We start from the raw sequence: 115,343 nt of genomic DNA, 5'->3' as shown, positions 1-115,343 counted from the left end.
GGAATGACAGAGTAGGAAAAAGCTATATTGAGCTTCAATATGAAGATGTGCTCCGTGGCCAAAAGGAGAAAGTCAAAAACATTACTCGATCCGGTTCTGTTATAGAATCCAAAGTGCTCCATGAGGGGCAGCGCGGAAAAGATCTTGTTTTGACCGTCGATATGGAGCTTCAGCATGAGGTAGACAAGATTGTTGAGGAAGAATTGCGTAAAACGAAAATGAGGGGCGGTACGGGTCTCCTTGATCGGGCATTTGTTACGTTGATGGACCCGTATACCGGGGAAATACTGGCGATGTCTGGAAAGCAATATGCTTATGATGAAGATGAAGGAAGGTATAAATTCAGCGATTTTGCTGCTGGAAACTTCACAACATCATACGTTGTAGGGTCGTCAGTTAAAGGGGCGTCCGTACTTACCGGATATATGACAGGAGTAATTACACCTGGAAACAATACTATGTTGGATGAACCTCTTCTAATTAAAGGATCTGCATCTAAAAGTTCTCACTTTAACAGAGGTGGATATGTTTATTTAAATGATCACACAGCACTAGTGCGATCCTCGAATGTATACATGTTTAAACTGGCTATTGCTATAGGCGACGGTCAATATAGGAGAAACCAATCCTTGATCATCGACAAAGAAAAAGCATTTCGGGAAATGCGGGAACATTTCAGTCAGTTTGGACTTGGAATCCGTACCGGAATCGATTTGCCTGGAGAACAGATTGGATTTAGGGGAGCTGTAGAAGAGGCTCATGGAGGTAACGTTCTTGACTTTGCGATCGGTCAGTATGATTCATATACGCCGCTTCAGCTTGCCCAATATGTCTCGACCATCGCTAATGGCGGCTATCGGATGCAGCCGCATATTGTGAAGGAGATTAGGGATCCAGGAGAGGACAAAGAAGAAATGGGGCCGCTCGCTCAGGAAGTCCAGCCAAAGGTGTTGAATCGAATTAATGCCGAAGATTCTTGGATTCAAAGAGTACAAGGCGGTTTCTGGGGTGTTTTTCATGAAGCGAACGGAACGGGAAAAGCCTTCGCAAGTGAACCATACAGTCCTGCTGGAAAAACAGGAACAGCGGAAACGGTCGATAGAGGGACCGGCGTCTGGAATTTGTCTCTTGTAGCCTATGCCCCATATGAAAATCCTGAAGTCGCAATGTCGATCGTTGTACCATCTGCATATGTCAAAGGCGGGTCTCCAAACAATATCAACTCTGATATTGGTAAACGAGTGCTCAAAGCTTACTTTGATTTGAAAAACAAGAAAGATGATGCAACTTCTGAAGAAACAAATGAGGATGTAGAAGAATAAGAATAATGAACGTACACAACAATAAAGCAGGCTCTAAAGAGCCTGCTTTATTGTTTATCAGGAAGATTTCCTGTGATTGTTTCAGCAATTTCCTGCATTCCCATTTCATTGGTCAGTTTATAATCGCCAATTTGGATGGATTGCTGCCATTTCTTTGCTGACAAATAATCATTGAATTCATTTGCATCTTTGATGATTTTAGCCTTTTCCATTTGTTTGCTCACTTCTTTTGAAGTCATGCCGTCATTAATATACAAATGCATCGTTTTTACAGCTGTTTTTTCTGGAGGTGTAGCTTTTTTCTTTTTTAGATCTTCGTATTTTTGTTTCCAGTGCTCGACTTCTTGCTCAAGATCAGTATAGGTTGTCTTCTTTACCTCGATATATCCTTTCTTTGGAGGAGTTGCGGCCGCTTCACTTTTTGTTTGGAAGTTTTTGATTCCGATAAGAATGACTGCGACAACAAGCAATATGGATGCTAGCAGCCTGGTTGTTCGTCTGTCCATCAACTCATCCTCCTGGCAGCAGAAGTCTCAGAATCAATGATTTTTTTAACCATCTGCGGAGATAGGGAAGACTGCTTGGAAATCTGCTGCAAATCGATGCCTTGCTGATGCAGCGCCAGTACTTGATTTTTTAAAACCTCGTGCACGATAGGCCTTTCTTCTGTTAATTTGTTATGTAGTGGGTGGACGATCTGTTTTTCGAGGAGCAGTTCTTCTTCAAGAATCCCAATCCTTTTTTTAAGGTTATGGTAGTCCTGTAAAAGGCTCATCGATAATTCCTCAAACTCTGCTTCAAGCTCGCGCGCCTTATCTTTTTGAAACAAAGAAATGATGAAAAGCAACAAAGATGCTGACAGTAAAATAATAATAGCTATATTCATGGTTCACCTCGGATAAAGTATACATTTCCTTTATAACATAAATAGGATTTTTCGGCTATGCCTTTGGTCGTGCGTTCGTGTATTTACTGTAACAAATTTCAAGTTTAACAATTCTTTTTTGACAAATACAGACTGGCAATTCATTTAAAATAATGATATTATATAAAAGTCCTAAGTATAGTGAAGAATGCCATGAAGTTTGGAGGGATAGACATGCGTGTAAACATTACATTGGCTTGCACTGAGTGCAATGATCGCAATTATATTTCAACAAAAAACAAACGTAATAATGCTGACCGCCTTGAGCTTAAAAAATATTGCCCAAGAGAAAAAAGGGTTACATTGCATCGTGAAACAAAATAATGACAAAGAAGCCAGGACACTGAATATACAGTGTAACTGGCTTTTTCTGTATTTAAGATAAATATAATAAATGCTTAAACAGTGGTTGCAAAGCTTTTTTCAATTCTTTAATGCTGGAAGTTTATGAAATACCAACGCCAGCTTCTAGTATCCGATCCTATAAATGGTCAGATGAATACATATTGGCGGATGCCGCAGATTTTAGAGGGAATTTATCAAGCGAAGTTTGGAAAAACACCAAGGCGCATTTGATAGCACTTTCCTTCAAGATTTTTTTACATGAATTTACATTATTTGATGAGGAGCGGTGTTCTTGGACAAGAAAATCTTAAGAAACAATATGAGCACTCAACTGAAGGCGATGGACCGAATGACATATGAGCAACTCTCTTATATGATAGTCTCTACACTAATTGAAACAGATGTATGGAAAAATAGCTCTACAATTGGTTTAACAGTTTCCCGTTCGCCAGAGGTAGATACGTGGCAGTTGATCCGCCAAGGCTGGAAGCAAGGGAAAAAGATTGTAGTACCAAAATGTATTCCATCAACAAAAGAGATGTCTTTTCGAAATATATCCGATTTTACAGAATTAGAAGACTCCTTTTTTGGCCTATTTGAACCGATTGAGTCCCAGACAGATGAAGTTCTAAAGAATGATATTGATTTATTGGTTGTTCCAGGCCTGATTTATAATAGAAAAGGTTATCGCATTGGTTTTGGCGGAGGATATTATGATCGTTTCTTGGACGGTTTTTCAGGCCAGACGGTTTCACTTGCGTTTTCTAGGCAACTAACCGAAGAGTTGCCAATTGAAGAACACGATATACCTGTTAACAAAATTATTACTGAAAAAGAAGTGATTGAGTGCAAAAGCAACCAATAGATGAATAAAGACTCCTAACTTTCGAACACTAAAGAGAAGGAGGAGTTGCATATGAGAAAATTCATCACAACTGTTGTGTTGCCGATTGCGGCAGTGACCATAATTTATAAATGGCGTTATAGACTTTTGAACATTCTCTTGGACAACGATTCGATTAGAAGGGTGAGCGTAAGGACGGCTATGGGTATCCCTGGTGTACGCTCTCGTCTGCTCAGCCGCGTATTCAGGAGCTGAAAAGACCTTAAGGGTCTTTTTCTTTTTTTATAGTAAGCAGTATTCTGTTCAAATTTTGATTTTATATATCTACGATATACAGGAAGTACTGATGCAAGCAACGACAGACGTGGCGCACTGAGCCTGCCGATGCACAGGACGGGCTAGTGCAAGCGTAGCGACAGGATGTCGCGTTCTAAGCCTGCCGAGTGCCATCAGATTATGGGCTACTCGCTGCTGAAGGTAAACTACGCCTTCTTCAGCACCCATTTAGCTTTGCGCCGATGAATAGCACTCTCCGCATTTCTTTTTCCTTTATCTCGTTGGAGTCTCTATTGTCTAGTTGCAGACGGAAGGGGCTAGAGGTCGCTTTTAGACAATCCAATAAAGTCAAAGAAAGACTTCAATGGATTGTCCTCCGACGGACAGGATGTCTAGTACCGCCGGCGCCACAGGACGTGGGCCGCCCTAAACGCCGTTTTCCACATTTCAGCTCAGGCTGTATGTCGATGAACACGCCCTAGCGCTTTTGTTCTCATTCTCCAATCCTTTACATTTCTTTTCATGTTTCGCTATAGTAAAATAACAGCAATATTGCTGAACGCACATAAAGCAGGGAAGGAGATAAATCTTGGCGGAACGTGAGCACTATTTATTTTGGCAGCTGATCAATTATTTTGTAATAGAACAGGATTATAGACTGATACATATCAACAGAGAGGAAAAAGAAGCATGGCTTGAGACTGTCGGCCATAAAAAGCTTGATGTCATCCGAATTCTCGTACAGGATATTGACTGGACGAATTGGTTGAAGAGGGATATCATTCAAACGGGTTTAAGAGCAGCTGGGATTCGAAAACACCTGATGAAAAGGGAAGTAAATGTGCTGAATATTTATGTCACAGAACATACCCCAGTGGATGATTATGAGCACGCGATTCAGCACCCATACGATACTGAAAATGGAAAAGCTCATATCCAGACGATTCTGATGGCGAAAGAAACAGCGAACGATGCCATTTACCGAATGAACGAAATGCTTAACAGTCATTTTCAAACCCAAGCAATGGAAATTTATGATCCGGCGCTTACAAATGAGTTAAGACAATCGGCTATTCAGAAAACAAAAAGAAAGCAAGAAGAAGAAAAGGAACTTTTTGAATATGGAAAGCCTTTTTTTACCTATCTTTTCATAGCGGTACAGGTTTTGATGTTTCTTATTGTAGAAAGCAGCGGTGGCAGCACTAATGTAGAGACTCTTATTAAATATGGAGCGAAATATAACCCGTTGATATTGACGGGAGAATGGTGGAGATTTTTCACCCCTATTTTTCTGCATATTGGTCTGTTGCATCTTCTGATGAATACACTAGCGTTATACTACCTGGGAATGGCTGTTGAGAAGATTTTTGGGCGCTTTCGATTTTTGTGGATATATTTATTTTCTGGTTTTACTGGTTCAGTGGCGAGCTTCGTTTTCACGAATAATTTGTCTGCTGGAGCAAGCGGTGCTATTTTCGGATGCTTTGGAGCTCTTTTATATATGGGAGTGGTGAATCCGAGGCTTTTCTTCCGAACAATTGGAGTCAATGTCATTGCTGTGATTATCATTAACCTCATTTTCGGTTTTACCGTTCCCGGTATCGACAATGCGGGTCATATCGGTGGGTTGATCGGAGGCTTTCTTGCTACGGGTATTGTCCATTTCCCCGGCAAAAGAAAATGGGGACTGCAATTTGTCTCATTGCTTGCGGCAGCGTCTGCAGTTTATTTCATGCTGAATTGGGGCTATCATAATGACCGTCCTGATACAGAGAATGAAAGGGCGCAGGGACAAATTGAAAATGGTGATTATGAAGCAGCATACGAAATCCTCTTGGGCTTGGTTTCGGAAGGAGAGGTAGATGCCAACAGTTATTTTAAATTGGCATATTCGGAAGCGCATCTTCAAAAATATGAAGAAGCCAAAAAGCACTTTAAAAAGGCCATTGAATTAGAGCCTGATTTTCATGAAGCGCATTTCAATTTAGCGTCGATTTATTATGAACAGGGCGATATCGAAGCAGCTAAAAAACATGCTTCTAAAGCAGAAGAAATATCGGACCAAGAAAAATATCGGGATTTTTTAAAGGAAATAGAATAATAGTATCAAGGTGATAAGATGAATTCCGTCTATGACGTACAGCAATTACTAAAGAAATTCGGTATTTTTATTTATATTGGAGATAGGCTGGCTGATTTGGAGATGATGGAAGCCGAAATCAGAGAATTACACGCTGAAAATTTGATTTCAAAGGAAGACTTTCAACACTCCATTTTACTGCTCAGAAGGGAAAGGACCAAAATACAGGAAGATCGACATAAAAATAAAAAATGAAGGGGAGCCGAGAGATTCCCTTCATTTTTTATTGTTTTTCACAAAAATGTCACTTGAATTTGAAAAAGAAGGAAACTTTTTTGCCGTTTGGAACGTCTAAAGTAATGGGAGTCAGCATACGTTGTCTCTATGTATGGGGGCTTCGTCCAATCGGGAGTAAGTTGATTTTTTAAAAGAAACATATTATGATAATGCATAGCGCTATCATGGTATTTCAATAATTTGGCAAAAATCAAGCACCATATAGCAAGCGGGGGGTAGGGCTATTGAACAGGTTTAAGATCGAAAGGATTTCTCTACCGGTTTTAGCGGCTGTCATGCTCTGGATCAAAACATACGTTGTGTATAAAACAAGCTTCAATATTAAAATTGAAAATGTCATGCAGGAGTTAATCCTGTTCATTAATCCCTTGAGTTTTTTGCTGTTCGCTTTTGGGATTGCATACTTTTTTAATTCGGAGAAAAATAGAAATCGCTATGTGATCATAACAAGCTTCATTTTAGGGTTTATCCTATACGCAAATGTGGCTTTTTACCGATTTTTTACCGACTTTATCACATTGCCGGTGCTATTCCAAACAAGCAACTTTGCCGATCTTGGGGACAGCGCATTAACGGAAATACATTGGTACGATATCGTTTATTTCTTAGATATCATCCTTCTGCTTTTATTTATGAAATATAAACGGAAGCATAAGGAATTTGAGCCTATGCGAAAAGTTAAACGTCGAGCGTATTTCCTTGTGGCAGCGGCCTTGCTTTTTCTGAATATCGGACTGGCGGAAACTGAACGTCCTCAGCTTTTAACAAGGACATTTGACAGAGAAATGCTTGTGAAAAACCTTGGAACATACAATTACCATTTATATGATATTTTTCTTCAATCAAAATCATCCGCACAGCGGGCGATGGCTGATGGCAGTGAATTGGTCGATATTGATAACTATGTCAGAGCCAATTATGTTAAGCCGAACAAAGATATGTTCGGGATTGCGGAAGACAAAAACTTGATTGTTGTCACACTGGAATCGCTTCAGAATTTTGTTATCAATAATGATGTGTACGGCGAGGAAATAACTCCATTTTTGAATGATTTTATAAACGACAGTTATTACTTTGATAATTTTTATCATCAGACCGGTCAGGGGAAAACATCAGATTCTGAGTTTTTGATTGAAAACTCTTTATATCCGTTAAGCCGCGGAGCAGTTTTCTTTACGCACTCAGGCAACGAGTTGGACTCTTTGGCACAGAATTTGACTGATAAAGGGTATTATACATCTGCCATGCATGCTAATAATAAAAGCTTCTGGAATAGGGATATCATGTACAAGTCCATTGGGTACGATTATTTTTATTCCGCCTCGGATTATGATATTACCCCGGATATTTCAGTTGGGTGGGGAATGAAGGACATCCCATTCTTTGAACAGTCAGTGGATCTGATGAAAGAAATGCCAAAACCTTTTTACACGAAAATGATCACTTTGACAAACCACCATCCATTCAGATTGGATGAGGAAGACAAGTTTATTGATGAGTTTGATTCAAAAAGCGGCACCTTGAATCGGTATTTCCAGACGGTCAGGTATATGGATGAAGCAGTCAAAGGGTTCATTCAAAAGCTGAAAGACGAAGGCTTATATGATAATTCCATCATTGTTATGTATGGAGATCATTATGGGATTTCGGAGAATCATAATGAAGCAATGGCGCAGTATTTGGGTAAAGAGGTCACTCCTTTTGTTAGTGCCCAGCTTCAGCAGGTTCCAATGATCATCCATATTCCAGGTGTAACTGATCAGGGCAAAGGGAAGGTGATATCAAAGGTAGGTGGTCAAATCGACCTCAAGCCGACGATATTACATTTGCTTGGAGTGGATACAAAGAAAGCTATTCAATTTGGTGAAGACCTGTTCTCTGACCAACATCATGATTTTGCGGCCTTCCGTGACGGGCGTTTTGTAACGAAGGATTACGTATATGCCGATAATACTTGTTATTCAAAAGAGACGGAAGAACCAGTTGAGGCATCTTACTGCGAACAGGATAAAGAAAAAGCGAGATTAGAGCTAGGTTATTCGGATAAAATCATTTATGGTGATTTGCTGAGATTTTATGAATCATCTAATTATAGAAACGACACTGTAGAATAAGGAGAGCTCCCCTTTTTGGGGAGCTTTCTTTGTGTGATTAGAACGCGGTAACAAGTTTTAGGAAGCAAGGCAAGATAATGGCAGTAAGGTATGAATCTGGGTCAATGCTACAAAGATAAACGTTGCTCTGCTTAAAGGGCTGTGCCTTACTTGTAAACAGTCTCAGATTGCGACGTCCTATCGCTTTGCCAGCACTGGTACGTCCCTAATCTTAACAACCTGTCGTTTCAGTTGCACCATTACCAGCGTCTCAGATTGTGAGTACTCTGTATGCTAAGAGGACAGGTGCGTCAGTGCAGAGGGAAATACATCCCCAGTGATCTTATAAAACAGAAAAAAGCAGAGATCGTATGATCTCTGCTTTTTTTGAGTAGTTATTCTGGAAATCCTGATTTGATAATTGTCATGACCGCGAAGAAGCCAAAAACTGCTACAGTTCCGAACGAAAAGATGAAACCTAGAACACTTCTGTTTTTCAATGTGCCGATCAAAGCGAAAATAGCAAGAATAGCAACTAAGCCAAATATAATAGCTGTTCCCATGTATAAAATCTCCCTTCCGATACGAAATAATAAGGAATAAAAAGACTATGTATGAAAATATACGGCTCTTCCATATTTTATAGTTTTTTCGGCTATTTGTCGAGTTTCAAAAGTGACACTTCTTTGACTTATGTTATAGGATACCCTTAATCGGCTTATTTATCCATATGTGTTTCTTTAGCGTGTTTTCCTATGTTAATGGTAAACTGAATGTACGTAAAAGTGAAAGGAGCATGCAAATGGAATGGAAACAAATTCCTCTGGGACCGTTGCAGACAAATTGTTATTTGCTTTATGATAATGCAAAACAATGTATTGTCATTGATCCGGGTGCAAGTGGTGAAGCTTTAATCGAATACATTGAACAGGAAGGGCTCAAACCTTTGGCTATTTGCCTCACCCATGCACATTTTGACCATATTGGGGCGGTAGAAGAAGTACGGAACCATTGGAATATTCCTGTATACATACATGAAAATGAGAAAGAATGGTTGTTGAATCCCACGCTGAATGGTTCTGCTCGTTATCCGATGGAACCTATTGCCGGACAACCTGCAGATCATTTATTTCAGGAGGAAGGTACTTTAACTGTCGGGCCGTTTACAATGCAAGTATTAGAAACCCCTGGGCATTCTCCAGGAAGCGTTTCCTACTACTTAAAAGAAATAGAAACTGTCTTTTCAGGTGATGCACTTTTTAACGGGGGCATTGGAAGAACAGATTTGTTTGGCGGGGATCACGCAACCCTCATTGACAGTATCCATCATAAACTACTGAGTTTGCCGGATCATACAATTGTTCTTCCAGGCCATGGATTTTCAACCACTGTGGAGAACGAGAGAGCAAGCAATCCTTTTTTATAGAGTAAGAAAAAAGTATAAAGTCAGCTAAAATATTTAGTTCGAATCAATTTTTCTATGTCCAGCTACGACGCATAGGATGTGCTAGTGCGAGAGAAGCGATGGGGGTGTCGCTGAACTGAGTCAGCCGATGTACAGGGCGTATAAAGTGCAAGCAAAGCGACAGGATGTCGTGTTCTGAGCCAGCCGACGTACAGGACGTACAAGTGCAAGCGAAGCGACAGGATGTCGCGTTTTGAGCCAGCCGACGTACAGGACGTACAAGTGCAAGCGAAGCGACAGGATGTCGCGTTTTGAGCCTGCCAGGCGCCATCGCAAGGATCAAGTCAAATTGCTGAGGAACTGCCTCATCAAAATTTACCTTGCGTTTTTCTTAATAATAACAAAAAAAGCTCCCGGAAATGTCCGGAAGCTTTTTTTTGTTGTTACGACAGTCCGCCGCCAGGCGGCATGATGAACAGGGTATAGTATGTAAAACCAGCAAAGAATACAGTCAGATATGCGCCAAACACATACATATACATACGTTCTGTCAGATTCAAATAGCCAAGCAACACAAAGAATCCTGTTTGACCGAGAAAGAGTAAAGCAGTCTTATCCATTCCTCCAAGGAAAAACATAACAGTAAATATTGCAGTCCAAAAACCCATTACTCTGTACATGCGATCCATAAAGAATCCCTCCTTTGCAGCATGTATTCCATCAAGTTCTTATTATAAAGGAAAAACAGCAAAAATGTAAATATATTCATGGCTATGTTTGTGTCCAATGCGTGATAAAACGAAAGGATTATTTCATATGATACCCTTTTTCCTCCATTATAAAAACTAAAAGATTTATTTTTTAAGGAGGAATATGACTGCCTATGTCGAATAGGGTATGTTAAGAACTCAAAAGGTGGTGTTTTATGCTACATGACAATTGAAAGAACAGCCGACTTGCTCATCTCCCAGGCTGTACGGCTAAACGCTTCTGATATCCACATCATTCCGCGGCGTCAGGACTACCTTATCAAGCTCAGAATCCATGGTGAATTGACTCAACATGGCAATCTTCCACCCATTGCAGGAGAAAGACTGATCTCCCATTTGAAATTCATGGCCTCCATGGATATTGGTGAAAAAAGAAAACCCCAGAGCGGTTCCTGGCAAACACATATCAGCAATACTTCAGTAGCCCTTAGAATCTCCACATTGCCATCCACGCTTTATAAAGAAAGTCTGGTCATTAGAATCTTTCCACAAAAACACTCTCTTTTCCTAGAAAAAATGTCTCTGTTTCCCCACAGTATTATCCAGCTTATATCATTGATGTGTCATTCACACGGCATGCTTATCTTTACTGGCCCGACCGGATCAGGGAAAACTTCAACAATCTATTCGCTTGCAGAGTACTGTGCATCCGAATTAAATCGCAATATCATCACCTTGGAGGATCCCGTTGAAAGGCAGAGTGATCAGTTTCTGCAGATGCAGGTGAATGAAAAAGCCGGTATTTCCTACCAAACAGGATTGAAGGCGGTACTGAGGCATGACCCTGATATTATATTTGTCGGAGAGATTAGAGATGCTGAAACGGCTGAAATTGCTGTGCGGGCTGCGATGACAGGGCATCTCGTCTTGACAAGTATGCATACGAGGAATGCGGAGGGAGCAGTATATCGCTTGCTGGAGTTCGGGATCAAACCTCTAGAAATTGAACAAACCTTAATCAGCGTGGCTGCACAGCGACTTGTTTCCCTATTATGCTCTTTTTGCGGGCCTAAATGTTCAAAGTATTGTGCTAGTGGTGATCAAATCAAACGGGCAGCTGTTTTTGAGATATTAGAAGGAAAGAGGTTGGAAACGGTTATTCAGATGGCGAGGGAATCCGCAGACAAACATGTTATTGAACATGCACAGTCATTAAGAAGATTGATTAGAAAGGGGATTGCGCTTGGATATATCTCTCATGAAGAATATAGCCGGTGGATTATTCAAGAACAGGAAGAAACTGCTCCTGAAAGATCAGGGCTTTTTTCTAACCAAAATCAGTGAAATGCTTGAGAAAGGTTTCACATTGAGAGAATCTCTCGATTTTTTAGGGCGCACAAATGAAGGGAGAATGGGCATGTTTCAGTCAATGACTCATGCCTTACAGTCAGGGCAGCCTATTTTTGAAGTGTTTTATAAGGAGGGGTTCGACCATCAGGCATGCACACAGCTTTATTTTGCGGAAAGACATGGCTATCTTGTCGCAGCATTGAAGGAATCCGGAGAGTATCTTCAACGCAAGAATGATCAACAAAAAAAACTTATCCGCCTTCTGCAATATCCGGTCATACTTGCAGTAGCTTTAATCATCGTAAGTTTACTACTTCAAACACTTCTTTTACCACGATTTCAAATGTTTTATAACTCCATGGGATACGAGCCCAATTTTACCCTAAGCATATTCCTCCATATCATGCAGACTTTTCCCATTTACTTTTTGTTCATTATGATTGCAGCTTTAATTGGCGGCACCTATTTATTTAAATCTTTGTCCGAAAAATCTGCTTTGGAAAGAGCTGCGTTTTTTTCCCGAATTCCGGGCATCCAAACATATTATAGGCTCTACCAAACCGTATTTTTGGCAAGAGAATGGAGCTTTTTATTAAAAAGTGGTTTTTCCATCAACGAGATTATCCAAATCATGCAAAAACAAGAGTTTCATCCGCTATTAAAAGAGTCCGCTGTTGAAATTAGGGATATGCTCACGTTCGGATATTCCTTCTCTGAGGCTGTATCCAATCTTGGGTTTGTGGAAGAAGAGTTGATGGTTATTGTTGCACATGGGGAGAAAAACGGAAAGCTTGAAGGCGAATTAATGTTCTACAGCCAATTTTGTCTGCAAAGACTGGAAGAAAAATTTCTAAAGGCATTTCTATTTATTCAACCCTTGGTGTTCGCTTTGATTGGTTTGATGGTCATTGCTATTTACTTATCGATATTCTTGCCGATGTTTGAAGTCATTGACTCAATCTAAAAAAGGAGAAGGTTTAAATGAAGCATCTAATCATTAGAAATGAGAAAGCTTTTACACTAGTGGAAATGATGGTCGTTTTGCTTGTCATAACAATATTGCTTTTGATAGCGTTGCCCAATATTACGAAACACAGCTCCAACATTAATGAAAAAGGCTGCGATGGACTGCGACAGATGCTGCAAGGGCAGGTTGAGGCTTATCGGATGGACAAAAGAGAAATTCCAACTGTGCAGCAATTGAAAACAGAGGGTTATTTAAAAAATGAAGATTTGAAGTGCCCGAATGGAAAAACGCTAACCATAAATTCTGAAACCGGTGAAGTAGCAGTAGGGGCAAATTAGAATGGCGTATGAAAAGCTTCGTTCAAACAGCGGGTTTACTTTATTGGAATCTCTAGTTGTCCTTTTAGTAGTATCAGTTGTTCTCCTTTTTGGCATGATTACGGTGAATCCAATGATGGAATGGGTGCAAAAAAAGATGTTCGTTTCTCAACTAAGATCTGACCTATACTATGCTCATTCCCATGCAATCCATAGAAAAGAGCGGGTTTCCGTGAACTTTTCGAGAGAAAGCAGTCAATATTCTGCCACTGGGGACAACACGGGAGTATTATTTATCAGGCATCTTCCGCCTCCTGTCAAAATTACAGGAGGCTCTCTGAAGCAGCTAAGATTCCACATCACTCCAGATGGGACAATTAACAATTTTGGGATTGTAAATTTCGCTCTGAATGATCAGTCGATTGAACTGACATTTCATATTGGAAGGGGGAGGTTTGTTGTTAAAGAATGAGGGTGGTTTTACTTTTTTAGAGGGTATTGTTTCGCTCAGTCTTATCCTGTTGGTCACCTCCTCATTTTTTCCTCTCATGTCAAATATGCTTGCCAGATTGAAGGATGGAAAAATTGAAATGACAGCTTACAGGCTCATGTACGAACATGTGGAGAAGCATACGGCTATTGGTGTAATTGGAGATGCCCGGATTAGCTTACACGATATAGAGTTCGATTTGAACATGGAAGAGACTGAGAAAGGGAATTGGAAAGTGTGTGTCCATTATGAAGAAAAAAGACTTTGCGTTGAGTAATCAAGCAGGGTTCACCCTGTTGGAATCCATTTTTTCGATACTCATCATAACGGTAATTATGTCCCTTTTTCCTCTCATGTATCATTGGTTTTCCGCAGTTGACCGTTCGTTATCTCCAGAAGAAGATTATGAATGGAATATCTTTCTTATTCAGCTGCGCGATGAACTTTCCACAACCGACAGCTTCAGAAGTGGTTCACATGAAAGGATCTATCTGCTGAAAAACAGGGTTTCTATCAAATATGAACGATACAGTTTGAACATCAGAAGACAGGTAGAGGACAAGGGACATGAGGTTGTCCTGCAAAACGTTAGACGCTTTGAAATAAGAGAAGAGGACCCAATGCTTACGATTTATGTTGAATTTTTAGATGGAACAAAGGAAGAAGCTAGATTTCTAATGCCGCCAAGAGAGGAGGGGACCACATGATCAATGAACGGGGATCTGTTTTACCTATTACCTTGATTCTTATTCTGATCGCAATATTTGCTGTAGGTCACGCAGCATCCTCCTATGTATCTCAATATCGTTATATAAGTGAGATCAGGCAGTTTTACAAAAAAGAAATACATCAACAGCTTATTGCCGGAAAAAAGGCGGGAAACGAATCTTTGGAAAGGGACATGTTTCAGAATAGTCATTTTGCTCCGGAGTCTGGGAATGAAGTTAGTGCACAAAATGATCGAGAAAGTGGGAGCATTCCGTTTATTGAAGATGAAAAGAAGGAAGAAAGGTCGCTTTCTAATGTAAAAGTAAAGTGACAGGATGTGGTGGTTTAGATGGACAGGTGCCATCAGTGCAAGGGTCGAGTCACGTGGTATCAAAAATGTGTAATTGCGGTCCATTTCACGATGTAAATTGAATTAGGGCTTTGCTGTAATGCCTCCCTCACTCTGCTCTTGCATCTCTCTTAACAAAGGTTCAATTTCCGCTGTTTTGGACATACTTCTGTTAATGAAGGGATGTGTGCTCATGTCAACAAATGATTATGTGAAATATATGGCAAAAACATTGATTCAGCGTATGGAAACACCGAGGTCGGAAAGAAAGAAACAAAGGGATGAACGTAAACAAATGAAAACACCATTCCTGGTCAATTGGCTTGGAATGGTGCCCTTTTCGCTTATCATGTGGCTTAAAAAAGATAGACGAAAAATTTGGAGGATGATTAAGCGGGCAAGGAGTTCAGATAGATGATTCCTCCGTTCAGAATATCTGCATAAATGGAAGGCTTGTATTGGTCTTCCAAAGCATTTTTTTCAATAAAAAAAGTTTCCGGCTTTTCTTCTACATATTCATAAAAATGATTCAACAGTTTTGTGTCTTCCTCCCACCTTTTCATGGCTGCTTCTGCCCATGGATGTTCTTCGCTTTGAACTTCACTTGTTAAAAAGGTTTCAATTCTTTTTAAGCCGCTGGCTGGCATGATGATAGGTGAAATAGTAAAGCAATAATCCGGTATTTTGGGCGATAGAACAATATTTGTGATTTTTTCATGGAATGACTCTATTAGGCTTCCATTGATTAAATTCAGGCCGAAAGATCTGAAAACATCCTTTTTTCTGTCTGACCGGTAGGATATTTTCATATTTACGTTAAGCCAAGGATGGAGAGGGACATTTTGTCCCGCATTCATTATAGGCTTTTCGTAAAGGCGAATATAGGCCGATAGTTTTCGGGCGGTTTCAAAGATTTGATGAAGCCGTGGTGCACCAAAATGGATGAACTCTCCCTTTATATCAGAAGGTGCTTGTTCCTGGTCTGTAATGAAAGTAACCTTCATTGGGTTGGGGATACCACCTGTTTTTTCGAGATACGTCCAATAAAATGGGCGGTTCATCAGTTCCTTATCCATTTCGATTGTCAGTTGGACTGTCAAGAACCCCGTACCACTTTCTTCAATGGTACAGCCTGTCGCTGTAAAAAACTGTTCAAGATATTGATGGATTTCCTGCTGAAGCATCGGCAGCCTCTTCCTTTCTTATCATATCAGTAAATTCGATCATAGCTGCAAGGTTGGACATTTTTACCTTCATTTCTCCCTCGGTTCTGGACGTTTTGAAGATATCCATCATATGTTCTTCGATGCTTCCACCATCCAGTTTAGCTAAAATATCATCTAGTTCTCCTACCACTCGTTCAAAAAGCTTAATTTTATTTGTAAGTAAATTGACAATATGTTCCTCGATTGTATCCTTTACTGCAAAATTATAAATATGGACATCCTCTTTTTGCCCGAGACGATGAACGCGTCCTATTCGCTGTTCCAATCTCATTGGATTCCAGGGCAGATCATAGTTAATGACATGGCTGCAAAATTGAAGGTTAATTCCTTCGCCGCCAGCCTCTGTCGCTATAAGAACTTGAACTTGGTTCTTGAATAGATCCCTCATCCAATCTTTTTTACTTCGTTTGAAACCACCACGGAATGGGACCGACTTTATCCCATGCTGCTGCAAGAACCATTGCAAATATAATTGTGTCGCTCTATATTCGGTAAAAATAATGACCTTGTCGTCAATTTTTCTGATCAGTTGCAAGGCTTTTTCCGCTTTGGAATTTTGAGTAACTGCATTGATTTTTTGCTGAATTAATTGGATGTATTGAATGTATTGTGCTGACGGCTTTTCTTTTTGCAGCATGTTTTTTAAAGTGAAAAATACGGCTTCTCTGCTGCTGCAAGCTTCCCTCTGAAGCGTCATGATTGAAAATGCAGGCATAGGGACATCAGGTGGACGCAGGAAATCAATGGCTTGATAAAGCTCCTTTTCTTCTTGATTAAAATCAATTGGTATTGTTTCTACATGGCGCTGGGTCCATTCAATTCCTGTATCAGTTCTTCTGTTTCTGATCATTACTTTGTTTACTAGACTTTTTAAGTGTTCGTTTTCTTTGACTGACAGCCTTTTATTTTTATATTTTTCCAAAAAGCTTGATTGGTTTCCCAAATGCCCAGGCTTTAATAAAGAGACAAGGTAAAAGATTTCTTCGATTTTATTCTGAATAGGCGTTGCCGTCAGTAAGAGACAAAACTTCTTTTTGAGAGACTGAACAAACTCATAATTTTTGGTTTTGTGGTTTTTAAGTTTATGTGCTTCATCAATGATGATCAGATCAAAGTCCTGCTCGGCAATAATTTCCCTATGAGGACTCCGTTTTGCTGTATCGATCGACGACACTACACAGTCATACTGCTCCCAGACATAGCTTTTGGTAGCAGCAACGGCCTGTATGTAAAACTTTGAATTAAGTTCAAAAGTCCATTGAGATACGAGAGATGCGGGTACTAGAATCAGAGCTCTTTTTACCAAGCCGCGTATCATGTATTCTTTTAAAACCAGTCCGGCTTCAATGGTTTTCCCGAGCCCTACTTCGTCCGCCAAAATGGCTTTACCATTCATGTCCTCTATTACTCTAGAGGCTGTTTCGGCCTGATGAGGCAACAGGGTCAATTCCGGTAGATGCTTTGGAGCAACAAGACCTTCGAAATCAGGAACAAGAAGATGTTTTTCAGCTATTAACGATAGATTGAACAGTTTTTGGTCTGCCCATGGTCCGTCTTTTTCAAACCGGTCCAAAAATCCGGGCATCCAATTCCGGTTGAAGTTGACTGTAATAGACATGATAGACCTCCTGAAGGATTTGTAAGAAAAAAGTTTGAAAAGTATGTCAAAGAGTGGTACGATACAATGGACAGAAACCCATATACATATTAAGTATAACCATTTTTTAAAAGAATATAGGCGAATGAAGACAAGAGGAGAGACTGTATATACAGCGCCGAAGGAGCAAGCAGAAATTCTGTGAATCTCTCAGGCAAAAAGACTCTTGTCCGACGCAGCTCTGGAGAGTGTTCCACGATGTGGAGCCACCAAAGGGGAAAGCCGGATTTACCCGGTCAAACTTTCAGGTACCAAGACAGAGAGACCTTTTAATGGGGCCTTTCTGTCTTTTTTTATGCCCTCATAACAATAACGAACCAAAATCCAAGGAGGAATGAAAAAACCATGACCGATTTAAAGAAGACCCCATTGTATCCTTTATATAAAGAATTTGGGGCCAAAACAATCGATTTTGGCGGTTGGGACATGCCGGTGCAATTTTCTGGCATCAAAAATGAGCATGAAGCAGTACGAAAGAATGCCGGTATTTTTGATGTATCCCATATGGGTGAGGTTATCGTCAAAGGGAATGACAGCCTTGACTTCCTACAGAAAATGATGACTAATGATTTCTCCAAGCTCAAAGTCGGCGGCGCAATGTATACAGCATTATGCTATGAAAATGGCGGAGTTATTGATGATTTGCTTGTTTATAAACTGGGTGAAGAAGAATATTTCCTTGTTGTAAACGCCGCAAATACGGAAAAAGATTTTGACTGGCTAAAGGAGCATATAGCCGGTGATATTAGCGTTGAAAATGTTTCGGATCAATATGCATTAATTGCCATTCAAGGTCCAAAAGCTCAGTCGATCCTACAGAAGCTTTCAAAAGATACTGATTTGAATGACATCGGTTTTTTCAAGTTTAAACAGGACGTAGATCTAGATGGAGCCAGAGCCATTGTTTCACGTACTGGATATACGGGCGAAGATGGGTTTGAAATATATTGCCAAGCGGAGGACGCGGAAAAATTATGGAAAACTCTGCTCGAAATAGGCAAAGATGAGGGAATTGTACCATGCGGCCTGGGTGCCAGGGATACACTACGGTTTGAAGCGGCACTTCCATTATACGGACAAGAGCTTTCATCTGAAATTACTCCTTTAGAGGCGGGATTGGGATTTGCCGTCAAGTTGAATAAAGGGGCTGACTTTATCGGAAAAGAAGCCCTGAAAAAGCAAAAGGAACAAGGTGTGGAAAGAAAACTTGCCGGTGTTGAAATGATTGACAGAGGCATACCAAGAACCGGCTACAAAGTTTTTTCAGGTGACAGCGAAATTGGCTATGTCACTTCAGGAACGCAATCCCCGACGTTGAAGAAAAATATCGGGCTTGTCTTGATTAGCTCTGATTATGCTGAAGAGGGAAATGAAGTGGAAATAGAAGTGCGTAAAAAACGCCTAAAAGCAAAAATCATTCAAACGCCGTTTTATAAACGCCCAAAAAAGTAGGATGGAGGATGAAGGAACTATGATTAAACATCGTTATCTCCCTATGACTGAGCAGGATAAAAAAGAAATGCTGGAGACAATCGGAGCGGATTCGGTTGAGGAGCTATTTTTTGATATCCCGGAAAAAGTCCGGTTCAAAGGCGAGTACAATATAAAGCAAGCGAAATCTGAAACGGTATTAATGAAAGAACTTACTGACCTTGCCGCTAAAAATGCCGACTTAAAAAGTAACGCAAGTTTTCTTGGCGCAGGTGTGTATGATCACTACATTCCAATAATTGTAGACCACGTGATTTCTAGGTCAGAATTTTATACAGCCTATACTCCATATCAGCCCGAAATCTCACAGGGCGAACTGCAAGCTATCTTTGAATTCCAGACAATGATTTGTGAGCTTACAGGGATGGATGTAGCCAACTCGTCGATGTATGATGGAGGCACAGCGCTTGCGGAGGCTGCGATGCTGAGTGCGGGTCATACAAAGCGTAAAAAAGTGCTTGTATCGCAGACTGTTCATCCTGAATCACGAGATGTGTTAAAGACATACGCTAAGGGACAGAACATTGACGTGGTTGAAGTACCGTACAAAGATGGATTGACTGACATTGAAGCCCTTAAATCTGAACTTGACCAAGACGTTGCTGCGGTTATAGTCCAATATCCGAATTTCTTTGGGCTTGTTGAGCCTTTGAAAGACATTGAGCCTCTTGTGCATGATATAAAAGCGCAATTTGTTGTATCAAGCAATCCTTTAGCACTCGGTGTTCTTGCTTCACCAGGAAGCCTTGGAGCTGATATCGTTGTGGGAGACGCACAGCCGTTTGGTATTCCGACTTCCTTTGGCGGACCGCATTGCGGATTCTTTGCGGTATCGAAAAAGCTGATGAGAAAGGTTCCAGGAAGGCTAGTGGGACAAACCGTCGATGAGGATGGAAAAAGAGGGTTTGTATTGACTTTGCAAGCTCGGGAGCAACACATTCGGAGAGACAAAGCTACATCTAATATTTGTTCGAATCAGGCATTGACCGCGTTGGCTGCATCTGTGGCGATGACAGCTTTAGGAAAAAAAGGGATCAAAGAAATGTCTGTACAAAATATTCAAAAAGCACATTATGCGAAAGAAGCTTTCAAGAAAAAGGGATTTGAACTTCCTTTGGACGGATATCATTTCAATGAATTTGTTATTAAACTAAAAAAACCTGTCTATGAGGTGAATGAAAGCCTTCTTGAAAAAGGCATAATTGGCGGCTATGACCTTAGCCGCAGCTATTCAGAGCTTGAAAACCATATGCTTATTGCAGTAACAGAGCTGCGGACAAAAGAAGAGATTGATCAATTTATTACAGAATTGGGGGATAATCAATGAGTGCAGAGATTATGCCATTAATATTTGAAAAATCCACACCCGGACGCATAGGATACAGTTTGCCTGATATCGACGTGCCAGAAGTTGATATTGAGCAATGCATTCCAACAGGGTATTTGAGGGAAGAGGAACCTAATTTACCTGAGGTTTCTGAATTGGATATCATGAGGCATTATACCGAGCTCTCAACCCGTAACCATGGAATTGACTCAGGCTTTTATCCGCTTGGTTCTTGTACAATGAAATACAATCCGAAAATCAATGAAGCTGTCGCTCGTATCCCTGGCTTTGCTCATATACACCCGCTGCAGCCAGAGTCATCCGTTCAAGGTGCTTTAGAACTGATGTATGATTTACAGGAGCATTTAAAAGAAATTACAGGAATGGATGAGGTTACTCTGCAAACTGCTGCAGGAGCGCATGGAGAGTGGACAGGGCTGATGATGATCCGTGCTTTCCACGAGGCGAACGGTGATGTGGAAAGGACAAAGGTTATTGTTCCTGACTCCGCTCATGGAACTAACCCAGCATCAGCTACCGTTGCAGGTTTTGAAACAATAACGGTCCGTTCCGGAGAAAACGGTCTTGTCGATTTGGAACATCTTAAGTCTCTCGTTGGATCGGATACAGCCGCGTTGATGCTGACAAACCCAAATACACTGGGGTTGTTTGAGGAACAGATCCTTGAAATGGCAGAAATTGTTCATGGAGCAGGTGGAAAGCTTTACTATGACGGAGCAAACCTGAATGCGGTTATGTCTAAAGCACGCCCTGGCGACATGGGATTTGATGTTGTTCATTTAAACCTTCATAAAACCTTTACTGGCCCGCACGGTGGAGGCGGCCCTGGTTCAGGACCAGTTGGTGTGAAAAAAGATTTGATTCCATTCCTTCCAAAACCGGTTATTACGAAAAAAGATGACCAATTTATCATTGATTATGACAGACCAAACTCCATTGGAAGAGTAAAACCATATTTTGGGAACTTTGGTATTAACGTGAGAGCTTACACATATATCCGTTCTATGGGACCGGATGGACTTAAGGCCGTTACGGAATACGCCGTTTTGAATGCAAATTATATGATGAGGAAGCTTGCTCCTTATTACGATTTACCGTATGACACGCATTGTAAGCATGAATTTGTATTAAGCGGATCCCGCCAAAAGAAATTGGGGGTTAGAACGCTAGACATCGCTAAGCGACTGCTTGATTTTGGCTATCATCCGCCAACTATTTATTTCCCGCTTAATGTAGAAGAGTGCATGATGTTTGAACCGACCGAAACGGAATCAAAAGAGACGCTGGATGGCTTCATTGACGCGATGATTCAAATTGCTAAGGAAGCAGAAGAAAATCCTGAAATTGTCCAGGAGGCACCTCATAATACAAGTGTAAAAAGATTGGATGAAACATTGGCAGCAAGGAAGCCAACCCTTCGCTATACTAAAGAATAAGGTCTTGCGGGGAGTCTGTCGAAGACTGCGAGGCGGATATTGGAACGGGCTTAATGCCCGTTCTTTTGTTTGAAAACGGTTCTCAATGTTGATGAATAAAAACGCCCACTACCGTTATCTAGTACAAACATCATCAATGTCGTTTCCAAGAAAATGGTTGATCAGCTTCAAAGATAAACAATATAGTATAAATAGAACATGCCGGATTTTTCGAAAAGTAATGTCTGCTTAAATAAACAACAAGCCTCTCCATAATAAGGAGGAGGCTTGTTGTTTATTCTCTCAGTAAGAAAGCATAAGACGTTGGTGAAATCATAAAAGTAAATCACACTTTTTGTCAGCCTGCCTAGCTTGTACAATTTACGATCAGGTGTTTACGCCTTACTTTTTATTTTTCCAGTCCATTGTTTAAATCCACCCTGTAAATGATAGAGCTGGCGGTAACCTTTTCTGTAAAGCTGTTGAGCAGCTCTTCCGCTTCGTAAACCGCTTTGGCAATATAAATAAACAGGTTTATCTTTCCTGATTTCTTTCATTCTCATTTTTAGTTGAGACATTGGGATATTGCGTGCTCCCAGTATATGTCCGCCATCAAATTCTTTTTGCTCCCGAACATCAATCAGCTGTGCTTTTCTAAATCCGGTGCGGAATTCATCTTGGGTGAGTGTTTTTAATATTTTTTTCTGTTGAAAATAATTGAACAGAGAAAATGCGACGACAACACCCAAAATAATAAGTAACGAATAAAGCAATGACAATGTAAAAGCCCCTTTCTAGTAAATAACCCTATGATATATTATATTCGTCACTGTGCAATGAATCAAAGGTTTTCTCCGAATAATCGCCTATGAAAAATGAATATGCTGGCGCTAGATCAGGGATATATAGACGGACAATCTGTCAATAAAAGAAAAAGTCTAAAATTGTTGAAAAAAATCGGTTTAATAGTACATTTCCATCAATCTCTTGTTTTTTCTTTTAAATCCTCAATATTCGAGATTTGACAAAAATTTATCAATTATCTCTAAAAACACAATATATAGTGTGGTTCTTTTAATAAAAAATCAATATATTGTGTTCGGGGATTGATTTTCAGGATATATATATGTTAACTTTATCAATGACAGATACATAATCACAATAAAGATTCTTCAAATCGTTTTTATAAAGGAGTTGGCAAAATGTCTGTTGCATTTACTAAAAAGACAAGCTTAAACATAGAGAGACTCAACGAAGACATTCAATTATTCAAACATGTACATCCAATCACACCTGAAATGACACTGACTCAAAAAGGTGTTTCACGGCTTGTCATGATTGACCGATATGCATACAAGGACACAGAAAAAATCACCTTATCAGTTGGTGATTTCGTCGTTTTGACGATAAAAGAAGACCCTAAATTTCCTGCGAGAGGGCTTGGATTCATCCAATCAATTGATTGGGAAGAAAAAAATGCTACAGTGGCTGTAGAAGAAGAATTCCTTAATGCATTGGAAGACGAGAAGGAAAAAGAAACAGGAGTCATCGTCCGTCCGCTTGATATCATCGAAAAACCACTTGAAGTCTTTTATGAGCAAATTGCCAAAAGAAATGCAACAGGCCTTGCTTCAGTGGAAAAAACGGAAGAGAAAAAACAGGAATGGTTTGAAAAATTCTATGAAGAACTTGTTAATTTAAATTTTGTTCCAGCTGGCAGGGTGCTCTATGGAGCAGGTGCAGGAACTGATGTTACTTATTTTAACTGTTATGTCATGCCTTTTGTGTCGGATTCCCGTGAAGGTATTTCTGAGCATAGAAAACAAGTGATGGAAATCATGAGCCGCGGTGGAGGCGTCGGTACGAATGGTTCAACTTTAAGACCACGCAATACACTTGCAAGGGGTGTAAACGGAAAATCATCAGGATCAGTTTCTTGGCTTGATGATATTGCGAAGCTTACTCATCTTGTAGAACAGGGTGGATCCCGCCGTGGAGCTCAGATGATCATGCTTGCATCCTGGCATCCTGATATTGTTGAATTTATCATTTCTAAGATGCAGAATCCAAGAATACTACGCTTTTTAATTGACAATACAAACGATCCTGTTATCAAAAAGCATGCCAAAGACAAATTGAAATTTACTCCGTTAACGCCAGCAGAGGAAGCCATGTATCAAGGAGTACTCAATTATCGCAAGATCCCAGGATACGGCGGTTTTAGTGAAGAAATTTTCCGTAACGCAGCTGAGAAGCTGAAAGAAGGCGGCACATATTCTGTCCATAATCCTGAGTTTTTAACTGGGGCCAACATTTCTGTCTGCATTACGAATGAATTCATGGATGCTGTTGAAAATGACGGAGAGTATGAGCTTTGTTTTCCAGATGTTGAAAATTATAACGAAGAAGAAATGAAGGCATACAATGAAAAATGGCAGGAAGTCGGCGATGTACGCGAATGGAAAAAACTTGGTCATAAAGTGAGAACATATAGGAAGATCAAAGCGAAGGAGCTTTGGAACCTAATCAATATTTGTGCGACTTACTCTGCTGAACCAGGCATATTCTTTATTGACAACGCCAATGAAATGACAAACGCAAAGGCCTACGATCAAAAAGTAGTGGCAACAAACCCATGTGGTGAACAACCTCTGGCTCCATTCTCTGTATGTAATCTAGCAGCTGTTAACCTTGCGGAGATGGTTGATCGTAAAAACAAGACAGTCGACTATAAAAGATTGAAGCAAACTGTCAAAGTCGGCGTTCGTATGCAGGATAATGTTATTGATGCAACCCCGTATTTCCTTGAGGAAAATAAGAAGCAGGCACTTGGAGAACGTCGTGTCGGTCTAGGGGTTATGGGCCTTGCTGATTTGCTCATCTATTGTGAAAAGGAGTATGGATCTCCGGAAGGAAACGAGCTTGTCGACAAAGTGTTTGAAGTGATCGCAACAACTGCTTATCGGGAGTCAGTAGAATTGGCAAAAGAAAAGGGCAGTTTTCCATTTTTGAATGGCGAAAACGAAGAAGAAACAGCAAAGCTTCGTGAAGCCTTTACTCAAACAGGTTATATGCAAAAAATGCCGGAAGATATCCATGAAGCTATCAAGGAACATGGGATCCGGAATTCTCACTTGTTGACAGTTGCACCTACAGGTTCAACAGGAACAATGATTGGATGTTCAACAGGTCTAGAGCCATATTTTTCCTTCACCTATTACCGAAGCGGAAGGCTTGGAAAGTTTATTGAAGTCAAGGCCGATATTGTACAAGATTATTTGAAAGAACATCCAGAGGCAGATGAGGACCGTTTACCGAATTGGTTTGTTACAGCTATGGGGCTTTCTCCTGACGCGCATGCTGATGTACAATGTGTCATCCAAAGATGGATTGATAGCTCTATTTCCAAAACAGTTAATGCGCCAAAAGGATATTCCGTGGAACAGGTCGAAGCAGTATATGAGCGTCTGTACAAGGGAGGAGCAAAAGGCGGCACAGTCTACGTAGATGGCAGCCGTGATTCCCAAGTACTTACATTAAAAGCGGAAGAAAATACTTTTGAAGAAGAAGACGATGAGAGGCAGGCTGACCGTCCTGTTGTACTGGTCGATACAATTCAGGATCTGAGATCTACGAGCGTGACAATTGGTTCAGAGCTAGGAAATACATGTCCTGTCTGCAGAAAAGGACAAGTTAAAGAAATCGGCGGTTGTAATACATGCGATAACTGTAATGCGCAATTAAAATGTGGAATTTAAATAATGGAAGAGCTGGCCGTTCATTGGCCAGCTTTTTTCTTAGAGTAAAGATATCTTGTTATGGAAAATTTTATTTTACAGGAACCTTTGAAAGAGCAGGTGGTTAAGGAACTCCGACATCAAAATGTTTCTTGTGCTTTTTTCCTAAGGCTGCGCGCCTTTCATTTTTCTTATCATTAGACGTTCTTTGTTCATGCCCTTCCTTAATATCAATATAGAGACAACATTGAAGAAGGGCGGCACAAAAATGGAGATTGACGGCGTGTTCTCTGGAGGGGGAATCAAAGGAGTCGCTTTGATTGGGGCATATGAAGTTTTGGAGGAGAGAGGCTTTACCTTTAAAAGAGTGTCTGGCACGAGTGCAGGCGCCATCATTGCGTCTTTGATAGCAGCCGGATATTCCAGTAAAGAGATGGCTGATATGATGAAGGAAATGGATATGAGAGATTTACTAGACCAGCGCAAGACGTTACTGCCTTTTCATTTGGCAAAATGGCTCTTGCTTTATTTCAGGATGGGCTTATATCGCGGGGATTTACTGGAGGAATGGCTTGGCAAAATGCTGGCTAGGAAAGGAATCTATACATTTAAAGACTTGCCGCCTGAAGCATTGAGAGTCATTGCAAGCGATTTATCTACTGGAAGGATGCTTGTTCTTCCAGATGATTTGGAACAATACGGTATACCTCAGGAAACTTACCCGGTTGCACGTGCCATTCGAATGAGCTGCAGTATCCCTTATTTTTTTGAACCGGTTAAGCTGCGTTCGCTAAGTGGTACCAACATCATTGTAGATGGAGGAATATTGAGTAATTTTCCAATCTGGCTTTTTCAAAAGGAAGATCAGAAGCAATTGAGACCCGTTATTGGAATCAAATTAAGTCGCCGCATGGAACAGCTGCCAAAACGGAAGATTAGGAACGGCCTTCAGTTATTTGAATCATTGTTTCATACAATGAAAGATGCGCATGACGCAAGATATATTTCAAGAAAACATGAGCGTGATATCATCTTTATTCCATCGGAGGATACCTTTGCAGCGGAATTTACGATAAGTGAGGAAAAAAAAGAAGCCCTTTTGAAAAAAGGGCGGGTAAGGGCCGAGCGGTTTCTAAAAACATGGACATATTAATATCCCACTTGATAGACAGACTAAAATATGGCTCTGTCTTTTTTCTTGCTTTTCTTTCCCTCTATTACAGTCAAGTGGGCAGTCGACCTTTTGCGAAGCGGTCGACTTCGGAAATGGTTGGTTGATTGTGTAGCGGACTTACGTTTTTTCGCCCGCAATTTAGATTGTTTAGCAGCTTTGGCAAACGCATTTTTTTCTCTACCGCCTTGGGACCTATTTGTCCAAATGCGATAGATGATAAATACGGCAGCCACAGCAGCTCCCATAAACAATAATTGTTTAAACAGCCCAATAGGGTTGTTGATTAAATAAGAGCCCAATCCGATTACCGCAAAAATAAATATTCCGCTTACGATCCAATTCCGTACTTTCAAGAGCGCCACCTCCTCGGGAATAGTGGATATCTTTCCCAAAAAGAACATCCTTTATACATCATCAGAGTTGAGTTTTAAAAGAATCAACTGTATTTCCTTTTCCACCAAAAATCATCTTTTAAACAATTAAAGCGGGTTATAAGGTAAGTTTACTTTGGTTATAGAAGAGAATTGTACCCTGGACATGAACACCCAGGGCAAAAAAGAATGAATCTACATTTATCAATTAAATTTCCGCATGTTTTTTGATTCAATATCTTAAATCTATTTTACTAAAAAATTGTAAATTTCACCAGCCAAATAAGCGATATGAAACAAATTAGACATAAAGGACATGCTAAGAATGAGGTGGTTTTTATGCAAGAAAAAAATTATTATGCAATGTCACTCATAACGATGGCAGTCATCACAGGGTTTACTGCGGGGGTCCTGGGAAGTCTAATGGGCTATCTTGGTCACTACTTGAATTTCACTGAAATGACTCCTGGTATAATCCTTGCTCCTTGGAAAGGAGGATGGAAGGATGGGTGGGCGGGTATATTGCTCGCGATTTTATTGTATGGAATCCTTTCCATATTGACAGCATTGCTTTATTTTGGAGTCCTGCGTAAGAGAAAGTCATTCTGGTGGGGTGTATCCTACGGGGTAGCTCTGTTCCTACTCGTCTTCCTTGTATTATATCCGCTATTTCCTGGAACGAAGTCAATATTAAAATATGACTTAAATTCAATTTTGACTGGACTAAGCACCTTTATATTATACGGAGTATTTATTGGATATTCCATTTCCTATGAATATGAGGAGTTTATCTATTTAAATCAGTTGAAATTAAAACAGTGACTGACTATATTTATTCATGTTTTTTCCATTCTTTTATGTTAAACTGTTTATGCCAGAACATTCCTATTTCTTCTTGCCTACAGAAAGCCCTGTTTTTAAGGGAAAAAGCTTATATCCCGGGAGAGAATAATAATGGATAAAATCGAAAAAATACGAAAGTGCTTCACTGAATTCGACATTGACGGACTTTTAATAACAAGCCCGCATAATCGCAGATATGCAACAAATTTTACAGGTACAGCTGGAGTTGCTTTGATTACAAATGATGCCGCTTATTTCATCACTGATTTCAGGTACACTGGCCAAGCGGAAGATCAGGCCAAAGGGTATGAAGTGATTCAGCACAGTGGATCAATCATTGAGGAATTAGCTGAAATAACGAAAAAGCACGGAATTAAGGAGCTTGGTTTTGAGCAGGATTTTGTTACTTATTCTGAATGGATGAAGTACGAGGAAGGGCTGCAATTGGAGCTGGTTCCAGTATCTAACTTGCTAGAAGAGCTGCGCATGATCAAAACGGAAAGCGAAATTTCCATCCTTAAAGAAGCGGCGGATATCGCAGATGCGGCTTTTAAGCATATTCTGGACTATCTTAAGCCGGGAGTGCCTGAAATTGAGATTTCTAATGAACTTGAGTTTTTTATGAGAAAATGCGGAGCAAGTTCTTCATCTTTTGATATTATCGTTGCTTCTGGTTGGAGGTCTGCACTGCCTCATGGTGTAGCAAGCGAAAAAGTGATTGAATCAGGTGATTTTGTCACTTTGGATTACGGAGCGCTTCATAAAGGCTATGTATCAGATATTACTCGTACGGTAGCAGTAGGTGAGCCTTCTGAGCAATTGAAAGAAATTTATCAAATTGTTCTTGAAGCACAGCTAGAAGCGGTGGAGAAAATAAAACCGGGCATGACGGGAATTGAAGCGGATGCGATAGCAAGAGATTTGATTACCGAAAAAGGCTATGGTGAATATTTTGGACATTCCTTGGGTCATGGAATCGGCCTTGAGGTTCATGAAGGTCCAGGACTCTCCCCTAGGTCGAAGGGGAAGCTTATTCCGGGAATGGCTGTCACAGTTGAGCCAGGTATCTATTTACCGCAAATCGGTGGGGTCAGAATTGAGGATGACATCATGATCACAGATTCTGGTAATGAAAGGCTGACTCACTCGACGAAAGAGTTGCTCATTTTATAATTTGTATTGGGAGGAAACAGGATGATTTCAGTAAACGATTTTAAGACAGGATTGACAATCGAGACTGACGGAGGGATTTGGAGAGTTCTTGAATTCCAGCATGTCAAACCTGGAAAAGGAGCAGCATTTGTCCGCTCCAAGCTGAGGAATCTCCGTACGGGAGCCATTGCAGAAAAGACGTTCCGCGCTGGGGAGAAAGTAAGTAAAGCGCAAATCGATAATAGAACGATGCAATATTTATATTCAAGTGGTGATCAGTATGTCTTTATGGATCAACAGACATATGAACAAATCGAGCTTCCTGCTTCGCAAATTGAGCATGAATTAAACTTCCTGCTAGAGAACATGGAAGTACATATCATTATGTTTAATGGAGAGACATTGGGAGTGGAGCTTCCAAATACAGTTAATCTCAAAGTGGCAGCAACTGAACCTGGAATCAAAGGGGATACTGCTTCAGGGGGATCTAAGCCCGCAACAATGGAAACAGGTCTTGTCGTTCAAGTTCCTTTCTTCGTTAATGAAGGAGATACACTGGTCATCAATACTTCCGACGGCTCTTATGTTTCAAGGGCATAATCGCATAAAGGGATCAGCCGCGGGACCTCCCGCGGTTTTTAATGGTTTAAAGTCAATAAAATTAACTTCATTCAGCCTCGCGCGGATCAGCAGGCATTCTCGCTTTATAGCTACAGATGACAGGGACTTAGAAATCAAATGAAATCAAAAAGCGATATCACTAGATTAAACTTCGTTGGCATCACAGATGTGACGATTGAGATGGTCAGCACATGTCCCGTCTAAGTGGCTCTATTCCGGTTTTGAGTCTGTCTATATGTCGATAAACAGGCGCTTGTGTTTTTTGAAGAGTAAGCAAGTGTAAAACTAGATGAAATAGTTTGGACAAATTAAGATTGTATATGTCTAGCCATGCTAGACAGGACGTTCTAGTGCAAGCGAAGCGACAGAATGTCGCACAGTGGGACGGCTAGGAGTCTAGGGAGCAAGGATCAAGTCAGATTGATTCATTTGCCTTGTTCTTGTCGTCAAAGGCTGTGCCTTTCGCTTTTCTTAAAAGGTGGGAATAAGCATGAATGGAATTTTTAAAGAAGAAAAGATGCCCTATATATGTACGCCTTTAACGGGGAAAAACAAAGAGGAAATCATGGAGGAGCTTGACCTGGTTTTGCCCGAAAAGCCAGATTTACTTGAGTGGCGAGCAGATTTTTTACATAAACTAGACGATCTTCCTTACGTCTTCTCTGTTCTAGAGGTAATTTCTGAAAAAAGCAATTTGCCGCTTCTTTTCACCATCCGTTCGATTCATGAGGGTGGCGAGCAGATTTCATTGTCGGAAGTACAAAAAGTGAAGCTGATCAGTGAAGTTTGTAAAAGCAATGCTGTCAGCTTGATTGATTATGAGGTCTCAAGTCACCCTGAATATATTAGGGAATTAAGAGATGTTTCAGAAAAACATGGCAAACGGTTGATTCTCTCCTATCATAATTTCAGCAGGACACCATCTGAAGAAGAAATGCTGAAAAAGCTGTTTCTTGCCGAATCTTACGGTGCGGACATTGCCAAGGCAGCTGTGATGCCTCAAACAAAAGACGATGTTTTAAAATTGCTCCAAGTTACGAATGATGCTAGTAAAGCTTTAAAAATCCCTTTGATTACGATGTCGATGGGAAGCCTTGGGGCTATTAGTAGAATGATTGGCTGGGCCTATGGCTCCATTCTTACATTTGGCTCAGGTCTGGAGGCTTCAGCACCTGGACAGATTCCGGTCAGGAAGCTTAAACAAATGATTGCCATGATGAAGGAAGAAGTAGTGAAGGAATAGAAGGGGATCCAAAATAGCCTCAGGTGAGTTTTCACCTGAGGCTATTTGTGGACACCCTAGTTTTAGCTAGAGATTGGTGTCGAATATAATTCGACAATTTTATTTGCGACTTCGTCTGGTGACAGGTTGTCTGTCAAAATACAGAAGTGATGATGTCCATACAATTGCTTTCGTTCTAAATATAATTCCTTTATCTCGTTTAAATTGCGCCCTTGTAAAACGGGACGGGTCTCAACAAGTATATCATAGCGCTTTTTCCATGCTTCCCAAGAAATATCCAGGAAAATGACAACAGTATTTGCTAGACATGTTTTTCTTGTTTCTTCATTCATAAATGCCCCGCCGCCAAGTGATATCACTTGCTTTTTCTCTTTTGTTTTTTCTTCAATCATTTTTTTTTCATATGTACGAAAAGCTTTTTCGCCATATTTTTTAAAAATTTCCGTCGTAGGCAGCCCGACTACTTTTTCTATCTCCTGATCAGTATCTATAAATTCCCACTTTAGTTTTATTGAAGCCAGCTCACCTGCTGTCGTTTTTCCTACGCCCATAAACCCTACCAGCGCAATGCTTTTCTCTTTACTCATGGATATGTGCACCTGCTTTTCATTCAGTCTTAATACTACTATATCACGATCAAATGCGCCTTGGCGTATTTGCGCCCAGATTTTATCGAGCTTTCTCTCGATACATTTCCTCTGAAAATCTGTGGTATCCGCCGGAGGCTTTAACTTTATTCAGCCTGGGTTTGAACCCTCGCTGAATGGAATCCCAGTAGGCATTTATCTCTCCACTTAAGAAGTGGGAGACTTCTGCTGAATAAAGTTAAACAGGGAGTCCGCTCGATCAATTTTTTTGTGATAATTTTTTGTTCTTCAACAAGGGAGCCTGGTCATAATTGAGGCTTGGCCGAATACATATTAGGTAGAAAAGAAGTCTGGGAGAGGGTTGCATTGGAAAATATCATTCGCATCCTGCCAACTGAGATCTCAAAATTAATTGATGCCATGCCTGAAGAAACGAAAGCTCGGATAGAAGAGATACGTCTCCGGATCAACCGGCAAGTAGAAGTAACTGCAAGAGAAGTGACAAGCTACTTGCCTTATTTGTTTACACGAGATGACTCGGAGCAGTTGATTAGTAATTTGGCCGGCCACTCATTTTATACATTGGATGAAGAATTGAGAAGGGGATATATCACGATTGAGGGCGGGCATCGGATTGGGCTTGCTGGAAAAGTTATATTGGAAGGTGGAAGAGTAAAAGCCTTGAGGCATTTGGCTTCCTTTAATATAAGGGTTGCCCGGGAAAAAATCGGGGCGTCTGAACATTTCATCCCATTTTTGTATGAGGGGGGATGGAAACATACCATGATTATTGGACCTCCCCAAACAGGGAAAACAACATTGTTGCGTGATCTTGCAAGAATTGTATCCACTGGCTATCCCAAAAGAGAAATTTCTCCCATGAAAGCAGGGATTGTCGATGAAAGGTCTGAAATAGCCGGCTGTATACATGGAATTCCTCAATTGCAATTCGGAACGCGAGTTGATGTGCTTGATGCTTGTCCGAAGGCAGAAGGGATGATGATGATGATCAGGGCGCTTAGTCCAGACGTGCTGATTGTCGATGAAATTGGCCGCAGAGAAGATAAGGAAGCTATCATGGAGGCCGTTAATGCCGGAATTACGTTAATGATGACTACCCATGGAAATGATTTGGAGGAAATCATCAAAAGACCTTTGCTGAGGGAAATTATTGAGCAGCAGGTTTTTCAGCGATTCATTGAATTATCGCGGGATAATGGCCCGGGGACTGTTATTTCCATTAAAGATCAAAACGGACAAGTTGTGAATACCCATGTTTAAACTGATTGGCGCTCTTTTGATAGTCGTAACAACAACTTGGGCAGGGTTTGAAGCATCCAGCCATTTGACCCGGAGACCGAAACAACTGCGAATCATTAAAGACTCTCTGCAAGCATTAGATGCTGAAATCATGTACAGCCATACCCCGCTTGGAGAAGCTGCAAACAAAATATCATCACAGATGCCCGAACCAGCCGCACGCTTATATAAAATTTTTTCTGAAAAACTTTCCAAAACAGATGCAACCGTCAAGTCAGCATGGAAGGAAAGCCTTGATGAGATATGGCAAGATACGGATATGAAATCCGGGGAATATGAAATTCTCATGCAATTTGGTGAAAGTCTTGGGAGGCATGACCGGTATACGCAACAAAAACAAATACTGCTGGCAGTTACCCATCTCGACAGGGAAGAGGATGAAGCAAGGGAGAAACAGAAAAAATACGAAAAAATTATGAAAAGCCTAGGCGTTTTATCCGGACTATTGTTTATTATCCTGCTTTTTTGAAGAGGAAGGATAACCTGCTTTATGTAAAAGAAGTTTCTTTGGCCAGCCGATGTACAGGATGCCACCAAAACCACAGAATGTGGCGGCTCAAGGCGGCCAGCGCCAAGCCCCTCAAGGTCACAAGCCGCTTGCGTTTTCTTTAAGGATGGGAGGAAATAGGATATGGGCATTGATGTGGATGTGATTTTCAAAATAGCAGGGGTCGGCATCGTTGTTGCCTTCTTGCATACAATTCTTGACCAAGTCGGGAAAAAGGAATACGCCCAATGGGTTACTCTGTTCGGGTTTATCTATATTTTGTTCATGGTTGTTACAATCGTAGATGGTCTTTTTCAAAAAATAAGATCGGTCTTCTTATTTCAATGATGGGAGGGAACGGTGATTGCCATACTGCAAATAGCGGGCATTGCCCTCATTGCTACCTTTTTAGCCCTTATCATCAAAGAACAGAAACCGACTTTTGCTTTTTTGCTAATCTTATTCACGGGATGTGCCATTTTTTTATTTTTGGTGGACCAGATACATGGAATCATCACAACAATTGAAGTTTTGGCCGCAAATGCCGGTATTAATACGATGTATGTCAAAACAATATTAAAAATTATCGGAATTGCCTATATTGCTGAATTTGCCTCGCATATAAGCAAAGATGCCGGAATGGGGGCCATGGCGGCGAAGGTTGAATTAGCAGGGAAAATACTGATCCTGGCATTGGCTGTCCCCATTTTGACTGTTCTGATTGATACGATTATCAATATGATGCCAGTCAGATAACAGCGTGCGTGATAGGCGGAGGGGAAGAATATGCGGAACATGATTCAGCTGTTCTTATTCTGCTTTGTACTTTTTGCAGGTGCATCTGCAGTTCAGGCGGAGCAGGAAGAAGAACCATCAAACGATATCATTACAAAAATGGTGGATGAACAGATTGAAACGCTGGGAATTGAAGAGCTCCAAGGGTTTTGGGAAGGCATTATGGATGAATATGGGGGATATTTGCCTGAAAGTCAGAAGGGAACACTTCTTGAATTCTTAAAAGGGGAAAAGTCTTTTTCCATAAAAGAGTGGTTTCGTGGAATTGGAGCATTTGCTTTTCAGGAGCTGACCATGAATGGAAAGCTACTGGGAACGTTATTACTATTAACGATTTTCAGCTCCTTTCTGCAATCGCTGCACACAGCATTTGAGAAAGGAGCTGTTTCCAAGGTTGCCTATGCGGTTGTATTCATGGTTCTTATTATCATCGCACTCAACAGTTTTCGGGTCACAGTAGATTATGCGGTGACAGCAATTGAATCGATGTCACAATTTATCTATGCTCTTATTCCGCTCATACTTGCCTTGATTGCTTCGGCAGGAGGTGTCACATCTGCTGCATTCTTTCATCCTGTGTTAATCTTTTTGATCCAGACAAGTGGTCTCCTTATTCAGACCGTTGTATTGCCGCTTTTATTTATGGCATTGCTTTTGGGGATTGTCAGCGCCTTGAGTGAAAATTATAAGGTGACAAAGCTGTCCAACTTATTTAAAAAAGCGGGTATAGGCATTCTTGGTGTCTTCATGGCCGTGCTTTTAGGTGTTATTTCCATCCAAGGGACAGCCACGGCTGTGACAGATGGTGTTGCAATCAGAACAGCCAAATATGTCACTGGCAATTTTGTGCCAGTTGTGGGAAGAATGTTCACGGATGCAGCAGATACCGTATTAACTGCATCGGTACTGATCAAAAATACAGTTGGTCTGGCAGGAGTAGCCATTATTTTGCTGATTGCCGCTTTTCCTGGAGTGAAAATCTTGATTATTATTTTAGTTTATAAGCTTGCAGGTGCGTTGCTTCAACCTGTTGGCGATGGCCCTATTATCAAATGTCTAGACTTAATAGGCAAATGTATGATGTATGTTTTTGCGTCCTTAGCGATTGTTTCTTTCATGTTTTTTCTCTGCGTAACCATCGTCATTACATCAGGGAACGTTACGATGATGATTCGCTGATAGGGAGGGAATTTTCATGCAGCTTATTTCAGAATGGGTTATAAATATCGTTATTTTTATTCTGCTGGCTATGATTGTGGACATGCTTCTCCCGGATACAGCGATGAAGAAATATGTGAAGTTTGTTGTAGGTCTCTTGTTGATTTCAATTGTCGTGACGCCCATATTTAAGTTTCTCTCAACTGATTTTGATCAAGCTTTACAATCATTTTTAAATGATCAAAGTAACCCGAACACAGATATGGAAAAATCATTGGAAGAAAAAAAAAGAGAAATAGAAACATCACAGCATGCATATATATTAGAGCAAATGGCTGTCCAACTTAAAGAGAAAGTGGAAAAGGAGATGATTGCAAGTCATGGCATGACCATAACTAATATCGATATATCCAGCACTTCTTCTCCCGCGCAGGATGCGGAAAGCATTTTGAAATCTATTAATAAAATAACTGTCTATGTCGAGCCGACGAGAAAAAAAGATTCGGTGGCTGAGGTGGAACAGGTATCAATTCAGATTAAGGATCAGCCAAGGCTTAATCAATCCAGGAGGACTAAAGAGCTCCGAAACATGCTCGCAAGCGAATGGGACGTGCCAGATTCGAAAATAGAATTGGTAGTGAAGGGAGGAACCGATGATCCGTGAGTAAAAATAACGGTCCTCTTGATTGGTTGAAAAATTTATTGACAGGAGATCCTAAAGGAAATCCATCACAAAAGAAAAACAACAAACTTTTTTACGTTCTTATTCTTGTGCTTGTGGGCGCGGCCTTAATGATCATCTCCGATTTATGGAAAGCTGGAGAAGAGAAAGATTCAGCGGCAGTCATGAAAGATTTGGAAGCTGGTGCTGATGATGCAGAAGCCTTTGGCAGAAAAAAAGACTCTGAAAATGGTATGACAGAATTGGAGAATCGATATGAAAATCAATTGAAAGAAGCTCTGGAACAAATAGCTGGTGTGCAAGATGTTACAGTTGTTGTAAATGTTGAAGCAACAGAAAAAACAGTGTTGGAAAAAAACCAGACTTTAAAAAATCAAACGACAGTGGAAGAAGATAAAGAAGGCGGAACGAGAAAGATCGAAGATCAATCAACTGAGGACCAGCTTGTCCTAATCAAGGATGGGGACAAAGAGGTTCCGATTGTTTTGGAAACAAGAAAGCCGGAGATTGAGGGGGTTCTTGTGGTAGCAGGTGGAGCTGAAAATATCCAGGTAAAAAAGTGGATCGTCGAGGCAGTAACAAGAGGTCTGAATGTTCCAAGTCATAAAGTGGCTGTCATGCCGAAAAAGTCAAAGGGGGATTCATAATGCTTTTAAAGAAACAGACAGTTTGGCTCTTAACGATGCTGAGCCTTGTCGTAGTACTGTCCGTATATTATGTGACGTCTGACCCGGCCAAGAATGACTTGGCGACAGGTGGAAAAGAAGAGACTTCCAGTGAAATGGCAACAAATGAAAAAGATATGAAAGTGATTACGGAAGCATCTGGAGATGAGGCATTTGAAACGATAAGGATGGAAGTTCAGGATAAACGCAGTAAAGAAAGAACAGAATTAACTTCCCAGGTTGGCTCCTCTGATCTAACTGCTAAAGAGAAAAGTGAATTATACTCAAAGCTGCAGGATTTAACCGCTCTTGACACGAAAGAGAGGACTTTGGAAAGCCTCATCAAGTCTCTTGGATACGATGATGCGCTGGTCCGGACCGATAATAATGAAATGCTGATTACAGTAATAGCTAAAGAGCATTCCAAGGCTGATGCCGCACGTATCCTGCAGGTGGTCAGGGAGGAAATCGGTACACAGACGGTTGCCACGGTTGAGTTTCAAACAAAATAGGAACACGATGGAGAGGAAGGGGGCCTGTCCGTCTTTCTTTTTTGAGCGCATTTTTTTCGTTGTCAGAATGACTAGCAGTTTGTTGATTAGATGTTGACCATGACGTAACATATGATAGAGCATCGTGGCTTGAGTCATCTGGGTACTCCGCTAACCACGTTTTGAAGATTTTCCCCCGCCTATCTAATGCTGATGGACAGCGTCTTTACTTTTCTTGTTGTCTAGTTCCGATGCCTATCGACTATCAGACTTCAAGGTTCTTCCTACGATAAGTCAACATCGCTTCACTTCGTTGCGCGTGTTTCCATTATCTCGTCAGAACCTCTCCAGTCTGTACGTCGATAAACAGGCATCTTTACTTTTCTTGTTGCATTTTACTATTTATTTCTGTATATTTACCCTGTCGTCGTTGAATTTATATAACCTGTTATATTATGATATTAAGAGCTACTCATAATTTTTAAGGAGTGTCGTGTATGCTGAAGATTCAGGAAATCCGTGAAATTATAAAACTTATTGATCAATCTGACATTGAGGAGTTTGTCTATAAGCATGACGGCTCGAAAATCGAGCTGAAAAAAAGAGTAAATAAACCTGCTCAGGAGACTATTCAATATGTGACAGAAGTGGTTCAGGAACCGCAGCCTGTCATTCGCCAGGAAGTTGTCCCTGAAGTCCCGGCAGTAGAAAAAGCTCCTGCTGCGTCTGAAACAGCTCCAGTGCAGGAGGTCGTAGAAAATAGCCATTTACATAAAATTGTTTCTCCGATGGTTGGAACTTTTTATCAGGCTTCCTCTCCAGATAGCGATCCTTATGTGAAAGTCGGTTCTGAAGTCACCTCTGACTCTATCGTGTGTATCGTAGAAGCAATGAAGCTGTTTAACGAGATCGAGGCGGAAGTTGAAGGTAAGATAGTGGAAATCCTTGTGAAGGATGGCGAACTTGTGGAGTATGGCCAACCGCTATTTTTAGTTGAGCCCAAGTAAGGAGCGAAATAAATGATAAAGAAACTTTTAATAGCAAACAGGGGAGAAATTGCTGTCCGTATTATACGCGCTTGCATGGAACTGGATATAGAAACAGTTGCTGTATATTCTGAAGCCGACAAAGAAGCATTGCATGTGCAATTGGCAGATGAGGCTTATTGCATCGGGCCTACAGCCTCCAAAGACAGTTATTTGAATTCAGCCAATGTTATCAGTGTTGCTAAATTGACGGAATGTGACGCCATTCATCCTGGCTATGGGTTCTTAGCTGAAAATGCGGATTTTGCTGAGGTATGCCGCGAATGCAATATCATTTTTGTTGGGCCGAGCCCAGAAGCCATAACAAGGATGGGGACAAAAGATGTTGCTCGTTCAACAATGAAGGCCGCAGGAGTACCAATTGTACCTGGCTCCGATGGAATTGTTGAAACGGTTGATGAGGCAAAGAAAATTGCTGAGGAAATTGGATATCCTGTAATCATTAAGGCCACAGCGGGCGGCGGCGGCCGTGGAATTCGAGTGGCTAAAACGGTAGAAGAGTTAATTAAAGGGATTGAAATCACTCAGCAAGAGGCAGCTGTCGCATTCGGAAATCCAGGGGTGTATATCGAAAAATATATCGATGATTTCCGCCATGTTGAAATTCAAGTATTGGCAGATACACATGGGAATACAATCCATTTAGGAGAGAGAGACTGTTCAATTCAGCGCAGGCTTCAGAAGCTTTTGGAAGAAACTCCGTCCCCAGCACTCAATGAAGAAATGCGAGAAACTATGGGAACGGCCGCTGTAAAGGCGGCAGAAGCGGTTGATTATACTGGTGCGGGAACAGTTGAGTTCATTTATGACCATAAAAATCAGGAATTTTATTTTATGGAGATGAACACACGAATTCAGGTGGAGCATCCCGTCACTGAAATGGTAACAGGGATTGATCTGATTAAAGAACAGATCCTAGTTGCATCAGGCCAAGAATTGTCGGTGAAACAGAAGGATGTTGAGTTTAGTGGTTGGTCTATCGAATGCCGGATCAACGCTGAAAATCCAGAAAAAGGCTTCATGCCTTCCGCGGGAAAAATTGAGATGTACTTGCCTCCAGGAGGGATGGGAGTACGTGTGGATTCAGGTGTATATCCTGGATATACGATCCCGCCTTACTATGACTCCATGATTGCTAAATTGATTACCTATGGTTCTACAAGGGAAGAGGCCATCGCAAGAATGAAACGTGCGCTTGAGGAGTTCATCATTGAAGGGGTTCACACGACTATTCCTTTCCACTTGAAGCTGCTGGAAAATGAAACGTTTGTGAGTGGAGACTTCAATACGAAGTTTCTGGAACTGCATTCAGTCATGAATTAAAAATAAACGGAGGTGCCTTTAATGGAAGATCAATTGAACATGCTCGAAATGACGCAAGAAAGCGGACAGGATCACGGGAAAATTGAAATAGCTCCTGAAGTGATTGAAGTAATAGCTGGTATTGCCGCTTCAGAAGTAGAAGGCGTCGCTCAAATGAGGGGCAATTTTGCATCTGGAGTGGTTGAAAGACTCGGAAAGAAAAACCACGGAAAAGGAATCCGGGTGGAACTCTCTGAAGAAGGAATCATTGTGGATGTATATTGTATTATGAACTTCGGTGTTTCGATTCCGTCGGTTGCCCAAAAAGTTCAGGATAATATTCGCCAGGCATTGTTCAACATGACGGCACTGGAAGTAGAAGAAGTGAATATCCATATTGTTGGTGTGACATTCGATCAAAGCAAACAGGAATCTGAAGAAGAATTTGAGACGGAATAGACCAGGCCAAAGGTGAAACCCCTTTGGCATTTTTAAATGGCAGACCGAATGCTTGTTTTTCTTCTTGTGTGGTAAGCTAAGAAAAACTCAAATGGCTGAAATGCCTAGACTAAAGGAGCTTTTTTGAAAATGAAAAGAAGAGAAGCGCGCGAAAAAGCTTTGCAGGCCTTATTTCAAATAGATATGAGCGATATTCCTCCCAAAGATGCCTTGAGGAATGTGCTGCAAGATGGAGAATCTGATGATTTCTTGCATGATTTGATTATGGGTACTGCTGCTAACTTGAAAGAGATCGACAAAGAAATTAGTAGCCATCTGAAAAAGTGGTCTCTTGACCGGCTAGGCAAGGTTGACTTGAATGTGCTGCGTGTCGGAACATATGAATTAAAATTTACTGAGGTTCCTCCAAATGTGGCTATAAATGAAGCGATTGAAGTAGCGAAAACATTCGGAGATGAAAAATCGGGACAGTTTGTCAATGGAATTTTATCGAAAATCAACGGGGAAGAACAGTAGGAGGAATGACGATGACAGCAAAGCTGATCGATGGAAAACAAATATCTCAGGAAATAAGAAAAGGGCTTGAAATAGAAGTGGCTGAACTGACAGCCAAAGGTGTAAAACCTGGCCTTGCAGTCATTCTGGTTGGAGATAATCCTGCATCACGCACCTATGTGACATCCAAACAAAAAAGCTGCAGAGCTATCGGAATGGAATCTGTGCTGATTGAATATCCAGCAGATGTGAGCGAAAAGGAGCTTCTTGATAAAATCAAGGAATTGAATGAAGATGACACCATCCATGGCATTTTGGTCCAACTTCCAATCCCTCCACATATTTCTGAGACAAAAGTCATTGAAACCATCTCTCCGGAAAAAGACGTAGATGGGTTTCATCCTATCAATATCGGAAAGATGATGACTGGACAAGAAACATTTTTGCCATGTACACCTTTTGGAGTCATGCAAATGCTGAAATACATTGGCGTTAATCTTGAGGGCAAACATGCTGTCATCATTGGCAGAAGTAATATTGTGGGAAAACCGATGGGACAATTGTTGTTGAATGAAAATGCAACAGTTACATACTGTCATTCAAGAACGAATGATCTGAAATCTTTCACACAACAGGCGGATATTCTTGTAGCAGCTGTTGGAAGAGCGAAAATGGTTAAAGCTGATCATGTGAAGGAGGGGGCTGTAGTCATTGATGTCGGCATGAATAAAGATGAAAACGGCAAATTATGCGGTGATGTCGACTTTGAAGATGTAAAAAACAAAGCTTCTCATATAACACCGGTTCCTGGTGGAGTCGGACCAATGACAATTACAATGCTTTTGTATAATACTGTAAAATCAGCACAAAAGCGTTTAAATGATCGCAATGACAATTAAATAATAGTAGAATATAATATGAATTGCTAGAAGCTGTCGACTATAAAAAAGAGGCAGCTTTTTTGTGAGTAATGAAAGTATAACTTGTTATGGGAAATTTTATTCAAGGGAAGGTTTATCTTTCTCCAGCGACAGGATGTCGCGATCTGAGCCTGCCGACGGACAAGAAGTATTAGACGCAGAGGCCCCATGGCATAGGGACCAAATCACGCAGAAGTTTATTTTGTCAGAATGTACTCCTGCTGTACAGTTCAAGGAATCATTGTTTCCTTCGTCACAAAGCTGTCATGAAACATCAGTTTTTCACGATGTAATGAACATGAGTAGCTTTGCTGTGGTGGGTAAGGGACTTCCTCCCTCATTAAAATTCGCCTTGTGCTTGTCGCCTATGACTGCGCGCCTTTTAATTTTCTTCATTAAATCACAAAAGGCATAAACACGGTAATCGGTGTAAAATAGAAAATGAAGGTGCATGGATGAGGCGATGTCCTGTCGCATCGTTTGCGCTAGTACATCCTGTACGTCACTTGATACTACAAGAAGTGGAGGGGAGCAGTTTGGACATTCAACATCCAGAATATTTGACGGTAAAAGCTTTAACGAAATATATAAAAAGAAAATTTGATGCAGACCCTCACTTGGAGCAGGTGTATGTTAAAGGAGAAATCTCCAACTTTAAAAAACACTCAAGCGGCCACATGTATTTTACATTGAAAGATGAAGATGCACGGATTATGGCTGTTATGTTTGCTAGAAATGCTTCTGGAATGAAGTTTATCCCAGAAAACGGCATGAATGTTCTTCTTAGAGGAAGCATAAGCGTCTATGAAATGAGCGGGCAATATCAAATCTATGTTCAAGAGATGCAGCCTGATGGAATAGGTGAACTTTTTCTTGCTTTTGAACAATTGAAAGAAAAGCTTGGAAAGGAAGGACTGTTTTCGAGGGAATCTAAAAAGCCCATTCCGGCTTTTCCTAAGGTAATAGGTATCATTACTTCTCCTACAGGTGCTGCAATCCGGGATATTATCACCACGATCAAACGCAGATATCCCATGGGACAAATATTGGTTATCCCTGCCCTTGTACAAGGGAAACTTGCTTCCAAGACAATCGCCGAAGCAATACAGAAAGCAAATGCAGGTAATGTTGCCGATGTCTTAATTGTTGGACGCGGTGGGGGATCTATTGAAGAATTATGGGCGTTTAATGAAGAGGTAGTAGCAAGGGCGATCTTCGGATCACGCATTCCTGTTATTTCCGCGGTCGGTCATGAGACAGATGTGACGATTGCAGACTTTGTTGCCGATCTTAGAGCCGCAACTCCTACAGCAGCAGCGGAATTGGCAGTTCCTCATATCGAAGATCTCTTAGAACAGCTTTTGCAGCGGAAAGCCCGGCTTTATCAAGCCATGGGAGCCATCATCAAAACAAGGCGAAATCAATTGAATTATATGGAGCAGTCTTACATACTGAGAAACCCCCATAAGCTGTACGAGCAAAAATGGGAGCAGCTTGACAGAATGAAAGAAACCCTTCAAACAGCACATAACCATATTATTGTTCAGAAAAAAAACCGTTATGCAGAACTGAGCAGCCGGCTTGCAAGAAGTCATCCCTCTGCACTGGTGGAAATGAATAAAGAACGGGCTGAACGAGCTGAAAAAAGACTCCAGCAGGAAGTGCATGCGGTCATTAAATCGAAAATTACCGAATTTATGGGGAAAACGGCTACACTTGACGCTCTGAACCCTTTAAGTATACTTCGTAGAGGCTTTAACGTGGCACATACAGAAGAGGGAAAGCTCATAAAAAGTGTCCACCAGGGGGAAATCGGGGATAAATTGGTGCTGACTCTTGTAGATGGAAAACTGAATTGTACAATCGATAATAAAGAAGAAGGTGCAAAAGAATGAGCGGGAAACTGACTTTTGAGGAAGCTCTAGAGCAGCTTGAAGTAATCATAAAAAGGTTGGAAGAAGGAGATATCCCATTGGAAGAAGCACTTGAAATATATCAAAAAGGGATGGAACTTTCCAAAACCTGTCATGATAAGTTAAAATATGCTGAGGAAAAGTTGACGAAGGTTTTAACAGAAAACGGTGAAGAAGAGTTCCAAGTTAGTGAGGAGGATCAAGCTTGACGGATATTTTGAATGACTTCATGGAAAGACACAAGGAAATTTTAAACAAGGAACTAGAGGAGTGTATCTCTCGGCTTGATGCTCCGTCTATATTGAAGGACGCAATGGCATATTCTCTTGAAGCTGGAGGAAAAAGAATCAGGCCTCTTCTGCTTTTTGCTGTACTGGACTCCTTTGGGAAAAAGTCGGAGGCTGGATTGGCAACGTCTGTTGCTCTGGAAATGATTCATACTTATTCATTGGTCCATGATGATCTCCCAAGTATGGATAATGATGATCTCAGAAGGGGTAAACCAACAAATCATAAAGTGTTTGGTGAAGCAATGGCCATTTTAGCAGGGGATGGGCTCCTTACATACAGCTTTCAGTTAATCGCCGACGATCAACATTTACTGGCTGGTCAAAAAGCTGAACTGCTCAGCTTGCTGTCTAAGTGTGCAGGTCCGGAAGGGATGGTCGCAGGTCAGGTTGCCGATATGGAAGGCGAGAATAAAGAACTGGGAATCAGTGAACTTGAATATATCCATATTCATAAAACTGGTAAGCTTCTAACATTCAGTGTTCTTGCGGGAGCTATTATAGGCGGCGCCGACAGCCGGCAGTTGGACTTCTTTAAACAATTTTCACATCATTTAGGTTTGAGCTTCCAAATCAGCGATGACATCCTGGATGTGACAGGCGATGAAGAAGTGATGGGAAAACCAGTAGGAAGTGACACTGGTAGACATAAAAGCACATATCCGTCCGTTCTTACACTTGAAGGTGCGAAGGAGCATCTTTTCTTCCACATTAAAGAGGCAAAAAAAGCACTTGACCAAACACATGTAAATACTGCAATCCTTAGTCAAATCACTGATCTAATAGCTGAACGCACCCATTAATACTAATGTTTGTATTAGAACACCTGTTATGGTATAATTTTTTGCAGATTATCGGATGGTGCAGTATTCTAGTCGGTCTACCGGTTCTGAAGGTGAGCCTAAAAATTCACTAAAGGGCACATCGATGAAGTTCCTTGTTTCGGCTTGAGGAGCCTAGCCTTGGGTTGGAGCTGGGAGTAAAGGTATAAGGGCGATCCGCAAAGGCATGTGGGCGTAGCCCCTTTTACCGTGGAGGCTTCGCTATGTTCGGCTAGCTTAAATGCATTGCGCGAAAGTGAAGTATAGACCTGCAACGTGATGAAGGGCATCACTAGCAGCGTAGCCTGCCTTGAGTGAAGCTTGAGGGGATTATGGTTATAAGAAAACAGTTCGGTTGGCCATCGTGCTGATTTCTTCAGTCCATATGAAATCAGTTTTGCAAAAGAGGCTAGGAACTAGGTTAAAGGCTGTTGAGGAAATCTCCTAGACTGTTCCAAGGGACATATGAAGGGGATTAGAGTACGGACTAAGTGGCAATCCAGTCTGGCATTTGGTGACAATGCCAAGATGGGTTTAAAGGGAAACCGCCGTTATGGCGACATGCGGTACCTATCTGGGAAAACCTACTGGACCTAAGCCGTAATTTTTACTCTTCTTATGACCATCCAAGCTAATGAAGAAGAACGGTGAATGAACGTTTATTATGAATGAATTGATAAAAAATTCCATAAAATGGAGTATTAGCATTGCCGTTATCACTTTCGTGTTAGCGGCTATTTTTTCAATTGCTTCCAATGGTATACTGATTGGAGTATCGTGGACCTATGGTCTTCTTGTTGTACTGTTTATTGTATTAATTGGGATCTTTTTTGATATGATTGGGATTGCTGCAGCTGCCGCAAATGAAACTCCATTCCATTCGATGGCTTCAAGAAAGATATACGGCGCTAAACATTCCATACGTATTGTAAGGAATGCCGACCGTGTCGCAAGCTTTTGCAATGATGTAATAGGGGATATATCCGGCATCATCAGCGGGACGGCTGCTGCGCTCGTTGTCATCCAAATAGCCCAAAGTGCTGGTCTATCCAGTGCTTCTCCAGCCGAATATGCAATAAACGTTGGACTGACAAGCCTTATTGCAGCATTGACATTAGGCGGAAAAGCGCTTGGCAAATCTTTTGCCATTTCGCACTCACGGGATATAATATTTCGTGTGGGAAAGTTGATGCAATTTCTTGAAGAGAGATTTCATCTTTCAATCATTAAAGACAATAAGAAGAAAAAAACGAAGCAAAAAAACAAGAAACGAAAGTGAGTGATCCTTTTGGATCTCATGTCAATTAAAGATCCTTCTTTTCTTAAAGGTCTGAACAAAGAACAATTGGAGGAATTGAGCTCCGACATTAGACATTTCCTTATAGAAACCTTGTCAAAAACCGGCGGACATATCGGTCCGAATTTGGGAGTGGTCGAGCTGACCATTGCCCTTCATAGATGCTTTGACAGCCCAAAAGATAAGATTATCTGGGATGTTGGCCACCAATCTTATGTTCATAAAATTCTAACGGGAAGGGCCAGCCAATTCGATACTTTACGCCAATATCAAGGATTATGCGGATTTCCAAAGATGTCGGAAAGCGAGCATGATGTATGGGAAACGGGTCATAGCTCAACTTCCTTGTCCGCTGCTATGGGGATGGCCATCGCGAGAGATGTAAAAAAAGAAAATAGCTATGTGATTCCTGTCATTGGTGATGGAGCGCTTACCGGTGGAATGGCTTTGGAGGCCTTGAACCATATTGGACATGAACAAAAAGATATGATTGTTGTACTGAATGACAATGAAATGTCGATTGCGCCTAACGTAGGGGCATTGCACAATGTCCTTGGAAGGCTTCGGACAGCCGGAAAATATAAATGGGCGAAGGAAGAATTAGATTATTTATTGAAGAAGATTCCTGCTGTTGGCGGGAAGCTGGCTGCTACGGCAGAAAAAGTAAAGGACAGCTTGAAATATATGCTTGTATCTGGCATATTTTTTGAAGAGCTTGGCTTTACTTATCTTGGACCTGTCGATGGACACGACTATGATGCTTTATTTGAAAACCTAGCCTATGCCAAGAAAACAAAAGGCCCTGTCCTCCTACATGTTATTACAAAAAAAGGGAAGGGATACAGCCCAGCCGAGCACGATAAAATCGGTAACTGGCATGGAACAGGCCAGTATAAAATTGATACAGGGGACTTTATTAAACCTGTTAATACTCCTCCAGCATGGAGCGCTCTGGTAAGTGAAACTGTCAGGAAGCTTGCTAGGGAGGATGAGCGGATTGTAGCCATTACCCCAGCTATGCCAGTCGGTTCAAAGCTTGAAGGCTTTGCTTCTGAATTTCCAGACAGGATGTTTGATGTAGGGATAGCAGAACAGCACGCTGCAACCATGGCCGCTGGATTAGCTACACAAAAAATGAAGCCTTTTTTGGCTATATATTCCACTTTCTTGCAAAGAGCCTATGACCAGGTACTACATGACATAAGCAGGCAAAACCTGAACGTGTTTATTGGTGTGGACCGGGCAGGTCTTGTTGGCGCTGATGGGGAGACGCATCAGGGCGTATTCGACATAGCTTTTTTACGAAATTTGCCGAATATGGTCTTAATGATGCCTAAGGATGAAAATGAAGGCCAGCATATGGTTAACACGGCTTTGAAATATGATGATGGTCCGATTACCCTTCGTTTCCCTCGCGGCAATGGTTCTGGGGTACCAATGGATCAAGAATTGAAGCAAATTCCGATTGGATCCTGGGAAGTGTTAAGGAAGGGAAAAGATGCAGCCATTTTGACATTTGGCACGACGATTCCAATGGCACTCGAGGCAGCTAACCGTTTGGAAAAACAAGGTATATCTGTTCAGGTCGTCAATGCGCGCTTCATCAAACCAATGGATGAAGCTATGCTGCATGACATTTTTCGAGCGCATCTTCCAGTTCTTACGATTGAAGAAGCGGTTCTTCAAGGTGGGTTCGGAAGTGCTGTTTTAGAGTTTGCTCATGACAATGGTTACCAGCATGCATTTATAGATCGTTTAGGTATACCTGACCGATTTATCGAACATGGAAGTGTCAAGGAACTTCTCAATGAAATAGGAATGACTCCGGACAATATAGTGGTTAAAATAAAGTCACTTATGCCAAAAAAACAAAAAAGGGCTTGAATAGATGAAAGTAAGTAAGCAAAGACTTGATGTTTTATTAGTTGAAAGAGGATTGATTGAAACAAGGGAAAAAGCAAAGAGAGCCATTATGGCAGGTCTTGTTTTTTCTAATGAAACAAGGTTGGACAAACCTGGGGAGAAAGTGATTGCGGATATCCCGCTAAAAGTCAAAGGCAGCCAAATGCCCTATGTAAGCAGGGGCGGATTAAAGTTGGAAAAGGCCCTAAAAACGTTTAAACTCACGGTCAAAGACAAAACGCTGCTAGATATTGGGGCGTCTACAGGGGGGTTTACAGACTGCGCGCTGCAGCATGGTGCTACAATGTCCTATGCACTTGATGTAGGGTATAACCAGCTCGCATGGAAGCTGCGTCAGGATGATCGTGTGGTTGTTATGGAAAGGACAAACTTCCGATATGTGACCCCCGAAGATTTTCCAGGTAATAAACCGGATTTCGCTTCCATTGATGTTTCATTTATCTCTCTAAGGTTAATATTGCCTGTTTTAAAAACATTGCTTGTTCCGCACAGCGATGTAGTTGCTCTTATCAAACCGCAGTTTGAAGCAGGAAAAGAGCAGGTGGGAAAAAAAGGTATTGTTCGTGATCCGAAAATTCATGAAGAAGTCATACAGAAAATTAAGGACATTGCGATCAAAGAAGGCTATGAAGTCATGGACCTTTCTTTCTCGCCTATTACTGGTGGAGAAGGGAATATTGAATTTTTAATTCACTTGAAGTGGGAAGGCGGCCAGGGCTCTGGAACTGATAAGAGTCAGGTAACGGCAGCCAATGTGGTAAAAGATGCCCATGAGCATTTGAATAAAATAAACGTGGAAAAGGGGTAATCTAATCAGGATTGCCTTTTTTTCTTGAATAAATCGGCAGCAGGCTTAATAGTGATTCTCTTTACATCAACTAATAGTCGCTTGCGCCATTGTTTTGTGTTCATTATAATACTTGATAGTGAACGTATAAAAATACAATACGCTGTAAAATGAACGGGGTGGGTAATTTGAGCAAAGGACGACGGCATTTAAAAATTCGTGAAGTAATTGGAAATAAAGAAATCGAAACGCAGGATGAATTGGTGGATTACCTTAAAAATCAAGGTTTTAACGTGACACAGGCAACTGTTTCCCGGGATATTAAAGAGTTGCATCTTGTGAAGGTACCTTTGCCGGATGGCCGTTATAAATATAGTCTTCCGGCGGATCAACGTTTTAACCCGCTGCAAAAATTGAAGCGCTCGCTGACGGATTCTTTTGTCAGTATTGATAGTACGGAAAACCTTCTGGTCCTGAAAACGCTTCCTGGTAATGCGCAGGCAATTGGAGCACTGATTGATAATCTGGATTGGGACCAAATCATGGGATGTATATGTGGTGACGATACATGTCTCATCATTTGCAGAACAGGCGAAAATGCAAAAGATATCAATGAACGTTTTATTAACATGCTTTAATTAGGGGTGGAGTCTTTGCTACAGGAGTTGACGATCAGAAACTTTGCAATCATTGAGCAGATATCCATTTCATTCTCCGAGGGACTGACAGTTTTAACGGGAGAAACAGGAGCTGGAAAATCCATTATCATTGATGCGATCCATTTATTGGTAGGAGGCCGCGGTTCCGCGGAATATGTCAGGCACGGCAAGCCAAAAGCGGAGATTGAAGGTCTTTTTTTCGTTCATGATAATCATACCTGCTATGCAAAAGCTGCCGAATTGGGCATTGAAATCGAAGAGGGGATGTTGGTTCTTCGCCGTGAAATTTCAAACAGTGGAAAAAGTGTCTGTCGAATCAACGGAAAGCTTGTGACATTGACCGTTTTGAGGGATCTAGGAAGCATGCTGATTGATATCCATGGCCAGCATGAGCATCAGGAATTGATGAATGAATCCATGCACTTATTTCTGCTTGACGAATTTGGCAAGGATGAAATAGCCAAGTCACTGATTGATTACCGAAAAAAATACGCTGAACTGGTTGATGTCGAAAAGAAAATCAGCGAATTGAGTAAAAATGAACAACAGATGGCCCAAAGGCTTGATCTGTTGCAGTTTCAAGTGCAAGAGATTGAGAAAGCCGGTTTAAAGTTAAATGAAGATGAAATACTTGAGGAAGAAAGAAAGCGTTTGGTCAATTATGAAAAACTGTTTGAATCGTTGAAAGCTGGGTATGAAAATCTTCAAGAAGATCAAAAAGGGTTGGATTTTGTCGGACAAGCCATGAGTGTTCTAGAAACAGCAGCGGAAATCGACAATAATTACAAAGCCATGTTCGAATCGGTTTCAAACAGTTTTTATTTACTTGAAGATACAGCTAGGGTACTGAGAAACGAACTTGATTTATTGGAGTTTGACTCTCAAAGATTAAACGAAATTGAAATTAGGTTGAATGAAATCAATCAGCTTAAACGGAAATATGGCTTTACAGTTGAGGATATTCTTGATTATTTGGAAAAGATAAAGGAAGAAGCGGAATCAATCATTCACCGTGACAGCCGGATTGAACAGCTCCAAGAAGTACATGCTTCCCTCAGGGAGGAAGTTCTGGAGATTGGGACTCAATTAAGCAAACTTCGCAAAAAGTGGGCAGAGAAACTAAAAAGCGCTATTCAAAAGGAATTGAAAGTGTTGTATATGGATAAGACTGTTTTTGACGTTATTTTTCAAAAGCAGGACGAGAACATAAACGGATTGGATGATGTGCAATTTTACCTTTCCACTAATCCGGGAGAACCGTTGAAGCTCTTATCGAAAGTAGCGTCGGGAGGAGAATTGTCGAGAATTATGCTAGCCCTTAAAACCATTTTTTCAAAGAGGGTCACATCTGTTATCTTTGATGAAGTGGATACCGGGGTCAGCGGCAGAGTGGCTCAGGCCATGGCCGAAAAAATTCACCAAATCTCAAATTACTCGCAAGTTCTTTGTATATCACACTTGCCGCAGGTAGCGGCAATGGCTGATACACATTTGCTTATTTCGAAGAAGATCACTGAGGGAAGAACGCGGACAGCAATCAAAAACCTTGATAAAGCCGAGAAAATAAATGAAATTGGCCGCATGATAGCCGGAACTGAAATCACCACGATTACGAAAAAGCATGCCAAAGAATTGGTCGAGTTTGCCTATACATTGAAAAATAATTAAAAAGCTTGTAATCCTATCCTTCATTGGACATCTTTTTTTCACGCTCCTGGTTATAAATGCAGGCTCCTGAGGTCAAATTATAACTGTGGACTAGAAGGCGAGGAGAGTGAAAATGGACGTATGAAAGATCGACTTAGACAATTGATAGGTGGACTTCTCCTTGTTTCACTTCTTCTTCTAGGCTTTTCCAAGCCTTTTCAGCAATATGTTAATATCCCGTCAAATATTACATTGCTGGAAGGACAGGAGCAGATCATTCCTAAAGGTGCAGCCGTCTCGACAATGGCAGATTCTCCTGAGAACTTTACGTATTCGGAACAGGCAAAATCTGTTTCATTAACCGCTGAAGCTCCTGGAAAAGACGAGCTTTTTCTACAAATAGCTGGATTGCCTGTGAAAAAAGTTGATGTAAATGTCCTGAAAAACTTTAAGGTTTTCCCTGGCGGTCAATCAATCGGGGTTAGGCTTAATACCCTTGGAGTCCTTGTTGTTGGGCATCATCTAGTTTCGACAAAATCGGAGAAGGGCTCTCCAGGCGAAGATGCAGGAATTCAGGTGGGGGACATTATTACAAAAATCAACGGAAAAGAAATTAAGAAAATGGAACAGGTGGCTCCGTTTGTGGAAGATGCGGGAAAGAGCGGTAAAGCACTAGATCTGACTGTACAGCGTGAAAAAGAGAAATTTCAAACAAAGCTGCTGCCGCTGAAGGATGAAAAGGAACAAGAATATAAATTGGGTTTATATATAAGGGACTCTGCTGCCGGCATCGGTACAATGACTTTTTATGAACCAAAATCAAAAAAATACGGGGCTTTGGGTCATGTCATTTCAGATATTGACACAAAAAAGCCAATCGTTGTTGAAAATGGGCAAATTGTAAAATCGACTGTAACAGCTATTGAAAAAGGGAAAAATGGTAACCCTGGAGAAAAATTGGCTCGTTTTTCAGGAAACCGTGATGTCATTGGGAATATCACTTTAAACAGTCCTTTTGGGATTTTCGGGAAACTAAAGAAGAACATTAATAATGGGGCATTGGACAAGGAAATGCCGATTGGATTATCTCATCAGGTAAAAGAAGGGCCAGCAAAAATTTTGACGGTTGTAGAAGGAAACCAGGTAGAACCTTATGATATTGAGATTGTTAGCACCGTTCCACAAAAGTTTCCGGCAACAAAAGGAATGGTTATAAAAGTGACCGATAAACGGCTATTGAATAAAACAGGCGGAATTGTTCAAGGGATGAGTGGAAGCCCGATTATACAGGACGGAAAATTAATCGGTGCAGTCACCCATGTTTTTGTAAATGATCCGACATCCGGTTACGGAGTTCATATCGAATGGATGCTGCATGAGGCGGGCATTGATATTTATGAACACCAAAACTTGGATAAGGTCAGTTGACGGGGGCGCATTATGCGTCCTCTTTTTTATGGGAGAAAGGTGACCGCCGCAGAAGAATTTTTTTCCGTTTTGAATTCAAGTGGATGACCGCCTTGCGCTGTTACCCATGTTTTTCCAGTTTTCCTACTCTTTATTTTTTTAGAAAAAAAGAAAATTCGACAAAAATTAGTACATTTTATCAAAAAATGGCGAATTCGTCTGAAAGAATTAGCAAATTTAAGTATTATATGTATTTTTTCCTTATTTTAAAAGAATTTAAAGGAATTTACCTTCCATTGGCGTATTTGTTTGTTAGAATATAGTAAAAGCAATTTTATTCTTTTTTTATAATGGGGAGGAAGAGAATTGAATAAAATAAAAGTTGTACTTGCCGATGATAACCGTGAACTTGTCGCTCTACTAGAAGATTATATGTCAACACAATCTGATATTGAAGTGATTGGAACCGCTCACAACGGACAGGAATGTCTAAACCTATTGGAAAAGGTGGATCCGGATGTTTTAGTGCTGGATATTATTATGCCGCATTTGGACGGCCTTGGAGTTCTTGAAAGGTTGCGGAATTCCAACATCCGTTTCCCAAATGTAATCATGCTAACAGCTTTCGGCCAGGAAGATGTGACGACAAAAGCAGTGGAGCTTGGAGCTTCTTATTTCATCCTCAAGCCGTTTGACATGGAATATTTGGCTAATCACATTCGAGATGTTAGTGAAAAAGGGATGCCTTCCTTTAAAACAAGTCCGTCTGTAAAAACCCAAGAAGACAAAAAGCCTCAAAATCTTGAAGCCAGCATCACGTCGGTTATTCATGAAATCGGAGTACCTGCACATATTAAAGGATATTTATATTTACGAGAAGCTATTTCAATGGTTTATCATGATATTGAGCTTTTGGGTGCTATTACAAAGGTCCTCTACCCAGACATTGCAAAGAAGTTCAATACGACAGCAAGTCGGGTTGAAAGGGCGATCCGTCATGCTATTGAAGTCGCATGGAGCCGCGGGAATATAGATGCGATCTCTTCTCTGTTTGGCTATACGGTCAGTATGTCAAAGGCTAAACCTACAAATTCCGAATTTATTGCGATGGTGGCAGATAAGCTAAGACTAGAGCATAAAGCTTCTTAAAAAATTCATGAGTCTCTCGCTAATTCTCTATTCGCGCATATAATGCCTAAAAAGGGTATGATGTAATTAACCTACTTTAGGCGGTGAGCAGATGACATTTATTTTTGCACATCGGGGGTCTGCAGGAACTCACCCTGAAAATACGATGGAAGCCTTCATTGCAGCAGAAACAGATGGGGCAGACGGGATTGAGCTTGATGTACAACTAACAGCGGATGGAGAAGTGGTGGTGATTCATGACCTCACTGTGGACAGAACCACGAACGGGAGCGGCTATGTTAATGAGCTTACATTCAGCGAGCTCTCTAAATTGAAAGCCAACTACCATTCCCTTCACTATTTTAAAAAAAGCTGTAGGATCCCTTCCTTGCGCGAAGTATTTAAATGGCTTGAAGGAAATAATTTATTATGTAATATTGAATTGAAAAATGCGGTCAATCCTTACAGAGGTATGGAAGAAAGAGTCATAGCATTGACACGCGAGTTTTGTTTGGAAAAAAGAGTGATTATTTCTTCATTCAATCACAATTCCTTGGCCTTCTGCAGGGAAATTGAATCTGCAATTGTGACAGCTCCATTATATAACGAGGCTTTATACAAGCCTTGGGACTATGCGCTGTCTCTTGGAGCGAGTGGTATTCATCCAAAATTGAAATCAATTTCCGATCAAGAAATCGAGAATGCCATGGCTTGCGGTGTTGCTGTCAGGCCATATACAGTCAATAAAGAAAAAGATATGAAGAGATTATTTGCCATCAATTGTTCAGCAATCATTACCGATTATCCGGGGAGGGCTTGCCGACTGAGAGAGCAATATCAATAAAAAGATCTGCAAGCTTTTCGCAGATCTTTTATTTAGGTTTCATTTAGTAAGGCTCAACTTCAGATGATGCCTGTCCTGCCCCACCTCCATAAACCAGCATTGGTTCGACGTACGGGAAGTGCAGGCGAAGCGACAGGGGTGTTGCGTGCAAAGTTTGCGAGCGCCCATTGCAAGGCAGAAGTCCTTCCTGAGCGCTTGACTAATTTTGCACCGAAAAAAACAGGTGCATCAAATTTACCCCGCTGAATTGGCCTAAGGAAGAAACGGCACTTGTTGCCCCCGACGCGGGCCTATAAAACACGCTTGCGCTTTTCTTCTGCCATAGTAAAATTTAAGATGGTGCCGATTTTGCTCAAGTATGATTCTTTGGGGTCGGCAAATTTTTATCTTACCGTGCTTTTTTCTTAAAACGGTCCTGAACTTTATTTCTTTTTCGATCACGATGTAAAATAAAGCCGCCAATAAAGCCTAAGCCTATTAGAAAAAAAAGCAGACCGCCGAGAAACTGCATCCACAAATAAGGGAACGGGCGTTGTAAAATACCAAAAAGCATATCTCTCATTAATTTTATACCGTAACCCGCTAAGATGCCAGGAAGGACCAACATGATGAGTGCTATAATTCTAGCCATAGAAATCTCCTTATCAACATTATCTCAAAAAAATCATATCCTATCGGTAACATTTGTCAAGCATCGCGCTTTTCGCTACAATCAATTGTGAAAACATAAACTTTGATGCAAGGCATTTTTTTGGTGTAAAATGATGTATTTATGAATAGATGGCGAAAATAAGTTAAAATGGAGTGAGCTCTTATGAAGATATTTGAAACAATGGCCCGAAATGATTATGAGCAGCTATTGTTTTGTCAAGATGAACAATCAGGGCTAAAAGCGATTATAGCTATTCATGACACTACACTGGGACCGGCTCTCGGAGGGACAAGAATGTGGACCTATGCCGACGAGGAAGGGGCCATCAATGACGCATTGCGTCTTGCTAAAGGAATGACCTATAAAAATGCAGCTGCGGGTTTAAATCTTGGTGGCGGAAAAGCGGTCATTATCGGTGATCCGAAAAAAAACAAAAATGAAGAGATGTTCAGAGCATTCGGACGGTTTATTGAGGGGTTAAATGGACGTTACATAACAGCTGAAGATGTAGGGACAACTGTCGAGGACATGGATCTCATCTATGAAGAAACAAACTTTGTCACAGGTTCGTCTGCCTTTGGATCATCAGGAAATCCTTCACCAGTAACTGCTTATGGGTGTTTTGTAGGAATGAAAGCGGCAGTGAAGGAAGCGTTTGGCTCGGATTCAGTAGAGGGAAAAACAGTCGCTGTACAAGGTGTTGGAAACGTGGCTTTTGAGCTTTGTCGGTATTTGCATGAAGAGGGTGCCAAGCTCATTGTTACTGACATTAATAAAGAGGCGGTTAATCGTGCCGTAGAAGCCTTTGGAGCAGAACCTGTGGATCCTGAGGATATATATGGTGTAGAGGCAGATATTTTTGCCCCTTGCGCGCTAGGTGCGATCATCAATGATCAAACAATTCCACAACTGAAAGCAAAAGTGATTGCAGGATCTGCGAATAACCAGTTGAAGGAATCACGCCATGGTGACATTATTCATGACAAAGGGATTGTGTACGCTCCTGACTATGTTTTAAATGCCGGCGGCGTTATTAATGTTGCAGATGAACTTCATGGTTACAACCAAGAGCGTGCACTGAAGAAGGTTGAAACGATTTACAATAATGTTGAAAAAGTAATTAACATCTCCAAGCGTGATGAGATTCCGACATATATGGCTGCAGATCGTATGGCTGAGGAACGAATTGAAAAATTGCGTAAATCAAGAAGACAATTTTTACTTAATGATAAGCATATTCTATACAATAGAATATAATTGTTTTAGTAGTAACATGTTGAAATCCATGATTGCTCGTTATGAGAGATAGGGGGGAGACATTTATGGCCCAGGAGTATGATGTGGTAATTATTGGAGGAGGAACAGGCGGATATGTCGCTGCCATTCGTGCTTCTCAGCTTGGCTTGAAAACGGCTATAGTGGAAAATGAATCTCTTGGCGGAACTTGTTTACATAAAGGGTGTATTCCAAGCAAGGCATTACTCAGAAGTGCGGAAGTATACCAGACCATAAAGAAAAGTGAAGAGTTCGGCGTTGAAACAGAAAAGCCGATTCTGAATTTTAATAAAGTCCAGCAGAGGAAAGCGAATATTGTTGACCGGCTTCATAAAGGTGTCCAACATTTGATGAAAAAAGGTAAAATAGACGTTTATGATGGTTTTGGACGCATTTTGGGTCCTTCCATTTTTTCCCCGTTACCTGGAACTGTATCAGTGGAGATGACAGATGGCAGTGAAAATGAGATGCTGATTCCGAGAAATGTCATCATTGCAACCGGCTCACGTACAAAATCACTTCCTGGTTTAGACATTGACGGTACATATATTGTCACGTCTGATGAAGCCCTTGAAATGGAACAGCTTCCAAGTTCAATCATTATCATTGGCGGCGGGGTCATTGGGATTGAGTGGGCGTCCATGCTTGCAGATTTCGGTGTGGAAGTGACCATTCTTGAATATGCCGAGCAACTATTGCCGGCAGAAGATCAGGAAGTGTCGAATGAGTTGAAACGGCTTTTTAAAAAGAAAAATATTAACGTCATGACAAATGCGAAAGTATTGTCTGAAACACTCGTGAAGGAAAATGGAGTGGCAAAAATTTCAGCAGAAATAAATGGAGTGTCAAAAGAATTCTTCGGAGAAAAAATTCTTGTTGCCGTTGGCAGGGCGCCAAACTCCAGCAATATCGGATTACAAAATACGGATATTGAATTGGACAACGGTTATATCAAGGTTAATGAATATTACCAGACAAATGAATCCCATATATATGCGATAGGTGATGTTATCGGGGGGATGCAGCTCGCGCATACTGCTTCTCATGAGGGTATAAAGGCTGTAGAACATATTGCAGGTGAGAACCCGTCCCTCCTTCATTATGAGTATGTACCGAGGTGCATCTATAGCAATCCGGAAATCGCAAGCGTGGGTTTAACGGAAAAAGAAGCAAAAGAAAAAGGCTTTAAAGTCAAAACTGGAAAATTTTCATTCCAAGCTATTGGGAAGGCACTTGTATTCGGAGAAATCGACGGGTTTGTGAAATTTGTATCCGATGGGGAAACAAATGATATTCTCGGCGTACATATGATAGGACCGAATGTGACCGACTTGATCTCGGAAGCGGGCCTTGCACGTGTTCTTGACGCAACTCCGTGGGAAATATCACAAACCGTTCACCCTCACCCTTCTTTGAGTGAAGTGATGGGCGAAGCGGCACTTGCAGTGGACGGGCGAGCCATACATATATAATTACATGAAACTTGAATCTATCGGGAGGTAGAAAGGATGGCAAAAAACCGTCATAAAGAGCTTGGATTAAGCGATCAGGAAGTTTTGGGCATGTACGAAACCATGCTGCTTGCCCGCAGGATTGACGAGCGTATGTGGCTCTTGAACCGGTCCGGTAAAATTCCTTTTGTCATTTCATGCCAAGGCCAGGAGGCCTCGCAAGTAGGGGCATCTTATGCTCTTAACCGGGAAAAAGATTACGTTCTACCCTATTACAGAGACCTTGGAGTGGTCCTTGCTTTTGGCATGACTCCAAAAGAAATTATGCTTTCGGGCTTTGCAAAAGCAGAAGATCCGAACTCTGGAGGCAGGCAGATGCCCGGACACTTTGGACAAAGGAAAAATCGGATTGTCACTGGGTCTTCACCCGTTACTACACAGGTTCCCCATGCGGTGGGCATTGCCTTGGCAGCGAGGATGGAAGGCAGCGACTCGGTCTCTTTCGTCACCTTTGGGGAAGGTTCATCCAATCAGGGGGATTTTCATGAGGGAGCCAATTTCGCAGGTGTACACAAGCTTCCGGTTATTTTTATGTGTGAAAATAATAAATATGCCATCTCCGTTCCAATTGAAAAGCAGCTTGCTTGCGAACGAGTATCCGACCGCGCAGCAGGATATGGGATGCCAGGCATCACCATTGACGGGAACGATTTGTTGGAAGTTTATAAAACAGTGAAAGAAGCTGCTGACCGCTGCCGAAATGGCGAAGGCCCTGTGCTCATTGAGACTGTATGCAATCGGTTGACTCCACATTCGTCTGATGATGATGATCGCACATACAGGTCTCCGGATGAGATGGCAAAAGCAAAAAGCCAAGACCCCATTGTATTATTCGGTTCCTATCTGAGAGAAAATGGATTGATAGATGATGAACTGGAAAAGGAAATAAATGACCGGATCATGGCGCAAGTGAACGAGGCAACGGATTATGCGGAAGAAGCACCATACGCAATGCCGGAAGATGCCTTGGAACATGTGTATCATGAGAAGGCGTAAGAGGGGGGAAGCTTTATGGCAGTCATTTCATATATAGAGGCTGTTACGGCCGCACTTAAGGAAGAAATGGAACGGGATGAAAAAGTTTTTGTGCTTGGAGAAGATGTTGGAAAAAAAGGCGGAGTTTTTAAAGCGACCCAGGGCTTATATGATTTGTTTGGCGATAAAAGGGTCATTGATACTCCTTTAGCAGAATCAGCTATCGCCGGGGTTGGAATCGGAGCAGCGATGTATGGGTACAGACCGGTTGCTGAAATGCAGTTTGCAGATTTTATCATGCCTGCTGTGAACCAGATCATCTCTGAAGCTGCTCGAATCCGATATCGTTCAAATAATGATTGGTCATGCCCAATTGTTATCAGGGCTCCGTACGGCGGAGGTGTTCACGGGGCATTGTACCATTCACAGTCGGTCGAAGCTATATTTGCTAACCAGCCTGGTTTGAAAATAGTCATGCCATCAACACCGTACGATGTTAAGGGCTTGTTGAAAGCAGCTATTCGCGATGAGGATCCGGTGTTGTTTTTTGAACACAAAAGGGCCTACCGTTTAATAAAGGGGGACGTCCCTGATAAGGACTACGTCTTGCCGATTGGCAAGGCTGACGTCAAACGGGAAGGTGATGACATTACAGTCATTACATATGGCTTATGTGTCCATATGGCCCTGCAGGCTGCTGAGAAGCTTGCGAAAGACGGCATCAGCACACATATTCTTGATTTGCGTACAATTTATCCACTTGATAAAGAAGCGATCATAGAAGCAGCTTCCAAAACAGGGAAAGTATTATTGATTACTGAAGATAATAAGGAAGGCAGCATCATTGGAGAGGTGGCTGCCATCATCGCTGAAGAGTGTCTGTTTGATCTGGATGCGCCTGTTAAAAGACTGGCAGGCCCTGAGATACCGGCTATGCCGTATGCACCGACAATGGAAAAGTTTTTCATGATTAATCCGGAAAAAATTGAAAAAGCGATGAGGGAGCTTGCAGAGTTTTAACTTCATATAATTGCTGAGATGAAAGCATATTGGATTCCATTCAGTGGGGGTTCACCCCCCTGTTGAATAAAGTTAAAGCCTCTGGCGGATGCCACAGATTTTCAGAGGGAATTTATTGAGCCGAGCTTGATAAAATCTGGGCGCAAACACGCCAAGGCGCATTTGATTGGTGACCTTTGATTATACAGTAAAGGAGGCTTGTTTTATTTGGCTGTAAAAAATATAACAATGCCCCAGCTCGGGGAGAGTGTGACTGAAGGAACGATTAGCAAGTGGCTTGTAGCGCCTGGGGATGAGGTTAAAAAATATGATCCTCTTGCTGAAGTCTTGACTGACAAAGTGAATGCTGAAATACCATCTTCTTTTTCAGGCATTATCCAAGAGATTATTGCTCAGGAAGACGAAACACTCGCAGTTGGGGAAATCATATGTACGATTGATGCGATAGAGGCGGATCAAGGGGAAGAGCTTCCGATTAAGGGCGAGACTGCAAATGTTTCGCAAACTGAGGAAAGCCGCGATGCCGAGATGAAAAATCAGCATAAAGCCCGTTTTTCACCTGCGGTAGCCCGGATAGCTCAGGAATATGACATCGATTTGGGTCAGGTGGAAGGAACCGGTCTTGGAGGCCGCATTACACGGAAAGATTTGCAGAAACTTATCAATGCCGGAAAGATTCCTACAAAGGATGACTCAAGTGACCAGCCAAAACAGAAAGTTGTTTCCGCCAACCATGGTTTTGCTTACCAGCCTGCGCATGTACCGGTTCTTTCGGGGGATACAGTGATTCCTATTACTCCTCTCCGGAGAACAATTGCGGAAAACATGGTGAGAAGTAAACAGGAAATTCCTCATGCCTGGATGATGGTGGAAGTAGATGTGACGGGGCTTGTCCAATTCCGTAACTCCATCAAAGATGAGTTCAAGCTTAAGGAAGGATTTAACCTAACTTACTTCTCTTTCTTTGTCAAAGCTGTAGCACAGGCTTTAAGGGAATATCCAATGATTAATTCTGTTTGGGCCGGTGACACTATCGTCCAGAAGAAAGATATCAATCTATCTATTGCAGTGGCAAATGAAGATGTCCTGTATGTTCCTGTTATTAAGAACGCAGATGAACAATCCATCAAAGGGATTGCAAAGGAAATAGTAGGACTGGCAAACAAAGCCAGAAACGGCAGATTGAGAACCGATGATATACAAGGTGGTACTTTTACTGTCAATAACACAGGTTCCTTTGGTTCGGTGCAGTCCATGGGAATCATCAATCACCCTCAAGCAGCCATTTTGCAGATAGAATCAATTGTGAAGCGGCCGGTGATATTGAAAAACGGAGGCATTGCCCCCCGAGATATGGTGAATCTTTGTCTGTCAATGGACCATCGCGTTCTTGACGGGCTCGTCTGTGGTAATTTCTTGAAAAGAGTAAAAGAAATTCTTGAGAATATATCAAGAGAAAATACATCTGTTTATTGATCAGAAAAATCCCGTCCTCGTTTTATTTTCGAGGACGGGATTTTTATATATGTGTACAGTATGCTTCATCTAACTGTTTTCAGGATTAGATTCCGAAAGGGGGTCAATTTGTGCAGTTTTATCCGTAATCACCCTTTCTTTCCCTGCTTCAATTCCGACAATAAAAATAACTGCGGATAAAATCATGAGCATGGAAAGAGAAAGCTGCCATTTTCCGCTTATATCATATAAAGCTCCGAATAATACAGGGCCTATTGCGGCTAATAAGTAACCAAATGATTGGGCCATGCCTGATAGTTCCGTCGCTTGCTGCCCATCGGTTGTCCGAAGGCTGAAAAACATCATAGCCAAGCTGAAAGCACTGCCTCCGGCGACTCCTATCAAGATGACGGATACGTATAGTAATGGTTTAGAGCCAATCATTAAAGCAACTATCCCTAGGAAGAACAGCAAAGCTGTTAATCCGGCTAACACTTTTTGGTTTTTCATTTTATCTGCTATCACAGGAATGACAAAGGTGATGGGAATCAAAGCAAACTGCATGAGAAACAGCATCCATCCAGATCCAGCCGAACTGAATCCATGAGATTGCAATATGTCTGGAAGCCAAGTCATGAGAGTATAAAACATCAATGATTGTAATCCCATAAACAAGGTGATGTTCCATGCCAAAGGAGAACGCCAAACGGACATTTTATTTTTTACAGCAACTGTTGGTGCAGTTAGTTTATTCTGTCTACGCAATTGCGGAAGCCAGAATAAAATGGCAATGAAAGTAAGTATAGCCCAAACGGCAAGCGATCCTTTCCAGCCCATTCCTTTTATCGTTGATATCGGTACACTTAGTCCGGAGCCTAAAGCACCGAATACATTCATAAAAACAGCATATATGCCCGTCATAACACCAATTCTATAAGGAAAATTCATTTTAATATATCCAGGCAATAATACATTTCCTACGGCGATTGCCAAACCAATCATGATGGTGCCGCCAAAAAGAAAGCCTGCTCCCAGCATGGAACGCGTAACTAATCCAATAGTTAATAGGATTAATGATAAGAGTATAGTCCACTCCATCCCGAATCGTTTAGCTATCTTTGGGGCAAAAGGAGAAAGAAAAGCAAACGCCAGAAGGGGCAATGTGGTAATTGTTCCGGCTAATGCATGGCTAATCCCCAAATCATCACGTATAAATGGAATGAGAGAACCGACTGAAGTGAGCGGGGCCCTCAAATTTGATCCAATGAAAATAATTCCTATGAATAGTAACCAATTGACTTCACGCCCCGGCATTTGCTCCAGGGCTGATCCATTTCTAATCAAAGTGCATCCTCCTATAACTTTCGAAAAATCCGTTGCTTATATCAACACAGATTCATCAAGTCAATCTTTTTTTAAAATGAGCGATATACTCATTGACTTCATTCACTGCAGTCTCGACATCTTGATCACATATGGCCCTAAACAGTTCATCATGTATTTCTTCTTCGAAACAAAACTGCGGATCCATCGCCATTAAATCTTTGATTGAAGAGTATAACGGCTTTGTCATATGTTCATATAAATCTTGCAGCAAGCTGTTTTTAGCAGCCTGAAAGATTGCTTGATGAAATTTGATATCTGCCGCTATAAAATCTTCCAACTTTCTTCTTTCGGCAGCATCACGGCATTTGTCAATATAGCCCCGTAGCTTGTCAATATCTTCTTCGCCTCTTCGCATTGCGGCGAGCTGTGCCGCCTCTTTTTCCAAGGCAAGCCTTACTTCCAAAGTTTCGATTAAACCGGTTTTTTCGATTTGGCGTTGCATGGCTGCCTCGAATACACTTGTAGAACGAACAACGGTCCCGCTTCCTTGTTTTGATTCCAATAAACCAGCATGCACCAAGGCTTGAACAGCCTCCCTGAGCGTATTGCGGCTTACATCAAATTCTTCTATTAGGAGCATTTCGGACGGTATCTTATGCCCAACAGGCCAATGCCCATTTTCAATTAATTCTTCCATTTGAGAAATGACTTGATCGACTAGGGATAAACGGTTTGCCCTTTTATACATAATCCACACTCCAACTTGTAGGATGATTGGTATATGGGACATTTTATCATGAATACTGATATTTTGTAAATTAACTAAACGTCTTGTTCTGGAGAGGGTGACATAAGAGTTGTGACTAAAGAACTGGATTTCAACCTAAACAACGCAAGAATTTTTCAATCAGACGGATGGGAATTAGGTGTTCTTGTTGAATCGGTTGTCTGGGTTCCACAACTATAATAAAATGGTAGTTGAATAGAAAATTAATTTGGAATCGCTTACAAAATGGAGAGGAAGGGTGTACTGCATGTTCACTGATCGGGCAAAAAAAACTGACTTCAAAAAAGCGACAATCAACGACTGGGAGAAGGCTGTGCAATCATCTTTGAAGAATGCTTCCCTGAAAGACCTTTACACTGATACGTACGAAGGTATTCAATTATCTCCCCTTTATATGCAAAATCAAATCGATTATGGACGGATAGATCAATATCCTGGAGAAGGCAACTTTTTGCGGGGCTTTTTTCCTTCAGGGAAAAAACGTGGTTGGCGTATAGCTCAAAAACTGAAAGAGAATGATTGGAACAAACTAAAGCATCAAATCAAAAGTTCCCTTCAAAGGGGACAGGATACGGTGGCATTTGACCCTTCGTGGCTTGAGAAGCTCGATGAAGTAAGTTTCAAAGAATTGAACGATTTCATTGCGCTGGATCAAATACCTCTTCTTATCTTTTCCGACAGTCGCCGTTTCGATATTATCGCCCAAAATCTGCTTGCTGAGAATATTAAAATTAGCGGAGCGGTTGCAGCGGACATCGTATCAGCAGAGCTTGCGGAAGGTTTCATCCTCGACCCTGACTGTGAACAAATGGAAGATTGGATTTCACAGATCAAACTGCTTGATTCCCGGTTTCCGCAGCTTCGTACTGTCATGGTTGATATAAAGCCATACAAGGAGGCTGGAGCCCAAGTCATTCAGGAACTTGGCGTTTCATTAGCATTATCCGTGTTTTATATTGAACAAATGAAAAAAGCAGGATGGACTCCCGCAAAAACGGCATCTAAATTGATTTTTCATTTTTCCATTGGCAGAGATTTTTTTATGGAGCTCTCAAAATTCAGGGCTTTCAGAGTGCTTTGGAAGACGGTTGCAGATGCGTACAGGCTGCCGGAAGATCAGCAAGCAGTCCCGGTTAGTGCAGAAACGGCCAATTTTACAAAATCTGTCCTGGATCCTTACGTGAACATGCTCCGTGCAGGAAACGAAGCATTCGCCGGAATATTGGGTGGAGTTGATTACCTACATGTAGGATCATTTGATGAATTGTCAGGGCATTCGACTGATTTTTCAATGAGAATCGCTAGAAATACTCAACTTTTGTTTAAAGAAGAGGCGTTTCTAGATCGGGTTATCGATCCTGCTGGGGGATCTTATTTTATCGAAGCTTTAACATCAAATTTTGTCAATGAAGGGTGGGATTTTTTCAAAGAAATTGATAAAAAAGATGGAATCATTGAAGTCTTGCGGGAAGGGTGGCTGCAAGGGAAGATAAAAGAAACCGCCGTTGATCAGTTAAAAGATATGGAAACTAGAAAAAGATCGGCAGTCGGGGTGAACGTGTATGCTCTGGACAATGAACAGGTTCGATATCCTACAACGAGCAGCTCCACCTGTCCAGATGCAGAAGGGAAGTTAAAACTTGAGCCGCTTCAACGTGTAAGGCTTGCGGAGAAGTTTGAACATTTTCGGCAAAGGTCCTCTCAGCTTTCACTAAAAGGCAAAACTCCAACGATAAGATTAATCTGTCTAGGGGAACTGAAAGCATACAAGCCATATGCGGACTTCGTTTCCGGTGTCTTGGCTTCAGCAGGGATACAAGCTGTCTGGAGTGGTGGCTTCAATGATTTGAGTCAGATAAAGCGTTATATGTTGGAGTCACCTGAAAAAGACTTTTGTTTGTGCGGGCCGCAGTCCCTTTATGAGAGATTTGCAGCTGACATTGGGGGCTGGGTGAAAGAAAGCTTGCCCAACGCTCGTTTGGATATTGCCGGCAGCATGACTGAAGAGGAATTGGCAATGCTCCAAATAGATGGCACATTTTATTCAGGTCAAAATATAGTTGAAAAGTTGAATGATTTACTTAACCGATGGGAGGCAGATTTAAATGGATAAAAAGCCGGACTTCCAATCAATTGCACCGCAATTCGTGAAGTCTCCCAAAAATAATCAGGACTTTGAAAACGATAGCTTTGAAACTAATGAGCAAATTAATATAAAAGCATTATACACGGAGCAAGATCTTGAACATCTGGAATATGCCGATACGATGCCGGGGATTCCTCCATATACTCGCGGGCCGTATCCGACAATGTATGTCAATCGTCCTTGGACGATTCGGCAATATGCAGGATTCTCGACTGCTGAAGAAAGCAATGCCTTTTACAGGCGTAATTTGGCGATGGGACAAAAGGGGCTGTCTGTCGCATTTGATCTGGCTACGCACCGCGGCTATGATTCAGACCATCCGAGGGTGGAAGGAGACGTAGGAAAAGCAGGAGTGGCTATTGATTCGATTCTTGATATGAAGATATTATTTGATGGAATCCCGCTGGATCAAATGTCGGTTTCAATGACGATGAATGGGGCCGTGATTCCTATACTGGCCTTTTACATCGTGACGGCTGAAGAGCAAGGAGTAAAAAAGGAGCAGCTTTCGGGGACGATTCAAAACGATATTTTAAAAGAATACATGGTTAGAAATACGTATATTTATCCTCCAGAAATGTCCATGCGGATTATTGGAGATATTTTTGAATATACATCAAGGGAAATGCCGAAGTTTAACAGTATCTCTATTTCGGGATACCATATGCAGGAGGCAGGAGCTCCTGCGGATATAGAGCTGGCCTATACACTAGCAGATGGGCTTGAATATGTCAGAACAGGCTTGAAAGCCGGTCTTGAAATAGATTCGTTTGCTCCGCGTCTTTCATTTTTCTGGGGAATTGGGATGAATTATTTTATGGAGGTCGCCAAGCTGCGTGCTGCCAGAACGATGTGGGCAAAGCTCATGAGCCCATTTCAGCCAAAGAACCCCAAGTCATTGGCGCTTCGAACACATAGTCAAACGTCTGGTTGGAGTTTGACGGAACAGGATCCTTATAACAATGTCATACGGACATTGATTGAGGCTCACGCTGCTGCTATGGGACATACGCAATCGCTTCATACGAACGCTCTCGATGAAGCAATTGCGCTGCCGACGGATTTTTCAGCACGCATTGCACGGAATACCCAGCTTTTTTTACAGGAAGAAACCGGTTTGACGAATGTCATTGATCCATGGGGCGGTTCATACTATGTTGAAACCTTGACGGATGAGTTGATGAAAAGGGCATGGGCCCATATTGATGAAGTGGAAGATCTTGGAGGAATGACAAAAGCGATTGAAACAGGACTTCCAAAAATGCGGATTGAGGAAGCTGCAGCGAGAAGGCAGGCATTGATTGATTCCAAAAAGGAGACAATTATTGGAGTGAACCGCTATTGTTTAGAGCAGGAAGAAGAAATCGATATTTTAAATATAGACGATACGATTGTAAGGGAGAAGCAGCTTGAGCGGATCAGGCAGCTCAAGGAGCAACGTTCCGAAGAAAGAGTACAGGCAGCAATGAACAAGCTATCAGAAGGTGCGGCTGATGGCTCGGCAAATCTGTTGGAGCTTTCTGTGGAGGCTGCAAGAGAAAGAGCGACCTTGGGAGAAATTTCATCTGCTATTGAACAAGCATGCGGAAGGCATAAAGCGGTGATCAGATCAATCAGCGGTGTGTATGGCTCTCACTTCTCCGATGAGAAGGAAATGGCGCAGATTAAGGAAATGACGGAAATTTTTATGGAAAATGAAGGTCGGAGACCGAGGATTTTAATTGCTAAAATGGGACAGGATGGCCATGACCGCGGAGCAAAGGTCATCGCGACCGCATTCGCTGATCTAGGCTTTGATGTTGATATCGGGCCATTGTTTCAAACACCTGAAGAAACGGCGAGACAGGCGGCAGAGAATGATGTCCATGTTATTGGGGTCAGTTCTCTTGCCGCTGGCCATCGGACATTGCTGCCGAAACTGGTAGAAGAACTGGAGAAAATCGGTCGGGAAGATATTATGGTGGTCATTGGCGGTGTCATCCCTCCGCAGGACTATGATTTCCTTAAAAAGAACGGAGCCTCCGCCATTTTTGGTCCAGGAACTGTCATTCCTATCGCTGCTCAAAAGGTGATAGAAGAGATATATGCCAGGCTCGGTTATGTGGAAGTGGGCGAGCAGGATGGATGAAGACACTCCGAAGAAGTTCATTAGGCGCAAGCCGATGGAAGAAAATATTAATGATATGATCGAAGGCTTGCTTTTAAAAGATCGTACAATGCTTTCAAGGGCAATTACCTTGATAGAAAGCAATGCTACCCGACATAAAAAAATAGCGGAGGAAATGCTTCAGCACCTTCTTCCGTTGTCTGGCGACTCCATCCGAATCGGGGTAACAGGAGTTCCAGGAGCCGGAAAAAGTACATTCATCGAGTCTTTTGGTCTTTTATTATGTAATAAAGGTCATCGTGTGGCAGTCCTTGCAGTGGACCCAAGTTCAACTTTGCATGGGGGCAGTATACTCGGAGATAAAACCAGGATGGAGCGTTTGGCCAACCACCCGAATGCTTTTATCAGGCCATCACCTTCAGGAGGTGCATTAGGAGGTGTCCATCGAAAAACACGAGAAACAATCATAGCCTGTGAAGCTGCGGGATACGATGTTTTATTAATCGAAACTGTCGGAGTCGGGCAAAGTGAAGTGATGGTCAGGGGCATGGTTGACTTTTTTATGTTGCTTGTCTTAACAGGGGCAGGTGATGAATTGCAGGGAATGAAAAAGGGAATCATGGAGCTTGCTGATGCTGTCATTATAAATAAGGCTGATGGCAGTAATCTGGATCTGGCTAAAAAAACACAGAGAGAATACAAACAGATTTTGCATTTTTTGCAACCTGCAACAAAGGGATGGACAACTCCGGCTCTCACTTGCTCTGCTCTGTATCAAGAAGGGATCGAGCAAGTGTGGGGAACAGTTCTGAGATATATGAAGATGACCAAAGAATCGGGTCTGTTTTTGAGAAATCGAAATATGCAGGCCAAGGAATGGCTCTATGCTCAAATTAAAGAACAATTAGAAAGGGCCTTTTTCGGAAACGAAAAGGTTAAACGTCTTACACCTGAGATTGAAAAGAAGGTCATGAATGAAGAAATGACTATAACTAAGGCAAGTGGCTTATTGTTTGATGCTTTTTATGAAAGATAAAGGCTGTTTGGACAATAAAAAGGGACAGCCCTTTGGCTGTCCAAAAACATCTAGGGAGTTTAGGGGTATGGATCTAGATGTATTTTTATCTTACCCGATCTTTTTACAGTTAAACCAAAACTTTTGATCAAATTCCGAAATTTGATAAAGTGACCTTTAAATTGTTATGATAGCATTAGTACGAACTATGATTGTTTTTGAAAGGGGAATGAAATAGATGAGCATGGATTTTAACTTATATGTAAATGATATCGTGCGACAGGCACGTGAAGATTTGGAACAGGCAGGGTATGAACAGCTTCAAACGCCGGAAGATGTCGAGGCGGCATTGGCAAGAAAAGGCACAACCCTTGTCATGATCAATTCTGTGTGCGGCTGTGCCGGCGGGGTGGCTCGTCCTGCCGCGGTTCATGCGATTCACTATGATAAACGTCCTGATCACCTTGTGACGGTGTTTGCCGGACAGGATAAGGAAGCAACGGCGAAAGCAAGAAACTATTTCACTGATTATCCGCCATCTTCTCCTTCATTTGCTTTGTTGAAGGATGGAAAAATTTGTACAATGGTTGAGCGCCATGAAATTGAAGGACATGATCCTATGTCTGTTGTAAACAAGCTTCAACAATATTTTGAGGAATATTGCGAGGAAGTTTAACTTCATTCACTTCTGTAAGTGGGAGATGAAACCGTATTGGTATTAAATCCCAGCTGAATGAAGATAGAGTTTCCGGCAGAAGCCACAGATTTTCAAGGGGAATTTATCGAGCGAAGTTTGATAAATTTTGGGGCAAATCCGCCAAGGCATATTTGATTTTTTCAAAATGAATCCGTTCTTTACTCTGTATGTACATTAATGGTAAAGCGCTAAATCCTGAAAAGAAGTGAAGGAAGTATATTGATTTTTCCTTGCCGGCTCTCTCTATTTGGCCTTGCCGACGGAGTATGATAAAAGGCCTTGCCAACAAGCAGGGCCTTTTTCTATATATGGATGTCTGATTTTTGTTTACAGCAGGAATGACAATCCGGCCAACACTGTGGTGGCAATCATGGCAAACAGCATTAAGTAGACGATCAGTCGCTGAACTTTTTTATTGGACAAAATATCTTCACTCCTTGTCTCTTTCACTTTACATTCTATTCTATATGGAATATTTTAATGAGACAAGCATGTAAAATGACTCTGCTACCAAGGGATGAATTACCGGAACGGAGGTCAAACGCATGAAAAAAGTGGATCACATCGGCATAGCAGTCAAGTCGATTGACGAAGCATTGACGTTTTACACAGAGATGCTTGGTTTTCGCTGTATGGCTGTTGAGGAAGTGAAATCCCAGCAAGTTCGCGTCGCTTTCATTGATGCGAACAACGTGAAGCTTGAACTTTTGGAATCGCTTAACGAAAATGGACCAATTTCAAAATTCATAGAAAAACGCGGAGAGGGTATCCATCATATTGCAATTGGCATTAATTCCATCGAAGAACGAATATCCGAACTGAAAGAAAAAGGTGTCCGCATGGTAGATGAAGTACCTAAAGAGGGTGCAGGCAAATCTCTTGTTGCGTTCATGCATCCGAAATCTGGACATGGTGTCTTGTATGAACTATGTGAAAAAATGCACATGGAGGAGAAGTGAGTGACGGATATTTACGATAAAATTAATGAACTGTATGATCGCCGGAGGGAAGCAGAGCTTGGTGGGGGAGACGAGCGGATTACGAGGCAGCACGAAAAAGGAAAGCTGACAGCAAGAGAAAGGATCGAATTGCTGTTGGATGAAGGAACATTTGTGGAGCTGAATCCTTTTACAGAACATCGCTCTTCAAATTTTGGTCTAGAAGATGTTAAATATCCGGGGGACGGAGTTGTCACTGGGTATGGGAAAATAAACGGCCGGCCGGTTTATCTTTTTTCTCAGGATTTCACTGTTTTCGGCGGAGCGCTTGGCGAAATGCACGCAGAAAAAATTGCAAAAGCGATGGATTTGGCTGCGAAAAATGGAGCCCCTTTTATTGGGTTAAATGACTCCGGGGGTGCACGGATCCAGGAAGGTGTTGTATCACTTGATGGGTATGGACATGTCTTTTATCGCAATGCGATCTATTCAGGAGTCATTCCGCAAATTTCAGTCATCATGGGTCCTTGCGCTGGAGGCGCTGTTTATTCCCCCGCGATTACCGACTTTGTCTTTATGGTCGATGAGACGAGTCAAATGTTTATTACAGGACCGAAAGTGATTGAGACTGTTACAGGTGAAAAAATTTCATCTGAAGATCTCGGAGGATCCAAAGTACATAATACTATCAGTGGAAATGCGCATTTTCGGGCAGGAAGTGAGAAAAAAGTTCTTGCCATGGTGAGGAAACTGATGACCTATCTTCCGCAAAATAATCAGGGAAAATCAACAAAGGAGAAATGGATTGCTGAAGACGAGTTGAGGACGGATTTGGCTGATACTGTCCCATATGATGCCGTGAGACCTTATGATGTTCGCGATGTGATCAGTCAGGTTGTTGACAACAATTCTTTTTTTGAAGTTCAGAAAGAATTTGCCAAAAATATTGTCATAGGTTTTGCCAGAATTCGGGGGGAAGTAATTGGACTCGTTTGTAACCAGCCAAAATTCCTGGCAGGCGGTCTTGACATTGATTCATCGGACAAAGCCTCAAGGTTCATTCGCTTTTGTGATTCTTTTAATATTCCTATTATTACGTTTGAGGATGTCACCGGATTTTTCCCTGGTGTGAAACAGGAGCATGGCGGTATTATCAGACATGGAGCCAAAATCCTTTACGCCTATTCCGAAGCGACCGTCCCAAAAATTACAGTGATCCTGAGAAAAGCATATGGAGGGGCTTATGTGGCGCTGAACAGCAAATCCATTGGCGCTGACCTGGTGTTTGCTTGGCCGAATGCAGAGATAGCGGTCATGGGGCCGCAAGGAGCAGCAAATATTATATTTGCCCGTGAAATTGCTCAAAGCGAAAATCCTGAGGAGACAAGAAATCAAAAGATTGAAGAGTATCGGGAAAAATTTGCGAATCCGTATGTGGCAGCTGCTCAAGGAATGGTAGATGATGTGATTGATCCTCGCGAGACAAGACTAAAATTGATCCAGGCTTTGGAAATGCTGCATAATAAGCAGGAAGACAGGCCGCAGAAAAAACACGGAAATATTCCACTTTAGGCAGGAGGAGAAAATATGATAAACGAAAAGAGATTGCTGGATGAATTCCTTGAATTGGTAAAGACTGATTCAGAAACAAAAAACGAAGAGAAAATGTCCAAACTGCTCAAGACTAAGTTCGAAAAGCTTGGTGTGGAGGTATATGAGGATGATACAAAAGGGCAGACGGGTCATGGGGCTGGAAATTTAATCTGTACCCTTAAAGGAACAAAAAACAATGTGGCACCTATTTATTTTACTTCACACATGGATACGGTCGTGCCAGGCAACGGTGTGAATCCGTCTATTAAAGATGGATATGTGGTGACGGATGGAACGACAATCCTTGGTGCGGATGATAAAGCTGGGCTTGCAGCCATGATGGAAGCTGTGAGGATTTTGAAAGAAAATAACATCCAGCATGGAGATATCCAATTTATTATTACAGTTGGGGAAGAATCTGGTTTAGTTGGTGCCAAAGCCCTTGATTCAAAGCTTGTTAAAGCCGAGTACGGTTTTGCTTTAGACAGTGACGGACCTGTTGGGGATATTATTGTGGCTGCTCCAACCCAAGCAAAAATAGAAGCGGTGATTCATGGGAAAACGGCTCATGCCGGTGTCGCCCCGGAAAAAGGAGTATCTGCCATCACGATTGCTGCAAAAGCAGTTGCCAAAATGCCACTTGGCAGGATCGATGAAGAAACGACAGCCAATATAGGAAGGTTTGAAGGCGGGAAAGCAACGAATATCGTGGCTGATCGTGTGGATATACTGGCTGAAGCGCGTTCTCTTGTTGAGGAAAAAATGATCGTACAGACGGAAAAAATGAAGGCGGCTTTTGAAGAAGCTGCGAAGGAATTGGGCGGAAGTGCAGCTGTTGACATACATGTCATGTACCCTGGCTTCAAGTATTCAGATGGTGACTATGTTGTTGAAATCGCTAAAAAAGCTGCACAAAAGGTAGGACGCAATCCACGACTATTGGCAAGCGGCGGTGGAAGTGATGCCAACGTCATTGCAGGATTTGGCATTCCGACGGTAAATTTAGGTGTTGGATATGAGGAAATTCATACAACAAATGAACGAATGTCAATCGCGGAATTAAATAAACTGGCTGAAATGGTTGTTGCAGTGATTGAAGAAGTAGCAGCCAATTAGGGATGGATGAAGAGATGAAGAAGTTATATCCGAAAAGTGGACGGGTAATTCTTCATGTGGATATGAACAGCTTTTTCGCTTCGGTTGAAATTGCAGATGACCCTTCTTTGAAAGGTAAGCCTTTAGCAATAGCAGGTGATGCCAAACAAAGAAAAGGGATTATTGTCACATGCAGTTACGAAGCACGAAAATACGGCGTTAAAACGACGATGCAGCTTTGGGAGGCGAAGAGACTTTGTCCGAAGCTCATCGTCAAACAACCAAACCACGAGCGTTATCGGCTCGTTTCAAGAGCTATTTTCGACCTTTTGCGAAGGTATAGCGACCTCGTTGAACCTGTATCCATTGACGAAGGATATGTTGATATTACCGATTGTCAAGAGCTGGGGAGTCCGGTCCAAATCGCTGAAATGATCCAGAAGGATTTAATAAATACATTGGATCTGCCATGCAGTATTGGAATTGCCACTAATAAATTTCTTGCAAAAACGGCCTCGGATATGAAAAAACCACTGGGGATCACTATTTTGAGAAAAAGGGATATACCGGACATCCTGTGGCCTTTACCAGTTATTGAAATGCATGGGATCGGAGAAAAAACAGCAGAAAAACTAAAAACAATCGAAGTGAAAACGATCAGGGATCTGGCTCATGCTAATGATTTACAGCTTCAATCTGTCATTGGCATCCGGGGTGTTCAGCTAAAAGAACGGGCAAACGGAATAGACCCCCGGAAAGTCGATCCAGAAGCTGCAACTGTGAATAAAAGCGTCGGCAGCTCGATTACCCTGCCAAGGGATATTTCCAATCAATCCGAACTTCTTTCTGTACTGGAAAAACTTTCGGCCAATGTGACGGTTAGATTGAAGAGGAAGCAGTATGTGACCAAAAATGTTTCTATCATGATCAAATATAAAAATCGGGAGACCATTACGAGAAGCCGGATGCTTGAAAATCCTATTGTTGAACCCCATGATATTTTCAAAGCTGCCAAGACGCTGTTTATAAAAAATTGGAATGGCCATCCAGTTCGGCTTTTGGGAATCACCGGCCAAGATTTGTTAAAAGCGGATCATGCTTTTGAACAATTAAGCTTATTCTCTTATGAGAAAGAAGCAAAAAAAGAGCCACTTTATGATGCAATCCATCAGATGAAAAAGAAATTTGGCTCTTCGATTCTGAATATCGGTGTGCAAGACTCCGGCCCTGAAAATAAAAAGAAATCCTGATTAATTTCTTTTAAATAACCGCTTAATGAAAGAAAGAGGAGCTTTCTTACTCTTTGCTTTCTTTTGGGACTCAGGTATTTTGGGTGGACGCTTTTTGATATAAATATCCTTTTTGTCAATAGCATGCTGATAGGTAAGAACAAGCCCAATATCCGTGTAATGGTCTTTATCTTTTACTATAGAAAAGGGGATTTTCTTTTGGCGTGCCTTTTGTATATAATCGGATAAAAAGGAATAACTTAATTCTCCATTTAGCAAGAGGGTTGTTTTCGGATGTTCGTTCATCATTTTTTCAACCTCGGGATAGATGCCCGGTTCCATTATCTGGCTTTTTGTAAGGGCGACGACTATCCTTTCCCTGATAGTACCGAGAAATTTCTTTCGTTCTTCAAGCTTTGTTTGCTTCGTGCCGTACATGCCTTTTTCCAAATAGTCTTCGATATTGGCGCGTTTCATGAACAACACCTCCGCGATAATATATTCCGTTGAAATGTTCTGGGTGAATTCAGCCTGATGCTGGTGAGCCCACCATCCATATGTATAAGTATAGAAAGCAGGTGAACAGATGAACCTTCTTTTCCTTGGCACAGGAGCTGGGGTTCCGGCAAAATTGCGGAACGTATCTGCACTGGCCTTAATGCTTTTGGAAGAAAGAAATGCAGTTTGGTTATTTGATTGCGGCGAGGCTACGCAGCACCAAATCCTGCATACATCGTTAAAACCAAGAAAAATAGAAAAAATCTTCATTACCCACCTTCATGGTGACCATATTTTTGGCTTGCCGGGATTATTGGGAAGCCGCTCTTTTCAGGGCGGGACATCAGAACTTACTGTTTATGGTCCGAAGGGGATTCAGGAATTTCTCGAGGTTTCGCTCAAAGTGAGCGGAACACATTTGAAATACCCACTTACCATCATAGAGTTCACTGATGGCACGATTTTCGAAGATTCTCAGTTTAAGATCGAGGCTTTACTTTTGGAGCATGCTGTTCCAAGTTTTGGATTTCGGATTACCGAAAAAGACAAACAAGGTCCGCTAGATGCAAAGAAGCTCCTGGAAGCGGGTATAGCACCCGGCCCCATCTATAAGCGGCTGAAAGACGGGGAGACGGTCACACTTGACAATGGAAGGACCGTCAATGGGAGCAACTTTGTCGGACCGCCTCAAAAAGGCCGTGTTCTCGCTATATTGGGAGATACACGCCCTTGTAAAAACGCTATTGAACTTTCGCGAGATGCGGATCTGCTTGTTCATGAATCCACTTTTTCAGGAGAAAATGAAGAAATGGCAAACGAATACTTTCACTCTACTACGCTGCAAGCGGCTGCTATTGCCCGTGAGGCAAATGTCCGGCTGCTTTGCCTGACCCATATTAGCTCCAGATATATGAAGGAGGACTGGGCTCGGCTGGAGAAAGAAGCGCAGTCAATCTTCCATGAAACAAAAGTAGTTTCCGATTTTGCAAATGTAGCCATACCTCCTGAATGAAGGTATGGCTATTTTTAAATGAAAATCATTCAGTCGCTAAACTCGGGCTCCAGCGACTAGCAAATTTCCTGCTCCTTCCTACGATAAGTCAACATCGCTCCGCGTGTTTCCTTTATCTCGTCAGAAGCGCTCCAGTCTGTACGTCGATGAACAGGCGCTTCCGCTTTTCTTATCCCCATCCCAGTTTATATCGCACAGGCGGCTGAAGTTCGTAACCAAGTTCTTCAGCTGCGGTTCTTGGCCAGTATGGATCTTTTAAAAGGGCGCGTGCAAGGAAGATCAGGTCGGCACGGTTATTTTGCAGTATTTCTTCTGCTTGGATTCCCGTGGTAATCAAACCGACAGCACCGGTTGGGATATCTGCTTCATGTTTGATTTTCTCGGCAAATGGGATCTGATAACCGGGATATGCTGAAATTTTTGCCGGGGCGATAGCTCCCGAGCTGACATCAATCAAATGGACTCCATCTTCTTTCATCCATTTTGCTATTGTTACATAATGGGACGGGGTTAAGCCGGCTTCAAGATAGTCATTGGCTGAGACTCGGACAAAGAGCGGGCCGTCCCATGCGGCTTTCACTTCTATGATAATTTCTTTTAAAAAGCGATAACGGTTTTCCATGGTCCCGCCATATTCGTCCGTCCGATGATTAGTAATAGGGGAGAGGAATTCATTGATCAGATAGCCATGAGCCCCGTGAATTTCAATGATGTCAAAAGCGGCTTGTTTGGCCCGTTCGGCAGCCTTTCCAAACGCTTTCACCGTTTTCTTTATATCAGTGATGCTCATTTCTTTTGGTGTTTTCATTCTTTCATTGAAGGGGAGTGCGGAAGGGGCCAGGATTTCGCCTTCAACCTCAGCTTTTCTGCCAGCATGAGCGATTTGGATACCGACTTTCGCTCCCTGTGCTTTGATCATGCTTACAAGCTTTGTCAATCCTTCTACATGCTCATCGCTCCAAATACCCAAATCCTTTGGGCTGATCCTTCCTTGGGGAGTGACTGCAGTCGCTTCCAGGATAATCAAACCAACCTGTCCGACGGCACGGCTCGTATAGTGGATATAATGCCAATCATTGACCATGCCGTCTCTATTATGGCTGGAGTACATGCACATAGGAGACATAACAATGCGATTTTTCAAAATTACATTGTTTATTTCATACGGTTCAAATAGTTTTACTGCCATTCAGTAAAAAGCCCCTTTCGTTATTTGTCTTATTATTATAACAAGAAGGGGAACAAGAAACCCAATAGCCGGCTTCAGACAAGGTGTTTCGATTCGTGAATTTGACCCAATCGTTTTGATTGCTCCGCTGCTGCTTTGATGCATTGGATAAAGGCTTCTTCCACTTTATTTTGTTGGAGCACTTTGATGCCGGCCTCTGTTGTGCCACCTGGACTGGTTACCGCCTTGCGCAGCTCGGCAGCATCGCAATCCGAGGAACTCAGCATTTCTGCGGCCCCGGCCAATGTTTGGAGAATAAGCTGTTTTGCCATTGTTGAATCAAGGCCGATTTCCCAGGCGGATTTCTCCATGGCTTCTACCACATAATAAATGTAAGCAGGTCCGCTCCCGGAAAGGGCAGTTATGGCATCGAGTTTGTTTTCTTCGACAACAGCCGTTATTCCGATAGATGAAAATACTGTAGCCACAAGCTCCTTTTGATTATCAGTTACAAGCTGATTGAATGAAACAGCTGTAGCTGATTTTCCTACGCTTGCGGAAGTATTCGGCATAGCTCTTGCAACAGCACATTCAGCTTTCAATTTTTCTTCTATAAAGGCCATAGATATTCCAGCCATGACTGATATGAAAAAAGTATCTTCTTGGATGTATGGTTGGATTCTTTGAAGGGCGGACTCCGCATCCTTTGGCTTTACAGCAAAAATGACCATGTCAGCCCCTTTGAATAGTCCTTCCATATCATATGTCGGCCGGATTCCGTAACGGCGTTCCAACTGTTCTAATTTTTCTCGGTCCTTACGGTTCGTGACAAAGACGTCTTCACCTCGACAAATATTTTTTTCAATTAAACCGGCAATAATAGCCTCTGCCATAGATCCGGCTCCTATGAATGAAATTTTCATGTGTTTTTTTCCCTCCATTTGAAAATGCGCAAACGCCTGTTCATCTCAATAAAGCCCTAAGAAGCGATTTTTCAGCTACCAAAGGGGCTGAAATTAATACCTCTAACTTATGTTCTCTAAATTAAAAACAAAAAACCCTTTCATCCGTCAAAGGACGAAAGGGTTGACTTTCGCGGTACCACCTTTATTAACTGCCAATGGTGACAGTTATCTCAAAACCCTGTAACGAAGGGGGACGGTCAGTTTTGGCTGACAGCTCACTTGGGCAGGTTCGATAAAATAGTGGATGATGGAGCCTTCCAGCCGCTGGACTCCAATCTCTTTCATCATTGCTTATCTACTAATCCCGATCATCGCTTATTTCAACTTAATTTTATATATGATTATGCTGACAGAATGAAAAATTGTCAAGGGGTACTGAAGCACAATTCTCTATTCCTATCCAAATATAATGACATTATAGGAAAAAATAGATAAACTATACATACTTAAGTTATTCATTCTTTTTTAAAAATAATGAAGTTGAGGGGTATGTATGGGCGAAAAAATTAACAAGCTGGTTTTACCAACACCATTTGCAGTTGGAGACGTTAATGTTTATCTTATCAAAGGGGACTCTCTGACTTTGATTGATGCAGGTGTCAAAACCGAAGAAGCGTGGGAATCATTTAAGAAGCAACTCAAAGAAATAGGTTATGAGCCAAAAGATATTGAACAGGTAGTATTAACGCACCACCATCCAGACCATGTCGGGCTGCTTGAATGGCTGCCGGAAGATATTCCCGTATACGGTCATCCGTACGTTCGACCATGGATTGAAAAAGACAATGATTTTTTAAAATCCTATGATCTCTTTTACAGTCGGCTGTTTACCGAATTTGGAATAGAGGGAGATGCTGAGAAGATGCTCTTAGCTTTGAAATCACCTCTACGATATTCGGCGGAACGTGCTTTGACTTATGAAGTTGAAGAAGGGGATGCTATCCCAGGATTTGAAAATTGGACTTTATTTGAGACACCGGGACATGCACAAAGTCATTTAGTTTTTTACCGTGAGGAGGATGAAACGTTGATTGCGGGGGATCATATTTTGGCAACGATTTCTTCCAATCCGCTGCTTGAACCGCCTCTTGACCATTTGAAAGAGCGTCCAAAGCCGCAGCTTCAATATAATGAGTCTCTTCGGAAAATGTTGGATGTGGGGATTCGTAAAGCCTTTACAGGTCACGGCCCTGAAGTGAAAAAGACGCATGAACTGATTGAACGCCGGCTTTCCAGACAGCACGACCGAGCCATGCAAGTGGCGGAGATTCTGAAGGAGAAGCCGCTCACAACCTTTGAACTGACGAAAATCCTATTTCCTGCTGTCTATGAAAAACAACTTGGCTTAACATTATCTGAGACGACAGCACAGCTTGACTATCTTATCTCAAACGAAGCAATTACGAAGCGAATAAACGATGATGGTACGGCTTATTTTTCTGCCTAATGGAGAATAAAACAATGAGAGAAAATGTACGCTTAAAGGGGAAAACGGTTGCGATTACTGGATCTTCAGGCGGTCTGGGAGAACAGATTGCTTATCGATGCGCAGCAAGTGGTGCCAATCTTGTACTGCTTGCTCGCAATCTAAAAAAGTTGAAACAGATAGCTGAAAATATCCACGAAAAGTACGGCGTAGACTGTTTGTCCTTAAGACTGGATCTTTCCAGGCATGAGAATATCCCCGCAGTGTTCCAAAATATTTTTGAACAAGTTGGTCACATTGATGTTTTGGTCAACAATGCAGGATACGGAATCTTTGCGGAGGCAACAGACGTGACACCGGCGGATGTAGAGGGAATGTTTGCTGTTAATGTTGTGGGCATGATAGTCTGCACGAAAGAAGTGATTCCTTCCATGAGAAGAAGGAAAAGCGGGCATATCATTAATATTTCTTCTCAGGCAGGTAAGCTGGCCACTCCGAAATCTAGTGTTTATTCGGCAACGAAGCATGCGGTTTTGGGCTACACAAACAGCTTGCGGATGGAGCTGGCTGGAGATGGTGTGTTTGTGACCGCTGTTAATCCGGGACCCATGGCCTCGAACTTTTTTGAACTCGCAGATCCGAGTGGAAACTATGTAAAGAATTTGGGTAGGCATATACTTTCCACTGAAAAGGTGTCTGAACAGGTTGTGGATGTGATGTTCAAGCAACGCAGGGAGATCAATTTACCGGGTTGGATGAACGCAGGAAGCATCCTGTACACTTTATTTCCAGGTCTTGTTGAACGCCTTGGAAAAAAAGCATTTTTCAAAAAGTAATTCGGCGCTCTGCGTACCTGTAATGCTAGTTACAGAAACCAGTTGCAAGCGATATTGGGCGGGAGGTTCCAAGTTGTGAAGGCACGCAATCCTAAAAAAATGAGCAGGAAAACTTGGTCCGGGAATCCAAATTGAGTTAGTCAAAAAGGTTCTGTACTAAAGTCCACATGAAAGAGGCATAATACTTCCGTCGCCTACTGCTTTGAGACATCAAGCCATATCTCAGTTATTGTAGGCATATTGTATTTGGTGAAAAAATATGTTATAAAAAAGGTAAGAACTACTCAAGGTAAAAAGAGACCGCAAGTGCTACCAACACTTACGGTCTTGTACAATAGTCGCCCTTATCTAAGGACGGCTGGCTCAGATTGTTCAACGAAATAGACCAATCCCTAAAACTGTTCAGGTCTCAAGGGAGGTCTATTTCTTTTTTTCTTGCGACAGTAAGGCGATTAATGCGCCAAAAGCTATCATGAGTGATAAAGCTTCAAATACCGTCATAAGCATCACCCCCTTTCATCGGGGATGAGCCAGGCCGCCCTTGAGAGAGCCATTCTATTGTATGAGGAAAATTATAGCATAATAAGCTTTCTATAGAGAGGTTAATTTTGATCTTTTGTTCAGCAAAGCCAAGCGCTTTCGCCTGCAAATAATGTTAAACAGGTCAAATTAGCTTAACCACTAATTGGTTTCGACATTTATAATTCTCTTGAAGGGAATAGTAAGAGTCTCTTCATTGAGAGCCATTTTTAACCAACCTTCATGTATCTCTACTTTTTGAATCCAGCCAAAAAAGTGTGCAGGCCCATGCTTTGTTGCATAAGTAATCGTAATAGCCTGCCTTGTTTCAATTGATTTAACGATTACACGATCGATTTCTTGGAGCTGATCGTTGTCTAATATAGCAGGGATAAACTCTTGCTGTTTTCGCCTTTCCTCCAATAACTGCTCTCGATGTTCAGGCAGCATCATTCTACTTGATTCCCAACGTAAATTGTAACCGGGAGTGAGTTTATTGATTCTCATTTATAATGACCTCCAATTTTGCGCGCTCTCTCATGAGCTTGCCCGGCACTTGTGATAGATGAGGCTCTATATATAGCAGTACGTCCATATTTATCCCAGATGCTATCTAGCGCTGTATTCAACTGCTCTCGATGAAGGTAGTTGTCAAATAAATCGATCTGATATTGATGAGCCGGCTGAAGATGAGACAGAGACACTCCTAAGCTTCGGATGGGTTGGCAATCCCAATGTTTTATAAATAATTTGTATGCCGCATGAAAAATGTCCAGATCGTAATTGGTTGGAACTGACAGCGTCACTTGTCGATTAAATCCAGTAGGGCAGTCAAAGTCCGCACCCCTGACGTTACATGATACGGTTACACCCATATACCCTTTTTTTCGAGATCTTCGAGCGACCTCGGTACATAGCTCAAGAAGTACTATTTTTATGTCCTCTATTTTCGTGTAGTCTCTGGGCAAAGTCATATGATGGCCAACTGCTTTTTGTTGATTATGCGTCTTGACAGTGACGGGAGAATAGTCGATCCCATTTGCTGTCTGCCATAAAACCTCTCCATTAATGCCCCATCTTTTCTTCAGTAATTCAACCGGAAATTTAGCTAGTCCTCCAATTGTAGAAATCCCCATTCCTCGCAAGTGTTTCCCCATTTTTCTACCTACACCAAGTGTCTTTTCAATTGGTAATTCCCATAGTTGATCGATATTATTTTGATCTAATCGAAAAATGCCAGTCTTATTTGTCTTGGCAAAATTATCGCATGCCATTTTGGCCAGCACTTTATTGGGACCGATGCCAATTCTTGAGTAGACGCCTATATCATTTAATATTTTCATTTGCAATTTTTTTGCCATCTCAAACTGCTGGCCAAATATTTTTTGGCTACCTGTGACATCCATAAACTGTTCGTCTATTGAATATGGTTCGATTAAATCAGTGAATTCTTCCATAATTTGGCTGATTTGAATAGATACATTAATGTATATCTGCATATGAGGACGGACCACTTCTACATGAGGACACTTTAGCTTTGCAGATCCTAAAGTCTCGGCAGTAGTAATGCCAAACTTTTTGGCTAATGGACATGCAGCTAAAACAATTCCGCTTCTGCGTTCTGGATCTCCTGCGACAATTACAGGTTTATCCTTTAATGAGTGGTTACGAACTTTTTCAACTGATGCGTAGAATGACTGGATGTCTGTAAGGAAAATCACTTTATTCTTCATTCAGTTATCTCCCACCTTTAAAACAGAACATATATTCGTATCTATATTATATGGGAATATATGTTCGTTTAATACTGGGAATTAATGTATTTTATTTATAAGATGAGAAGCTAAGAGTTCAATAAATCAAAAAATTTGCTTAAAAGGGAAGTTCAATGGATATTAGACTATAGAAGCAAATATTTAGCGCTTGAATTTTAGGAGGGGATATTTTTTATGGAAATCAAGTTGCTGATGTTACAAAGTGCTCAATTAGAAACAATGAAAGAATTTTATGTGGAATGCTTAGGCTTTGCTCTTTGTGGTGAAAGTCCAAATTCTTTTCAAATCCAAGTAGGAACAAGTATTTTAGAATTTACCGATGAAAATGTGTCAGGGGCTCCTTATTATCATTTTGCTTTCAATATTCCATCCAATCAATTTCAAGAAGCAAAGGCTTGGTTGAAAGGAAAAACAACGCTGTTATTAGAGGATGGGGAAGATGAGGCAGATTTTTCATTCTGGCCAGCACATGCTTGTTATTTTGAGGATCCATCTGGAAATATTGTTGAACTTATTGCACGCTACAAGGAGAACCCGACAAAGGAAGCCCCATTTACGGTCAATCATATTCTGAATATCAGTGAAATTGGGTTAGTTGTAATAGATGCGCCTGAGGTCGGCGAACAACTGAAAGCAATCAACATTTTGGAAAGTGATAATGAACCAATTACTCGTTCTTCCCTACATTTCATGCAAGAAAACAAAAACGGAGTTTTCATTATTTTAACGAGCGTAGGTAGAAGGTGGTTGTTCTCGGAAAAAAAATCTAACATTTTCCCACTGAAAATAACACTTGATAATCATTTTGTTTTAGGTGTAAATGAACAAAATGAATTTTTTATAAATAACCCGGATTCATAAAGCTACGGCATGTCAGAGAACCAACTCCATGAATAATATTTGCGGTTAGCGTTAGGAGAGTATCTTTCTATCGAAATCGTTATGAAGAAATTTCTAAAGATGTCTAGTTTTTAGTATTAATTAGATGGAATATGCTATTCAGCAAACGAGGGGAACGGGCTTAGTGCCCGTTCTTTGCTATTCTCATAAAAAAGCGGTCTCTAATGGTGGAGAAGATGCCTGTCAAGCTGTGGTTTTCACTAATAGCGATCCAAAAAGAGCTCCATTCAGTTGCCAGACACAATTTGTCATTTTGATAATTTGCAAAAAAGGTTCCAGATCATGAACCAATGGGCGTGTTTTACTGAACAGCATCGAACTTATTTGATTAGCGATAATGGCAGGAATTTGTATAAAATTGCGTTCCTCTTATTTATTTTTTTCCTCCAGTAAACCTCCTTAGAGTGCATTTAATTATTAGATTTTTTGCAAAAGTGAAAAGTGTATTGCGAAATTGAATGGTTATCCTTGATGACAGAATCTGTCATTTCATATCACATATTCGCCTTTTAGCAGATAAGCAAAAGGTTTCTGTCGCTTTTTATAAAAATTAGGCCTAAATTCATATGTTGGTATGATTATTGCGATATGTTCTTCATCAAGGTGGTCAAGTATCCCCTTTGATGTAAGCGATTACCATTCGCTGAGAAAGGAGGGAAGGTGTCTGGGAAAAAGGAATCAAACTATTTTTTAGGAAAAATTACATGAGTAAAAAAATAAGAGGGGGAAACAGTGTGGCGGAAGTAATTAAAAATGATGGAAAGATCATAGAGAAGCAAGAGAAAAAAGAGGATTACGCATTAGAGCGAGTACCTGAACATTACCGGATGAACTGGTGGAGCATCACGAATGTGACGCTGGGTGTGGCTACAGCAATGCTATTTATGCAAATGGGGAGTCTGATGACAGTGAGCTTTGGATCGGTGAACGCTCTGCTCGCTGAAGTTTATGCCACCATCGTTGCAGGTGTTTTGGGGATTGGAATCGCCTACATTGCGGGTAAATCGGGACTGAATGTGAACTTAATGGCCAGAGGGGGAGGCTTCGGCTATATTGGAGCGTCCATCACATCTCTTATTTACGCTTTGAACTTCATTATGTATTGTGCCATCGAAGGGGCTATCATGGCTTATGCTGTTCATGAATATATTCCAGGTATTCCTGTTTGGGCTCTAATGATATTTTTCGGATTGGCTGTTGTTCCTTTCAACTGGTTTGGGGTGAAACAGCTTGATAAGCTGCAAAAGTGGACATTGCCGATATTTGTTATTTTGATGGGGGCTGGGATTGTTGTTGCTGCAAGAATTGAGCCTGAATATGTGGGCAGTCTTTGGGGTGTGCTTCCAGAGGGTATGGCAGTAGGAGGATCATCCTTTGTTACTTGTATCGGTATCATGAATGGTCTGGTGGGAATTATCGCATTGCTTATTTCAGATTATGCACGTTTTATTAAACCAAGCCAGTTTAAAATGGGCGTTTTCATGGTAGGTTTCATCCCAGCGCTCGTATGCTTTTTCCTAATGGGGCTAATTGGAATTTGGTTTGGTGCGCGTTTCATGCAGGAAAACCCAGGCATTTATTTTGTACAATTGATTGGAATTTTTGGGGCCTTATTTACAATCCTTACGCAATTGCGAATTAATATTACCAATCTGTACAGTGGTTCACTCTCGTTGGCGAACTTCTTTGAAAATGTTTTCCGATTCAAGCCAGGAAGGAATTTTTGGGTGTTTTTCACAGCCGCAGCAGCAGTTGCCTGCATGCTGGCCGGCGTCATGGATCATCTCGGTCCATTGCTGACATTCCAGGGTGTATTTCTATTTGCTTGGGCAGCGATTGTCATCTGCGATGCATTTGTCGTTAAAAAAATGCTCAAGATCGGTCCGGATTATTTTGAATACCGCCAGGAATATTTATACGCTTGGAATCCGGTAGGTGTTCTTTCGCTGATTATTTCCAGCGTCGTTGGAACAATTGCTGCATTTGGATTGATGGGCAGCTTTTTGGAAGGGTTTGCAGCCTTCTTCGCAGGAATATTGGCGTTCGTATTAACGATTATATTGGCAGTTGCGACCCAAGGAAAATATTATATTAAAAAAGAAGCAGCAAAAGATATGTCAAAAGCGAATTAAATAGAAAGACATGTAAACGCGGAGATAATTTATCTCCGCGTTTTTTGTTCGAATGAAAGTTCAATATGTCTAGGTGCGACGTATAGGACGTCGCGCTTTGAGGCTGTCGACGAACAGGAAGAAGCAGTTGTCACCGAATCCATAGGATGTGGCAGTTATAAGGAAGTTTTTTACGATGTAGAGCTTTGCTGTGGCAGATTAGGAACACCCTCATCAAAATTCGCATTCTTATCCGTTCTATCTCCGAAATCTTGCCTTTAAAATCCTTCTTTATTTTTTTGGGAAAAGTGTAAGGTAATTCACCTATAATCGTCTAATATGTAAAGGAGAGGAGGGACAGTGTGAGGGAATATTCGATTGAAGACTGGTTTGAAAAATATGAAAAAGATATTACAAGTTACCTTATTTACTATACAGGATTTACAGATGTGGAGGACCTAGTTCAGGATACCTTTTTAATCGCAATGAATAAATTACCCAAATTTAAAGGAAACTCCCATCCAAAAACCTGGTTGATAGCCATTGCTAGAAATCTTGTAATCGACCGTTATAGAAGAAAAAAAGTATGGCAGAGAATCAAGCACTATTTCATCACGGATCGGGAGCAATCCCCTGGATCGGAGGACATCGTCATCCAAAACCTGGAACAGCAGCAATTATATGATGCCATTGATAGACTCTCATCCCAGCAAAAAGAGGTGGTCATATTGCGGGGGATTTTGGAACTGTCCTCTAATGATACTGGTGAAATTTTAAAGTGTAGCCCAAACAATGTTAATGTTACTTATCACCGTGCATTGAAAAAATTGAAGGAATTTTTAAATGAGGAGGGATTTGATCTTGAGGGAAACGGAGCGAATCAAAGAAAGTCTAAAGAGCCTTCCTAAATATTCATTATCGAAAGAGCAGCGGCAAAATATATTATCGAAACTGCAACAAAATAGGACTCATCAAGGTAACAGATTTAAGCCGGCTGCAGCGATCCTCTTTCTTTCGGTTATTTTATTGATACTTGTTTTTTCACTACTTGAAGGGGGGATAGGCCGCGAAATTGCTCAAGAGGAAAGTCAATCTCTTCAAATGAAAACCTCGATGGAGGACAAGGCTGAGAGTTATACGGAGCTTGAAAGTGTGTCGCAAGGGCAGTCATTTATTCTCCCGGATACGAAGCAGGAGGTTTTTGGATTGGAAGGAAGGGTCGGAATTTTAAATCCCTTTGACTACTTCGTTGCGGAAGATCCGAGAAGGGTTGCCAAGCTGATGATTTTCTTTTGGGGAAATCCTGAGAAGCTAGCCGGGAAAGAATACGAAATAGAAGCGGCAAATCATAACGAAAGCCTGTTATTGTCAAAAGGGGTTTTATCGCAGCAAGGGCTTAATGGAGATGATGCCCATATATTGACATCATTTACTCCTTTTCCCGAGGAAGGGCTATGGCAGCTCTCGTTCTACGTGGACGGTCAATTATTCGATAAGTTTTCATTGAAAGTTTTGCCCCCATTCCCTAAATCTGAGCACTATACACTTGAAAAATCTCCAAAAGAAATGGAAATTGGTAATAAAACAAATATAACGATAGAAAGTTCGGGGAAAGATAAAGAGAAAATTGATGTACAATTAATAAACGAGAATGGAAAATCGGTATCGGAGCATATATTTGTGCAAGAGACTAAACAGATTGATGCTTCAACAAACAGTTCTATTTATATATACGGCGGGAAATTATCTTTTCCGGAAAAAGGGATTTGGAAGTTAAAAATTGATGGAGAAGAAACAGGAAGTTTTGAAAACTGAAACGAGAAGTCCGTTGTACCCCCGGATTAAATGCTTTGTGGGTGATTATTTTTCTTGAACTGACACCTAATTATATGATTTTAAACTAGCTTTTTATTTTGAAAGCTCTTTAAAATCAATAGAAAGGATGAAAGAAAAGTTGATAAACATAACTCTTACTCCAATAGCAACTGAGCAAATTAAAAAAAAGCTTGCAGGCAGGGAGTTGGATGTGAAGCTGATGTATGAGATCGAAGGTTGCTCTCTCAGTGGCATTCCCACTCTCAGGCTCGCAGACAAGCAGGAGAGGGGAAGCGATGAGATATTGGTAATGACGAACGAAATGCCAATTTGGCTGGAACAATCTAAACTTTTATTTTTGGATGAACAACTGGAAATTGATTTTTCCGAACAGAGTCATGCCTTTCAATTATCTAGTCCAAACGAAATCCTCAACGGAAGAATGAGCCTGCTTGATTAGTTGGATTTTCTGGCTAATTGGTAATAGCCAGTATTGATTGGCCTTGAGACTGCGGGAGCAATTAGGTCAATTGCTTCTGTCAGTTTCTCAAGGTTGATACCAGTATCGATTCCCATGCGTTGCAGCATATAGACGACGTCCTCCGTTGCCACATTTCCGGTCGCTCCAGGAGCAAAAGGACAGCCGCCAAGTCCGCCAGCAGACGTGTCAAAGCGGTCGATACCAGCTTGCAGTGCAGCATATATATTGGCCAAGGCTGTTTTTCTAGTGTCGTGGAAATGCGCGGCAATCATTAATTTAGGTAGTTCCTGTTTAATCTTTGAAAAAAGTGAAAATGATTCAGTCGGTACAGCCATGCCGATCGTATCCGCCACACTCAGCTCATCAACCCCCGCTTCAGCAAATTCCTGGCAGAGTGATAAGGTATCAGCTTCCTCTATTTTTCCCTCATAAGGGCAATAAAAGGCGGTAGAGATACAAGCCCTCACGAAATAGTTCTTCTTTTTCAATTCGGATATGATGGGTTTTAATTCTTCCATGCTTTCTTTTGTTGGCTTATTGATATTTTTCGTGTTAAACGTATTGCTAACACCAACAAAAACTGCAACAGCATTGATGGAAGTGTCCATTACCCGGTCCACGCCGCGTCGATTTGGTGCAAGGACAATACTTTTGACCCCGGCAGGCACTGCTTGAACAATTTCTGCCGCATCACGCATTTGAGGGACCCATTTAGGAGAAACAAAAGAAGTAACTTCCATCTCTTTGATTCCTGCCTCCACCAGCTGTCGGATAAATTTTTTCTTTACTTCGGTTTCCACGAAACTTTGTTCGTTCTGGAGACCATCCCGCGGTCCGACTTCAATGATGGTCACTTTTGCCGGTAAGTTCAATGAAAAAACCTCCTTAGATAAAAAACCGGACAGTAAAGTCCGGTTTTTCGTAGTTGAGTAAGAAGTATAAAATTAAATGAAATATTTAACTCGCAGTATCTGTCTAGCCGCAACATAACGAAGCGACAGAGTGCCGCAATCTGAGGCGGCTAGGCGCGTCGGCGCAAGGATCAAGTTTAATTCCTGCGGTGGCAGAGGAACCCTCTTACTCAAAATTCACCCTGTGCTTTTCTTATTGTTGAATATATTATGCAGGATGCAGATTTATGAAGGGGATGCCCATCATAAATCTGCATCAGCTTATTTTAAATTAAGCAGCTTTTGTTTCAATTCGTTTTCCATTGTGACAAGCTCCTGCTCGGCTTGAGCACGTTTTGTTCGTCCTTCCTCCTGGATCTTGATTGTTTCTTCCAGTGTGGAGATTAGATTGGCTTGGGTTTTCTTCAATGTCTCAATATCGACAAGCCCGCGCTCGTTTTCTCGGGCAGATTCCAATGTATTGGATTTCAGCATTTCAGCATTTTTAAGAAGCAGATCGTTTGTTGTTTTCGATACCTGCTTCTGCGCTTCAACAGCTTGCCGCTGGCGTAAAAGGGAAAGAGCAATCGCAATTTGATTTTTCCAAAGAGGTATGGATGTTACAATTGATGTCTGAATTTTTTCTGCCAAAGCCTGGTTTGTATTTTGGATCATCCGAATTTGTGGAGCACTTTGAATCGTGATTTGTCGGCTTAATTTGAGGTCGTATAACCTTTTTTCGAGCCGGTCGGCAAATTGGACCATATCATTTACATCCTGAAATGCCATTTGATCTCCTGATGCTTCTGCTTTTTTCTTCAGATCAGGAACAGTCTCTGTCCGAATCTCCTCAAGCTTCAGCTCGCCTGCTGCGATAAAAATATTCAAAGCATGGAAATATTCCTTGTTTTTCTCATATAATTGCTCAAGCATCTGTATATCTGAAATGAGCACATCTTTTGACTGATTTAGCTTGATGCTGATTCGGTCGATTTGAGCGCCGGTTTTTTGGTACTTGGACATCGCTTCCTGAATGGAGTTCGATATTTTGCCAAACATTTTAGAGAAAAAATTCTTTTTTTCAGGAGACAGTTCTTCAGGATTGACGGATTGCAGCTTTCCCATCAACTCATTTAAAACATCGCCAATCGGTCCGATATCTTTATTTTGAACATGATCCAGCATGGAGCTTGAAAAATTAAGCAGCTGCGACTGTGCTTGTGTACCGTATGAGATGATTGCCTGATGGTTGGATGGATCAATTTGCTTGGCAAGATCCAATGCTCGTTTTTTACTCTCCTCTGGCAAGGCATCTACAAGTTTAACGGGCTTGGGGGCGACTGTCTCCGTTTGTGGTTGTAAAGAGAGCTCCTGCTCTCCAAACGGATTGGCAAGTAAATCATCCAACCCATCTGTAAATTCGTCTTTTAATACTTTTTCGTTCATCGGTTCACTCATTTTTTAGTACTCCTTTCGTCATCAAGGGGGTGATACTCCAGTTTTTTCAGCGAGTGCTTTGCAACATCCAATTCGAATTGCAATTCATCCACGTCTGAAGACAGTACGTGGTAAATGTCTTTTTTGATGGATTCATTCAAATCCTCGAGAGTGCTTTGAGTTTCTTTCAGTGAGAGATAGATTTGATCATTTTTCACTGGCTGGGCAGCAAGCCGAGCGTACCGGTCAGAGATTTCCACTACTGAGTCCAGATGGTAGAAGAAGAAGCGCTCTGACTGATAAAACCTCCGCGGGTCTTTATGAACAATGGAGTACATCCTTTTCGCCAGTCTGTTTAGTTCATACAGCTGTTTGAAGGCTCCCATCGTCCTGACCGAAAAAAATGATTTTTGCAGGCGAGCTATTTTTCTTTTGGCTTCCAACAAGTTTTTTTGAATATAAGCATATTCTTTTCGGGTCAGTCGGTTTTTCTTTAAAAAACGGTAGTCCGAGATGAGCTTGACCCCGTAGAATGTCACAAAACCGGCAAGGACCGAGATGCCCGATGAGGCAAGGAAGCTCATATCAAAGCCTAAGAACAAAATAAGCCATATAAGAACTGCTTCAGCAGTAGTAAACATTCCGAGAAAAAAAGAAAACAACGATTTCAAGCTGCATCCACTCCTGTCCAAACTTGCTTTTATCTTATATACGGTTATCGCCAGTAGAAGTTTCAATATCTTCATTATCATTATAAGGAATTCAAAGATTTATTGAAAGGCAAAGAATGTTGCTTTTCATCCATTCCTCTGTTAAAAAGAGGATTTCTGTAACTTTTACCGAAAGGTTACAGTAGGTATTATTCAAAGGAGGCTAAAAAGAATGAGTCAGCAGGAAGTGGTGATTGTTAGTGCAGTTCGGACAGCTATCGGAAGTTTTCTAGGAACATTAAAGAATACGTCAGCTCCTGATTTGGGAGCAGCAGCTATCAAAGAGGTATTAAATAGGGCAGGGGTCGAACCAGATGCTGTAGATGAGGTCATAATGGGGAATGTTCTCCAAGCCGGGCTTGGACAAAACCCTGCACGGCAAGCGGCGATGAAGGCTGGGATTCCTGAAAGCGTTTCCTCTGTGACCATTAATAAAGTGTGTGGATCTGGTTTAAAGGCCGTTCATATGGCAACACAGGCTATTTTGGCTGGTGATGCGGAAATAGTTGTTGCGGGAGGGATGGAAAGTATGTCCCAAGCACCGTACCTTTTGAATAATGGCAGGGAAGGATTCAAAATGGGCGACCAAAATCTGGTTGACAGCATGACAAGTGACGGCCTAACCTGCGTTTTTAATAATTATCATATGGGTGTCACGGCTGAAAATTTATGTGAGCAATACCATATTAGTCGAGAAGAGCAGGATGAATTTGCGGCATGGAGTCAGGAGAAAGCTGTGAAGGCGATTGAGGAAGGCAGGTTCAAAGAGGAAATTGTACCGTTTGAAATCCCGCAGAGAAAAGGCGAACCGATTGTTTTTCATACAGACGAATATCCACGCAAGGGTACGACTGCTGCAAAGCTTGCAGCTCTAAGGCCCGCTTTTAACAAGGAAGGGAGCGTCACAGCTGGTAATTCCTCCGGTATTAACGACGGAGCGGCGGCCGTTTTGGTTATATCAAGAAAAAAAGCGGATGAACTGGGCATCAAACCACTCGCTCTTATTAGCGCTAATGCAAATGCGGGGGTCAACCCAAGCTTTATGGGAATCGGTCCTGTGCCTGCTGTGAAAAAAGCGCTGCAAAAGGCCGGTATTTCAATGGAGGATATAGGACTTATTGAAGCAAATGAAGCATTTGCGGCCCAATCGCTTGCGGTGGACAGAGAGCTGGATTTTGATAAGTCCATCTTGAATGTTAACGGAGGAGCGATTGCACTTGGACATCCGATCGGGGCCAGTGGAGCGAGAATTTTAGTCACACTTCTATATGAGATGAGAAGGAGAGGAACAAAACGGGGACTTGCTACTCTTTGCATTGGCGGCGGCCAAGGAGTGGCAACGATTGTTGAACTGGCAGAACAATAATTCAAAAGGAGGTTGGGTCGGAGTGAAAACGATATTTGCGACATTTCAAGAGGCGGTGTCTGATATCAGTGATGGATCTACCCTGATGGTTGGAGGATTTGGCCTGTGTGGGATTCCAGAAAACCTAATCATGGCACTCGTTGATAAGGGTGTGAGGGATTTAACCGTCATTTCGAATAACTGCGGAGTGGATGAATGGGGGCTTGGCCTGCTGCTTCAAAATAAGCAGATCAAAAAGATCATCGGTTCGTATGTAGGAGAGAACAAGGAGTTCGAACGTCAAGTATTGGCGGGAGAAATTGAAGTTGAACTGACTCCCCAAGGGACTCTCGCAGAAAAAATCCGGGCTGGCGGTGCAGGTATTCCAGCTTTTTATACGCCAGCCGGGGTTGGCACGCCTATTGCGGAAGGAAAGGAAATCCGAGAATTTAATGGCAAGGAGTATGTGCTGGAAGAGGCGCTGATAGCGGACTTTAGCCTTGTGAATGCTTGGAAAGGTGATAGGATGGGCAATCTTGTCTACAGAAAGACTGCCCGAAATTTCAATCCAATGATTGCAGCAGCAGGAAAAGTTACCATCGCCCAGGTTGAAAATCTTGTAGATATTGGTGAACTTGATCCGGGTCAGATCCATACCCCGAGTATTTATGTGCAGGGATTGATACAAGGAGAACTTGAGAAGAGGATTGAAAGACGAACAGTCAGTTCACGGACGGTTAATTCATAGAATGGGGGTGTCAAATTGAGTAAGGCTACTGTAAGGGAAAAGATTGCAAAAAGAGCAGAAAAAGAAATAAAGAGCGGATATTATGTGAACCTTGGTATTGGAATGCCAACTCTTGTGGCCAACTATATCTCAGACAACAAACAGGTGGTACTCCAGTCGGAAAATGGTCTGCTCGGAATCGGGCCCTATCCTACAGAATTCGAGGTGGATGCCGATCTAATCAACGCAGGAAAAGAAACGGTGACCGCTATTTCGGGGGCTTCCTATTTTGACAGCGCCGAATCGTTTGCCATGATTAGAGGAGGACATGTGAATCTGGCGATCTTGGGCGGAATGGAAGTTTCAAAGTCTGGCGATCTTGCGAATTGGATGATCCCCGGTAAAATGATCAAAGGCATGGGAGGAGCAATGGATCTTGTTCATGGCGCAGGAAAAATCATCGTTATCATGGAGCATGTCAACAAAAGCGGCGAACCGAAAATCCTAAACGAATGTGTTCTGCCTTTGACAGGGAAGCGAGTCGTGGATCGGATTATCACGGATCGTGCAGTCATAGATGTAACGCAAGCAGGATTGATATTAAAGGAAGTGGCTACGGGCTATTCAGTTGAGGACATTCAACAATCAACGGAACCGGAGCTGACTGTAAGTAAAGATATTATGATGGAAGCATACTAGGAATCGGGCCTGGTGGTGCTAGAACCAGGCCTTTTACTCTACAAGATCTTCGTATAACTTCTAGCTCCAATGTACGGGACGCTAAGCCACTGAATCGGAGGCCTGAGTCCATCTGCGCAAGAGAGTGTTCTCCACTCTCTAGCAATCTATTTTTTCGTTTTTTTCAATCCTTTTACTTTTAAAAAATAAGAAAATCTCTTCTTTTGTAATCTTCATTTGTTTCGCCTCATGCAACAGTAAAACCCATTCGTCATCAAGATAACTAAGGTATTGATTGCCCCCTTTATCATCTACCATTGGGCTATTCTCCTTTATAAAAATTCATCTTTTCTTATGGCGGTTTTTAAAACGAATGAATTCATAGTATTCCAGAAAATCTTCTTTCCTCATCCCGGCGTGTATTGCTTTTTGCACCAGCAATTGCCATTCTTGGTCTAATTTGATCTCCTTTTGAGTGCTTTCCTGCAAAAGCTGCTCAACCGAAATACCGAGAGGGCGGGCGATTTTGGAGAGGACTTGCAAAGAAGGATTTTTTTGCATATCCCGTTCTATATAGCTTAGATATGATTTTGATATGCCAGCCTTTTCAGCAAGTTTGGAGAGAGAGTACCCCCTTTCTTCCCTGATCTCCTTAATATAAAGCCCAATCACAGAACACAACCCCCTTTCGATCGTTATGTTCATTATAAGGAACGATTCGTTCTCTATAAAGTCGGATAATAGTAAGTAAAAACGAGAAAACAGTTGTATTTGAAAGAAAAACGTTCTTAATTGAGAAAATACAGTGGAAATCGAGCTTTTTAATAGGAGCAAAAACTATGAAAGATGAAATAAGAGCGAAGAGGGTAAAACGCAGTGCAATTTAAGCATACTGTCTACTCTAAACTAATACTGTCTATAATCCGGCAAATATTGTCTAGAAAGAAAAAAACTATCTGCATCCAAGAAGTACTATCCGAAAAGCCTAAAATGCAAATTCAGTTGGAGACAACGGTCTTCCTTCAGTGTTCTCAAACTATGAGGCGGCATTCTAAATAAAATAAAAAACGCCCAGACGAGATTTTCGTCATGGAACGCTTATTTGTTCTTCATTTTCCATTTATTGAATTCCAGAAATTCGCGGAATTCTTCTTTTGTAATACCTGAAGACATTGCTTCGTGAACGAGCTCTTCCCAATCGTGATCCAACTCGATTTTACCTGTTTCTCCATGAAGGAGAACTTGGACAGGGACGTCTAACACAGATGAAAGTTTTTCGAGTATTTGAATAGAAGGATTGGATTGGATATTGCGCTCAATCGAACTTAAATAGGATTTGGCAATGTCAGCTCTGTCCGCCAATTCAGATAGTGATAATTTTTTTTGAAGGCGATAATCTTTTATTCGTTGACCTATCATATACACCGTCACCTACTCTTCGCCCATTATAACATAAATTAATAGGTTATGAATAGAGCAAAATTCCCGATTGAAGGGTCATGATTATGTACTAAAGACGTTCCCTAAAAAATTCCTTAATCTCCTGGGGACTGATTCCTGCGCTTAGCGCAGACAATATGAGCTCTACCCATTCTTCGTCCAGTTTCTCCGGCTTTATTACGACTGATTTTTTCATTGTTACCTCCCATAAATACGGAATGTATTCGGGTAACCCAGCTACCATAGTTCATTAATGAACCTTAGGCCTGTGGCTTTGCGTCTCTGACTTTCGAACAGATTTGCCTTTTTCACTCAGTGTGAACTTAGTATAAGCGTTTCCAAAGTCATAGTCCTGAAAAAATTGTCGTTGACAAGAAGAGGCTAAACAAAACAGATACTCACTCATCAACAGAAAAACCTGTCGATTTAGCTCAGAAAAGTCCAATGAAAGGAATAAGTAAGTCGTTATGCCCATTATAGTAAAATATGTTTATAAAATATATGTAGAATTGTAAGTAAAAAAGTAAAAGTTTGGCGAACGATCATTTCTATAGATGGGATGTATAGCGACTTTGGCGTGTAACCATTTGTAAAAAAGCCAGTTCTTCTTTTGTCAGGGCCATTGAGTTTACTGCTCGGGCGTTGTCTTTTACCTGCTCAATGGTGCTGGCTCCTGTTACAACAGCGGCAACGGCTTTATTGGCTAAATTGAATTGTAGCGCCAGTTCATTCAGAGACCTTTCTCCATGTAAAAGTCTAGCTTGAATGCTTTCTATGAGTTCTTTTATCTCATTTGAAGAGTAGTCAAGATATTCTTTCCCTTCCCATTGTTCTTCTTTAATGCCCAGTATTTTATCGCTTAATAAGCCTTTCGCCACAGACCCTCTTGTTACAACACTGATCTCATTATCATCCAGTAAACCCATGACTTCTTCTGGGCGTCTGTCGAAAAGGTTGTATTGCATCATAACACTTACAATGGAAGAACGGTCTACGTATTCACGAATGACGTTGGGTCTGATGGAGGAAATGCCATAATAGCGAATGAAACCTTCGGATTTTAATTCCTCAAAAGCTTCAATTGTTTCATCAATTGGGTCATCGATAGTTCCGCCGTGCAGCTGGTATAGGTCAATATAATCCGTACGAAGGCGTTTGAGACTCTTTTTTACTGCTTCTTTAATATATTTTTTAGAAGGGTCCCAGCTCCAATCGTCCTTATTTTCTGCCCAACGATTTCCAACTTTTGTGGCTATGACTACTTGATCACGTTTGGAAGAGAGGACTTTCCCAACTATTTCTTCATTTACACCGTAATTGTATAAATCGGCGGTATCAAAATAATTAACACCTTCATCCAAAGCTGTTTTTATAATTTCTTCAGCAGTGCCCGAATCGGTTCCTAAAGACATGCATCCCAGACCCATTTTTGATACTGATAAATCCGATTTTCCCAGTCTGCGTTTCTCCATATAAATCCCGCCTTTCTTTGTTTTTCTATTTTATCTGAAGTTGGCGGAGTTATTCAACCATTGTGCAGGCTTCTATCCAGTCTTTTACAAGTTTATGTTGCTTTGCATATTTTCGAAGCAAGCCTTGAATTTCCCATGCCTTCCCAATCAAAATAATGCGATCTTCACTAATGTTCAATCTCATCATGATCCCTCCCTGATGTATGGTAAAATGTATGATGATCAGCAAATGAAATAGAACAGGGAGCTGAGCATAGTGAATAAGTTTGAAGAGAAAACAGTAAACACGGAACCCATTTTTGAAGGGAAAATCATCAGTGTACAAGTAGATGAAGTGGAACTTCCAAACGGAGAGCTGGCAAAGCGTGAGATTGTTCGCCATCCCGGCGCTGTTGGTCTGATTGCATTAACTGATGAAAATAAAATAGTCATGGTGGAACAATATAGAAAGCCGTTAGAAAGATCTTTGTTGGAAATTCCAGCGGGAAAATTGGAGCCAGGAGAAGAACCAGCGGTCACTGCGGAAAGGGAGCTTGAGGAGGAAACTGGGTATCGCGCAGGCAAAATGGAGTATATTTCCTCTTTTTATACGTCGCCCGGTTTTGCGAATGAAATCATTCATCTTTATTTGGCGACTGAATTGGAGAAGGTAGAAAATCCGGCAGATGGTGATGAAGATGAATTTATTGAGCTAATGGAACTTTCGCTTGAAGAGGCACTTGAGTGTATCAAGAATGAAAGGATTTATGATGCCAAAACTGTTTTTGCCGTCCAATTCTTGCAGCTAATGGAGAAAAAATGATATGAACCAGTATTTTGTGGACATGCACATTCATATAGGCAGGACTTTTACAGGAAAACCGGTAAAAATCACTGCAGCTAAAAGCTTGACTTTGACCAATATCCTGCAAACAGCCAAATTTCCTAAAGGACTTGATATTGTTGGAGTAATTGATTGTCATTCCCCTGAAGTCATGGCAGAAATGGAACAGCTCCTTCAAGAAAGCCGTTTAATAGAAATGGCAGAGGGCGGTTTCCAATTTGAGAATGAAGTGACATTAATACCAGGAACGGAAATGGAAGTTCTGGATGAAAGCTGTAATGGCCCGATTCATTTGCTTGCCTATTTCCCGGGTTTTAAACAGCTTAGGGAATTTTCCAACTGGCTTTCGACGCGTGTAACGAACCTTCAACTGAGCACACAGAGGGTATATGAAACAGCTGTGAATATCCAAGAGAAAGTAAAATCTTTAGACGGTTTGTTCATTCCTGCTCATGTTTTTACACCTTTTAAAAGTCTTTACGGAAAAGGTGTGAAGCAATCGTTGAAGGAAGTTCTGAATCCAACATTAATAGATGGTGTGGAACTAGGACTCAGCTCTAACACAATGATGGCTGACCAGATCAGTGAACTAAATGGATTTACGTTCCTATCGAATTCCGACGCGCATTCTCTGCCCAAAATGGCCAGAGAATATCAGAAAATGACTCTTGAAGCCCCAACCTTCGAGGCGGTTAAAAAAGCCTTGCATGGTTCAGGAGGAAATAAAATCGACGAAAATTATGGCTTAAATCCTTTTTTGGGTAAATATTACCGAACAGTATGCGCCAAGTGTTTCACAATGAAACAAGGAGACATATGTGCCCATTGCGGTTCGAAGAAATTTACAAAAGGAGTTTCCGAAAGAATCGCAGAGTTGGCGGATCATGATAGCAAACCTCCTGTAAGACCACCGTATATCCATCAAGTGCCGCTCGATTTTTTACCTGGATTGGGGACGAAAACAAGGGAGAAACTATACAGCTATTTCGGATCCGAAATGAATATTCTGCATCAGGTTTCTGAGGCCGAATTGAAAAGTGTACTGAAGGAAGGACTGGCGGATTTGATTGTGAAAGCCAGATCAGGGGATATGGTGCTGGTAGAAGGTGGGGGAGGGCGCTACGGAAAAGTTGCGAAATGATAGATAATTCTAACTTGAAAATGATAGAGAAACGAGTCATATGCATAGCTTTTACCTCATAAGATGTATCAATCGCAGGACAGGGGGAAGCAGCATATGCGGAAAAAAATGTATACTAGCTATATCACACGACACATTCGAACCTATTCTTCTATCTATTCATTTATCATGGTATTGTTTATTATGGGGATCATTTTTGGAGCGGTCATTGTCAATAGTCTATCAATTGCGCAGAAGGAAGATCTGTTTCATTACTTGAATCATTTTTTTGGACAAGTGGCTGATGGAAAAACGGGGCAGGCGGAAGATTTGCTAAAGCTAAGCTTCTTCCATAATGTCAAATTCATCGGGTTGATGTGGGTGCTTGGAATTTCCATTATCGGTTTTCCATTAATTTTAATCCTGTTGTTCTTAAAAGGGGTCGTTGTCGGATTTTCGGTCGGCTTCCTTGTAAATCAAATGGGCTGGCATGGATTGCTGCTTGCTTTTGTGACTTTGCTGCCACAAAATCTGCTGTTTATACCTATATATATATTTATTGCTGTTATCTCGACAGCATTCTCAATTAAACTCATGAGGAAAATTTTTATAAGACAGGGTTTCTCCTTTCATTTTGTTCCAGAGTTTGCGCGATATTTTATGTCTTTTATCGCGGCAATGGCTGTCATCACACTAGCTGCCAGTATTGAAGCATTTATTGCACCGGCATTGATGAAATCCATTATCGTGTCGATTACTAAATGATAATGACTTTCAAGTAGAAACCTCCCATTTTTATAATGATTTTAATTTGATTATTGTACACTGTCTGTTATAATAAAAGGGATAGTGGCGAGGGAGGATTGTTTGATGGAAAGTCGCATTAATCGTATTAAGAAACAACTGCATTCCGCAAGCTATAAGCTTACTCCCCAGCGTGAAGCCACGGTTAGGGTGTTGCTTGAATATGAGGAAGATCATTTGAGTGCGGAAGATGTCTATTTGCTTGTTAAGGATAAGTCTCCAGATATCGGCTTGGCAACAGTATATAGGACCCTCGAGCTTTTGACCGAGTTGAAAGTGGTCGACAAAATTAATTTTGGAGACGGGGTTTCCAGATATGATTTGCGACAGGAAGGTGCCGATCATTTCCATCACCACCTGATATGTATTGAATGTGGTTCGGTGGATGAGATTCAGGAAGATCTTCTCGGAGATGTTGAGAAAAAAGTTGAACATGATTTTAATTTTAAAGTTAAAGACCACAGGCTGACATTTCACGGCATTTGTTGGCGCTGTCACGATAAAGTGGAGAATGAACGGGAAGAACCGTCAGCCAGCAAAAAGAAATGAAATGTGAACACCCATCCTCTATAAGGTACAGAGGATGGGTGTTTTGGTTGTTTAGGCAATTATTTACGTCCAGGGTTTAGCACCCATCAGCAGACTTCACTCATTCTGCGCTAAGTCAACACCGGTGTACAGGAAGTACTAGTGCAAGCGAAGTGACAGGATGAGGCGGCCTTCATCGAGTTGTCCAGTTGCGAGTGCCATCCGGCGTAAGAATCAAGGCATGTGGAAGTTTATTCAGGAAGAATATGCATCTACGGCATAGCTTATTCCACGAAGTTTTTCATAATGTATTGAAAGGAGCAGCTAAGGAATCCACTCATCAACATTCGCCTTGCCTTGTCACCTAAAGCAAGGCTATGCACCTTTCGCTTTTCTTACAAGATTCTCCTCTTACATCAATAATCATCTCTGATATGTATAAATCCGGGCATTTATTGCATATCATGTATTACTGGTACAAGCAGTCTGAATACTTGAAAAGGGTTTGATGAAGATGAGGAATGCGGCTAAGGTGATTCTCCAGATGCTGAGGGTGTTTCTGCTTTTTGGAGCATGTACGATTATGTTTTACTATGGTATTATATGGGTTAGTCAGGAGTATGAAAATTATCGGAGATATGACGAGCCTGAGGGAACAGCCGTCAAAGTAATTCAGCAACATAAAAGTGATGCGGAGAGCGACTGGTTCTCTCGCCTGTTGTTTTTTTATTCAAATGGGGAGTAGAAAAGAATATGAAAGACCGTCTGCAAGATTTTATTCATTTTATGATTGTGGAAAAAGGATTATCTCAAAACACGATAAAGGCTTATGAACGTGATTTGGTGAACTATCTTACCTATATTCAAAACATGTTGAAAATTACTTGTTTTGATGACGTTACTCGTATGCACATCATACAATTTTTGGGACAGCTAAAAGGTGAAGGCAAATCTAGCAGGACGCTTGCCCGGCATATTGCATCGATCCGTTCCTTCCACCAGTTTCTATTACGGGAAAAGGTTGCCGGGCATGATCCTACTATACATATTGAAACGCCTCAGCAAGAAAAGAATTTACCGAAAGTCCTTTCTGTATCAGATGTACAGGCTCTTCTTGAAGCTCCTGATCTGTCCACTCCTTTTGGCATTCGCGACAAAGCGATGCTTGAGCTTTTGTACGGGACAGGTACACGGATCAGTGAGCTCCTTGATTTAAACCTTGATGACATCCATCTTACTATTGGTTTTGTCAGATGCAGAGGAAAGGGGAATAAGGAAAGAATTATTCCTATAGGGGCAGAGGCAACCAAAGCGATTGAAAGATATTTAAAAGATGTCAGGCCAAAGCTGCGAAAAGACAAGAACAGAACAGATGCCTTATTTTTAAATCATCATGGCAAGCGGCTCACAAGGCAAGGTTTTTGGAAAAATTTAAAAAAGCTTGCATCCAAGGCAAATATTGAAAAGGAATTGACGCCGCACACGTTAAGGCATTCGTTTGCAACTCACCTGCTTGAAAATGGTGCGGACTTGCGGGCTGTCCAAGAAATGTTGGGCCATGCAGATATTTCAACTACACAAATATATACGCATGTATCCAAATCAAGATTAAAAGATGTATACAAACAGTATCATCCTCGTGCCTAGGACCGCTACTCAAAGCGGTTTTTTTAACGTTTGCAAATAGGTATGATACGATTAGACATTATTAGCTTTGATTTCGGAGGGATGATTATGGGAAGTTCTTCATTTAAACGAGTTCATTTAATCGTACTGGATTCTGTGGGAATCGGTGAAGCACCGGATGCGAAGGATTTTGACGATAGCGGTGCAGATACCTTAGGGCATATTGCAAAAAAAGTAGATGGATTGAATATGCCGAATATGGAGGAACTCGGTTTATCTAATATCAGGGAAATAAAAGGGATAGAGAAGGCCAAAAAGCCACTCGCTTTTTTTACGAAGATGCAAGAGGCATCAAAAGGAAAAGACACACTGACTGGCCATTGGGAAATCATGGGCCTCATTACCACCCAGCCTTTTAAAGTGTTTCCAAAAGGATTTCCAGAATTATTAATCTCACGTCTCGAAGAGGCTTCAGGAAGGAAGGTCATAGGAAATATTCCTGCGAGCGGAACGGAAATCATTGAACAACTTGGTCCTGAACAAATGAAAACCGGAGCGTTAATTGTCTATACATCTGCAGACTCTGTTTTGCAGATTGCCGCTCATGAAGAGATCATTCCGCTGGAGGAGCTGTACAGTATTTGCGAAAAGGCGAGAGAGCTGACCCTTGCTGAAGAATATAAGGTAGGCAGAGTAATTGCACGACCGTTTATCGGTTCTCCAGGCAATTTTCAGCGTACAGCCAATCGCCATGACTATGCCCTGAAACCATTTGATCGGACCGTGATGAATGAGCTGACTTCCAATAAACTTGATGTTATCGCCATTGGGAAAATTCATGATATATATGACGGCGAAGGGATTACGGAGTCTATCAGGACTCAGTCCAACATGGATGGCATGGATAAACTGATTCGAATAATGGAAAAAGATTTCACAGGCCTCAGCTTTATTAATCTCGTTGATTTTGATGCGAAATTTGGTCATAGACGGGATCCGGAAGGGTATGGAGCTGCATTGGAACAGTATGATGCTCGGCTACCTGAGGTTTTTGAAAGAATGCGAGAGGACGATTTATTGATTATTACAGCAGATCACGGGAATGACCCTATGCATCATGGGACTGATCATACAAGGGAATATGTACCTCTACTTGTATATTCCAAACGTTTTAATGGCGGTGGGGAGCTGCCAATCAGGAAAACATTTGCTGATGTCGGTGCAACAATAGCACATAACTTCGGTATAGGTTGGAAGGGTGCTGGAGAGAGCTTCCTTTCTGAATTAACAATTGAAAAGTGAAAAAGTGATAGACCTTACGGGAATTGAGCCGCGGGGTCTTTCTTTTTATCTTTGAGTTGGTCCGTATGAGTGAGCATTTTTGAATATTTCTCTCTACATTAATAACAGTTTTTCGTAACAGGAAAAAAGCCGGTACATTAAAGAAAAGAGCATATAAAAAAATATTCATATACTCGTCTGTCTGATGATTTGTGTTTACGAATTATTGTGGGAACGACTAGCATGCTATCTAATTTAAAAAAATTCCAATCATCTGTTAGGATTGGAACTTTTTTATTGTCTAAATTCCTTGGCAAGAGGAGGCGGTGAAAGGGTCACAAGTCAATAGTAAGATGAGATCCACTGTAAGGTTCGATATTTTCTGCCATGTTTGACATATTGTGGTTAAAGCTGAGTACTTTTTTTATAAAAAACAAAAGTATAAAAAAACCTTTCCGGGAGACAATGGTGATAGTTGGTAAACATTACCGTTTTTTTATCATACAAATGGAGGGGTTCGGATGAAAAAGTTAGCTGGTATATTTTTTCCTTTCTTGCTTATATTCTCATTGACAATACAGCCAGTATCGGCGGAGGAGAAGCAAAAAGAATTGTCAGAAGATTCTCGGTCGGCAATTTTAATAGAAAGGGATACAGGAAAGGTTCTGTATGACAAAAACAGCGATGAAAAACTGCCGCCAGCTTCGATGACAAAGGTAATGACCATGCTTCTTATCATGGAGGCGCTGGATAGCGGACAGATATCCATGAAAGAAAAAGTACGGGCGAGTGATTATGCAGCTTCGATGGGTGGATCGCAGATTTTTCTTGAACCTGGAGAAGAGATGACGGTAAAGGAAATGCTTCTTGGAATTGCCATTGCTTCAGCCAACGACGCTTCGGTGGCGATGGCCGAAAAAATATCAGGAAGTGAAGAAGCCTTCGTTGCGAAAATGAATGAACGAGCAAAAGAATTGGGCTTGAAAAACACCAAATTCCAAAATACGACAGGCTTGACCGCAAAGGGTCACTACAGTACCGCTCATGATATGGCTGTTATGGCCAAGGAACTACTGAAACATGAACAAATCACTGATTTTACAAAGCTATATGAATCTTATTTAAGAGAAGACTCGAAGAAAAAATTCTGGCTTGTTAATACGAACAAACTGGTTCGATTTTATCCTGGGGTCGATGGCTTGAAAACAGGTTTTACAAGTGAGGCGAAGTACTGTCTTACAGTCACAGCGAAAAAAGATGGTATGCGTGTTATTGCCGTTGTCTTTGGTGCCCCGACATCTAAAAGCAGAAATGACCAGATTGCCAAGATGCTTGACTACGCTTTTTCACAGTATGCTACTCACCCCCTTTATAAAAAAGGAGAGAATCTCGGAAAAGTCAAAGTGAGCAAAGGGAATATCAAAGAGATTCATGCAGAGACTGGCGAGCCGGTTTCCCTATTGACCAAAAAGGGAGACAAAGCTGAAGATTTCACTACTGAAGTGAAGCTGGATAAAAATTTGAAAGCCCCTGTAAAAAAAGGTGAAAAAGTGGGAAAGATCGTGATTCAAAAAGACGGCAAGAAATTGGCTGAATCGACCTTGGTTGCAGAGAAGACCGTTAAGAAAGCTTCTTGGTGGCAGCTTTACAAGAGATCATTCGGACTGTTTACGCAGTCAAAATGATGAAAATTCAATAAGATTAGCGAATCGGTTCTAGTTTTGTCATGAAGAAGGATTCGGGTGCATAGAGGTAGAATTGAATCCCTATACGACATATAAGGAGGCTGTGCATGTGGGATTGAAGATTGATATGGAAGTAAAGCAAGATGTTCTATGCATCCGGCTTTCCGGCGAACTGGACCATCATACGGCGGAAAATTTACGTGAACAAATTACTAGGGAAATGAAAACTCACGATATTTTGCACATTGTCCTGAACTTGGAGAAGCTATCCTTTATGGATAGTTCTGGTCTTGGGGTAATCCTCGGGAGATATAAGCAAATTAAATTGAAGAGGGGAGAGATGGTTGTTTGTGCCATTTCTCCGCCAGTCAAACGGCTATTTGAAATGTCTGGTTTATTCAAAATCGTCCGCTTGGAGTCTTCTGAAAAATTTGCACTTGAAAGATTGGGGGTTGCCTGATAATGAGAAACGAGATGCAAATTCAGTTCAGTGCGCTCAGCCAAAATGAATCATTTGCCCGTGTGACAGTTGCTGCATTTATCGCTCAATTAGATCCGACCATGGATGAGTTGACGGAGATCAAGACAGTAGTGTCTGAAGCTGTTACAAACGCGATCATACACGGTTACGAGCAAAATCCTGCAGAAGTTGTTTATATTTCAGCGGTCATTGAGGATGGAAAGGTCGACCTTGTGATCAAAGATACAGGAGTTGGCATTCCGAATATTGATGAGGCAAGACAGCCGTTATTTACAACAAAACCCGAAATGGAACGTTCTGGCATGGGTTTTACAATTATGGAAAATTTCACTGACCATTTGGAAATACAATCCCACCCTGGGACAGGCACAACCATACGTTTAGTCAAGCATTTAACGAAAAATAAAGCGTTGTGCAATTAAGGAGCCGCGCCTATGGATGTGGAACTTAAAAAAGACTCAAACACATCATTTCTAAAAGACGACGAAGTAAAGGAATATATTAGGAAAAGCCAAAATGGTGACCAAGAAGCCCGAGATATTCTTGTTGAGAAAAACATGAGGCTTGTCTGGTCAGTCGTTCAGCGCTTTCTTAATAGAGGCTATGAACCTGATGACTTATTTCAGATCGGAAGCATCGGTTTGTTGAAATCCGTTGACAAGTTTGACTTATCTTATGATGTCAAATTTTCAACCTATGCCGTTCCGATGATAATTGGTGAAATTCAAAGGTTCATCCGCGATGACGGAACAGTAAAGGTAAGCCGTTCTTTAAAGGAATTGAGCAATAAAATCCGAAGGTCCAAGGATGAACTCACGAAGAAGTATGGGAGAGTGCCCACTGTTTCAGAAATTGCAGAGCATCTCGATGTTCCCTTAGAAGATGTGATTATGGCCCAGGACGCAGGGAGAACTCCGGCGTCCATACATGAAACCGTTTATGAAAATGATGGTGACCCCATTACGTTAATGGATCAGCTGGCGGATCAAAACGAGCATAAATGGTTCGATAAAATCGCTCTTGAAGAAGCGATACGCGGGCTCGATGAACGGGAAAGGCTTATTGTCTACCTGAGATATTATAAAGATCAGACACAGTCTGAGGTAGCAAAGCGTCTGGAAATTTCACAAGTGCAAGTTTCCAGGTTGGAAAAGAAAATACTTGAACAGATGAAAGAGCGTATGGATACCACTTAGCTGTTGGTGATCCATACGTTTTTTTTCGTAAGGTATGGAAATCATATTACTTTATATCGCGTTCAGCTCTTATTAAAAATGAAGGGTCAGCTTCCTATAAATAATGAATGGCTGGAATGTAATGTAGCATAATAAAAAATACATAAACAACATGCAGGATGTGGAATGATGGAGAATACGGTTTACATTCAAATGAAGCGCCGTTTGACAATTAACAAGGGCTCCGGTATGAAGCTCGGGGAGATGGCACAAATCATTGTACCAGATGGAATGAAGGACTTGTATCAAATGGTAGTGCTTCCCGAGACTTCTGATATACAAAAAAAATTTATTGTTTTAGATGTTATGACAGTGATCAATAAAATAACGAGCCGATATCCCGATTCAGATATTCAAGTGATTGGACCATCGGAAACAATCATTGAATTATTGGAAAAAAGGAAGAAAGTACCTTCCTTTTTATTTGTTCTTGTGTGGTTGCTTCTTTTTGTTGGGTCCGGGCTGGCCATTATGAACTTCCATGAGGAAACAAGTATGCAGACAATGCATCAAAAAATCTACTGGATGATGACGGGAAAAATAAATACCACTCCGTATATTGTCCAGATTCCTTATTCGCTTGGCCTTGGGCTGGGTATGATTCTGTTTTTTAATCATTTGTTCAAGAAAAGGATCAACGAAGAGCCGAGTCCTTTGGAAATAGAAATGTTTAATTACCAGCAAGACCTTGATCAGTACGTGGTTTTGAATAAACACAAAGAAAGTACGAAATACAGTGATGATCATTAAAGCCATTGCAGTCATATTTACAGGCCTTTCTGGAGGCGTGGCTGTTGGTATAGGGTTTGTTGCATTTTTGACTGTACTTGGCGTGATTCCGCGGCTGACACAGCTTACGAAAACTGGTGACTATATACGATATTATGAATGGGCAGTAGTTATTAGTGTGGTTTTAAGCAGTTTTGCGGATTTGAATAACTTTTCATTTCCAATTGGCGCTGGCATTTTGATCCCGATAGGATTTTCCAGTGGCATTTTTATCGGCATGCTTGCGGCGGCTCTTACCGAAGTCCTCAATGTGCTGCCAATTTTATCAAAGAGGATAGGGATGGAAGGGGCGCTTATCAGCCTGCTTATGGCTCTAGTCATTGGAAAACTAGCGGGTTCTTTATTCCAATGGTTGGTTTTTGTGAATTTTTGAAGCTATTTGTAGAGGAGCTGCCATGATGAAAAAAAAATTAGGAAATAACTTTAAAAAGATTCCTGAAGACCTTCGCCTCGTTGAGCAGTATTTCAAAGATAGGGTCGGTCTGGGAACAAGCTGTGATATTGGCCAGCGGAAACTGGTCATATTAAAGACTAATGTGCAAATGTATTATGTGAATGGCCTTTGTGATACGGAGTTTATCATTGAATTAATTAAAGAGCTTGTTAATTTAAATGATCATGAGCGGCCTTCAAAAAATGTTTTTGACATCATCCAAAACAGGCTTGTACATGAATCAATTGAAATCGTAGAAACCCTCGATGAAGTAACTGATCAGGTATTGTCCGGATTGACGGCAATTTTTATAGAAGGTGAAGAGTCAGCACTGATAGTTGACGTACGGAGCTATCCAGGAAGGCAGCCGGAGGAGCCAGACACTGAAAAAGTGGTCAGAGGATCCAGGGATGGCTATGTGGAAAATATCATTATTAATACTGCATTGACAAGAAGAAGGATTAGAGATGAGAATTTAAGATTTGAAATGTATAAAGTTGGTGAACGTTCGAAAACGGATATTGCGATTGGCTATATTAAAGATGTGGCAAATCCGCAATTAATCGAAACGATCCGGAAAGAGATCTCTAGCATAGATATTGATGGGATCGCCATGGCGGATAAGACAATAGAAGAGTATTTAATGAAACAGGGCTATAACCCTTACCCACTTGTCCGATTTACAGAAAGAGCAGATGTTGGGGCCATCCACCTTTTGGAGGGGCATGTACTAATTTTTATCGATACGTCCCCCAGCGTGATGATTACTCCGGCAACTTACTTTCACCATGTTCAGCACGCTGAAGAGTACCGTCAGTCCTCCGCTGTTGGAACATTCGTTCGCTGGACGAGGTTTTTAGGGATTTGGGCATCGATCTTTTTATTACCGCTTTGGTTTCTTTTTGTATTAGAGCCGTCGCTTTTGCCTGAAAATCTTGCATATATTGGGCCAAATAAAGAATCGGACATCCCGCTGATTATCCAATTGCTCATTGCTGATTTAGGGATAGAGTTCTTAAGAATTGCAGCTATTCATACTCCTACACCGCTCTCGACGGCAATGGGATTGATTGCAGCGGTATTAATTGGACAGATTGCAGTGGATGTTGGTTTGTTCCATTCAGAAGTAATTCTGTATGTATCTATTGCTGCGATTGGGACATTTTCTACTCCGAGCTATGAATTGAGTGTTGCAAATAAGATCTTCAGAATGCTTCTATTGATTGCCGTTGCTTTATTTAAATTGCCGGGATTCATAATAGGATGCACGCTTTATGCTTTGTATTTGATATCGCTGCGCCCATTAAATGCACCTTACATGTGGCCGTTAATTCCATTTAATCCGATAGCTCTTTTCCAAGTGCTTGTCAGAAGACCTGTTCCAGGAAGCAGGCTTAGGCCAAGCATTGTCCATCCGCGAAACCGATTTCGCCAGCCAGAGAACAAGCCGTGACAGACCGTTGCTAAAAGGCATAAAATATGTTAAAGTAATGCTTACTTATTTTTGGCGACGTCATCTGCTAATATCTGATTACTTTGTTAAAAGGAAACAGAGTTTTTTGTGAATACTCGGATATTGTATAACATATTTCGCTTTATCTAGCTTCAGCGCCCCAGCGACCAACAAATATTTGCGCTCCTTTCTTCGAAAAAACTGGATTTAGAGCACTTTACCATTCGTGCTGTTATTTCCGGAGTGCTTGGTTTGTATGTCGTCAAAAGGGCGCTTGCGCTTTTCTTAAGTGTTGGCTTTGTAATGTGTTGATAGGCTGGCACCTTTAGCTGTTCTGATTTTTAGTTTGGAGGGAAAAAGATGTACTTACATGGAACGGCATCAGTCAATGAAAAAGGCCATCTTGAAATTGGCGGATGCGACACGGTGGAATTGGTTGAGAAATACGGCACACCTTTATATGTGTATGATGTGGAGTTAATCAAAAATCGGGCGCGTGCCTTTAAAAAGATGTTTGAAAAGAATGGAGTTAAATCGCAGGTTGCTTATGCGAGCAAAGCGTTCTCGTCCGTAGCGATGTTTCAGCTTGCCCATGAAGAGGGACTTTCTTTAGATGTGGTATCTGGAGGAGAATTGTACACTGCGGTAGCTGCAAAATACCCAGTAGAGAAAATTCATTTTCATGGGAATAATAAGAGTGAAGAAGAATTGGAAATGGCTTTGGATTATAAAATCGGTTGTATCGTAGTCGATAATTTCCATGAACTTCATATGCTTCATCATCTTTGTCAGGAAAGAAAACAAAGCGTGAATATTTTGCTTCGTGTGACACCTGGTATTGAGGCACATACCCATGACTATATCCTTACTGGCCAGGAAGATTCAAAATTTGGGTTTGATTTGGAAAACGGCCAAGCGGAAACTGCACTTGCCGTCTCTTTGGACAGCGAGTATTTGAATTTGCTAGGAATCCATTGTCATATTGGTTCGCAGATTTTTGAAACGGTTGGATTTTTGATGGCTGCAAGAAAAGTTCTGGAGAAACTAAGCAATTGGAATGAAGCACATGGATTTGTCCCTCAGGTTCTAAACCTCGGCGGAGGCTTTGGAATTCGTTACACGGAGGAGGATTCTCCGCTTTCTCCTGAGCAGTACGTTGAAGAAATGATTTTTGAAGTGAGAAAAGAAACAGAACGGTTATCGCTCCCGATGCCGGAAATTTGGATAGAGCCGGGGAGATCGCTTGTTGGTGATGCCGGTACAACACTTTATTCGATCGGTTCCCAAAAAACTGTGCCAAATGTAAGAAAATATGTTGCGATAGACGGCGGCATGAGCGATAATATCAGGCCAGCTTTATATGATGCTAAATACGAAGCAGTACTTGCCAACAGACCGCTTGACCAGCAAGATGAAGTTGTGTCGATTGCAGGAAAATGCTGTGAATCCGGAGATATGCTAATTTGGGATCTTCCATTGCCAGAGCCGGGAACAAATGATATTTTGGCTGTCTTTTGTACAGGAGCTTATGGCTATTCTATGGCGAATAATTATAATCGGATTCCAAGACCGCCAGTTGTGTTCGTAGAAAATGGAAAAAGCCGTATCGTTATCAAAAGAGAAACGTATGAGGACCTTGTCCGACTTGATATCCCGCTCAGTGAAAAATCAACCATATAGGCTTTTGTAAATGGACAAACATTTGCGTTAAATCATGAATATCGGTAAAATGGTCGGTGTTGGATTTAACTTTATTTAGCAGAAGTATCCGACTTCTGTAAGTGGTGAGATGAATGTGAATGCCTATTGGTATTTCGTTCAGCGGGGATTCAAACCCAGGCTGAATAAAGTTAAAGCCTCTGGCGGATGCCACAGATTTTTAGTGGAATTTTATCGAGCGAAAGCTCGATGAAATCTGGGTGCAAATACGCCAAGGAGCATTTGATTACTATTTTTATATAACTGATCATTATATTGGTGGGAGTGTTTGTTTTTGCGCAAAAACAACATTATTTTATTTGCTATTCTATTTGGCATGGCGTTTGTATGGGGATTGATTTATTGGCTTTTTATTGTGCCGAATAAATGAAATACTATTCGAAATAAAAATGATGAGGGGTAAATGATGTTAATTCGCTATAAAAAAGCCTTTGAAAAAATTGCAATGGGTCTTCTATCGTTCATGCCGAATGAAAAAGACTTAAAGAAGCTGCAGCAAACAATGAAACAATATGAAGAAGGCGATAATTGGCAGCTTTACCTGTGGAAAGCAGAAGATGATATCATTGGATTAATTGGTGCAGTCATTGAAGACGACACGATTGAGATCCAGCATATTTGTGTCAATCCTTCTCATCGACATGAAGGAATAGGGAAAAGTATGGTAAAAGCAATGAAACAGCTCCATGAGGACAAAAAGCTGCGCCCAACAGAAGAGACATTGGCATTTTTTGAAAAATGTTGCTTCTTGAATGAAGAAAACCCGGATGATTAATGCTCCGGGTTTTTCATCTGTTATTAAACTTTTACTGTTTCGAAGCGGCTTTTATCAAAGTCTCTTCTGGCAATATGTTTATTTATAATAAACTCATCTAGTTCATCGTCTCCGCCCCATACCAATCCGAGAGAGTGTACACGTTCTTTGCATACAGTCAATAATTCGGAATCCAGTATCGGAAACGAAATAGGCTTATATGACGAACCTGTTTGCATCTCATGGCAGCACCGAATCAACATCGGCATCAACTGATCATGACTGATTCCAAGAGAATAAATTTCGGTTCTATTTTTATCTAAAATTTCAAGCGCTTTTTTCATCATTTTGACTGCGCCTATCCTGTTTCCTCGACGGTAATGGTAAAAGCTCACGGCGATTTGGATTAATCCGACCCACACCGAGTGTTTTTTCATACCGTTTTTTTTCCAGTGGTCCTCCAAAACTTCGTGGCATTCAAAGAAATCTCTGTCCCCATGAAAATGGGTAAGAAATTCAATATATGATAAAGGGAAAATCAAAAGTGATGACACCTTCCATTTCAATAGCGTTATGTTATCAGTTTAACACATCAAATCGAAGTTTTTAAAAAATATTGACCACACTCGGAAGAAAGTATTGTATGATGATAAGGTGGAAATATCAATGTTTATGTCGAAATTGGTGATATTTAATGTCTTACCAAATTAAAACAGAAGTGTTCGAAGGTCCGCTTGATCTCCTTCTTCATTTAATTAAGCGAATGGAAATCGATATTTATGATATTCCAATGGCCGAAATCACGGACCAATATTTATTATATATACATACAATGAACGAACTCGAACTTGATCAGGCAAGCGAGTATCTTGTCATGTCCGCAACTTTACTCTCAATTAAAAGCAAAATGCTCTTGCCTAAAAATGATGAGGTGGAGGAAGACGACACGATTTATGAGGATGAAGATCCGCGAACAGAATTAGTGGAGCAGCTGATTGAATATAAAAGATTTAAAGAAGCTGCTATGCTTTTTCGGCAAAAAGAAAGTGTAAGAAGCGAGATTTTTACAAAACCACCCAGTGACCTTTCGCACTTCGCTGATGAACTGCCCAAGCTTCAGCCGTCAGGTGTAACGATTTATGATATGATTGGAGCTTTTAATAAGCTGTTAAGGCGGAAAAGAATCCGTCAGCCATTATCAGCCAAGGTGGCTAGGCCAAGGATAACGATTCAGCAGCGGATGGATGAATTGTTGGAGATGATTGAAGAAAGCGATACGGAGCTTAGTTTCTCATCTTTTTTCCATCTCTTGGACAGGGAATTCATCATTCTCACTTTTTTGGCCATGCTGGAATTGATGAAATCCAATGCGATTATAGTATGGCAAAGTCAAAATTTCGAAGAAATATATTTAACATCAAGAGAGGAGTCATTAGTTCTTGAAAGCAGTTAATTTAAAAGCAGCGCTGGAAAGTTTGCTGTTTGCTGCGGGGGATGAAGGATTGACTCCAAAGCAGATAGGAACCGCGCTTGACATTTCTGAGAGCAAAGCTGGCAAGTTAATTGAAGAGCTTCGCGAAGAATATGAGGAAAATGAAGACAGGGGACTTACCATTGCGACACTTGCTGGAACTTATCAGCTAGTGACTAAAAGAAAATTTTCCTTTGTTCTGCAAAAACTTGTAGAAAATACACAAACAGATTCCATCTCTCAGGCTGCATTGGAGACGATGGCAATCATTGCGTATAAGCAGCCGATTACTAGAGTGGAAATTGAAGAAATCCGCGGAGTAAAAACAGAGCGCCCGCTTCGAACTCTTTTGACGAAGGGATTAATCAAGGAAGCGGGGAGGAGAGAAGGGATTGGCCGGGCTATTTTATACGCAACAACGAGGGAATTCCTCGATTATTTTGGATTGACAGATATAAAAGAATTGCCGCCACTGCCGGAGCCGGCTAAACAAAATCCGAAGCTTTCTGAAGCAGGTCCCCTCTTTGATTTGACAGCCAGTACGAGTGAATAAGCTGTGCCACAGGAGCATGTAACTTCCGCGTGGCTTGTTTTTTGCGCTGATGGGGTCAGCTTCGTTGGCACAAGGACATCTTGTCCGTCGGCAAGTTCAGGGGGCGCCGTAGTACATCCTGTACGTCGGCTGGCTCAAATCGCGCCGTCCTGCCGCTTTGCCTGCACTAGTACATCCTGTACGTCGCAGTCAAACATTAATAGCTTTATTCGAATAAAATAATTTCATCTCTTTTGATACTTTAACTTTAAAAATGGTTCCCTCGGGGAACCATTTTTTTATCATATCAATTTGATCGGCGCATAGACTTGTACAAACGCACGAGAGGGGCGGGAGGATGTCGTCTTTGAAAGGTTTGTTCGTCATTTTTATCATCAGTGTAATGTTGATGCTCACCGCCTTTTCACCCGAAGAGGATCCTGATCTTCCAGTCAGTGCCTCCAGCGCTGTTTTGATGGAGCAGAATACAGGCAGGGTTCTTTTTGAAAAAAACCCCCATGAAGTCCGGAGAATCGCCTCAATTACAAAAATTTTAACCGCCATACTCGCCATTGAATCCGGAAAAATGGATGAAACAGTAAAGGTTAGCCGCAAAGCGGCTTATGAGGAAGGATCATCCATTTATCTTGTCCCGGGTGAAAAAATAAAACTGAGGGATCTAGTGTATGGGCTGATGCTTCGATCTGGGAATGATGCAGCAGATGCCATTGCAGAGCATGTTGGAGGAAGCATGGAAGGGTTTGTCTTTATGATGAATCAAAAAGCAAAAGAAATCGGAATGAAGAATACCAATTTTTCTAATCCTTCGGGGTTGGACAGCCATGAAGAACATTATTCAACAGCTTATGATATGGCACTGCTTATGCGCTATGCGATGCATAACGAAACATTTAAAACTATATCGGGAACAAAAACATACTCTTTCGAACGGGAAGAGCATTCACAGCACTGGAAAAATAAGAACAGGCTTCTGACCGAAAAATACAAATATGCTACGGGTGGAAAAACGGGTTATACGAAAAGAGCCGGACGGACACTTGTGACAACAGCCACGAAAAAGGACAACGATATGATTGCCGTGACATTGAATGCTTCGGATGATTGGAATGACCATATCTCCATGTATGAGTATGGCTCTAGCCATTTTAAAATGAAGAAAATTTTGCCTGAAGGTCCATTGAAGGACGTACGGCCGTTAAAGGATGAAAGAACTTTATATGTAGAGAATTCTGTATATTATCCATTGATGAAAGAAGAGTACAAAGATGTACGCATTCGTTATAAGCTCCTTTCGCCTAAGGACATGAAAAAAACGAAAGGCGGGGAGGTTGGCAGGGCCGTCATTTATTTACAGGATCATGCAGTTCGAAAAATACCGGTTTATATTACAGAGGAGGAACAGCAGGAGAAAGTATCTTTAACCAAAAAACTTAAAGCTCTGTTCTTTGGACGGGCAGGTGCAATCATACCGTGATCAATATTATTTGGGTCGCCATGACCGTGATTGGACTTATCTTTGCTGCGGTTAATGGGAAGATGAAAGAAGTCAATGAAGCGATTTTCCAATCAGCTAACGAGGCGGTAACACTCTGTATCGGATTAATCAGTGTTCTTGTATTTTGGCTGGGGATGATGCGGATAGCGCAGGATGCAGGATTGCTTCAGAAGTTATCCAATTTATTTAAGCCGATCATACTGAAGCTGTTTCCGGAGGTGCCAGGTGATCACCCCGCAGTTGGCTATATTTTATCAAATATCATCGCGAATATGTTTGGCTTGGGAAATGCTGCAACTCCACTTGGGATTAAAGCGATGGAACAGTTGAAAGTATTGAATGGCGGGAAATCCGAAGCAAGCCGATCAATGATTACATTTCTTGCATTAAATACGTCAGGTCTGACTTTAATACCAACGACGGTAATTGCCATTAGGATGAACTATAACTCCGCTGGTCCAACTGATATTGTCGGACCTACATTGGTGGCCACAATTTGTGCAACCGCCGGAGCTATCATATTTGATAGGTATTTTTACCACCGCAGGGTCAAAAAGGGAGATAAATGACAATGCAGATGATCTCGATTATTTCGTTATGGATTGTTCCACTTATCATCGCCTATATTTTACTTTATGGAACATGGAAGAAGATTCCGACGTACGAGTCCTTTGTTGAAGGTGGGAAAGAAGGCATCAAGATCGCTGTCTCCATCATACCGTTTTTGGTTGGAATGCTCGTTGCCATTACCGTGTTTAGAGCATCGGGAGCCCTCGATTTTTTCATAGGACTGGCCAAACCAATCCTAGATCAGATCGGAGTGCCAGCAGAGGTTGTACCGTTGGCTCTTATAAGACCGATTTCTGGTACCGCAGCGTTAGGAGTGATGAGTGATATCATTTCAGTTCATGGACCAGACTCCCTTATTGGGAGGATGGCTTCAACCATACAGGGGAGCACGGATACGACCTTTTATGTGTTGACAGTTTATTTTGGAGCAGTAGGAATCAAAAAAATGGGAGATGCAATCAAAGTCGGACTGTTTGCTGACTTTATAGGCATATCTGCAGCAATCCTTATCGTGATCATGATGTTCGGTCTATAGACCGGACATTTTTTTGGATAAATGAAAACCATACGCTAGGCGTATGGTTCAGGAGAGCTTATAGCGATGTATTAAAAAAGGCTCCC

At 41.5% G+C, this 115,343-nt stretch carries 122 protein-coding genes and 2 riboswitches (1 of these 124 running past the window's edge); of the genes, 93 read left to right on the top strand and 29 right to left on the bottom strand.

Annotated features, from left to right (window positions below; translation table 11 throughout):
• A protein-coding gene (locus H9631_RS00605) for a peptidoglycan D,D-transpeptidase FtsI family protein (RefSeq protein WP_191809464.1) crosses the window boundary here: on the top strand, window positions 1-1,322 show its 3' portion. The gene continues 721 nt to the left of window position 1, outside the view; the window shows 1,322 of its 2,043 coding nt (coding positions 722-2,043); its start codon lies beyond the left edge, outside the window; it ends in the stop codon at window positions 1,320-1,322.
• A gap of 47 nt (window positions 1,323-1,369) precedes the next feature.
• Here H9631_RS00605 and H9631_RS00600 read toward each other — a convergent pair whose 3' ends face one another.
• A complete protein-coding gene (locus H9631_RS00600; RefSeq protein ID WP_191809318.1) occupies window positions 1,370-1,828 on the bottom strand; it encodes an endolytic transglycosylase MltG in 459 nt (152 codons plus the stop codon).
• Window positions 1,828-2,208 (bottom strand): helix-turn-helix domain-containing protein, encoded by a 381-nt coding sequence (locus H9631_RS00595; protein ID WP_191809317.1) that lies wholly within the window; start codon window positions 2,206-2,208, stop codon window positions 1,828-1,830. The genes H9631_RS00600 and H9631_RS00595 overlap by 1 nt, the downstream gene beginning before the upstream one ends.
• A gap of 213 nt (window positions 2,209-2,421) precedes the next feature.
• Here H9631_RS00595 and rpmG point away from each other — a divergent pair, with 213 nt between their 5' ends.
• From rpmG to H9631_RS00570, 5 genes are all read left to right on the top strand, one after another.
• Window positions 2,422-2,571 (top strand): 50S ribosomal protein L33, encoded by a 150-nt coding sequence (rpmG, locus tag H9631_RS00590; protein WP_018705928.1) that lies wholly within the window; start codon window positions 2,422-2,424, stop codon window positions 2,569-2,571.
• A 307-nt stretch (window positions 2,572-2,878) separates the two neighbouring features.
• Complete coding sequence (locus H9631_RS00585) at window positions 2,879-3,457, top strand: 5-formyltetrahydrofolate cyclo-ligase (protein WP_191809316.1); 579 nt, start codon at window positions 2,879-2,881, stop codon at window positions 3,455-3,457.
• A gap of 844 nt (window positions 3,458-4,301) precedes the next feature.
• Window positions 4,302-5,813: a rhomboid family protein gene (locus H9631_RS00580; RefSeq protein WP_191809315.1), complete on the top strand. Its 1,512-nt coding sequence runs from the start codon at window positions 4,302-4,304 to the stop codon at window positions 5,811-5,813.
• Between the two features lie 18 nt (window positions 5,814-5,831).
• On the top strand, window positions 5,832-6,047 hold the full coding sequence (locus H9631_RS00575) for a YqgQ family protein (RefSeq protein WP_191809314.1): 216 nt from the start codon (window positions 5,832-5,834) through the stop codon (window positions 6,045-6,047).
• A gap of 266 nt (window positions 6,048-6,313) precedes the next feature.
• Window positions 6,314-8,203 (top strand): LTA synthase family protein, encoded by a 1,890-nt coding sequence (locus H9631_RS00570; RefSeq protein ID WP_191809313.1) that lies wholly within the window; start codon window positions 6,314-6,316, stop codon window positions 8,201-8,203.
• 374 nt (window positions 8,204-8,577) lie between these two features.
• On the opposite strand, the gene H9631_RS00565 is transcribed toward H9631_RS00570, so the two are convergent.
• Complete coding sequence (locus H9631_RS00565) at window positions 8,578-8,745, bottom strand: DUF2759 family protein (RefSeq protein WP_191809312.1); 168 nt, start codon at window positions 8,743-8,745, stop codon at window positions 8,578-8,580.
• 239 nt (window positions 8,746-8,984) lie between these two features.
• On the opposite strand from H9631_RS00565, the gene H9631_RS00560 reads away from it, so the two are divergent.
• On the top strand, window positions 8,985-9,608 hold the full coding sequence (locus H9631_RS00560; RefSeq protein ID WP_191809311.1) for an MBL fold metallo-hydrolase: 624 nt from the start codon (window positions 8,985-8,987) through the stop codon (window positions 9,606-9,608).
• Window positions 9,609-10,030: 422 nt separating this feature from the next.
• Here the strand turns inward: H9631_RS00560 and H9631_RS00555 are convergent, their stop codons facing one another.
• Window positions 10,031-10,276, bottom strand: a complete 246-nt coding sequence (locus H9631_RS00555) for a DUF2626 domain-containing protein (RefSeq protein WP_120114974.1) — start codon at window positions 10,274-10,276, stop codon at window positions 10,031-10,033.
• Window positions 10,277-10,519: 243 nt separating this feature from the next.
• On the opposite strand from H9631_RS00555, the gene comGA reads away from it, so the two are divergent.
• The 8 genes from comGA (at window position 10,520) to H9631_RS00515 (ending at window position 14,896) form a co-directional block, all read left to right on the top strand.
• Window positions 10,520-11,641 (top strand): competence type IV pilus ATPase ComGA, encoded by a 1,122-nt coding sequence (gene comGA, locus H9631_RS00550; protein ID WP_191809310.1) that lies wholly within the window; start codon window positions 10,520-10,522, stop codon window positions 11,639-11,641.
• Entirely contained in the window at window positions 11,556-12,611 is a 1,056-nt protein-coding gene (gene comGB / locus H9631_RS00545; protein WP_191809309.1) for a competence type IV pilus assembly protein ComGB, read from the top strand. Before comGA ends, comGB begins: the two co-directional genes overlap by 86 nt.
• A 17-nt stretch (window positions 12,612-12,628) precedes the next feature.
• Window positions 12,629-12,952 (top strand): competence type IV pilus major pilin ComGC, encoded by a 324-nt coding sequence (comGC, locus tag H9631_RS00540; RefSeq protein WP_191809308.1) that lies wholly within the window; start codon window positions 12,629-12,631, stop codon window positions 12,950-12,952.
• A 1-nt stretch (window position 12,953) separates the two neighbouring features.
• Window positions 12,954-13,403 carry a competence type IV pilus minor pilin ComGD gene (comGD, locus tag H9631_RS00535; RefSeq protein WP_191809307.1) on the top strand — a complete coding sequence of 150 codons (450 nt, stop codon included), beginning with the start codon at window positions 12,954-12,956 and terminating at the stop codon, window positions 13,401-13,403.
• Window positions 13,390-13,698, top strand: a complete 309-nt coding sequence (locus H9631_RS00530) for a type II secretion system protein (RefSeq protein ID WP_191809306.1) — start codon at window positions 13,390-13,392, stop codon at window positions 13,696-13,698. Before comGD ends, H9631_RS00530 begins: the two co-directional genes overlap by 14 nt.
• Complete coding sequence (gene comGF / locus H9631_RS00525) at window positions 13,670-14,128, top strand: competence type IV pilus minor pilin ComGF (RefSeq protein WP_191809463.1); 459 nt, start codon at window positions 13,670-13,672, stop codon at window positions 14,126-14,128. Before H9631_RS00530 ends, comGF begins: the two co-directional genes overlap by 29 nt.
• Window positions 14,125-14,460, top strand: coding sequence for a hypothetical protein (locus H9631_RS00520; RefSeq protein ID WP_191809305.1), 336 nt, complete (start codon window positions 14,125-14,127; stop codon window positions 14,458-14,460). Before comGF ends, H9631_RS00520 begins: the two co-directional genes overlap by 4 nt.
• 211 nt (window positions 14,461-14,671) lie before the next feature.
• Window positions 14,672-14,896, top strand: a complete 225-nt coding sequence (locus H9631_RS00515; RefSeq protein ID WP_225220769.1) for a YqzE family protein — start codon at window positions 14,672-14,674, stop codon at window positions 14,894-14,896.
• Here the strand turns inward: H9631_RS00515 and H9631_RS00510 are convergent.
• Together H9631_RS00510 and H9631_RS00505 are read right to left on the bottom strand one after the other, a co-directional pair.
• Window positions 14,868-15,662 carry a YqhG family protein gene (locus tag H9631_RS00510; RefSeq protein ID WP_191809303.1) on the bottom strand — a complete coding sequence of 265 codons (795 nt, stop codon included), beginning with the start codon at window positions 15,660-15,662 and terminating at the stop codon, window positions 14,868-14,870. The two genes, H9631_RS00515 and H9631_RS00510, sit on opposite strands and share 29 nt — an antisense overlap.
• Entirely contained in the window at window positions 15,631-17,322 is a 1,692-nt protein-coding gene (locus H9631_RS00505) for a DEAD/DEAH box helicase (RefSeq protein WP_191809302.1), read from the bottom strand. The genes H9631_RS00510 and H9631_RS00505 overlap by 32 nt, the downstream gene beginning before the upstream one ends.
• Before the next feature lie 124 nt (window positions 17,323-17,446).
• Window positions 17,447-17,537, top strand: a riboswitch (glycine riboswitch).
• Between the two features lie 169 nt (window positions 17,538-17,706).
• Here H9631_RS00505 and gcvT point away from each other — a divergent pair.
• The 3 genes from gcvT to gcvPB are packed head-to-tail and all read left to right on the top strand — an operon-like array spanning window position 17,707 to window position 21,636.
• Window positions 17,707-18,813, top strand: coding sequence for a glycine cleavage system aminomethyltransferase GcvT (gcvT, locus tag H9631_RS00500; RefSeq protein WP_191809301.1), 1,107 nt, complete (start codon window positions 17,707-17,709; stop codon window positions 18,811-18,813).
• 22 nt (window positions 18,814-18,835) lie between these two features.
• Complete coding sequence (gene gcvPA / locus H9631_RS00495) at window positions 18,836-20,179, top strand: aminomethyl-transferring glycine dehydrogenase subunit GcvPA (protein ID WP_191809462.1); 1,344 nt, start codon at window positions 18,836-18,838, stop codon at window positions 20,177-20,179.
• On the top strand, window positions 20,176-21,636 hold the full coding sequence (gene gcvPB, locus H9631_RS00490) for an aminomethyl-transferring glycine dehydrogenase subunit GcvPB (RefSeq protein WP_191809300.1): 1,461 nt from the start codon (window positions 20,176-20,178) through the stop codon (window positions 21,634-21,636). The genes gcvPA and gcvPB overlap by 4 nt, the downstream gene beginning before the upstream one ends.
• Window positions 21,637-22,010: 374 nt before the next feature.
• On the opposite strand, the gene H9631_RS00485 is transcribed toward gcvPB, so the two are convergent.
• Entirely contained in the window at window positions 22,011-22,394 is a 384-nt protein-coding gene (locus H9631_RS00485; protein WP_191809299.1) for a rhodanese-like domain-containing protein, read from the bottom strand.
• 423 nt (window positions 22,395-22,817) lie between these two features.
• Between H9631_RS00485 and H9631_RS00480 the strand changes: the two genes are divergently transcribed.
• Window positions 22,818-25,373 (top strand): vitamin B12-dependent ribonucleotide reductase, encoded by a 2,556-nt coding sequence (locus H9631_RS00480; protein ID WP_191809298.1) that lies wholly within the window; start codon window positions 22,818-22,820, stop codon window positions 25,371-25,373.
• A 247-nt stretch (window positions 25,374-25,620) separates the two neighbouring features.
• Window positions 25,621-26,505 (top strand): patatin-like phospholipase family protein, encoded by an 885-nt coding sequence (locus H9631_RS00475; RefSeq protein WP_191809297.1) that lies wholly within the window; start codon window positions 25,621-25,623, stop codon window positions 26,503-26,505.
• 20 nt (window positions 26,506-26,525) lie between these two features.
• Here H9631_RS00475 and H9631_RS00470 read toward each other — a convergent pair whose 3' ends face one another.
• A complete protein-coding gene (locus H9631_RS00470) occupies window positions 26,526-26,879 on the bottom strand; it encodes an SA1362 family protein (RefSeq protein ID WP_191809296.1) in 354 nt (117 codons plus the stop codon).
• Window positions 26,880-27,236: 357 nt separating this feature from the next.
• Between H9631_RS00470 and H9631_RS00465 the strand changes: the two genes are divergently transcribed.
• The 4 genes from H9631_RS00465 (at window position 27,237) to aroD (ending at window position 30,756) form a co-directional block, all read left to right on the top strand.
• Entirely contained in the window at window positions 27,237-27,719 is a 483-nt protein-coding gene (locus H9631_RS00465; protein WP_191809295.1) for a YqhR family membrane protein, read from the top strand.
• A gap of 132 nt (window positions 27,720-27,851) precedes the next feature.
• On the top strand, window positions 27,852-28,913 hold the full coding sequence (locus tag H9631_RS00460; RefSeq protein WP_191809294.1) for a M24 family metallopeptidase: 1,062 nt from the start codon (window positions 27,852-27,854) through the stop codon (window positions 28,911-28,913).
• 21 nt (window positions 28,914-28,934) lie between these two features.
• Window positions 28,935-29,492: an elongation factor P gene (efp, locus tag H9631_RS00455; RefSeq protein ID WP_191809293.1), complete on the top strand. Its 558-nt coding sequence runs from the start codon at window positions 28,935-28,937 to the stop codon at window positions 29,490-29,492.
• Window positions 29,493-30,003: 511 nt separating this feature from the next.
• A complete protein-coding gene (gene aroD, locus H9631_RS00450) occupies window positions 30,004-30,756 on the top strand; it encodes a type I 3-dehydroquinate dehydratase (protein WP_191809292.1) in 753 nt (250 codons plus the stop codon).
• Window positions 30,757-30,818: 62 nt separating this feature from the next.
• On the opposite strand, the gene H9631_RS00445 is transcribed toward aroD, so the two are convergent.
• Complete coding sequence (locus H9631_RS00445; protein WP_191809291.1) at window positions 30,819-31,343, bottom strand: shikimate kinase; 525 nt, start codon at window positions 31,341-31,343, stop codon at window positions 30,819-30,821.
• 366 nt (window positions 31,344-31,709) lie between these two features.
• Between H9631_RS00445 and spoIIIAA the strand changes: the two genes are divergently transcribed.
• The 24 genes from spoIIIAA to H9631_RS00325 all read left to right on the top strand — a co-directional run bounded on the left by spoIIIAA (window position 31,710) and on the right by H9631_RS00325 (window position 53,876).
• The gene (spoIIIAA, locus tag H9631_RS00440; RefSeq protein ID WP_191809290.1) at window positions 31,710-32,624 is read left to right on the top strand and encodes a stage III sporulation protein AA; all 915 of its coding nucleotides are present in this window, start codon (window positions 31,710-31,712) and stop codon (window positions 32,622-32,624) included.
• Window positions 32,617-33,132, top strand: a complete 516-nt coding sequence (gene spoIIIAB / locus H9631_RS00435; protein ID WP_191809289.1) for a stage III sporulation protein SpoIIIAB — start codon at window positions 32,617-32,619, stop codon at window positions 33,130-33,132. Before spoIIIAA ends, spoIIIAB begins: the two co-directional genes overlap by 8 nt.
• A gap of 162 nt (window positions 33,133-33,294) precedes the next feature.
• Window positions 33,295-33,498 (top strand): stage III sporulation protein AC, encoded by a 204-nt coding sequence (spoIIIAC, locus tag H9631_RS00430; RefSeq protein WP_018705962.1) that lies wholly within the window; start codon window positions 33,295-33,297, stop codon window positions 33,496-33,498.
• A 24-nt stretch (window positions 33,499-33,522) separates the two neighbouring features.
• Window positions 33,523-33,906, top strand: coding sequence for a stage III sporulation protein AD (spoIIIAD, locus tag H9631_RS00425; protein WP_191809461.1), 384 nt, complete (start codon window positions 33,523-33,525; stop codon window positions 33,904-33,906).
• A gap of 30 nt (window positions 33,907-33,936) precedes the next feature.
• Complete coding sequence (gene spoIIIAE, locus H9631_RS00420) at window positions 33,937-35,124, top strand: stage III sporulation protein AE (protein WP_191809288.1); 1,188 nt, start codon at window positions 33,937-33,939, stop codon at window positions 35,122-35,124.
• Window positions 35,125-35,140: 16 nt separating this feature from the next.
• Entirely contained in the window at window positions 35,141-35,767 is a 627-nt protein-coding gene (spoIIIAF, locus tag H9631_RS00415) for a stage III sporulation protein AF (protein ID WP_191809287.1), read from the top strand.
• On the top strand, window positions 35,764-36,432 hold the full coding sequence (gene spoIIIAG, locus H9631_RS00410; protein ID WP_191809286.1) for a stage III sporulation protein AG: 669 nt from the start codon (window positions 35,764-35,766) through the stop codon (window positions 36,430-36,432). Before spoIIIAF ends, spoIIIAG begins: the two co-directional genes overlap by 4 nt.
• Window positions 36,432-36,962, top strand: coding sequence for a SpoIIIAH-like family protein (locus tag H9631_RS00405; RefSeq protein ID WP_191809285.1), 531 nt, complete (start codon window positions 36,432-36,434; stop codon window positions 36,960-36,962). Before spoIIIAG ends, H9631_RS00405 begins: the two co-directional genes overlap by 1 nt.
• A gap of 476 nt (window positions 36,963-37,438) precedes the next feature.
• Entirely contained in the window at window positions 37,439-37,948 is a 510-nt protein-coding gene (gene accB / locus H9631_RS00400) for an acetyl-CoA carboxylase biotin carboxyl carrier protein (protein ID WP_191809284.1), read from the top strand.
• 12 nt (window positions 37,949-37,960) lie between these two features.
• Window positions 37,961-39,310, top strand: a complete 1,350-nt coding sequence (accC, locus tag H9631_RS00395; protein WP_191809283.1) for an acetyl-CoA carboxylase biotin carboxylase subunit — start codon at window positions 37,961-37,963, stop codon at window positions 39,308-39,310.
• Window positions 39,311-39,331: 21 nt separating this feature from the next.
• Entirely contained in the window at window positions 39,332-39,748 is a 417-nt protein-coding gene (locus tag H9631_RS00390) for an Asp23/Gls24 family envelope stress response protein (RefSeq protein ID WP_160705525.1), read from the top strand.
• A 129-nt stretch (window positions 39,749-39,877) separates the two neighbouring features.
• A complete protein-coding gene (gene nusB, locus H9631_RS00385) occupies window positions 39,878-40,264 on the top strand; it encodes a transcription antitermination factor NusB (protein ID WP_191809282.1) in 387 nt (128 codons plus the stop codon).
• Between the two features lie 11 nt (window positions 40,265-40,275).
• Window positions 40,276-41,142, top strand: coding sequence for a bifunctional methylenetetrahydrofolate dehydrogenase/methenyltetrahydrofolate cyclohydrolase FolD (gene folD / locus H9631_RS00380; protein ID WP_191809281.1), 867 nt, complete (start codon window positions 40,276-40,278; stop codon window positions 41,140-41,142).
• A 563-nt stretch (window positions 41,143-41,705) separates the two neighbouring features.
• Entirely contained in the window at window positions 41,706-43,058 is a 1,353-nt protein-coding gene (xseA, locus tag H9631_RS00375; protein WP_404801700.1) for an exodeoxyribonuclease VII large subunit, read from the top strand.
• A complete protein-coding gene (locus H9631_RS00370; RefSeq protein WP_191809279.1) occupies window positions 43,055-43,285 on the top strand; it encodes an exodeoxyribonuclease VII small subunit in 231 nt (76 codons plus the stop codon). Before xseA ends, H9631_RS00370 begins: the two co-directional genes overlap by 4 nt.
• Window positions 43,286-43,305: 20 nt before the next feature.
• Window positions 43,306-44,166, top strand: a complete 861-nt coding sequence (locus H9631_RS00365) for a polyprenyl synthetase family protein (RefSeq protein ID WP_191809460.1) — start codon at window positions 43,306-43,308, stop codon at window positions 44,164-44,166.
• Between the two features lie 682 nt (window positions 44,167-44,848).
• Window positions 44,849-45,463, top strand: coding sequence for a hypothetical protein (locus H9631_RS00360; RefSeq protein ID WP_191809278.1), 615 nt, complete (start codon window positions 44,849-44,851; stop codon window positions 45,461-45,463).
• 9 nt (window positions 45,464-45,472) lie between these two features.
• Window positions 45,473-47,365 (top strand): 1-deoxy-D-xylulose-5-phosphate synthase, encoded by a 1,893-nt coding sequence (gene dxs, locus H9631_RS00355; protein WP_191809277.1) that lies wholly within the window; start codon window positions 45,473-45,475, stop codon window positions 47,363-47,365.
• Between the two features lie 4 nt (window positions 47,366-47,369).
• Window positions 47,370-48,212, top strand: a complete 843-nt coding sequence (locus H9631_RS00350; protein ID WP_191809276.1) for a TlyA family RNA methyltransferase — start codon at window positions 47,370-47,372, stop codon at window positions 48,210-48,212.
• 167 nt (window positions 48,213-48,379) lie between these two features.
• Window positions 48,380-48,829 (top strand): transcriptional regulator AhrC/ArgR, encoded by a 450-nt coding sequence (gene ahrC / locus H9631_RS00345; RefSeq protein ID WP_191809275.1) that lies wholly within the window; start codon window positions 48,380-48,382, stop codon window positions 48,827-48,829.
• A gap of 15 nt (window positions 48,830-48,844) precedes the next feature.
• Entirely contained in the window at window positions 48,845-50,518 is a 1,674-nt protein-coding gene (recN, locus tag H9631_RS00340; RefSeq protein ID WP_191809274.1) for a DNA repair protein RecN, read from the top strand.
• 120 nt (window positions 50,519-50,638) lie between these two features.
• Window positions 50,639-51,925: a SpoIVB peptidase gene (gene spoIVB / locus H9631_RS00335; RefSeq protein WP_191809273.1), complete on the top strand. Its 1,287-nt coding sequence runs from the start codon at window positions 50,639-50,641 to the stop codon at window positions 51,923-51,925.
• A gap of 345 nt (window positions 51,926-52,270) precedes the next feature.
• Window positions 52,271-53,053, top strand: a complete 783-nt coding sequence (spo0A, locus tag H9631_RS00330) for a sporulation transcription factor Spo0A (RefSeq protein ID WP_191809272.1) — start codon at window positions 52,271-52,273, stop codon at window positions 53,051-53,053.
• A 91-nt stretch (window positions 53,054-53,144) separates the two neighbouring features.
• Window positions 53,145-53,876 carry a glycerophosphodiester phosphodiesterase gene (locus tag H9631_RS00325; protein ID WP_191809271.1) on the top strand — a complete coding sequence of 244 codons (732 nt, stop codon included), beginning with the start codon at window positions 53,145-53,147 and terminating at the stop codon, window positions 53,874-53,876.
• Between the two features lie 388 nt (window positions 53,877-54,264).
• Here H9631_RS00325 and H9631_RS00320 read toward each other — a convergent pair whose 3' ends face one another.
• Window positions 54,265-54,507: a DUF2627 domain-containing protein gene (locus H9631_RS00320; protein ID WP_191809270.1), complete on the bottom strand. Its 243-nt coding sequence runs from the start codon at window positions 54,505-54,507 to the stop codon at window positions 54,265-54,267.
• A 183-nt stretch (window positions 54,508-54,690) separates the two neighbouring features.
• Between H9631_RS00320 and H9631_RS00315 the strand changes: the two genes are divergently transcribed.
• From H9631_RS00315 to H9631_RS00295, 5 genes are all read left to right on the top strand, one after another.
• Window positions 54,691-55,785 (top strand): Leu/Phe/Val dehydrogenase, encoded by a 1,095-nt coding sequence (locus H9631_RS00315; RefSeq protein ID WP_191809269.1) that lies wholly within the window; start codon window positions 54,691-54,693, stop codon window positions 55,783-55,785.
• 65 nt (window positions 55,786-55,850) lie between these two features.
• A complete protein-coding gene (gene lpdA, locus H9631_RS00310; protein ID WP_191809268.1) occupies window positions 55,851-57,275 on the top strand; it encodes a dihydrolipoyl dehydrogenase in 1,425 nt (474 codons plus the stop codon).
• A 36-nt stretch (window positions 57,276-57,311) separates the two neighbouring features.
• Window positions 57,312-58,310: a thiamine pyrophosphate-dependent dehydrogenase E1 component subunit alpha gene (locus H9631_RS00305; protein ID WP_191809267.1), complete on the top strand. Its 999-nt coding sequence runs from the start codon at window positions 57,312-57,314 to the stop codon at window positions 58,308-58,310.
• A gap of 15 nt (window positions 58,311-58,325) precedes the next feature.
• Window positions 58,326-59,309: an alpha-ketoacid dehydrogenase subunit beta gene (locus H9631_RS00300; protein ID WP_191809266.1), complete on the top strand. Its 984-nt coding sequence runs from the start codon at window positions 58,326-58,328 to the stop codon at window positions 59,307-59,309.
• Window positions 59,310-59,516: 207 nt separating this feature from the next.
• Window positions 59,517-60,785: a dihydrolipoamide acetyltransferase family protein gene (locus H9631_RS00295; protein WP_191809265.1), complete on the top strand. Its 1,269-nt coding sequence runs from the start codon at window positions 59,517-59,519 to the stop codon at window positions 60,783-60,785.
• 69 nt (window positions 60,786-60,854) lie between these two features.
• Here the strand turns inward: H9631_RS00295 and H9631_RS00290 are convergent, their stop codons facing one another.
• Window positions 60,855-62,078 (bottom strand): CynX/NimT family MFS transporter, encoded by a 1,224-nt coding sequence (locus H9631_RS00290; RefSeq protein ID WP_191809459.1) that lies wholly within the window; start codon window positions 62,076-62,078, stop codon window positions 60,855-60,857.
• A gap of 85 nt (window positions 62,079-62,163) precedes the next feature.
• On the bottom strand, window positions 62,164-62,838 hold the full coding sequence (locus H9631_RS00285) for a FadR/GntR family transcriptional regulator (RefSeq protein ID WP_225220766.1): 675 nt from the start codon (window positions 62,836-62,838) through the stop codon (window positions 62,164-62,166).
• 286 nt (window positions 62,839-63,124) lie between these two features.
• Between H9631_RS00285 and H9631_RS00280 the strand changes: the two genes are divergently transcribed.
• The 4 genes from H9631_RS00280 (at window position 63,125) to H9631_RS00265 (ending at window position 68,821) form a co-directional block, all read left to right on the top strand.
• Window positions 63,125-64,990 carry a methylmalonyl-CoA mutase family protein gene (locus H9631_RS00280; RefSeq protein WP_191809264.1) on the top strand — a complete coding sequence of 622 codons (1,866 nt, stop codon included), beginning with the start codon at window positions 63,125-63,127 and terminating at the stop codon, window positions 64,988-64,990.
• Entirely contained in the window at window positions 64,983-67,151 is a 2,169-nt protein-coding gene (gene scpA / locus H9631_RS00275) for a methylmalonyl-CoA mutase (protein ID WP_191809263.1), read from the top strand. Before H9631_RS00280 ends, scpA begins: the two co-directional genes overlap by 8 nt.
• Window positions 67,108-68,166 (top strand): methylmalonyl Co-A mutase-associated GTPase MeaB, encoded by a 1,059-nt coding sequence (gene meaB / locus H9631_RS00270; RefSeq protein ID WP_191809262.1) that lies wholly within the window; start codon window positions 67,108-67,110, stop codon window positions 68,164-68,166. The genes scpA and meaB overlap by 44 nt, the downstream gene beginning before the upstream one ends.
• A 217-nt stretch (window positions 68,167-68,383) precedes the next feature.
• Entirely contained in the window at window positions 68,384-68,821 is a 438-nt protein-coding gene (locus H9631_RS00265) for a BrxA/BrxB family bacilliredoxin (RefSeq protein ID WP_191809261.1), read from the top strand.
• Window positions 68,822-69,169: 348 nt separating this feature from the next.
• On the opposite strand, the gene prli42 is transcribed toward H9631_RS00265, so the two are convergent.
• A complete protein-coding gene (prli42, locus tag H9631_RS00260) occupies window positions 69,170-69,292 on the bottom strand; it encodes a stressosome-associated protein Prli42 (protein WP_404801698.1) in 123 nt (40 codons plus the stop codon).
• A gap of 95 nt (window positions 69,293-69,387) precedes the next feature.
• Between prli42 and mce the strand changes: the two genes are divergently transcribed.
• Genes mce through H9631_RS00240 form a run of 4 tightly spaced genes read left to right on the top strand, consistent with a single transcriptional unit; the run spans window position 69,388 to window position 73,718 of the window.
• Complete coding sequence (gene mce, locus H9631_RS00255; protein ID WP_191809260.1) at window positions 69,388-69,801, top strand: methylmalonyl-CoA epimerase; 414 nt, start codon at window positions 69,388-69,390, stop codon at window positions 69,799-69,801.
• Window positions 69,802-71,352 carry an acyl-CoA carboxylase subunit beta gene (locus tag H9631_RS00250; RefSeq protein ID WP_191809259.1) on the top strand — a complete coding sequence of 517 codons (1,551 nt, stop codon included), beginning with the start codon at window positions 69,802-69,804 and terminating at the stop codon, window positions 71,350-71,352.
• A 15-nt stretch (window positions 71,353-71,367) separates the two neighbouring features.
• The gene (locus H9631_RS00245) at window positions 71,368-72,489 is read left to right on the top strand and encodes a M20/M25/M40 family metallo-hydrolase (RefSeq protein WP_191809258.1); all 1,122 of its coding nucleotides are present in this window, start codon (window positions 71,368-71,370) and stop codon (window positions 72,487-72,489) included.
• Window positions 72,490-72,503: 14 nt separating this feature from the next.
• A complete protein-coding gene (locus tag H9631_RS00240; RefSeq protein ID WP_191809257.1) occupies window positions 72,504-73,718 on the top strand; it encodes a DNA polymerase IV in 1,215 nt (404 codons plus the stop codon).
• Here the strand turns inward: H9631_RS00240 and H9631_RS00235 are convergent, their stop codons facing one another.
• Window positions 73,719-74,174: a YueI family protein gene (locus tag H9631_RS00235; RefSeq protein ID WP_191809256.1), complete on the bottom strand. Its 456-nt coding sequence runs from the start codon at window positions 74,172-74,174 to the stop codon at window positions 73,719-73,721.
• Between the two features lie 109 nt (window positions 74,175-74,283).
• Between H9631_RS00235 and rnz the strand changes: the two genes are divergently transcribed.
• Complete coding sequence (rnz, locus tag H9631_RS00230; RefSeq protein ID WP_191809255.1) at window positions 74,284-75,207, top strand: ribonuclease Z; 924 nt, start codon at window positions 74,284-74,286, stop codon at window positions 75,205-75,207.
• A 169-nt stretch (window positions 75,208-75,376) separates the two neighbouring features.
• On the opposite strand, the gene namA is transcribed toward rnz, so the two are convergent.
• A complete protein-coding gene (namA, locus tag H9631_RS00225; RefSeq protein WP_191809254.1) occupies window positions 75,377-76,396 on the bottom strand; it encodes an NADPH dehydrogenase NamA in 1,020 nt (339 codons plus the stop codon).
• Window positions 76,397-76,470: 74 nt separating this feature from the next.
• Window positions 76,471-77,316, bottom strand: a complete 846-nt coding sequence (gene proC / locus H9631_RS00220; RefSeq protein ID WP_191809253.1) for a pyrroline-5-carboxylate reductase — start codon at window positions 77,314-77,316, stop codon at window positions 76,471-76,473.
• A gap of 517 nt (window positions 77,317-77,833) precedes the next feature.
• On the opposite strand from proC, the gene H9631_RS00215 reads away from it, so the two are divergent.
• Together H9631_RS00215 and H9631_RS00210 are read left to right on the top strand one after the other, a co-directional pair.
• Complete coding sequence (locus H9631_RS00215; protein ID WP_191809252.1) at window positions 77,834-78,787, top strand: MBL fold metallo-hydrolase; 954 nt, start codon at window positions 77,834-77,836, stop codon at window positions 78,785-78,787.
• Between the two features lie 14 nt (window positions 78,788-78,801).
• Complete coding sequence (locus H9631_RS00210) at window positions 78,802-79,602, top strand: SDR family NAD(P)-dependent oxidoreductase (protein ID WP_191809251.1); 801 nt, start codon at window positions 78,802-78,804, stop codon at window positions 79,600-79,602.
• A 420-nt stretch (window positions 79,603-80,022) separates the two neighbouring features.
• Here the strand turns inward: H9631_RS00210 and H9631_RS22750 are convergent, their stop codons facing one another.
• The 3 genes from H9631_RS22750 to H9631_RS00200 all read right to left on the bottom strand — a co-directional run bounded on the left by H9631_RS22750 (window position 80,023) and on the right by H9631_RS00200 (window position 81,854).
• On the bottom strand, window positions 80,023-80,103 hold the full coding sequence (locus H9631_RS22750) for a putative holin-like toxin (RefSeq protein WP_225220784.1): 81 nt from the start codon (window positions 80,101-80,103) through the stop codon (window positions 80,023-80,025).
• Window positions 80,104-80,283: 180 nt separating this feature from the next.
• The gene (locus H9631_RS00205; RefSeq protein WP_191809250.1) at window positions 80,284-80,628 is read right to left on the bottom strand and encodes a YolD-like family protein; all 345 of its coding nucleotides are present in this window, start codon (window positions 80,626-80,628) and stop codon (window positions 80,284-80,286) included.
• On the bottom strand, window positions 80,625-81,854 hold the full coding sequence (locus H9631_RS00200; RefSeq protein ID WP_191809249.1) for a DNA polymerase IV: 1,230 nt from the start codon (window positions 81,852-81,854) through the stop codon (window positions 80,625-80,627). The genes H9631_RS00205 and H9631_RS00200 overlap by 4 nt, the downstream gene beginning before the upstream one ends.
• Before the next feature lie 216 nt (window positions 81,855-82,070).
• Here H9631_RS00200 and H9631_RS00195 point away from each other — a divergent pair, with 216 nt between their 5' ends.
• From H9631_RS00195 to H9631_RS00175, 5 genes are all read left to right on the top strand, one after another.
• Window positions 82,071-82,757, top strand: coding sequence for a VOC family protein (locus H9631_RS00195; RefSeq protein WP_191809248.1), 687 nt, complete (start codon window positions 82,071-82,073; stop codon window positions 82,755-82,757).
• A gap of 773 nt (window positions 82,758-83,530) precedes the next feature.
• A complete protein-coding gene (locus tag H9631_RS00190; RefSeq protein ID WP_191809247.1) occupies window positions 83,531-84,928 on the top strand; it encodes a purine-cytosine permease family protein in 1,398 nt (465 codons plus the stop codon).
• Window positions 84,929-85,269: 341 nt separating this feature from the next.
• Window positions 85,270-85,815 (top strand): RNA polymerase sigma factor, encoded by a 546-nt coding sequence (locus H9631_RS00185; RefSeq protein WP_191809246.1) that lies wholly within the window; start codon window positions 85,270-85,272, stop codon window positions 85,813-85,815.
• Window positions 85,769-86,722, top strand: coding sequence for a single stranded DNA-binding domain-containing protein (locus tag H9631_RS00180; protein WP_191809245.1), 954 nt, complete (start codon window positions 85,769-85,771; stop codon window positions 86,720-86,722). Before H9631_RS00185 ends, H9631_RS00180 begins: the two co-directional genes overlap by 47 nt.
• A gap of 139 nt (window positions 86,723-86,861) precedes the next feature.
• Entirely contained in the window at window positions 86,862-87,182 is a 321-nt protein-coding gene (locus tag H9631_RS00175; RefSeq protein WP_191809244.1) for an iron-sulfur cluster biosynthesis family protein, read from the top strand.
• On the opposite strand, the gene H9631_RS00170 is transcribed toward H9631_RS00175, so the two are convergent.
• The 3 genes from H9631_RS00170 to H9631_RS00160 form a co-directional block, all read right to left on the bottom strand.
• Entirely contained in the window at window positions 87,179-88,075 is an 897-nt protein-coding gene (locus tag H9631_RS00170) for a hydroxymethylglutaryl-CoA lyase (protein ID WP_191809243.1), read from the bottom strand. The genes H9631_RS00175 and H9631_RS00170 overlap by 4 nt on opposite strands.
• A gap of 300 nt (window positions 88,076-88,375) precedes the next feature.
• Window positions 88,376-89,551 carry a toxic anion resistance protein gene (locus H9631_RS00165; protein ID WP_191809242.1) on the bottom strand — a complete coding sequence of 392 codons (1,176 nt, stop codon included), beginning with the start codon at window positions 89,549-89,551 and terminating at the stop codon, window positions 88,376-88,378.
• Window positions 89,548-90,201: a 5-bromo-4-chloroindolyl phosphate hydrolysis family protein gene (locus tag H9631_RS00160; protein ID WP_191809241.1), complete on the bottom strand. Its 654-nt coding sequence runs from the start codon at window positions 90,199-90,201 to the stop codon at window positions 89,548-89,550. Before H9631_RS00160 ends, H9631_RS00165 begins: the two co-directional genes overlap by 4 nt.
• Window positions 90,202-90,412: 211 nt before the next feature.
• Between H9631_RS00160 and H9631_RS00155 the strand changes: the two genes are divergently transcribed.
• The 3 genes from H9631_RS00155 to H9631_RS00145 are packed head-to-tail and all read left to right on the top strand — an operon-like array spanning window position 90,413 to window position 93,011.
• The gene (locus H9631_RS00155) at window positions 90,413-91,606 is read left to right on the top strand and encodes an acetyl-CoA C-acetyltransferase (protein ID WP_191809240.1); all 1,194 of its coding nucleotides are present in this window, start codon (window positions 90,413-90,415) and stop codon (window positions 91,604-91,606) included.
• A 22-nt stretch (window positions 91,607-91,628) separates the two neighbouring features.
• Window positions 91,629-92,333 carry a CoA transferase subunit A gene (locus tag H9631_RS00150; RefSeq protein ID WP_191809239.1) on the top strand — a complete coding sequence of 235 codons (705 nt, stop codon included), beginning with the start codon at window positions 91,629-91,631 and terminating at the stop codon, window positions 92,331-92,333.
• Window positions 92,334-92,348: 15 nt separating this feature from the next.
• Window positions 92,349-93,011, top strand: coding sequence for a CoA transferase subunit B (locus H9631_RS00145; RefSeq protein ID WP_191809238.1), 663 nt, complete (start codon window positions 92,349-92,351; stop codon window positions 93,009-93,011).
• A 138-nt stretch (window positions 93,012-93,149) separates the two neighbouring features.
• Here H9631_RS00145 and H9631_RS00140 read toward each other — a convergent pair whose 3' ends face one another.
• The 6 genes from H9631_RS00140 to mciZ all read right to left on the bottom strand — a co-directional run bounded on the left by H9631_RS00140 (window position 93,150) and on the right by mciZ (window position 96,086).
• On the bottom strand, window positions 93,150-93,308 hold the full coding sequence (locus tag H9631_RS00140; protein WP_191809237.1) for a hypothetical protein: 159 nt from the start codon (window positions 93,306-93,308) through the stop codon (window positions 93,150-93,152).
• Between the two features lie 24 nt (window positions 93,309-93,332).
• Entirely contained in the window at window positions 93,333-93,662 is a 330-nt protein-coding gene (locus H9631_RS00135) for a helix-turn-helix domain-containing protein (protein WP_191809236.1), read from the bottom strand.
• Window positions 93,663-94,088: 426 nt separating this feature from the next.
• Window positions 94,089-94,409, bottom strand: coding sequence for a helix-turn-helix domain-containing protein (locus H9631_RS00130; RefSeq protein WP_191809235.1), 321 nt, complete (start codon window positions 94,407-94,409; stop codon window positions 94,089-94,091).
• A gap of 91 nt (window positions 94,410-94,500) precedes the next feature.
• Window positions 94,501-94,626 (bottom strand): anti-repressor SinI family protein, encoded by a 126-nt coding sequence (locus H9631_RS00125; RefSeq protein WP_191809234.1) that lies wholly within the window; start codon window positions 94,624-94,626, stop codon window positions 94,501-94,503.
• 28 nt (window positions 94,627-94,654) lie between these two features.
• A riboswitch (cyclic di-GMP riboswitch) is annotated at window positions 94,655-94,744 on the bottom strand.
• A gap of 234 nt (window positions 94,745-94,978) precedes the next feature.
• The gene (locus H9631_RS00120) at window positions 94,979-95,902 is read right to left on the bottom strand and encodes an aldo/keto reductase (protein WP_191809233.1); all 924 of its coding nucleotides are present in this window, start codon (window positions 95,900-95,902) and stop codon (window positions 94,979-94,981) included.
• A gap of 49 nt (window positions 95,903-95,951) precedes the next feature.
• On the bottom strand, window positions 95,952-96,086 hold the full coding sequence (mciZ, locus tag H9631_RS00115) for a Z-ring formation inhibitor MciZ (protein ID WP_191809232.1): 135 nt from the start codon (window positions 96,084-96,086) through the stop codon (window positions 95,952-95,954).
• 72 nt (window positions 96,087-96,158) lie between these two features.
• Here mciZ and H9631_RS00110 point away from each other — a divergent pair, with 72 nt between their 5' ends.
• From H9631_RS00110 to H9631_RS00035, 16 genes are all read left to right on the top strand, one after another.
• Complete coding sequence (locus H9631_RS00110) at window positions 96,159-96,704, top strand: NUDIX hydrolase (RefSeq protein WP_191809231.1); 546 nt, start codon at window positions 96,159-96,161, stop codon at window positions 96,702-96,704.
• A gap of 1 nt (window position 96,705) precedes the next feature.
• Entirely contained in the window at window positions 96,706-97,866 is a 1,161-nt protein-coding gene (locus H9631_RS00105) for an endonuclease Q family protein (RefSeq protein WP_191809230.1), read from the top strand.
• Between the two features lie 96 nt (window positions 97,867-97,962).
• Window positions 97,963-98,610, top strand: a complete 648-nt coding sequence (spoIIM, locus tag H9631_RS00100) for a stage II sporulation protein M (protein ID WP_191809229.1) — start codon at window positions 97,963-97,965, stop codon at window positions 98,608-98,610.
• A 105-nt stretch (window positions 98,611-98,715) separates the two neighbouring features.
• On the top strand, window positions 98,716-99,198 hold the full coding sequence (gene fur, locus H9631_RS00095) for a ferric iron uptake transcriptional regulator (RefSeq protein ID WP_191809228.1): 483 nt from the start codon (window positions 98,716-98,718) through the stop codon (window positions 99,196-99,198).
• Window positions 99,199-99,691: 493 nt separating this feature from the next.
• Complete coding sequence (locus tag H9631_RS00090; RefSeq protein ID WP_191809227.1) at window positions 99,692-99,922, top strand: YqzK family protein; 231 nt, start codon at window positions 99,692-99,694, stop codon at window positions 99,920-99,922.
• Between the two features lie 8 nt (window positions 99,923-99,930).
• Window positions 99,931-100,824, top strand: a complete 894-nt coding sequence (gene xerD, locus H9631_RS00085) for a site-specific tyrosine recombinase XerD (RefSeq protein WP_191809226.1) — start codon at window positions 99,931-99,933, stop codon at window positions 100,822-100,824.
• An 87-nt stretch (window positions 100,825-100,911) separates the two neighbouring features.
• Window positions 100,912-102,105 carry a phosphopentomutase gene (deoB, locus tag H9631_RS00080; RefSeq protein ID WP_191809225.1) on the top strand — a complete coding sequence of 398 codons (1,194 nt, stop codon included), beginning with the start codon at window positions 100,912-100,914 and terminating at the stop codon, window positions 102,103-102,105.
• A 500-nt stretch (window positions 102,106-102,605) separates the two neighbouring features.
• A complete protein-coding gene (locus H9631_RS00075; protein WP_191809224.1) occupies window positions 102,606-103,769 on the top strand; it encodes a D-alanyl-D-alanine carboxypeptidase family protein in 1,164 nt (387 codons plus the stop codon).
• 109 nt (window positions 103,770-103,878) lie between these two features.
• Window positions 103,879-104,229: an anti-sigma F factor antagonist gene (spoIIAA, locus tag H9631_RS00070; RefSeq protein ID WP_160709430.1), complete on the top strand. Its 351-nt coding sequence runs from the start codon at window positions 103,879-103,881 to the stop codon at window positions 104,227-104,229.
• 2 nt (window positions 104,230-104,231) lie between these two features.
• Window positions 104,232-104,672 (top strand): anti-sigma F factor, encoded by a 441-nt coding sequence (gene spoIIAB, locus H9631_RS00065; protein WP_191809223.1) that lies wholly within the window; start codon window positions 104,232-104,234, stop codon window positions 104,670-104,672.
• Window positions 104,673-104,684: 12 nt separating this feature from the next.
• Window positions 104,685-105,446, top strand: coding sequence for an RNA polymerase sporulation sigma factor SigF (gene sigF, locus H9631_RS00060; RefSeq protein ID WP_191809222.1), 762 nt, complete (start codon window positions 104,685-104,687; stop codon window positions 105,444-105,446).
• A gap of 168 nt (window positions 105,447-105,614) precedes the next feature.
• Window positions 105,615-106,235: a stage V sporulation protein AA gene (locus H9631_RS00055; RefSeq protein ID WP_191809221.1), complete on the top strand. Its 621-nt coding sequence runs from the start codon at window positions 105,615-105,617 to the stop codon at window positions 106,233-106,235.
• Window positions 106,225-106,647 carry a stage V sporulation protein AB gene (locus tag H9631_RS00050; protein ID WP_191809456.1) on the top strand — a complete coding sequence of 141 codons (423 nt, stop codon included), beginning with the start codon at window positions 106,225-106,227 and terminating at the stop codon, window positions 106,645-106,647. Before H9631_RS00055 ends, H9631_RS00050 begins: the two co-directional genes overlap by 11 nt.
• Window positions 106,648-106,672: 25 nt before the next feature.
• The gene (locus H9631_RS00045) at window positions 106,673-108,160 is read left to right on the top strand and encodes a spore germination protein (RefSeq protein ID WP_404801697.1); all 1,488 of its coding nucleotides are present in this window, start codon (window positions 106,673-106,675) and stop codon (window positions 108,158-108,160) included.
• Between the two features lie 360 nt (window positions 108,161-108,520).
• Complete coding sequence (gene lysA / locus H9631_RS00040; protein WP_191809219.1) at window positions 108,521-109,840, top strand: diaminopimelate decarboxylase; 1,320 nt, start codon at window positions 108,521-108,523, stop codon at window positions 109,838-109,840.
• A gap of 445 nt (window positions 109,841-110,285) precedes the next feature.
• Entirely contained in the window at window positions 110,286-110,654 is a 369-nt protein-coding gene (locus H9631_RS00035) for a GNAT family N-acetyltransferase (protein ID WP_191809455.1), read from the top strand.
• A 23-nt stretch (window positions 110,655-110,677) separates the two neighbouring features.
• On the opposite strand, the gene H9631_RS00030 is transcribed toward H9631_RS00035, so the two are convergent.
• Window positions 110,678-111,187, bottom strand: a complete 510-nt coding sequence (locus H9631_RS00030; RefSeq protein ID WP_318246746.1) for a DUF309 domain-containing protein — start codon at window positions 111,185-111,187, stop codon at window positions 110,678-110,680.
• A 140-nt stretch (window positions 111,188-111,327) separates the two neighbouring features.
• Here H9631_RS00030 and H9631_RS00025 point away from each other — a divergent pair, with 140 nt between their 5' ends.
• The 5 genes from H9631_RS00025 (at window position 111,328) to H9631_RS00005 (ending at window position 115,257) form a co-directional block, all read left to right on the top strand.
• Complete coding sequence (locus tag H9631_RS00025) at window positions 111,328-112,086, top strand: segregation/condensation protein A (protein WP_191809218.1); 759 nt, start codon at window positions 111,328-111,330, stop codon at window positions 112,084-112,086.
• Window positions 112,073-112,657, top strand: a complete 585-nt coding sequence (scpB, locus tag H9631_RS00020) for an SMC-Scp complex subunit ScpB (RefSeq protein ID WP_191809217.1) — start codon at window positions 112,073-112,075, stop codon at window positions 112,655-112,657. Before H9631_RS00025 ends, scpB begins: the two co-directional genes overlap by 14 nt.
• 337 nt (window positions 112,658-112,994) lie before the next feature.
• Window positions 112,995-114,131, top strand: a complete 1,137-nt coding sequence (locus H9631_RS00015) for a D-alanyl-D-alanine carboxypeptidase family protein (protein WP_191809216.1) — start codon at window positions 112,995-112,997, stop codon at window positions 114,129-114,131.
• Window positions 114,128-114,721, top strand: a complete 594-nt coding sequence (locus tag H9631_RS00010) for a nucleoside recognition domain-containing protein (RefSeq protein WP_191809215.1) — start codon at window positions 114,128-114,130, stop codon at window positions 114,719-114,721. Before H9631_RS00015 ends, H9631_RS00010 begins: the two co-directional genes overlap by 4 nt.
• A gap of 2 nt (window positions 114,722-114,723) precedes the next feature.
• Entirely contained in the window at window positions 114,724-115,257 is a 534-nt protein-coding gene (locus H9631_RS00005) for a spore maturation protein (protein WP_191809214.1), read from the top strand.
• Window positions 115,258-115,343: the final 86 nt, after the last annotated feature.

The sequence above is a fragment of the Bacillus norwichensis genome (assembly GCF_014836955.1).
Lineage (GTDB): Bacteria > Bacillota > Bacilli > Bacillales > Bacillaceae_C > Siminovitchia > Siminovitchia norwichensis.
This window is presented reverse-complemented; position numbering and strand designations above follow the sequence as displayed.

Excerpts from the sequence above, each read along its gene's own strand:
- H9631_RS00210 (WP_191809251.1), top strand. The coding sequence starts at position 78,802 with ATGAGAGAAAATGTACGCTTAAAGGGGAAAACGGTTGCGATTACTGGA.
- H9631_RS00565 (WP_191809312.1), bottom strand. The coding sequence starts at position 8,745 with ATGGGAACAGCTATTATATTTGGCTTAGTTGCTATTCTTGCTATTTTC.
- H9631_RS00195 (WP_191809248.1), top strand. The coding sequence starts at position 82,071 with ATGGAAATCAAGTTGCTGATGTTACAAAGTGCTCAATTAGAAACAATG.
- H9631_RS00575 (WP_191809314.1), top strand. The coding sequence starts at position 5,832 with ATGAATTCCGTCTATGACGTACAGCAATTACTAAAGAAATTCGGTATT.
- H9631_RS00560 (WP_191809311.1), top strand. The coding sequence starts at position 8,985 with ATGGAATGGAAACAAATTCCTCTGGGACCGTTGCAGACAAATTGTTAT.
- comGF (WP_191809463.1), top strand. The coding sequence starts at position 13,670 with ATGAAGAAAAAAGACTTTGCGTTGAGTAATCAAGCAGGGTTCACCCTG.
- spoIIM (WP_191809229.1), top strand. The coding sequence starts at position 97,963 with ATGCGGAAAAAAATGTATACTAGCTATATCACACGACACATTCGAACC.
- H9631_RS22750 (WP_225220784.1), bottom strand. The coding sequence starts at position 80,103 with ATGACGGTATTTGAAGCTTTATCACTCATGATAGCTTTTGGCGCATTA.
- H9631_RS00205 (WP_191809250.1), bottom strand. The coding sequence starts at position 80,628 with ATGAGAATCAATAAACTCACTCCCGGTTACAATTTACGTTGGGAATCA.
- H9631_RS00305 (WP_191809267.1), top strand. The coding sequence starts at position 57,312 with ATGGCAAAAAACCGTCATAAAGAGCTTGGATTAAGCGATCAGGAAGTT.
- namA (WP_191809254.1), bottom strand. The coding sequence starts at position 76,396 with ATGGCAGTAAAACTATTTGAACCGTATGAAATAAACAATGTAATTTTG.
- H9631_RS00265 (WP_191809261.1), top strand. The coding sequence starts at position 68,384 with ATGAGCATGGATTTTAACTTATATGTAAATGATATCGTGCGACAGGCA.
- comGB (WP_191809309.1), top strand. The coding sequence starts at position 11,556 with ATGAAGAATATAGCCGGTGGATTATTCAAGAACAGGAAGAAACTGCTC.
- mciZ (WP_191809232.1), bottom strand. The coding sequence starts at position 96,086 with ATGAGATTGAACATTAGTGAAGATCGCATTATTTTGATTGGGAAGGCA.
- H9631_RS00090 (WP_191809227.1), top strand. The coding sequence starts at position 99,692 with ATGAGGAATGCGGCTAAGGTGATTCTCCAGATGCTGAGGGTGTTTCTG.
- gcvT (WP_191809301.1), top strand. The coding sequence starts at position 17,707 with ATGACCGATTTAAAGAAGACCCCATTGTATCCTTTATATAAAGAATTT.
- H9631_RS00120 (WP_191809233.1), bottom strand. The coding sequence starts at position 95,902 with ATGGAGAAACGCAGACTGGGAAAATCGGATTTATCAGTATCAAAAATG.
- nusB (WP_191809282.1), top strand. The coding sequence starts at position 39,878 with ATGAAAAGAAGAGAAGCGCGCGAAAAAGCTTTGCAGGCCTTATTTCAA.
- H9631_RS00215 (WP_191809252.1), top strand. The coding sequence starts at position 77,834 with ATGGGCGAAAAAATTAACAAGCTGGTTTTACCAACACCATTTGCAGTT.
- accC (WP_191809283.1), top strand. The coding sequence starts at position 37,961 with ATGATAAAGAAACTTTTAATAGCAAACAGGGGAGAAATTGCTGTCCGT.
- H9631_RS00370 (WP_191809279.1), top strand. The coding sequence starts at position 43,055 with ATGAGCGGGAAACTGACTTTTGAGGAAGCTCTAGAGCAGCTTGAAGTA.
- H9631_RS00130 (WP_191809235.1), bottom strand. The coding sequence starts at position 94,409 with ATGATAGGTCAACGAATAAAAGATTATCGCCTTCAAAAAAAATTATCA.
- H9631_RS00300 (WP_191809266.1), top strand. The coding sequence starts at position 58,326 with ATGGCAGTCATTTCATATATAGAGGCTGTTACGGCCGCACTTAAGGAA.
- H9631_RS00035 (WP_191809455.1), top strand. The coding sequence starts at position 110,286 with ATGTTAATTCGCTATAAAAAAGCCTTTGAAAAAATTGCAATGGGTCTT.
- H9631_RS00140 (WP_191809237.1), bottom strand. The coding sequence starts at position 93,308 with ATGGTAGATGATAAAGGGGGCAATCAATACCTTAGTTATCTTGATGAC.
- H9631_RS00445 (WP_191809291.1), bottom strand. The coding sequence starts at position 31,343 with ATGAGTAAAGAGAAAAGCATTGCGCTGGTAGGGTTTATGGGCGTAGGA.
- H9631_RS00520 (WP_191809305.1), top strand. The coding sequence starts at position 14,125 with ATGATCAATGAACGGGGATCTGTTTTACCTATTACCTTGATTCTTATT.
- H9631_RS00350 (WP_191809276.1), top strand. The coding sequence starts at position 47,370 with ATGAAAGTAAGTAAGCAAAGACTTGATGTTTTATTAGTTGAAAGAGGA.
- spoIIAB (WP_191809223.1), top strand. The coding sequence starts at position 104,232 with ATGAGAAACGAGATGCAAATTCAGTTCAGTGCGCTCAGCCAAAATGAA.
- deoB (WP_191809225.1), top strand. The coding sequence starts at position 100,912 with ATGGGAAGTTCTTCATTTAAACGAGTTCATTTAATCGTACTGGATTCT.
- H9631_RS00365 (WP_191809460.1), top strand. The coding sequence starts at position 43,306 with ATGGAAAGACACAAGGAAATTTTAAACAAGGAACTAGAGGAGTGTATC.
- H9631_RS00515 (WP_225220769.1), top strand. The coding sequence starts at position 14,672 with ATGTCAACAAATGATTATGTGAAATATATGGCAAAAACATTGATTCAG.
- lysA (WP_191809219.1), top strand. The coding sequence starts at position 108,521 with ATGTACTTACATGGAACGGCATCAGTCAATGAAAAAGGCCATCTTGAA.
- H9631_RS00235 (WP_191809256.1), bottom strand. The coding sequence starts at position 74,174 with ATGAAACGCGCCAATATCGAAGACTATTTGGAAAAAGGCATGTACGGC.
- H9631_RS00050 (WP_191809456.1), top strand. The coding sequence starts at position 106,225 with ATGATCATTAAAGCCATTGCAGTCATATTTACAGGCCTTTCTGGAGGC.
- efp (WP_191809293.1), top strand. The coding sequence starts at position 28,935 with ATGATTTCAGTAAACGATTTTAAGACAGGATTGACAATCGAGACTGAC.
- aroD (WP_191809292.1), top strand. The coding sequence starts at position 30,004 with ATGAATGGAATTTTTAAAGAAGAAAAGATGCCCTATATATGTACGCCT.
- spoIVB (WP_191809273.1), top strand. The coding sequence starts at position 50,639 with ATGAAAGATCGACTTAGACAATTGATAGGTGGACTTCTCCTTGTTTCA.
- accB (WP_191809284.1), top strand. The coding sequence starts at position 37,439 with ATGCTGAAGATTCAGGAAATCCGTGAAATTATAAAACTTATTGATCAA.
- proC (WP_191809253.1), bottom strand. The coding sequence starts at position 77,316 with ATGGAGGGAAAAAAACACATGAAAATTTCATTCATAGGAGCCGGATCT.
- mce (WP_191809260.1), top strand. The coding sequence starts at position 69,388 with ATGAAAAAAGTGGATCACATCGGCATAGCAGTCAAGTCGATTGACGAA.
- H9631_RS00360 (WP_191809278.1), top strand. The coding sequence starts at position 44,849 with ATGAATGAATTGATAAAAAATTCCATAAAATGGAGTATTAGCATTGCC.
- H9631_RS00015 (WP_191809216.1), top strand. The coding sequence starts at position 112,995 with ATGTCGTCTTTGAAAGGTTTGTTCGTCATTTTTATCATCAGTGTAATG.
- spoIIIAF (WP_191809287.1), top strand. The coding sequence starts at position 35,141 with ATGCAGCTTATTTCAGAATGGGTTATAAATATCGTTATTTTTATTCTG.
- sigF (WP_191809222.1), top strand. The coding sequence starts at position 104,685 with ATGGATGTGGAACTTAAAAAAGACTCAAACACATCATTTCTAAAAGAC.
- spoIIIAE (WP_191809288.1), top strand. The coding sequence starts at position 33,937 with ATGCGGAACATGATTCAGCTGTTCTTATTCTGCTTTGTACTTTTTGCA.
- H9631_RS00045 (WP_404801697.1), top strand. The coding sequence starts at position 106,673 with ATGAAAAAAAAATTAGGAAATAACTTTAAAAAGATTCCTGAAGACCTT.
- lpdA (WP_191809268.1), top strand. The coding sequence starts at position 55,851 with ATGGCCCAGGAGTATGATGTGGTAATTATTGGAGGAGGAACAGGCGGA.
- scpA (WP_191809263.1), top strand. The coding sequence starts at position 64,983 with ATGGATAAAAAGCCGGACTTCCAATCAATTGCACCGCAATTCGTGAAG.
- gcvPB (WP_191809300.1), top strand. The coding sequence starts at position 20,176 with ATGAGTGCAGAGATTATGCCATTAATATTTGAAAAATCCACACCCGGA.
- H9631_RS00460 (WP_191809294.1), top strand. The coding sequence starts at position 27,852 with ATGGATAAAATCGAAAAAATACGAAAGTGCTTCACTGAATTCGACATT.
- H9631_RS00125 (WP_191809234.1), bottom strand. The coding sequence starts at position 94,626 with ATGAAAAAATCAGTCGTAATAAAGCCGGAGAAACTGGACGAAGAATGG.
- comGA (WP_191809310.1), top strand. The coding sequence starts at position 10,520 with ATGACAATTGAAAGAACAGCCGACTTGCTCATCTCCCAGGCTGTACGG.
- H9631_RS00240 (WP_191809257.1), top strand. The coding sequence starts at position 72,504 with ATGAAGAAGTTATATCCGAAAAGTGGACGGGTAATTCTTCATGTGGAT.
- H9631_RS00245 (WP_191809258.1), top strand. The coding sequence starts at position 71,368 with ATGATAAACGAAAAGAGATTGCTGGATGAATTCCTTGAATTGGTAAAG.
- H9631_RS00290 (WP_191809459.1), bottom strand. The coding sequence starts at position 62,078 with ATGCCGGGGCGTGAAGTCAATTGGTTACTATTCATAGGAATTATTTTC.
- rpmG (WP_018705928.1), top strand. The coding sequence starts at position 2,422 with ATGCGTGTAAACATTACATTGGCTTGCACTGAGTGCAATGATCGCAAT.
- H9631_RS00555 (WP_120114974.1), bottom strand. The coding sequence starts at position 10,276 with ATGGATCGCATGTACAGAGTAATGGGTTTTTGGACTGCAATATTTACT.
- H9631_RS00075 (WP_191809224.1), top strand. The coding sequence starts at position 102,606 with ATGAAAAAGTTAGCTGGTATATTTTTTCCTTTCTTGCTTATATTCTCA.
- H9631_RS00165 (WP_191809242.1), bottom strand. The coding sequence starts at position 89,551 with ATGAGTGAACCGATGAACGAAAAAGTATTAAAAGACGAATTTACAGAT.
- comGD (WP_191809307.1), top strand. The coding sequence starts at position 12,954 with ATGGCGTATGAAAAGCTTCGTTCAAACAGCGGGTTTACTTTATTGGAA.
- H9631_RS00325 (WP_191809271.1), top strand. The coding sequence starts at position 53,145 with ATGACATTTATTTTTGCACATCGGGGGTCTGCAGGAACTCACCCTGAA.
- H9631_RS00595 (WP_191809317.1), bottom strand. The coding sequence starts at position 2,208 with ATGAATATAGCTATTATTATTTTACTGTCAGCATCTTTGTTGCTTTTC.
- H9631_RS00505 (WP_191809302.1), bottom strand. The coding sequence starts at position 17,322 with ATGTCTATTACAGTCAACTTCAACCGGAATTGGATGCCCGGATTTTTG.
- H9631_RS00005 (WP_191809214.1), top strand. The coding sequence starts at position 114,724 with ATGCAGATGATCTCGATTATTTCGTTATGGATTGTTCCACTTATCATC.
- H9631_RS00320 (WP_191809270.1), bottom strand. The coding sequence starts at position 54,507 with ATGGCTAGAATTATAGCACTCATCATGTTGGTCCTTCCTGGCATCTTA.
- H9631_RS00200 (WP_191809249.1), bottom strand. The coding sequence starts at position 81,854 with ATGAAGAATAAAGTGATTTTCCTTACAGACATCCAGTCATTCTACGCA.
- H9631_RS00315 (WP_191809269.1), top strand. The coding sequence starts at position 54,691 with ATGAAGATATTTGAAACAATGGCCCGAAATGATTATGAGCAGCTATTG.
- H9631_RS00055 (WP_191809221.1), top strand. The coding sequence starts at position 105,615 with ATGGAGAATACGGTTTACATTCAAATGAAGCGCCGTTTGACAATTAAC.
- spoIIIAB (WP_191809289.1), top strand. The coding sequence starts at position 32,617 with ATGTTTAAACTGATTGGCGCTCTTTTGATAGTCGTAACAACAACTTGG.
- H9631_RS00465 (WP_191809295.1), top strand. The coding sequence starts at position 27,237 with ATGCAAGAAAAAAATTATTATGCAATGTCACTCATAACGATGGCAGTC.
- H9631_RS00105 (WP_191809230.1), top strand. The coding sequence starts at position 96,706 with ATGAACCAGTATTTTGTGGACATGCACATTCATATAGGCAGGACTTTT.
- fur (WP_191809228.1), top strand. The coding sequence starts at position 98,716 with ATGGAAAGTCGCATTAATCGTATTAAGAAACAACTGCATTCCGCAAGC.
- H9631_RS00285 (WP_225220766.1), bottom strand. The coding sequence starts at position 62,838 with ATGTATAAAAGGGCAAACCGTTTATCCCTAGTCGATCAAGTCATTTCT.
- H9631_RS00280 (WP_191809264.1), top strand. The coding sequence starts at position 63,125 with ATGTTCACTGATCGGGCAAAAAAAACTGACTTCAAAAAAGCGACAATC.
- meaB (WP_191809262.1), top strand. The coding sequence starts at position 67,108 with ATGCCAGGCTCGGTTATGTGGAAGTGGGCGAGCAGGATGGATGAAGAC.
- H9631_RS00390 (WP_160705525.1), top strand. The coding sequence starts at position 39,332 with ATGGAAGATCAATTGAACATGCTCGAAATGACGCAAGAAAGCGGACAG.
- H9631_RS00600 (WP_191809318.1), bottom strand. The coding sequence starts at position 1,828 with ATGGACAGACGAACAACCAGGCTGCTAGCATCCATATTGCTTGTTGTC.
- H9631_RS00155 (WP_191809240.1), top strand. The coding sequence starts at position 90,413 with ATGAGTCAGCAGGAAGTGGTGATTGTTAGTGCAGTTCGGACAGCTATC.
- xerD (WP_191809226.1), top strand. The coding sequence starts at position 99,931 with ATGAAAGACCGTCTGCAAGATTTTATTCATTTTATGATTGTGGAAAAA.
- H9631_RS00405 (WP_191809285.1), top strand. The coding sequence starts at position 36,432 with ATGCTTTTAAAGAAACAGACAGTTTGGCTCTTAACGATGCTGAGCCTT.
- H9631_RS00510 (WP_191809303.1), bottom strand. The coding sequence starts at position 15,662 with ATGCTTCAGCAGGAAATCCATCAATATCTTGAACAGTTTTTTACAGCG.
- rnz (WP_191809255.1), top strand. The coding sequence starts at position 74,284 with ATGAACCTTCTTTTCCTTGGCACAGGAGCTGGGGTTCCGGCAAAATTG.
- comGC (WP_191809308.1), top strand. The coding sequence starts at position 12,629 with ATGAAGCATCTAATCATTAGAAATGAGAAAGCTTTTACACTAGTGGAA.
- spoIIIAC (WP_018705962.1), top strand. The coding sequence starts at position 33,295 with ATGGGCATTGATGTGGATGTGATTTTCAAAATAGCAGGGGTCGGCATC.
- H9631_RS00480 (WP_191809298.1), top strand. The coding sequence starts at position 22,818 with ATGTCTGTTGCATTTACTAAAAAGACAAGCTTAAACATAGAGAGACTC.
- H9631_RS00025 (WP_191809218.1), top strand. The coding sequence starts at position 111,328 with ATGTCTTACCAAATTAAAACAGAAGTGTTCGAAGGTCCGCTTGATCTC.
- folD (WP_191809281.1), top strand. The coding sequence starts at position 40,276 with ATGACAGCAAAGCTGATCGATGGAAAACAAATATCTCAGGAAATAAGA.
- H9631_RS00475 (WP_191809297.1), top strand. The coding sequence starts at position 25,621 with ATGGAGATTGACGGCGTGTTCTCTGGAGGGGGAATCAAAGGAGTCGCT.